Origin of the sequence: Fibrella forsythiae, from assembly GCF_017353175.1 — a bacterium.
In the GTDB taxonomy this organism is placed as follows: domain Bacteria; phylum Bacteroidota; class Bacteroidia; order Cytophagales; family Spirosomataceae; genus Fibrella; species Fibrella forsythiae.
Window position 1 is genome coordinate 230,687 of record NZ_JAFMYW010000004.1, and the last position, 115,343, is coordinate 346,029.

The following is a 115,343-nucleotide window of genomic DNA, read 5'->3' on the forward strand; positions in this document are numbered from 1 at the left end:
GTATCTCGAAATTCGCCCTGCTTGGCATGAGCAAAGTGTTGCGCGAAGAACTAAAACCTAGCGGTGTGCGTGTTACAGCCTTGCTACCTGGTGCCACTTTAACCGCCAGTTGGGAAGGTACCGACCTACCCACCGACCGGTTCATGCAGGCTACCGACATAGCCGAAACCGTCTGGGCAGCCTGCACATTACCCAAAACTGCCGTCCTTGAAGAAATTCTGATGCGGCCGCAGCTAGGTGATATTTGAATCAACTAAGAAGTAAGAAGAAAGAATAAACGTTGCCAATAATCGTTTCCATGCCCCGGCAGATCCATTCTTTCTTCTTACTTCTTGATTCTTAATTCTTGAGATGAACACATATTTCCGCCTACTCTCTTATGGCAGGCCGCTAGGGCGGTTTTTAGTGCCGTTTATGCTCACGTCGCTGCTGGCGGCGCTCTTTGCAACGCTGAACTTCACCCTGCTGATCCCCCTACTCAACGTTCTCTTCAAACAATCATCGCCCGAGCAGTTACAGGCTGTATTGAATCAGCCAGCGCCAGCGCTTTCGCTGGGTACGTCGCCCATTGATGTATTTAATTACTACTTCGCGCAGCAATTTCAACTATATGGGCAGTTAGGTGCTCTGAAATTGGTTTGTGGCACGGTAGTCGTGTCTGTATTGCTGAGTAACGTGTTCAAATACCTGTCTGTCAGGCAGCTCGAATCATTTAAAGCGCGCATGGTGGCTACGTTGCGGGAAACGGTTTTTGCCCGCGCCATTCAATTGCACCTCGGCTACTTCTCCGATCAACGCAAAGGCAATCTGATTGCGCGTATCACTACCGATGTACAGGAAGTAGAGAATTCAATTGCGAACACCCTGTCGGCCGCATCGAAGGAGGTGTTCACGCTTATTTTCTTCCTGATCACCCTGTTTTCCATTTCGGCAAAGCTAACGCTCGTGGCCTTTCTGGTCATTCCTATTTCGGGCGGCATTATCGCTACGCTGGTGCGGCGAATGAAGCGCGACGCTACGCAGGGTCAACAGCGGTTAAGTAGCCTGTTGAGTGTGCTCGACGAAACATTTGGTGGTATGCGGGTGGTAAAAGGCTTTAATGCCGAACCGTTTACGCTGGGTAAGTTTCAGGCCGAAAACAATGGTTACCGTGATGCGATCCGATCATTGGCCAACCGCCGCGAAATGGCTTCACCTTTCTCCGAATTCATGGGTGTTACGGTGCTGTCGGGTATTCTGCTCTATGGGGGTTCGATGGTCTTATCAGGCCAATCAGACCTGACAGCCGGCGAATTTGTAACGTACCTGGCCCTTTTCTCTCAGGTGACACGCCCCGCCAAAGACATTTCCAATGCCGTCAGCAGTTCGCAACGGGGCCTGGTTTCAGGAAAACGCGTACTGGATTTGATCGATACGCAGCCTGCCATTACCGACAAGCCGAACGCCATTCAACTAACCAGCTTTGAACGGGATATTACGTTCGATAATGTCTCATTTGCTTACGAGGAAGGTTCGCCTGTATTGAAAAATGTCAATTTCCGGCTTGAAAAAGGGCAAACGGTAGCTCTGGTTGGCTCGTCGGGTGGTGGTAAATCAACGCTGGCCGATCTGGTTCCCCGTTTCTACGACCCTGTTGCGGGTGCTGTCCGCATCGATGGTCATGATCTGCGTGATTGTCAGACAACCTCATTACGAAACCTGATGGGCATTGTAACGCAGGAGAGCATCCTATTCAACGATACCGTCTTCAACAATATCGCTTTTGGTAGTGATGCCACCGAGGCAGAGGTTGAGCAGGCGGCCCGGATTGCCAATGCGCATGAGTTCATCAGCAATATGCCCAACGGGTATCAAACAACCATTGGCGATCGGGGCAGTAAGCTATCAGGCGGACAACGTCAGCGGATTAGTATTGCCCGCGCCGTTCTGCGTAACCCACCCATCCTAATTCTCGACGAAGCCACGTCGGCACTCGATACGGAGTCGGAAAAGCTAGTGCAGGAAGCGCTCACCCGCCTGATGGCCAACCGTACTACACTCGTTATTGCACATCGCCTCAGCACTATTCAGCACGCAGACCAGATTCTGGTTGTCCATCAGGGTCAACTCGTCGAGCAGGGCAATCATCAGGAACTCCTTGCCAACGAAGGTGGCTTCTACTGGCGGTTACAGACTTTGCAGCAGGTTTAACCTCACCCCCAGCCCCTCTCCTACTGAGATGGGAGCCGCTTCAGAGTAGCCTGTGTCTTCTCGTAAAAATTTTGTAAAATAGCTCCCCTCTCAGCAGGAGAGGGACTGGGGGTGAGGTAACACTTCCACCCCTTCCATCTTCCCCAATCGTTCCAGCACGGTGTTGACCAACGACTTGCGTACTTCGATTTCCAGGATACAAGCGGTGTCGTAGCCTTGCTTTAGTACGGGTAACTGTTGCTCTTTCACAAGGCGCATCACATGGTTCATTTGCTCAAAGGGATAACGTACCTGATAAAGCTCGTTTACCGTTTTCTCGGTTGCCTTGGCGGCGTCGAGAGCGGCAATAGTCGCTGTTTTATAGGCGTTGATCAGACCCGGAACGCCTAGCAATGTACCCCCAAAATAACGGACTACCACGACCAGTACGTTCGTCAGATCACGCGAATACAGAACGTTCAGAATAGGCCGTCCGGCCGAGCCGCTGGGTTCTCCATCGTCGTTGGCCCGGTAGTTGTTTCGGTCTGTTCCGAGGCGGTACGCGTAGCAATGGTGAACGGCTTTCGGGTGCTGGGTACGTAGCATGTCCAGGTACGTTCGGCTATCGGCTTCGGTATTGATTGGGTAGGCAAACGCCAAAAATTTACTACCCCTGTCGCGGAATTCACCCATGGTCGGAGAAACCAGGGTGCGAAAGGTATCATCAACGGTCATTCCATTCGGTCTGAATTAAAAAGTCGTATGCTATACACTGACACATATTCAACTACAAATGTAAGTATTGGATAATGAGCCGTATTGGTGACCAACAAGCAAACAGCCGTATCGCGTTTCAAAACACGACTGCCTATTTCTCAGTTGTATACCCTACAAACCATTCTGATGCAAGCTACTCTGCCGATGTCTACTCAACCGCCCGACAACACACCTGGTCCTATAGACCAGCTAGCGTTGCGCTACTTGCGGGGAGCTTTGGAATCGCCGCATCCAACTGATGAGCCGTTTGTGATGAACAGCCGGGAGAGTCATGTCATTGCAAAAATTCGTTGGCAGACGTTGGCTATGGCCGGTTCATTCGGCGTACTCGGCGTATTACTTCTCTACCTACCCCAATACCTCTGGCCAGCCTTTTTTGAACCCACATTACTGACGTTTCTTGACACGACTTACGAGTTACCACTAATCACGCTGCTCTACGGTGTATTGCTGGTGTACCTCGAAATTTACGCGCTTCTGTACATCAATTTAAGGGCAGTACGCTATGTTATGGCCGTTTGTCAGTTTCCCCGACAACACGACGCCCAATATGAGCGGCATCTACATGCGCTGGCCGACGCCGCTCAGGAAAAAGAAAACCAGGGCATTCTGCGCTTCGGTATAAATCCGTATCTCGGTCTGCCGCAATGGGGACTTACGGCGTTTTTCGTTGTTAACAAGCTGAAGGCTGCCTTGAGTAACGTTGTATTGAAATTTCTCCTGAAACGCATCTTTGGCCGGTTCATTATTCGTCAGGTAACGGATCTGGCTGGCATGCCGATCTATGCATTCTGGAATATTTGGGCGTCTAATCAGGTTATTCATGAAGCAAAAATTCGGGTAATGGCCCCGCTCACGATCCGTGAGTTTGTAGATAGTCTGCACGAAGAATGGAAGCATAATCAGGCTTTCTGCGAGCTGATTCCTGAAGCGTTACAATATGTGGCTATTCTGAAACGTCAATACAATTATGCGCACCTATTGCTGACCGAAACCCTGATGGATCGCTTCGGCCTTCAGGTCATCCAGCCGACAGGTCATTTCCTCGACCGGCTTTCCGAAGCACCGCCCGAAGTACGCCGACCGCTTGAACGGCTGATCATTTTCGGCGTCCTGATCGACGGAGGTATTTCCTGGTTCGAGAAACGTCGGTTACGGCAGTTTCAGCAACGCGGCTGGCTGTCGTATTCGATTGAAGATATCGAAGAAATTGGTCGCGAGTATTACAGAGGTCGTGGTCTTTGGGTATAATTCATGCGTGGTATTCGGCACTTATTCACTTTCGTAACGTTTTTTATGCGTCACTTTTTGGCTTTGCTATTAGTCTCCCTCCTGCTTTCCTGCGTTACCAAGAAAAGCGCTGACGAGAATAACAAGTCGGATGTTAAAGACACTTCTCCTGCCAAATTGCCCGAATTAAAACCGGGTGAGGCCGTTGCTACGTTTGCGGCGGGCTGTTTCTGGTGTATTGAAGAGGAATTCGAACTACTAAGGGGCGTGCGTGAGGCAGTGTCCGGCTACGCAGGCGGCGAGCAGGAAAACCCAACGTATGAGCAGGTGGGCAACAATGAAACAGGCCATGCAGAGTCGGTTCAGGTATATTACGACCCAAAAATCATTCCGTACGACACGCTCGTGAAGGCTTTCCTATATGCTCATGACCCTACCACATTGAACCGGCAAGGGCCTGACGTGGGTACGCAGTATCGGTCGGTTGCCTTCTACCGCACACCCGAAGAAAAAGTAAGTATCGAGGCGGCCATCAAGCGATTTAATGCTACCGGTGAACATCATGATCCCGTGGTGACCCAGGTTGTGCCGTTCAAGGTGTTTTACCCTGCCGAAGTCTATCATCAGGGTTACTATCGCGCTCATCCCGACGAGGCTTACATCGTAAGCGTGTCGGAACCGAAAGTGAATAAGTTCAAGAAACGCATGGCCGACAAACTAAAGGCCGGACAGTAAAAAGGATTCGACGTCAGGTACGTTGCCAGTTCCATACGCTGTTACTGCACAGCACATTAAGCCAACGGCCCCGGTTCTTACCAGAACCGGGGCCGTTAAATTTATTAGTGGTCAAGGGCACTTCGGGCGGGTGAATGGGCTATTTTTGTTAGCACGTAAACAATCAGGGCCGTGCCTTTTGCACAGGCGCTTTCAACTGTATAAAAACCTTACCTACGCATGCTTACAGCAACTGCAACTGAACCTATTCTAGAAGAAGATAAAAGCCGGTTTGTGCTTTTCCCCATCAAGCACAGCGATATCTGGCAGATGTATAAAAAGCATGAAGCCTCATTCTGGACCGCCGAAGAAATTGACCTGGGCCAGGATATGACAGACTGGAACAACCTGAACGATGGCGAGCGGCACTTCATCTCTCATATTCTGGCTTTCTTCGCGGCTTCAGATGGGATTGTGAATGAAAACCTTGCCGTTAATTTTTTGTCGGAGGTACAGTATGCCGAAGCAAAGTGCTTCTACGGGTTCCAGATTATGATGGAGAACATCCACTCGGAAACCTATTCGCTACTGATTGACACCTATATCAAAGACCCCGTTGAGAAAGACCGGCTGCTGAATGCCATCGATACGATTCCCTGTGTGCAGAAGAAAGCAGAATGGGCTCTCCGCTGGATCGAGAACGGTACGTTTGCTGAACGGCTCATCGCGTTTGCGGCAGTAGAAGGTATTTTCTTCTCAGGCTCGTTCTGTTCCATCTTCTGGTTGAAAAAGCGCGGCATGATGCCTGGTCTGACCTTCTCGAATGAACTGATCTCACGTGACGAAGGCCTCCACCGCGACTTTGCCTGCCTGCTCTATACAGATCACATCAAAAATCAGATGGATCCTGAAGCTGTCTACCAGATCATTCGTGATGCCGTAGCCATCGAACAGGAATTCGTCACCGATGCGCTCCCTGTTTCGCTGATCGGGATGAACGCCGAACTGATGAAGCAATACATTGAATTCGTAGCTGACCATCTGCTGATGTCGCTGAATCTCAACAAAGTATACAACGCGGCGAACCCATTCGATTTCATGGATATGATCTCGTTGCAGGGCAAAACCAACTTCTTCGAAAAGCGCGTCGGCGAATACCAGAAATCGGGTGTAATGGCCTCGATGAAAGAAAACGACGGCTCTAAATTCTCGCTGGAAGAAGACTTTTAAGGTTTCTTCCAGCGCGAAGAGGCCTAAGAATACGCAAAGGGCGCAAGGAAATAACTCTTTGCGCCCTTTGCGTATTCTTAGGCCTCTTCGCGATGAATTTTAATTTTTACTCTTCTTCAGCGCCCAGCACCTCCCAGATTAACGCTGGCTCGTAGCCTTTACTGAGGGCATAACGAGCCAATTTTTGCTTCACAACCAGTGGGTTATCGTCGCGTATCTGGCGGCGCTTTTTCTCCAACAAGTCGGTTAGTTTTGCGCGGTAATCATCAGGCTTGATATCGGCCAATGCCTTGTTAAGGTTGTAACCCGTAATACCCCGTTGCGACAGTTCCTGCGTAATTCTCCGCTTCCCCCACCCTTTTATCCTGAATTTTCCGCCCGCGAAAGCCGTGGCAAAACGTTCCTCGCTCAGGTAGCCTTGGGTGATGAGTTCAGCAATAATTTCCTCAGCATCATCGCCATATATGTCCCATTTGTCCAGCCGTTTGCGGACTTCCTGCTGGGTACGTTCCTGGTAGGCGCAGAATGAAGCGGCCTTCCGCAACGCATCTTTGAGGTATTCGGTCATAGAGAAAAAACACGGTTCAGTGGGGGTGGGTTCGGATGTTTAATCGCAGATGTGTCGAACGTGTCGCTATTTTTGCGGTTGCCAAGAAACTCGGCGCAACTCCCGTGTCTTATGACTCATCCGTTTTTATTGAAAAAACCACTGGCCATTTTCGATCTCGAAACAACAGGGATCAACCCTGCCAAAGATCGGATTGTGGAGGTCTGCGTAGCAAAAGCCTTACCCGGTAAAGATAAAGCACCAGGCGAAGTAGTGGTAAAAACGTATCGGATCAACCCGGGTATTCCTATTCCCATTGAAACCAGTCTGATTCACGGTATTTACGACGACGACGTAAAAGATGCGCCCAGCTTCAAAAGCGTTGCCAAAACGCTGGCGCAGTTTCTGGATGGTTGCGACTTAGCCGGCTTCAACAGCAACCGGTTCGATATTCCCTTACTGGTTGAAGAATTTCTGCGCGCTAATGTCGACTTCGACATCAAAAATCGGCGGATGGTTGATGTTCAGCGGATTTACCATCTGATGGAGCCCCGCAACCTAACGGCCGCCTACCGCCATTTCTGCGGAAAAGAGCTGGTGGGCGCGCACGGTGCCGAAGCCGACACACTGGCTACCTTTGAGGTGCTAGGATCGATTGTAGAAAATCATGCAGGTCGGACGATTCGTGATGAGCAACGTAAGATCAACTTCACTATCGACAACGATATGGAAGTGCTCGATTCAATTGCCCGTACCAACAATGTAGATCTGGCCGGACGGATGGTCTTCAACGAGAAAGGCGAAGAGATCATCAACTTTGGCAAACACGCCGGCAAATCTGTGCTCGACGTACTTAAAACAGAACCCTCCTTTTACGATTGGATTCAGAAAGGTGATTTCTCCCTGGACACTAAACGCCGTTTTACTGAAATACGATTACGGATGTTCACTGGTGCCTTAAACGGGAAAAAATAGATTTTCTTCTACCTTTGCCCGAACGTTCCATTCACAGCTTTTATGCAACCAACTGACGCAGCGGCTACCATTCCGGAAGTAATCCAGCAGATTCCTCTGAATTATTACCTCATCTTCAGCACCGCTCTGTTTGTCATCGGCATCATCGGTGTGCTGACCCGGCGAAATGCCATCGTCATGTTCATGTCGATCGAGCTGATGCTCAATGCCGTAAATACCCTCCTTATCGCCTTCTCATCGTACCGGTCTGATCCGGCGGGGCAGGTATTCGTTTTCTTTATCATGGCCGTTGCCGCCGCTGAAGTATCAGTCGGTCTCGCCATTATTGTTATGATTTATCGTAACCTCCGCACTACGGATATCGGCGTGCTGAATAAACTTAAATGGTAAAAAGAGTTTCAGGTTTCAAGTTTCAGGTTTCAAGTGCTTCGCTTATCACCTTATTTTCGATGTAGCAGCGCACTTGAAACCTGAAACTTGAAACCTGAAACTCGAACCTTCAGGTTCTTATGTCTACCGATCTACTCTGTCTTTTAATACCCCTCCTTCCCCTTCTGGGTTTTCTGATCAATGGTCTTGGTTTCCGCAAGGTGCCCACCTCGCTGGTAGGCATTATTGGTTTGGCGGGTCCCGTACTGGCGTTCATTTGCGTTTTTCTGCTCTGGGGCGCCTTTAAAGCGGGTGATAACGCTGTTATTAAGTCCGTCCTGTTCGACTGGATCAGCGTAGGCGATTTCCACATCAACTTTTCCTTTCAGATCGACCAGTTGACCATGCTGATGCTGGGTATCGTAACCGGCATTGGTTCGCTGATTCACCTGTATAGCATCGGCTATATGCACCACGATGCAGGTTTCGGTAAGTTCATGGCCTTCCTGAACCTGTTCCTGTTCTTCATGTTGCTGCTGGTGCTGGGATCGAACTTCGTCATCATGTTCATTGGCTGGGAAGGTGTTGGGCTGTGCTCATACCTGCTCATCGGTTTTTGGAACACCAACACAAGTTATAACAATGCCGCCCGCAAGGCATTCGTCATGAACCGCATTGGCGACCTTGGCTTCCTGCTTGGCATCTTCACGATCATGGCCACGTTTGGCTCGGTTGAATACACCGACGTGTTTACGCAGGCAGTAGGCATGGAGGTCAACGATAAAGTGATCCTGACCATTACGCTGTTGCTGTTTGTTGGTGCAATGGGCAAATCAGCGCAGATTCCGCTTTACACCTGGCTGCCCGACGCCATGGCGGGCCCAACGCCCGTATCGGCGCTGATCCACGCCGCAACGATGGTGACGGCAGGCATTTATATGGTGGTTCGGGCCAACGTCCTGTTCTCACTGGCTCCGCTCACGCTCGACATCATTGGCGGCATTGCCATTGCCACCGCCCTGCTGGCCGCCTCGATCGGTCTGTTGCAGAATGACATCAAGAAAGTACTGGCTTACTCAACCGTATCACAGCTGGGCTACATGTTCATGGGCTTAGGTGCCACGGCCTACACCGCGAGCATGTTCCATGTGATCACCCACGCGTTTTTCAAAGCGTTGTTGTTCCTGGGCGCGGGTAGCGTCATTCACGCCATGTCCGACGAGCAGGATATTCGTAATATGGGTGGCCTGCGCAAATCGTTACCCATTACGTTCTGGACGTTCCTGATCGGTACTATCGCCATTGCCGGTATTCCACCATTCGCCGGTTTCTTCTCGAAAGATGAAATTCTGGCGCATGTGTTCGAGCATAGCAAAGTAATGTGGGTGCTGGGCGTGATCGGGTCAGCCATGACGTCGTTCTACATGTTCCGCCTGCTGTTCCTGACGTTCTTCGGCGAATTCCGGGGTACGTCGGAGCAGAAACATCATCTGCACGAATCGCCGCTGAGTATGACACTACCGCTGATGGTACTCGCCGTTCTTTCAGCCCTGGGTGGTCTGATGAACGTACCTGAAGTGTTGGGTGGTTCAGCTCACCTGGCCGAATTCATGTCACCGCTATTCGACGAAGCCCGTCAGGCTAACCCAGCCATTTTCGAAGCCAATGCACTTGACCACGGCACCGAGATGATGCTCATGGGCGTTTCGGCTGGTATTGCCATCCTAGCAGCCATTGGCGCTTACTTTATGTACGTTCGGAACGCAGCCGTGCCTGCTCCGGATTCGGCAGAGCGGTCATTGCCCCAGCAGGTCGTTTACGGCAAATACTACATCGACGAGTTTTACGAGAGCCTGATTGTCCGGCCTGTTCGGGCGCTGGGCGATGCCTTTTATAGTCTGGGCGAATTCGCAATCGACGCGGTTGTGGGTGGCGTAGCCTTCGCCGTGCGCGGGAGTTCAACAGCCCTGCGGCGGGTACAAAGTGGTTCCATCAGCCTGTATGTGCTAATCATGGTGCTCAGTATCACGCTCCTTGTTGCTCTTCGCTTCTTTACACTCCCCTTCATCGGCGGAAAATAACCGTTACAGCTACTTAACCATGCTTACGTTATCCCTGATTCTTTGCCCCATCGTAGCGGCCATAGCGGTACTGTTCTCGTCCCGTGAAACGGCCAGAATCACCGCATTGGTGGGTACGTTGGTCGAACTGGCCCTGGCAGCCCATGCTTTTTATTACTTTACTGCCAATGCTGATTTCCAATACGGTTTCGACTATGCCTGGCTGTTTAACGCAACTGACGGCAAAAGTGGTATTCGCTTTAGCGGAGCCATCGATGGTATCAGCCTGCTACCCGTCGTTCTGACTGGTCTGGTTACGCCCCTGATCGTCTTATCGACGTTTAAGCAGACCTATGATCGCGCTAACTCCTTTTATGCGCTGATCCTGTTCATGCAGTCTGCGCTGATGGGTGTATTTGTAGCCCGCGACGGTTTCCTGTTCTACCTCTTCTTCGAAGCTGCCCTTATTCCAATTTACTTCCTGGCAGCCATGTGGGGCGGCGAGAACCGCGTGAAGGTCACGTTCAAGTTCTTTGTCTACACGATCTTCGGCAGCTTGTTGATGCTGGTCGCGTTGGTTTATTTGTATGCCAATACACCTACCACCACAACCGGCGTACATAGTGCTGCTATTGCCGATCTGTACGCATTAAATCTTAGCCAAGCTCAGCAAGGCTGGATTTTCTGGGCATTCTTCATTGCTTTCGCTATCAAAATGCCGGTGTTCCCCTTCCATACCTGGCAACCAGACACCTACGTTGAATCGCCAACGCCAGCCACCATGTTGCTAGCGGGTATTATGCTGAAAATGGGTGTATACGGTCTCATCCGCCTGTTATTACCTATCGTTCCGGCAGGTGTTGATCGTTGGGGAAGCCTTGCTATCACCTTATCGATCATCGGCATTGTGTATGGTGCCATCATTGCCATTCGTCAGCGCGATATGAAGCGGCTCATTGCTTACTCTTCATTCTCCCATGTGGGGCTGATGGCAGCGGGTGTGTTCTCTCGTTCAGAAATGGGGTTGCAGGGGTCGTTGATCCAAATGCTGGCCCACGGTATCAACGTAGTAGGTCTGTTCTTTATCGCCGAGTTAATTCTGCAACGCACCGGCACCCGTCAGCTTGATCAGCTCGGTGGTATTACCCGCAACACGCCAAAACTGACTGTCTACTTCATGATCATTCTGCTTGGCAGTGTGGCCCTCCCCTTGACAAACGGGTTTGTTGGCGAATTCCTGCTGTTAGCGGGCATCTACGCGTACAACCATTACCTGGGCCTGGTAGCCGGTCTGACCATCATTTTCGGAGCCGTTTATATGCTTCGAATGTATCAGAAAAGCATGTTCGGTACAGCCAATACCCGCACGGAGGCAATAGCCGACGTGAGCAGTTCTGAAAGTTACACGCTTCTGGTTCTCTGCGTTTTTGTTTTCTGGATGGGCCTTTACCCGGCATCTTTTTTGAAATTGACTGAACCCGCCGTTGCCAATTTATTGCAATACATAAAATAAAGTAGCGGCTGGCAGTAGCCCTCCGCAAGCGGATCCTGAACTGCCCACTGCCACTACATACTGCAAACTATCGAATTATGTTTCCCATCGTTGTCCTTTCAATTTCTGGCATAGTCTTGCTGTTTCTGGGCTTCCTGAAGTCGCGGGCTGTTCTGCTGCCTGCTACCCTGGCCTGCCTCGTCATAGCGACGGTGGCCAATTTCTACGACTGGAACAAGACCTACGTCTATTTCAATGACATGCTGGTTATCAACAACCTGGCGATGGTCTTTATCGGTATCGTGCTGTTATCAGCGTTTATGGTGGTGGCTTTATCGGGAAGTCTGCTCGACGATGAGGATGCTCAACCGGCCGAATATTATGCCATTATGCTGTTTTCGCTGGTCGGCGCCATCATGATGATCGGCTACGAAAACCTGCTTATGCTATTTGTAGGCATCGAAATTCTGTCGGTTGCCATGTACATCCTGACTGGTAGCGATAAACGAAATTTGCGGTCGAACGAAGCAGCGCTGAAGTACTTCCTGATGGGCGCGTTTGCAACAGGCATTCTGCTGTTCGGTATGGCCCTGTTATACGGTGCTACAGGTACGTTCACGATTACCGGTATCGGTAATGCCGTAAACGCCATGATCAAGGCGCAGACTTCACCGCTGCTTCTTTACGTTGGTATGTTCATGCTGTTGATCGGTATGCTCTTCAAAGTGTCAGCAGCACCGTTTCACTTCTGGACGCCCGACGTATACGATGGCTCACCAACGCTGTTCACTGCGTTTATGTCGACGGTGGTGAAAACAGCAGGCTTTGCGGCGTTACTACGCGTTTTACTGGTTTGCTTCAACGCCTCCGCCGTTTACGGCTACTGGGTGCAGGTTCTGACGATCATTACCGTGTTGACCTTGGTTATTGCTAATATAACGGCGGTATATCAAGCCAGTTTCAAGCGCATGATGGCCTATTCAAGCATTTCGCACGCGGGTTATTTGCTTATCGGTCTGGTAGGCCTCACACAACAGTCGAAGAGCGCTATTGCTTTTTATTCACTGGCTTATTCACTATCGACGATCTCCGCTTTTGGTATTCTGTTGCTGGTTGTAAAAAGTCGGCCAATCAATGATGCACTCGTGGGTAACCAAGCCACATTAACCCGCCCCGACGAAAGCTACGAAGCCTTCAACGGACTAGCCCGCCAAAACCCGGTTCTCGGTTTTGTAATGACGGTTGCCATGCTTTCTCTGGCGGGCATTCCGCTCACAGCTGGTTTCTGGGGTAAGTTTATGTTATTCTCAACAGCGGTAGACAAGGGGCTCGTCTGGCTTTTGGTCGTAGCCGTTCTGATGTCAGCGGTTGGAATCTATTACTACTTCCGGGTTGTAATTGCCATGTATTTCCGGGAGGGCCATGCCGAAACCATACGCGTAGCTCCTTTCTATCGGTTCGTACTCATCGCTGCTACCGTACTAACTATTGTACTTGGCGTAGTGCCGGGCTTATTTCAACGGTTACTATAACCATTCTGTGATAGACCCGTTTACTCAGTAGATAGGTTAAAAGTAACAGAACAAAAGGACGCTGCGTACTTTTGCGCCCACAATCAAGAATCCAATAAACGTGCAGCCTGTCGAAATAAGCATCGTGCAAACAGAGAAATACAAAGCACAGAGGGAATTTGTTTCCTTCTTTCTAACGGCTCTGCTCGGTGCTTCAGTAAACTTTTTTAGTCAGATCTATTACCGTGACTATTTCAGTTTTGGAACGAGTGTATTCCTTGGCTACCTGACGGCTACAGTTATAAGCTTCATTCCCACCAAGTTATTCGCTTTTTCTGCTAAAGGTACCGGCAATTCAGGTAGGGAAGCCATCAAATTTTTAGTCATTGCACTGGTGGCCTGGGCTGTACAGGTTGGCATTGCCGCTGCTACGCTCAAGTGGATAGCTGATCCCTTCCTTACGGGTAAACTGTCTATGTTTTGGCGTGAAAAATTCTCCCATGTAGTGGGTATGGGCTTTAGCTTCCTGGCCAACTACTTTGGCCACAAACTCCTTACTTTCCGAAGCACGGGGGTGTATGACCGCATCAAAGCACGCACGGGTCGCCAGAATGAAGACGTTTTCTGAGTTATTTCTATAGAGATAATATACTGGACTTTTTCAAGACGAAAAGCGTCATACTATTTTTTTTAGACCTGCTATATTGCACATTATCAAGGAGGTGTCTACATTTGTGACGGAAACTTTAAAGCCACCAAGACACATTACCATGAAAAAAGTTATCGCCCTCCTGTTTGTAGGCAGCGTTCTGACACTTGCATCTTGCGAAAGCAAACCTAAAACTGAAGAAGCTGCTGTTGATTCAACTGCTGCTGCTGCTGTTGACTCGGCTTCAGCCGTTGTCGATTCAGCCAATGCCGTTGCTGATTCAGCTACTGCCGTTATCGACTCTGTTAGCAGCACGACGAAGTAATCAAGTTGCTCATTGGCAACTCAGAAAAAGCCCTATTTTCGTAGGGCTTTTCTGTTTTTATACCCCCGTGCTTCGTCAACTCACTCAACACATACCTACGCTGGCCGTTACTTACTGTCAACAACTCCAGCAACAGTACCCGTTCGGTTTCCGCATTGTGAAACCCCGACGTACCCGCCTCGGCGACTTTCGTGCCTTGCCCAACGGTACGGCCCACATTACGGTCAATGCTGATCTGAACCCGTACGCATTCCTCATCACGTACGTCCACGAAGTAGCCCATTGCGCTGTTTACCATACCTACAAGCGGGCTGGTAAGCCACACGGCCCCATCTGGCAAAGCCAATTTCAGCGGCTTATGGCTCCCCTGTTAACCGAATCCATTTTTCCGGCCGATGTGCTGGCACCCCTTCGGTATTATATGAGTCGTCCGGCGGCTACAACAGCTGCCCAACCCGCTTTAATGCAGGCATTACGCCGGTATAATGTACAGTCACCGGCAGCACCCGTTCAAGGGCAGCTGGTACTTCGTCAACTGGCAGAAGGTCAACTCTTTCTACTTCAGAAAAAAACCTACATGAAGGGTAAGTTACGGCGTACTCGTATCGTTTGTAAAGACATACAGTCTGGTCGTTCATATGCAGTGCTGGCCGATGTGTTGGTTATGCCGGTCAATGAAAATCAAATGAAGAATGTGTAGTGCCCAACAGTTACTGAGTCGCCAAACGCCAACGTTACGCCCAAAATCCGATTTGTTGGTGTCGGTCAGTTTACGTTTGGTGCTCTTTGTATACATTGGCCTTGGCAGTATTCATGGTGCAAACGCACAGTCTGTATTGCAGACAGGTACGTGGTATAAGATCGGAGTACTCGGAACAGGAGTTTATCAACTCGATTACGCCACGCTGACGGCCCTCGATCCGGCTTTTAAAACGGCAGATCCACGCACGTTCAGGTTATATGGCAATGGCGGAGCCCCCTTGCCACAAGCCAATGCCATGCCCCGCCCCGTTGATCTGCTCGAGAACGCCATACAGGTAACCGGAGAGGACGACGGACGTTTTGATACTGGTGATGTTGTGCGTTTCTATGCACAGGGCCCACAGACGATTACACGTGATACGCTGACCGGCCGGTTCACACACCAGCTAAATCCTTACACAGATACCACCTTTTATTTTCTGACGATCAGCCCTGGCGTTGGTCGGCGAATTGTGACACGCCAGCCAGGTGCTGCCATCGGGTTACCAACCATCACCACGTTTGATCATTACGCGTACTACGAACACGATACAACGAACCTGATTAACTCAGGGCGCGACTGGATAGGCGACTATTACGGAACCTACCCTCAGCAGTTTGTGCCATTTCAGCTGCCAGGGCGTGTTGATGGCTCGCCAACCTACATAACCCTTTCCGCAGTAGGCATTTCACTTTCACCGTCTGTCTTTTATGTCTCGCTCGACAATACGATACTGACCAGCGCTACCTTCAACGCGATCAGTGGGTATGAGTTTACCGCTCGGGGTTCAGCCAAAACAGTAACGGGACAGGCCGTTTTACCCACCGCCCCCGACGAACTTCGGCTAACAATGACCTACGACCGGCAGAGCGGAAGCGGCGCGGTAGCTTATCTCAATTATGTTGCCGTTCAGACCCGCCGCGAAATTCGCCAATACGACGTACCTACGCTTGTGCGAGGCAGTCGCGGGAGTTATACCGCCAAACAGGCGACCAACGATCTCCTGATTTGGGATGTGGCGAACCCGATTTCGCCCGTACAGCAAGCGTACACGCTGTCGGGAACGCAGGCCACCTGGACAGCTTCCGATACAGCCGCCTTCTATCTCTACACGAACCGTACGATTAGCGCACCCGTCGCTGCCTATGCCATTCCGAACCAGAATATTCGGGCAGAAGCAACGCCGAACCTGCTGATTATTACCCCGGCAGCGTGGCGTGATCAGGCCGAGCGGCTGGCCGCTTTTCGGCGGGCCAATGACAAGTTAACGGTGCTGGTGGCTACTACGGCTCAGGTCTACAACGAATTCTCGTCGGGTCAACCTGATGTCTCCGCCATTCGGGATATTGCCCGGTTCTTTGCCAGAAAGCAGCCAGGTACGTTGCATTACCTGTTGCTGGTTGGTGACGCTTCGTACGATTACCGCGGAAAAACAAAATCGCTTACGCCCGCTCAAATGGCCAATCTGATCCCGACTTATGAAAGTAGGGAATCGCTCCACCCGGTTTTTAGCTTTTCGTCAGACGATTACTTCGGCTTTTTGAAAGATACAGATGGCGAATGGCCGGAAACAGACACCGATAGCACTCGACTCGACATTGGCGTGGGGCGACTGGCCGTTAAAACCCCGGCCGAAGCCCGGAGCGTTGTTGATAAGCTGATTCGATATGCATCGGATAAACGGCTGCTGGGCGACTGGCGGACCAAAATTCTTCTGGTAGCCGACGATGGCGACGGGAATATCCATCAAAATGATGAAGACAGGTTGGCCGCGTTGATTGAAGCGCGTCATCCTGAATTCAGGCCCGAACGACTTTTCCTAGATACGTTCAAACAGGATACAATCGTTCTTCCCGGACAACCACCAAACCTGGTTACCGAGCGGGCACCAACCGTCAATCAGGCTATAAACCGAGCCATTGACGAAGGTCGGCTCCTGATCAATTACGCGGGGCACGGTGGCGAAAATGGATGGGCGCAGGAGCAGATACTGACAGTTCAGGATATCCTGTCGTGGACGAACAGCCGGATGCCCCTATTTATTACCGCTACTTGCCAGTTTGGGCGTTACGACAACCCAAACGTCGTTTCTGGCGCTGAACTGGCACAAGTAGACCGGGCAGGCGGGGCAATCGGTTTACTGACAACTACGCGCCCCGTATACGCCAACACCAATTATCTGCTGAACGACGCCTTTTACAAAGCTATCTTCCTCGCCGTTGAAGGCGGGTTACCCCGTCTGGGCGATGTTATGCGCGCGACCAAAAATAACAGTATCAGTGGGGTGCAGAACCGAAATTTTACGCTCCTCGGCGACCCATCGATGCGGCTGGCTTACCCCCAGCAAAACGTAACCTTTACGCGCCTGAACGACAAGGCTTTGAAGCCGGAACAAGTTGATACATTGCGGGCCGGGCAACGCATTCTGTTGCAAGGCGAGGTACGTCCACAAAGCAGTACGCTGGCAGTAGGCTCTTTTACAGGAACCGTTCGCGTGATGGTCTACGATAAACCAGTATCACTGAAAACACACGGTACCGAAAGCGGACCGTTTTCCTATAAAGCCTATCAGAGTCTGTTGTTTGCCGGACAGGCGGAAGTGCAACAAGGTCGCTTTCAGATTAGCTTCAACGTACCCACCGACGTATTGCCGACATTCGGTTTTGGACGGGTATATGCCTACGCCGTTCAGACGGATAGCCTCAGCGATGCCGTTGGCGGCTACCAGAACTTAGTCATCGGTGGCACAGGTACGTTACCCGCTGATACCAGGCCCCCGACCTTGACGCTTACGCTGGCAGGCGCTGACCCTTCAGCCAAACAACCATCAGTTGCCGGCGCAACGGCAACGATACACATACGGGTAGCCGACGAAACAGGTATTAATTTAACCCAAACAACCGCGAACCACGGTCCAACGCTCCAGGTAGACGCAGCAACACCGGTGCGGATTGCTGATTATTTTACGGGGTCAGCCGACGGACGAACGGGAGAATTTACGTTTCCTCTGCGCGATATGGCTCCGGGAAACTACGTAGTGAGAGCCAGGGTTTATGATCTTAACAATAATCTGGCCGAGGCTACGTTGGCATTTGTAGTCTCTGACCGGCCAGCCATGACTATTCAGCGACTGGTAGGAGCACCAAACCCCGTACGCGAGCAAAGTCAGTGGCTACTGACCCACAACCGTCCGGGCCAACCGCTTACCTGGACCTGGCGGATACTCTCGATGAGCGGTAAAAGCCTGATTGAGCAGCGGGGCGAATGTTATGACTGCTCAGAAACAGTGACGATTGGATCGTATGACCGGTTGACGTTTCCATTGGCAACAGGTATCTATATATTACAGGCTGAATTGACAAACCCGGAAACGGGCGAACACGCGAAAGCTACCAACCGATTACTTTTTGCCGACTAATCGAAACGTTTTTTTTCTACACGCAGAAACCTCGTAATTTTGACGGTCATGCAGTACAGCAGCCCGTTGGCCACCAGACTGACAGACCATTAAAACGGATTTATGAATCGTATGTACTTTAGCTTGCTACTTAGCGCAGGCTTCCTCGTAACAAGCTTAGCGGCTGTAGCCCAAACAACACCGTCGGCGTTCACCAATCTGGCTGGTCAGGTGCAACGGGTGCCCAATTCTGCCGTGCCTTTTCTGAACTTCACCCCCGACGCCCGCTCCGGCGCTCTGGGTGACGCAGGCGTAGCGCTTGATAACCCAGACGCTAACGCCATTTTCTGGAATCCATCCAAGCTGGTATATGCCAAAGAAAATTCGGGCGCGTCTGTATCATACACCCCCTGGCTACGCGATCTGATCGGCGATATGTACTATGGCTATTTCTCAGGCTATAAAAAGCTCAATAAGAATCAGGTAATTGGCCTATCGCTGCTTTATTTCGATCTGGGCACTATTGATTTTACGACAAATCAGGGCGTTTCGGCGGGTTCGTTCAACTCACGGGAATATGCGCTCACAGCCAGCTTCTCGCAGAAACTGGCTCGTAATTTTTCGATGGGTGTCAATGTCAAATATCTGAACTCTAATCTTGGCGGGGGCGCTCCTTTCGGAAGCGGACAAACGCCAATCCAGGCGGGCTCTACGGCGGCATTTGACCTGAGCGCTTACTACAACAACTCCATTCGTGATGATGTCACGGGTAAAGGAATAAGCTGGGCTTACGGGCTGATGATCTCCAACCTGGGCGGCCGGATCAATTATGGCAGCGCCGAACGGTATTTTATTCCCACCAACTTCCGGTTAGGCGGTATGTTCACCTACCACGCCGATCAGGTGAACAAGTTCAACTTTGTTCTTGACCTGAACAAGTTGATGGTGCCAACGCCACCCGTTTACCAAATCGTTGGCAGCCAGAAGGTGATTGTATCTGGCCAGGATCCCAACAGACCCTATCTGAGTGCCGTGTTTGGCTCATTTGCCGATGCGCCTAATGGCTTCAGCGAAGAATTGAAAGAGATTACCGGTTCATTCGGTGCTGAATACTGGTACAACGATCAGTTTGCCGCTCGCGTCGGTTACTTCGGCGAGTCGGTTGAGAAAGGTGGTCGGCAATATGCCACAGCTGGCATTGGCGCTCGGTTGTCATCACTGGGCGTTGATTTTTCCTACCTGCTTCCTGTTCGTTCGGGTAGCCCGCTGGCCAACACCTTCCGGGTAACGCTGTTGTTTAACTTCAATAAGAGCCAACGCGTTGCCGAAGACACAGAAACTGCCAGCAGCGAGAATTAATTTCGATACTACCCAGTTCTTATGCCGGCAATCCATCACGGTGGGTTGCCGGTTTTTCATTTCCAGATGATATTACTTGACCGAACTATTGCCCCGGATTATCAGCCTGTTCAGGACATCCGGCTCGCCAGCGTTGACACCCAACAATTAAGCAACGGCGCTCCACTCTACATCGTTGCCTTTGATCAGCAGCCAGTTATCCGTGTTGAAGTCAATATTGATGCCGGTGCCTGGTATGAGACCCAGCCCGCTACTGCTTTCTTCGCCTGGAAGATGCTGGCCGAGGGAACTACCTCGCGGTCATCGGCTCAAATCAGCGATGCGTTTGATCGCTACGGTGCTTTTCTGGAACTGAACAGTGGCTTTGATCGGGGTAGTCTGGTTGTGTACTGCCAGCCCAAGCATCTGGCCAGCGTACTGCCGCTTATGGCCGAACTATTGACCGAGGCAACGTACCCCGAGAAAGAGTTCGAAGACTTGCGCACCATTACGCTGCAAAACCTGAAAGTCAGCTACGAAAAAACGAGTCACCTGGCCAGCGTACGTTTCCGGCAGAAGCTATATGGATCGGCTCATCCTTATGGCCGTAGCCAACACCCAGACACGGTAGGTACGTTGCCGCGTACTGAAGCCATTGCTTTCTACAACCAGTTCATTCGCCAGCAACCGTTTCGGGTACTGCTGGCCGGGCAGGTAACGCTAACAGAGACAGCTCTGGTCAATGAGATTCTGGGACAGTTGCCAATTCGGGCCAACGTACCTGATACAGTGCTGAAAGCGCCTGCCATCGTAACAGACACTACGCCAGAGCTTATCGAAAAAGCAGGCAGTCTGCAATCCACAATTCGCCTGGGTCGGGTACTGTTTAAACGTGACCATCCCGATTTTTATAAAATGCTGGTTACGAACGAGATACTGGGTGGCTATTTTGGCTCCCGACTGATGAAGAACATTCGGGAAGACAAAGGCTTTACGTACGGTATTTCCTCAAACGTTGGCGCCTTCCGGGAGGCCGGTCAATTTCTGATCGGGACAGACGTAAAGCGCGAATTCACCCAACAGACCATCGATGAGATTTGGAAGGAGATAAATAAGCTGCAAACGGAACCTGTACCAGCCGATGAGCTAATGACCGTCCAGAACTACATGGCTGGCGAATTTGTCGGATCGCTAAACACGCCGTTTGAGATTGCCGACCGGTATAAGCTTATTCTGCTCGATGGGCTGCCTGTCGATTTCCTGAGCAGCTACATCAGCCGGATCAGAGCGGTTACCGTTGATGACGTGCAACAGATAGCGCAGACGTACCTGACGCAAGAATCGCTGGTGGAAGTAATAGCAGGCAATAAATAGCTGTTGGCTGGCCCAGTAGGTAACTAAAGAACCCATTCGACAGCGTTGGAAAGCGTTCGTTAGTTTTTTCCTAAATTTGATGTCAGATCAATCGAAATCGGTCTGATATAGCCCTACACAAGATCGCGCTAATGACCTTATCTATTGCCCCAGCAGCCCTGCTGGCCTATTTACTAGGATCGATTCCGACAGCCGTTTGGTACGGACGCGCCTTTTTTAAGATAGATATCCGTGAACACGGCAGCGGCAACGCTGGTGCTACCAATACATTCCGGGTTCTGGGGAAACGAGCTGGTACGGTTGTTATGCTGGTCGATGTTCTGAAAGGATTTGCAGCAGCTTCACTAGTCCATATCCTTAGCGCGCTGGGTACATTATCCGTGGATGAAGTATTGGGGTGCCAGCTTCTTTTCGGTTTTCTGGCTGTACTGGGGCACCTGTTTCCTGTTTTTGCTCAGTTTCGGGGTGGCAAGGGCGTGGCTACATTGCTGGGTATGGCGCTGGCCATTAAGCCCGAGGTAGCCGCTATCTGCATCGGCGTATGGCTGCTGGTCGTTATTGCGTCTCAGTACGTTTCGCTGGGGTCAATTCTGGCGGCACTGGCTTTTCCGGTACTGTTGCTGCTTCGCATTTCGGGTCAGCCAGAGAATCCACTACTGATTGCTTTCGGGTTTGTCATCTTTCTGGTTGTGGTGATCACCCACAAAAAAAACATCGGTCGTCTACTTCAGGGAAATGAAAGTCGAACGGTATTAATCAAGCTGAAGAAGAAAGCGTAACTCTGCTCAGTTGATTGCAGCAGTATAAAGACAATTTGTTAAAATCAGGGCTGCATACATCCGTATTCGCAATAGTATCCCATCACACAAACTCGCAATTTTATGCTGGCAACGTACCTGGCCGATAACAAGCAACGGTTCCTCGATGAACTGTTCGATCTGATCCGGATTCCATCGGTATCCGCCGATTCTAAATTTAAAGACGATGTTCGGCGTGCAGCCGAATTCGTTCGTGATCGCCTTGGCGACGCTGGTCTAGACGGGGCCGAGGTGATCGAAACACCGGGCCACCCGATCGTTTACGCCCAGAAGATCGTTGATCCGGCCAAGCCAACCGTGCTCGTTTACGGGCATTACGACGTTCAGCCGGCCGATCCCTACGAACTCTGGGACACACCGCCCTTCGAGCCAACGATCCGCAACGAACGGATTTATGCGCGGGGTGCCTGCGACGACAAAGGGCAGTTTTACATGCACATAAAGGCGCTGGAAGCCATGCTGGCAACCGGCAACTTACCCTGTAATGTGAAAGTGATGATTGAAGGCGAGGAAGAAGTGGGTTCAGACCATCTGGGCGACTTTGTGGCCGCCAACCGCGAAAAGCTTGCGGCTGATGTGATACTGATCTCCGACACGAGTATCATCAGCAACGATGTACCTTCGGTAGAGTCGGGCCTGCGGGGTTTATCCTACGTGGAAGTAGAAGTTGTTGGCCCTAATCGTGATCTGCACTCCGGCGTATATGGTGGAGGGGTAGATAACCCGGTCAATGTGCTGTGCCAGATGATCGCCTCACTGAAAGACGCCGACGGACGCATCACCATTCCCGGTTTCTACGACACCGTCGTTGACCTTACTGATGATGAACGTGCCGAACTGGCCAAAGCACCTTTTGATCTTGATGAATATAAACGTGATCTGGGTATTGGCGATGTGTTTGGCGAAGCTGGTTACTCAACCAATGAACGTACTTCAATCCGGCCAACCCTGGATGTAAATGGCATTTGGGGCGGCTATATTGGCGAAGGAGCCAAGACCGTCTTGCCCTCAAAGGCATCGGCTAAGATCAGCATGCGCTTGGTACCTAATCAAACACCCGATGAGATAACTACTCTATTCACCAAGCACTTTGAGTCAATTGCTCCTGCTTCGGTAACGGTGAAAGTAAAGCCTCATCATGGTGGTTTTCCGTATGTAACACCCACCGATTCGATCGAGTTTGAAGCCGCCAGCCGCGCATTTGAAGAGGCATGGGGTAAAAAACCGATTCCTACCCGTGGTGGCGGCAGTATTCCAATCGTGGCTTTGTTTGAGAGAGAACTGGGCATCAAGAGCATCCTGATGGGCTTTGGCCTTGATGCCGATGCGCTACACTCACCTAATGAAAGCTACGGTTTGTTCAATTTCTATAAGGGCATTGAAACCATCCCCTTCTTCTATAAGCACTATACTGCGTTGAAAGGATAACCGTTTTTCTTAACGTACCTGCATCGAAAGCCTCCTTACAGGGAGGCTTTTTTGTTACTCATATTCATCAATTTATAAGTAGTTTTACACGAGTACCGAAAATAGACTATACTGCTCTGCTTAGTGTAGTTATTTTTTTGTATAATTCGACTCATTAACAGCGGGTTACTAGCCTAAGCGATGGGACAAACAACTATGCGTACAGCACGGTGGTGGACGATGGTCCTCTATAGCCTGACAACGCTGGTTGGTCCTGCTTTTGCTGATCCATTATTACCTCCCGTTCGGTTTCGAATTGACCATATTGGCGTAGACGATGGCCTGACTCAGGGGTCTGTGTACTTCATCCTTAAAGATTCACGCGGTTTCATGTGGTTCGGCACTCAGGATGGCCTGAACTGTTATGATGGCCACCGGTTTCTGACCTATCGCCCCGATGACCACCGGCCCGGCAGCATTCGGGGCGTGAATATATTCGGTATTGTTGAAGACAGGCAGGGCGCCATCTGGATTGGTACGGAACGAGGCCTGAACCGATATGACCGCTGGACAAACCAGTTCACCTGCTTTTACACATCAGCCGTTAAACCGGGCGTGCGTCCTATTCCCTCCCGCACGCTACCTTTTTTTGCTGACGATACTGAGTTGCTTTACCTGAGCGATGCAGAAGGGCTGGTTTCAGTTAACTACCGCCTACGCCGGAAACGAATTATTCACCCCAGTTTAAAACCAAAGCATGAATACGATCTACAAAGCTCAACCACCCGAACGTCAGCGGGCGATGTGTGGCTTCATGCGTCGGTAGGGTTACTGCGCTACAACCTGGCCGAAAAAAAGCTACATCGCTATTTTAGTAATCATACGGCCAATGAATTCGGGCGGGCAGAGACTGTTTTTTCATTTCATGTAGATACCGATAACATAGCCTGGATTGGTACGGCCAACGGCCTTATTCGTTTTGATTACAAAGCCGGTATATCACGCGTTTACAATACAGTCGGATCCAGTAAACTAGGGCCTATCTACAGCCTCGCTGAAGATCAGCAAGGGCATTTGTGGTTGGGTACACAGGAGCAGGGTATTTTATATTTCGATAAACGCGCCCGCCTGTTCGGAACAATCGAAAGCCCGCCCAACAGTTCACTTCTGATTAGCCAGTTTGAAATCAACAAAATAATAGTCGATAACCAGGGAATCGTCTGGGCCAACATTGACCCCAACGGGTTGGTAAAGCTGGTGCCCGAAGTATTTTCGTTTGATGGAGTAAGTAAGAATTACAAATCCGGGCATCCGCCTTCGAATAAACAATTAACCAACTTCACTATTCGTGGCTTTGCGGAGCATGCCGTTACTCCCGCAGATAAAGCGCTTACCAAACCACCGTTGTGGGTTGGTACAGAAACAGGCATCAACGTACTGGATCAGTCATCGTGGCGGGTGTTACGGCATTATTTAACAGCAACCCCCCATAGCGACGTACCCAGGCATAACCCAATCAAACGCTTGTACGTTGACCCGTATAAACGGATGTGGGTTGGTACAACTGGCGGCGCTTACCTGTTTCATCCGCGCGATGAATCGTTTGAGCTGCTGACGTTTCCACCCACACATGCTTATCAGGCCGACGTAACTGAAAACTTTGCCCGCGATTTAGTGGCGGTTAGCGCCGACACTATGCTTGCTGCTACGGAAGAAGGCATTTTTCAACTGAGCTTAGCTACCCGGCAATGGCGTAAACGAGCCGAACTAGCCACGAAAAACTTATTTTCGTTTCATTGGGAGCCACATACCCGACGCTTATGGGTAGGAACGTACCTGAACGGTTTCCATTATTATCAGCTTCCTGCCGATGGCTCCCCGGCACCATGGCGCCAGCTCATGACGGGCCTGTCAGGGTACACTGTTCTTCATATCCACGACGACCCTGCCCGACATATCGTCTGGCTCTCTACCGACCGGGGCCTGGCGGCACTGGATAGGCAAACGAACAGAATACGATTTTTCACCGAACGTGACGGATTGGCCAATTCATTCATCTATGGTGTGCTGCCCGATGCCCGGAACAACCTCTGGATGAGCACCAACCGAGGTATATCCAGACTCGACGCGGCCACCACACAAATTAAAAATTTTGGCTTGTCGGATGGCCTTCAAGGATTAGAGTTCAACGGAAATGCACTGTTCCGCACTCAAAGTGGAAACCTGCTATTTGGTGGCGTTAATGGGTTTAATAGTTGCCAGCCTGAGCTGTACCGTACCAGCCGCACAAACCCGGCTGTGCACCTGTATAATCTGCGTATAAACGATGAACCCTATGGTACGGATGCAAGCCTGAATGAGTCGAGCCTAAAGCTTGATTACGCGCAGAATACGTTTTCACTTGAGTTTGCGGCAATGGATTACCTCAGCAACAGCCATAACCGCTATTCATACAGATTGAGTAACTACGATGCTGATTGGGTACAGGCCGGCGAGAAAAATTACGTTCGATACGCCAATGTACCGCCAGGCGATTATGTATTGGAGGTTCGAACGGCCAACAAAGATGGGCAGTGGAGTTACCGGGTTCATCGGCTGGCCATCCAGATCGATCCTCCTTTCTGGCGCACCGTGCCCTTCATACTACTCCTCATGTTATCGGTGGGCGGGGCTGTTCTTATCTGGGTACGCAGACGCGAGAATCTATTACGCGACCGTCAGGCAGAACAGTTGCGGCTGGCTTTCGATGTACAGGAACAGGTAAAACGCGATATTGCCCGCGACTTACACGACGAAATCGGTACCCGGCTGGCGACGTTAAAGTTGTATACCTCGCAGATTGCCCGGTATGTTGGCGATGAGGAAGCGCCCCGCACCTTACGTAATGCCATAAACGGCTTAATAAACGACACCATCAGTGATGTGCGTGATCTGCTCCGCGAGCTAAATCCACGTACCCTTGAACAATACGGCTTTGGCCCTGCTCTCGAAGAATTGCTGGATCGAATAAACGCAACAGGCGCGATTATGGCCCACGTCAGCCTGGACGAAAATTTAACCCGCCTCCCCACCGATACCGAAATTATGCTTTATCGGATCGTGCAGGAATTAATCAATAACACTCTGAAACATGCGAACGCCAGCCAAATAGACATTACCTGCAAATACCGCGACGACCGGATCTACCTGACCTATGCCGATAATGGGCAAGGCTTCAACTACGAACGAGTTCGGCAGGGGTTAGGGATAGGCAACATTGAGTCGCGCGTGGCTATGCTTCAGGGCGTAATTCAATGGCAGACCGAACATGAAAAAGGCACATCGGTCATGATTTTGCTCCCGCTCCCCTATGCCGACCGAAAACTTCGCCCGTCACAGACGTCAATAAAAATTCCGTCCACCTAATTTTTATATATCCAAATAAGTTAACATATATAAGACTACAAATTCTTCCTGAATTATACTTAGAAATAATTTTCATAGCTCTTTTAGACACGCCTTTTTTTAGAGGGTTCAATTGGGGAAAGAAAATGGCTTTCGGGCATCTAAAAAGACTATATCGGCTCGTATTTTCCTCGCAACTGGTGTTTGATGACATGTAGTAGTGACCTCAGCGAAAAAGGTACGTCTGAGTTACAAAATATTAGCTATTGAGCCTTTTATTATGGAAAAAGTTAGGAGGAACCGTGTCAAAACAACACAGCGAATTATTGACGCTTTCGAAGAGGTATTGGCGGAACGCGGCCTGCAGGCCGTCGGTGTAAACCGTGTTGCTGAAAGAGCAGGGGTTAGTAAAGTGCTTATTTACCGCTATTTCGGTGGACTGGAAGGCTTGATTTCGCACTACATACGAATGGGGCGGTTGTACCCCAACTTCACAGAACCTGTATTGGAACAATTACGCCCCAACAACGAGGAAGAGTTGAGCCGGTTATGGTATCGGCAACTAACTCAGTTATTCCGGCAGTTTCGCAACAACAAAGCGAGCCGTGAGCTTCTGAAAGCCAATACGATCGAGAATGACCCTATTGCCGACATTGCCAGCCAGATCCAGGATGAAGAAATTACCCGGTTGGTTAATCAGTTTTCATTTGTCGACAATGTTGACAATGAAGCCATATCTGCTGTTACAGTTGGCGCCATGTCTTATCTGACCTTAATGGCCGACAATAACAGAACAATGGCTGGTATTGATCTGAGAAGCGAAGAAGGCTGGAAGCGAATTGAACTGGCTGTTAAGCTAATTTACACGGCCCTCAGCGAAAAAGCAGTTCAATCAGATGCTGTAAGCTTCATAAAAGCGCCAAGTACAATGGATATCCAGTGGAAATAATTTGTATCCGGCAGTTGCCCTTATCCGGTTCGAGCAACTGCCGGATACAAATCATTTTACCACTATCGTCTTATGGTCTACACCCACGCCTTTTATTGTTAATGACTTCCACTTTTTAGGAAGTCTGCCTTTAATCTGACCAATACCGGCATCGGTAATATCCAGGCCCCCAAAGCCACTGATAACAGCCTGCAACATTCCGCCGGCTCCCGTAGCAAAGTAAGGGTTAGTACCGCCCGCTGTTTCAGATAGCACACCGAAGGGAGGTACTTCGTTTGGCTTGTAGCTCCTTACAAACCATTCATACCCTTTTTCGGCATCGCCCATTCGCGTGTAGAGCGTTGACAAGACAGACCAGCCCATAGCAGGACCATCCGGCGAGTACCTGGGCGCGTAGTACGCTAAATCCTTGCGAATCTTTGCCTCGTCGCTCACAATCTTTAACGGGTAAGCCAGCAGGTTTACGTCAGCCTGCTTAATCATTACGCCGTCGTACGTCCGGTTCTCCTTGGTGACACCATCCGGGAAGGTTAGAATAGGAATGCCGGCCGCAACAGCGTTCCACTGCGCGTTGGGAGCAACACCCAGTTCCTGAGCGGCTTTAGTGGCCATGCCCAGCACTGTTTTTACCATTCCGTTCGTGAATGCGTTATCATCAATGTTTTCCTGCCATTCGTTCGAACCAATCACATTGTTGATATGGTATTGACCATCAGTGCCTTTTTCAACCCGACTCACCCAAAAATCAGCCACCTCTTTTAGCATCGGGTAGCCGCGGGTACGTAGCCATTCTTTGTCTTTTGTTACTTGATAGTAAGTCCAGAAAGACCAGCCTACGCAACCTGTAATGTGGTGCTGAAACGGCCCTGTCAATGCCCAGACCGGTGTAGCTTCCTGCCCATCAGCGTCGGACTCCCAGGGAAACATAACGCCGGTATACCCGTGGCTAAACGCATTTTGACGCGCCATAGCCATCCGTTCGTAGCGATATTCAAGCAACGACTTAGCCAGTTCGGGCTTCAGCATCACCAGCGGTGGATACATCCACAATTCAGTATCCCAGAAAACGTGCCCATTATAGCCAAGTCCCGACAAGCCCATTGGCGACAGGCTGTAGGCAGAGCCTTCCCGCGCAAATGAATACAGGTGATACAGTGCCTGCCGAACAGCCCGTTGTGCGTCGGGATCGCCGTCGATGATAATGTCAGATTGCCAGAGTTTCTCCCATTCGGCATTGTGGCGGGTCAGCAACCGCTGGGTACGTTCCAGCGCTGCGAAAATGGTTAACCGTTCGGCTTCGTTGTGGGGGTCTGCAGTATGAGCAGTCGACGAAACCGACCCTACTACACTGAAGCGGTACGTCTGGCCAGCCTTCAATTGCTTCTTGAATTTGGCCAGATGCATATTGTAATCCCAGTCTTCATGGATCACGTCTGGTTCCTGACCGTGCGGCTCGTCAAAAATGAATGATGTTGATGCCGCTACTGTATGCCGGCCGGTAGGGCTTTTCGCCACTGACGTTAACAGCCGAATTGTTACGTGAGGACGGTCGATCTCGGAATAGAAATTCTTTACTTCCTTCAGGTTTTCAGGCGATTCAAGCACCGACATTGGAATGATTTCACAGTCTTTTTTAGCTGTAATTTCTACCTGAGTCAATGCCGAGAAAGGAAGGTGCCGCAGGGCCAGAACGGTCTGCTTTACGCTGACCTTGTCTTTATAATCAAATGTGGTGGTTAAAGCTGCCTTTTGCATATCAAGTGATTGCCGGTAGTTGGCAATCGTGCGCCGGTCGATCCGCTGCCCGTCAACGTCGAGGTTCATATTGGCGAAGTTGAACACCTTCAGAATATTCGACACACGACCCCGGCCGTAGGTATCAAATGCACCGTTGAGTACTACGTCTTTCACTTTCATCGGCTCGGGCGACGACACAAGCCCAATCATGCCATTGGCAACGGTGATTCCGTAATAGTTGGCGGGATTAATAGTCTGTGCTGCGATCTGCCAATCGGCAGACTGAGCGCTAACGGGTATACTTGTTACGCAGGCCACTACGCTTAACAGGCTAATTTGAGTAAGTAGGCTACCTCTCATGGAAACTGGTTTTGGTCAAAATAGTAGCAATATAACGTTAAATAAAGATATATATCTGTGCATGGCAAAGCAGCCTGCCGAGGCTGAGCAGTTAACTAGGGTGTTACCAGGCTTTTATCATACAGGCCACAGATTACCCCTGAGTAAATTATTCAACCAGCTTAATTATGCCCCCGTAAATCAGAGCCATTACTCAAATACAGTACGGGTTACGGCGTGTGTAATCGACTAACTACCGGAGTAAATACGCCCCAAACTGAGTAAAATAACCACAATACCAGCGAACTAATGCCTGAAATTTACTCGGACAATATACTTATAATCAACTTGTTAGTTTAGCAATAAATGTATTGGCACACTATTTTATCTAGTAAGTCGCTTAATAATCTATTCAACTATAATTAACTCAATACCATGCTTTTCAAAACAAGAAAGCACCCACAAGACTACCTCACGGACAAAACATTTCTGGCAGGTTTATTAACTGGAATAGCAAGTGGTTTGGCCGTTGGCCTTCTGTTGGCCTCACGCTCGGGTAAAGGCCTGCGCGATCAACTTTCAGATTCTTTTGACGAACAGGCGGATAAAGCACAGCATAAATGGGCGAAAACGAAATCTAATGTCGAAGACACCATTGATACCGTTAAAACCAACGTGGGTGTTGCTGCTGAAGAAGTAAAGGACAAGGCCGAACAGCTGGCAGACGATACCGAATCTGGCTTCGATAAGCTGAAGAACATCGCTAAATTTTTCTAAGCAGACCTGGCCTCCCGGCATTTCTGATTTATTCAACAACCATGAAAGGGTCCCCAATTCGCAACGAACTGGGGACTCGCCTTATCACCCAGAGTCTACAGGTATGTGCCTTAGTTGGTCTGCACCTTGTCGATATCTATTCTCATTCAAAACTCAACAATATGGAACGCGAACTTTCTTACTCGACCGATCCGGCATACAACCGTATCAATTTCATAAAACGCATCTCCTGGAGTGCCGTCTTCGCTGGCGTTCTGGTGGCAATTGTCGGCCAGATACTATTGACCCTGCTGGGCCTTGGTATTGGGTTGAGCACCATCGACCCGGCAACGGAAGCCAACTCTACCACTGGTTTAGGCACAGGAAGCGCTATCTGGTACATCATTAGCAGCTTGCTGTCTTTATTTCTTGGCGGATGGATTGCGGGCCGGTTAGCAAGTGCTCCCCGCCTGTTCGACGGCGTCATTCACGGTGTGCTAACCTGGTGTCTGGCTACGTTGCTGACCATCTATTTTCTAACGACAACGATTGGTAGTCTGATTGGTGGGGCGAGCCGGTTGGTTGGCAGCCTGGTTCGGACCGCTGGTTCAGCTGTTGCCGTTGCTGCTCCTGGCATTGGTAACGCTGTAGAAGGCCAACTGAAAGAAAATGGTATTGATCTACAAAACATAGATCTAACTGACTTAAAGCAGGAGGCGAACCGGCTACTACGGCAAACAGGCGATGTGAACCTGAGCCCAAACACACTGGAACGAAAAGCCGATCAGGCAGGTCAGCAGGCGAAAACAGCGGTAAATAAGGCATCAGAAAATCCACAGGCAGCCGATGATATTGCAGGCGGGCTGTTTAGCAGACTGTTCAAGCAAGGTCAGGCAACGGTAAACAGCGTAGACCGTGACGATGCCGTTAACGTGGTTATGAAGCGAACAGGCAAGAGCCGGGCCGAATCTGAACAGATCGTTGATAATTGGATCAGCACCTACAAACAGGCAGCAGCCAAATTTGAACAGACAAAACAGGAAGCCGAAGTAAAAGCAAGGCAGGCAGCTGATACTGCCGCATCGGCGGCATCGAAAGTAGCTATTTTTAGCTTCTTTGGCCTGTTGATAGGCGTCGTGGCATCTGGATTTGGCGCTAAAATGGGCACTGAATCGAAAGATGGTATGAATTCACTCGATCGTATCGTCTGAGCCACTAGTTGATGTATAACCAGTACGTTGCTCTGTTTCAGTAGCGTGCTGGTTATACATCAGTATTTTTTATTTAACACCCTGAAAATACACATGTCTTTGAGGGCTTTCCTTTTCTGCTCGTAGGTATCTCTCATTTGACATGCGGGCACCATTTGCTTAGTACACAAGTAACTAGAAACCAATTTCGATGAAATGGGTGTGACTCAGCGGTTATACTCCATCCTGAACAGGGAAATTGCCTCTAAACCTCGTCAGCACGAATTTTTGTTCGTACTAAACCTCCTGTTTACTGGCCGTTTCGCTACTTATCTAACCCGAAAAATAAATTTATGCGATCATCAATCAAGCTGGCTCTCCTTGTAGCACCATTACTGTTTTCTCAGTGTGGGGTAAACAGGCAAGTGCAGCAAGCAAAAATGCTGGGCAAAAGTAATTACGCCGTTCGTTCTGCCGATAATATAACCGTAGCTGGCTACGACATTCAGGAGTTCAAAGATATTCGGCAACTGGATGAGGTAAATCCGCTTAAATACCCTAGAATTGCGGCCGGACTACTCAGCAAAAACATACCCTTTAGGGCAAATATCAACCTGGAAGTTGTTAACCCGACAAACGACCTTGCCGCTATCAATCAATTCGACTACCGCTTATTGCTTGATGGAAATGAACTGGCTACAGGTGCCGTTCAGCAGCGAATTGAAATTGCGCCGGGCGGGGGAAAAGTACTTGTACCCATTCCTGTGAACACGAATGCATATGATCTCGTGACAAACTCAGCCACCCGGAATGCCTTTGTTGCTTTAGTTCGTAATCTGGCGGGTAGCACTCAGGCAATATCGTCTCGTATCACGCTTAAAATAAGACCAACCTTAGTGATAGGCAATAAACAGATTAAGTATCCTGGTTATATCGACATCGACAAAGAAGTCACCCGGGACTTGCTCCTAACGACTCAGAAACCCAATCCGTAAACAGATTAAAAGGCTGGTCATCACAGTAGTCTCCGACAAGTTGTCGGCACACACTGAAATGACCAGTTTTTTTATCCGTTCCCTTCCGACGGATCGGTTTAAGCCATCACATATCACCCAGTAGCTAGTCAGGCATATAGGTTAGCTGTACGATCAGGGCAGACGTACCGTTCTGGTTGCTCCGCTGCCAGCCAATAGCCAGTGGTACACTTTTCGACAGGAATAACTCCAGGCCGAGGGCTAGTTGCCCAACATCATGCTGTCCCGAAATCCAGTCGCCTATCAGGTGTAGTTTCTGATAAAATATCCCCGCCTCGAAACCAGCCTGAAAACCCACCTGCGGCCCCGCGCCCAGGTATCGCGTGTGCCCCGAATACAACCCGGCCGTTAGTTTATAGTGCTCTTTATAAAATTGCTTGTTCAGGTTGGCATATCCATAACTCACCAGCCGCCGCTGGTTTTTAGTGGGGGTGAGATTATAGCCCACCTGAGCACCAAGGCCAACGTGAAACCCATGCGGCAGTTTAAAAATCTTTTGGCCATTCAGCATAAGCAGCGGCGAGTATGCCCGCTCACTTGTAGAATCGTTGCGAAGAATTTGTTTGCTAACCGGGTAATAATCGAGGTTCAGCAGGTTGGCACCTATTTCCCAATCTTTACCAAGACCATAATCAAATGTTGTTAGGGAACGGTAGTAATCCTGAATGGAGAATTGCTGTTGAACCGTGAGCTTACGGGCTTTGGCTACATCAGATTCAGGTACGTTGAAATATGACTCCTGCGCCAATGCAACCGTGTTTCCTAAAAAAAGCAGGCTGAAAAACAGCCATTTAGTCGTCTTTTTATCCATCATTCGTTGAGTCTACCTCCTAATTAGTACTGGCTTGTTCAACCGCAGGTTCACGTATTAACTACCTTTTAATTACAAGTCTGTTTGAGAAAAATGATATTTGTAATTATATGTGGACTTCCTTGCCCGATGCAGATTATACCTACATATAAGTACGTTTTGAATTAGTTAGAGTCTGCTCTTTCTATGTTTTAGAGAGGTTAAAAGCAGCATTTTATCCGCTAAACATGATTGGTAAGTTAGTCGCCCTCTTCTTGGGCGTAAGTATTACAGTTGCTACAACGGCAGCAACGGCGCAGGATACGTTATCACTCACCTTGTTTCAGGCAGATAGCTTGTTTCTTCAGCATAACCTCCAGGCGCTGGCCGGGCGATTTCAGATAGAAGCTGCACAAGCCCAGATAGTTCAGGCACAACTCTATGAAAACCCGATTGTATCGCTTGAATTCAACGCCTTCAATCCAACCCTTGGGCAGGCATTTGATGTGGGGAGTAATGGCCAAAAAGCCCTGGCCGTTCAACAAACCATTCTTTTAGCAGGCAAACGCAGTAAACGGGTGGCGGTGGCTGCTCAACAGGCCCGCCTTACCGAACTACAATTTACCGACTTGCTGCGTATCCTGCGCTTCGATGTACACAGCCGGTTTTTCTCCGTCTTTTTCACAACCAATACCTTACAGGTATACGCCCAGCGCCGCGTTCGGCTCACCGAAACGATAGCCGCATTTGAACGCCAATATGCCAAGACCAATGTAGCCTTGAAAGAGCTGGTCCGTTTGAAAGCCCTGCTTTTACAACTAACCAACGACCAGTTAGAACTGCAAAATCAGCTTATTGACCAGCAACGCGATTTACGCATCCTGCTACAGACCACACAGTCTATCCGCCCTGTATTGGCCGTGCGCGATACGGCCCGTTACAACCGGCCGCTGCCCACGCTTCAGAATGCCGTGGCGATGGCTTACGATAATCGGCCCGACCTGCAGGCAAGTGTCGTAGCCATTCAGCAGGCCGATGCCAACGTGAACCTACAAAAAGCCCTGGCCCGCCCCGACCTGCGCATAGGGGCACTTTACGACCAGAATGCCAGCTATGTTACCAATTACCTGGGCGTAACGGTTGGTATGGACCTACCCGTTTTCAACCGGAATCAGGGCAACATTCGGTCAGCCATTGCGCAGGGGCAATTCGCGAGGCTTGGGCAACGTACCCAGCAAACGATTGTTGAAAACGAAGTTCGGGCGTCACTGGAACAAATTCAGCAGACCAACACCGCCTTCCAAAGCATCGATCCGAATTTTCCGGCGCAATTCGATGAGTTGAGCCAGAACGTATTGAGGAACTTCGAGAAAGGCAACATCGCCCTAATCGAGTTTGTCGACTTGTTCGAAACGTACCTGGAAAACGTCCGCCAACTCAACCGCCTTCGGGCCGACCGTATTACTGCCTACGAACAACTTACCTACGTAATAGGCACAGACCTCTTCAAGTAACTGTTAGTCATGAAACCATATTTTCTAGTTGTTGCTCTGTCGCTGGCCGCTTGTTCAAAAGAACAGAAAGTAGCCGAAGAAGCGCCCAAAACAGCTTTTACGCTAACCGATACGATGGCTAGTCGGCTTCAGACCGAAGCCGTTGTAGCCGCCCCGATCCGCAGTCAGCTCCGGCTGATCGGTCGCGTAGTTCCTGACGAGAACCGCCTGATTCGGGTCTTTCCGCTGGTTGGTGGAAATGTGCGCGACGTGCGGGCCGAGCTTGGCGATTTCGTAACGAAAGGCCAAACGCTGGCCATTATTCAATCGAGCGAGGTAGCCGGTTATAATAGCGAGTTGGCGCAGGCGCAGGCCGAGCTTCGGCTTGCCCAGAAAAATCTACAGGTAGCGCAGGACCTCTTCACCGATAAGCTGAGTTCAGAGCGTGACGTTATTGCCGCCCGGAAAGAGGTAGAACGCGAACAGGCCGAATTGGCCCGTCTGCGCGAAGTCTTACAGATTTATGGAGCCGATAATCGGTCGCAATCAGTGGTGAAAGCTCCCATTTCAGGGTATGTACTGGAAAAGAACATCAATCGGGGCATGCAGCTCCGGTCTGATGATGCCAATGCCGTATTCACGATCTCGCAGCTGAACGAAATCTGGGTGATGGCCAACGTCAACGAATCAGACATCGGGCAGATTCGTCTGGGCCTTCCCGCTCAGATACGTACGCTCAGTTACCCCGACAAGGTATTCCGGGGCGTTGTCGACAAAATTTATAACGTGCTTGATCCGGCAACCAAAACCATGCAGGTACGTGTGCGGCTGGCCAACGAGCAGATGAAGCTCAAACCCGGCATGAACGCCACCGTACTGCTGGCGTTCGACGAAGGCGGATCAATGCCGACTATTCCCGCCCGCGCGCTCATTTTCGACAAGAACAAGCAATTTGTGATGGTCTACCACGACCGGGCGCACATCGATACACGCGAGGTGCAGGTATACCGCTCGCTGGGCGATATCGCTTATATCCAGAGTGGCTTACAGGCGGGTGATAAGGTCATTACCCAGTCGCAGTTACTGATTTATGACGCGCTAAACGACTAATAAGAGAAAGAGTACATGAGTGCATGAGTGAATACTGACCTCGGTCTGTACAGGCTGGCCAGGCATTCGCTCATTCGCTGTCTGCTCACTCATTTTCGTATGAATAATTTCATCAAGTCGATCCTCACGTTTTCCCTGAAGAACCGGTTTTTCGTGTTTTTCATGGTGGGTGCGCTCACGATAGCAGGGGTCATCAGCTACCTGAAAACGCCTATTGAGGCGTTTCCCGATGTTACGAACACCCAGATTATCGTGGTGACGGAATGGAACGGCCGCAGCGCAGAAGAAGTGGAACGGTTTGTAACCGTACCGATCGAGGTGGCTATGAACTCGGTGCAGCGCAAAACCAACGTGCGATCGATCACTATGTTCGGGCTGTCGGTCATGAAGATTATTTTCGAAGATGATGTCGAGGATTTCTTCGCCCGGCAACAGGTCAACAACCTGCTTCGCACGGTATCGCTACCCGAAGGCGTAGAGCCCGATATTCAACCACCCTATGGCCCAACCGGCGAAATTTTCCGCTATACCCTAACGTCACCCACCCGTGATACCCGCGAGTTGCTGACTATTCAAAACTGGGTCATTGACCGTCAGTTACGGGCTGTGGCGGGTGTGGCCGATATTGTGGCATTTGGCGGGCGCGAAAAAACGTACGAGGTCAGCGTAAACCCGCTGCTGCTGCAGAAGTACGGCATCACCCCTTCCGAAGTATATAACGCCGTTACCCAGAACAACCTGAACGTAGGTGGCGATGTCATTGAGAAGAACGGACAGGCTTATGTCGTTCGCGGCATTGGTCTGTTAAACAACATCGACGATATCAACAACATCATTGTCGACGAGCAGGGGGGGTTGCCCGTTCTGGTTCGCGATGTAGCCAACGTTATCGAGTCGAATCAGCCGCGTGTAGGGCAGGTGGGGCTCAATAAAAGCGACGACGTTGTTGAAGGTATTATCGTGCAACGGAAGGGAGAAAATCCGTCGGAAGTATTAGGGCGTGTTAAGGAAAAAATTGCAGAGCTGAACGACAAAATACTGCCCGACGACGTCAGGATGGTAACGTTTTATGACCGTGATAACCTGATGACGTTTTGTACCGAAACAGTGCTCCACAACCTCGCCGAGGGCATCCTGTTTGTAACCGTCATTGTATTTCTGTTCATGGCCGACTGGCGCACCACGGTCATTGTGAGCATTATTATTCCACTCGCGCTGCTGTTTGCCTTCCTGTGTATGCGCCTTCGGGGCATGTCGGCCAACTTGCTCTCGATGGGCGCCGTTGATTTCGGCATTATCATCGACGGTGCCGTGGTAATGGTCGAAGGCATTTTCGTGGTGCTCGATCATAAAGCGCATAAAGTCGGTATGGAGCGCTTCAACAAGCTGGCAAAGCTTGGGCTGATCCGCAAAACAGGCACCGAACTCGGCAAAGCCGTTTTCTTCTCAAAACTGATCATTATCACGGCCTTGCTCCCTATTTTCTCGTTTGAAAAAGTGGAAGGCAAGATGTTCAGCCCATTAGCCTGGACCCTCGGCTTTGCCCTGCTCGGCGCGCTGATTTTTACGCTGACATTAGTGCCGGTATTATGTTCGATGCTGCTAAACAGGAACGTAAAGGAGAAGAATAACTTCATCGTTAACTTCTTCAACCGAACCATTACCAGCGGCTTCACCTGGACTTACGCCCACAAGAAAACCAGCATGCTGGCAGCGTTGGTATTCATGGGCCTGAGCTTTGCTTCAGCAACTTTACTGGGTACCGAATTCCTGCCCCAACTCAACGAGGGAGCGCTATGGGTAGAAGCTAAGTTGCCCATGAGTTCATCGCTCGGCGAGACCGTGAAAATGGTACATACCTTGCGGGGTAAGCTCATGGAGTTTCCTGAAGTGAGGGGCGTACTATCGCAAACGGGGCGCTCAAATGACGGTACCGACCCCTCAGGGTTTTACTATGTGCAGATGCAGGTGAACCTGAAACCCAAAAAGGAATGGGCTCGTAAAATCACTACCGACGGGCTGATTGAAGAAATGGATGCCAAATTGAAGCAGTTTCAGGGCATCAATTATAACTACTCGCAACCCATCATCGACAACGTAGCCGAAGCCGTGGCGGGTATGAACGCCAGTAACGCCGTCAAAATCTTTGGCAGCGATCTGGCCGAACTAGACAAGTACGCCAACCAAGTCATTGAGGCCATTCGCGACGTACCCGGCATCAAAGACGTCGGTATTCTGCGAAACGTAGGTCAACCCGAACTCAGCATTTACGTCGACAAGCAAAAAATGGCTTTTTACGGTGTCCGTGTGGGCGATGCGGAAGCCGTGATTGAGATGGCAATTGGTGGTAAAACGGCCACACAGTTATACGAAGGTGAAAAACGGTTCGACATTCGCGTTCGGTACCTGCCCGATTACCGCAAGAATGAGGAAGATATTGGCCTGTTGATGGTGCCAACCATTCGGGGGGATAAGATTCCGCTGAAAGAAATTTCGACAATCAAGACGCTTACGGGCCCGGCCTTTGTGTATCGTGATAAGAACAAGCGGTTTATCGGCGTGAAATTCTCGGTCCGTGAGCGCGATCTCGGCAGCACGATTGCCGATGCGCAACACCGGGTCCGCGAAAAGGTAAAGTTCGAGAAAGGATACGAGCCCGAATGGACTGGTGAGTTTGAGAATCAGGTACGTGCCTCAAAGCGGCTTGGTCAGGTGGTGCCGTTGAGCCTTATGGCCATTTTCGTTATTTTGTTCGTTCTGTTCGGCAATGCCAAAGATGCTGGACTAGTCTTGCTTAACGTACCATTTGCCTTGATTGGCGGTATTCTGGCCCTACACGCTACAGGTACCATCTTCGGCATATCGGCAGGAGTTGGCTTCATTGCGCTGTTCGGCATCTGCGTACAAAACGGCGTTATCTTGATATCCGTCTTTAACGCCAACTTGAAGGCAGGCATGAGCCTCGATCAGGCTATTGCCGATGGGGTACAGTCGCGCATCCGGCCAGTAGTAATGACCGCCATGATGGCCGCCATCGGGCTACTCCCGGCAGCCGTAAGTAGTGGCATCGGCTCTGAAACTCAGAAACCACTGGCGATTGTAGTAATTGGCGGCCTGATTACGGCCACAATTCTTACGCTCCTTATCTTCCCGATCATTTACCGCTTCTTCAATCGAAATACAACACATACGGCCCGCCGGGGTGGCAAGAAACGCAAACAGACTGCCGAAATAGCTTAATTTGCCTGAATGGCTCTTTCTCACAGCTGATGCCCCGGGGTATCCTTAGCTGTGAGAAAGACCCGCCATTTACTGGTCGCTACGTCTGTTGTGCAAAAGCAGCGGTGAACCCGACACTTCATCCAGACCCTGCTCTGCCTCCAATAACTTAACTCTGAACTGAGCTTCTATTTCTGCGGTCTCATTACGACTTGCCGTTACGTATTCGTCAATTGCGGCGAGGGCCGCTCGTGCCGCTTCCAGTTGCAACTCTAATTTATCTTCGTACCGCTCACGCTCGTAGATTGCCAGAGCCACACTCCATAACTGTGCTTTTGTAGGAGGGTCTACATTGTTTACAATCGCTATGTGATTGACAAGGGTAGATTTCGAGTCTCTAAGTTTAGGAAAATTAGAATCGATTTTCTCCACAACCCCTTTTAGTCCTTTTGCCTCATGCTTGGCAATTGTTCTTAATTTACCCGTATAGGTAGAATCCTCCTTAGGCGCTACTCCACGACCTTTTTCAATTTTCGCTCTCCGGCGGGCAGCGGCTACTTTATCAACGCCAGCCCCAATAGCCGCATTAATTATACTGCTTACAACTGGGACAGGCACAGCACTTCCTACTGACTTAACAAACTGCTTGGGTCCACCGATAAGCTTTTTCCTTCCGGTATACCAGACCATTGTACCAATTTTATGAGGCATTGACTTAGACCTAATCCAGACCTGTGCCCTGGCCTCTTCCATGAATTCTTCTGAATCGAACATATCGTTTCTCGTTTAGAAATCATAGGTAGGCCGACTACATTGCTTTTCCTATATTATTGGATTAAGTAGTGTAGTTAATCGACGGAAATCTATTATTCGTTGACGATCAGCAGTTCACGCAGAATCAGGTGCACCTATTACTTATGTGTTCATAGCCCGAGCCCATACACTAGTTAGGCTAAGATCATCGTGAACAGACCCAGCAGCAGCTTCATTGAACCCGTAAATCAACGGTAGCTTCGTCATCTTCTCCGTTCGATACAGGGTAGCCATTACCGGGCGTGCTGTCTGGATCGCCGGGGGCAGCAACACGTACCTGTGCCTGAACCTGCTTTGGGCCGGTGGTTGTTACTCGCGCCCTAAAACTGATCGAACTGGATGCCCCTGGAGATAGGGATAACGTAGTTCCGGTAATACCGCCACCACCCGGCCCCATTGTATCACTGTCGACAAACTGTACACCGGTAGGCAGGTAAGCAGTGGTATTGATATTGGTCGCTGTTGCGCCTCCCACATTACTGATGATCAGAGTATAACTTACCAGATCGTTGAGCCGTGGCGTACGAGTGCTCACCTGCATTCGCAGGCTGAGGTCGGCTAAATTGGCCACAGGCACTGGCTGACTGCTCTGAACGGCAGGCAGGGGTTTTTGATTAGGGTTTGGTGAGTCAAACGTACCTGCACCCGTTCCTACCCTGACGTCGAGCTGAACCGTATCATCCTGTCCGTCGCCGGTTCCCGATCCTGGCTGACTGTCGGGATCCAGATTATCGCTCCGGTCGATTTCGGCTGCTAGTCGGTATGTTCCATCGGCAGTGGCCTTAACACGAAACGCATTTGTTATCCGCTGCCCGGGCTCCAGCACAGGCAACGTACCTGACACCACACCATTCACAACCGCTACATTGTCCGATAGGGCTGTTGCACTCATAGCTGGCGGCAGGCGGCATATCCAACCTACATTCAGCGCACGAGCAGAACTATTGTTTCTCACGGTAAGAAAAATAGTGGTAGTGTCATTTACCGCAAACACCCGCCGATGCGCCACCCCCATCAGCTCAAGATCTGCTCTGGAAAATACCTGAATAAAGGGAGTAGGCGCTCCAGCCACGATCGGATTAGTTGACACCACACGTACCCGATAGGCGCCTGCGTTCAGCGAATCTGGCCAGCGTACAGAGACAGGCGACACACTGCCACGACCCACAGTTGCCCTGAAACGCCCTTTAGCATCCAGAATCTGCACATCCCATTGATTTCCCGCATTGAACGTACCCAACTGTGTAAAGGCCACCTGCACACTATCGCCCGCCGAGAAGCTACTACCGCCAGTTGCCGTGACGGTACCGGTTCCTGCAAACAAAACCGGCAGGATGGGCGACGCCGTCTGGAAAAAAGAATCCGTCAGGCTATTATTCCAATTACGGGCAAACCGCGACAGCCCCATATTGGCAGGTATGGATTGGGGAACCAGGTAATATCTTGGATGCGGAGACGGGCGAAGCACGTTGCCAAAATGCACGTCTACATTACCGCCAAGGCGGTTCATAATTGTGTCGTTGAGTGGCCCCTGAAACACATTAAAGTTTGGGGTCTGTATTACCTGTAGTTGTTGGTTAACAACATCCGGATTGGTCACCTGCCCTGTAAATGAGGCCCGCGCAACCACCCAGGGCATTGACCGATTATTGAAATCCTGCCGAACTTTCCGGATCAATGAGTCGAGACGGGCTGCGTATAGGGGAATGGTTGATGGGCGAGCATTCTCTGATTCGCCCTGTTGCCAAAGCACCGCCCGGAAGCCCCCTGTTGCGCCGTAGTAGCTCATCAATTGACGTAGGTTGGTGTATGGCTGTAGGTTGGGCCAGTTAACAACGCAATAGAAGAGATTACAGCCGGGAACCCCCTTCGCCGTATTGCTCCAGTTATCGATAGTCGACGCATCCCAGCCGGCATTGTAAAACATGACAGGTACGTTGAACCGGTTCACGATGTAATCGCCCAGTTCGCCCCAGCCCCACGAACTCTCTCCCATTGGAAATACACGCTTACCGGCAGTCAATGGTGTATAGGTAGCGTAAGGCATTGGATCGCCCGACGAAAGCAAGGCAGGAAATCCCTGTGGATAATAATGGTTGATTGTATCGATTGAACTTACCCGATCAGAGAATGCTCCCAAATCGTTATCACCAATACCGAAGCCACGCGAGTTCGACTGCCCGGCCGTAATAAATACCTCGCCAATACCCACCGGCTGAACTGTAGCTTCTGCTATACTTACGCCATTGCGAACAGCACGAACGGTCAACACGTACCACCCACCAGCTCCGTTTATTGAGCCTATAACAACGCCGGCAATCGGATTTACCTGTATCAGTTGCCATGCTGTAGCCGTTCCCTGTCCCGCGCTAACAGGCGTTAATTGTGCTTCCAGCCGATCTGCCGCTTCGGTCAATCGGGCTGCTATATAGAGTTTACCCTGGTTATCAACTCCCCGTTGCGTCACAAATCGACTTGTCGGAAATTGAACAGATAATTGAGCCATGGCAGACGTATAACCGCCCAACAACACACAAACCAGCAGGAAAAAGCGAAGACAACTCATCAAAATCAATCTAACTAAACAGGCAGGGGAAGTATCAATACCAAACCTCTACCCGAATTCAAACAGTGTGTTATGCAAAAATGCCGGGGGCTGCATCTATTAAAAATCAAAGGTAATAGACTAGGTAAAGACTACTCGATTAAAGTATGCAACGACGCGCTCCCCCAAAAATACAATTACTTGTATTTTACTACCCTCTTTATGAGATATTGACATCGCCCTGACAGTCAATCTATAAAGTGCACAGACTGGGTTCCTGCTTAAGGGATTTTGTCCAATGAAATAGTGAGAAAATTACAATTCACATTTTTTTTACAATAGTATCGTATCTGTATATGGACAGAAAAAACGTAGATTTGTAAGCGTGTTTAGTGGGCTTTACCGGAATTTTATTTCCCGAAACGCCACAGTTGTAAAATTTTCACTTTTTTTACGTTCAAAACCTAACTTTCAATTCAACCCCAACAGTACACAGTTCAATGAAGACACAATCTGCAACCCCCGCACCCGCTAAGGCAGCCGCACCGAAGAAATCGTCAGGTGGTTTGAACCCAGTATTCGTTATCCCGATTCTGTTCATCATCGCTGAATTGGTTTTCCATTTCATCTTTGGCGATGGCAAGCACTTCCAGGATGGCGATCACGACAAGTTACCCCTACCTGGTGACTACTTTGGAACCGTTTACGCTGGTGGTTTTATTGTACCCATTCTGTTCACTTGTTTCCTTTGCGTATTCGTTTTCTCAATTGAGCGTTTTATCACGATCGGCCGTGCCAACGGTTCGGGCTCTATCGATGACTTCGTTCGCAAAGTAAAAAGCCAACTCGACCGGAATGAAGTTTCAGCGGCTATCGCTGAGTGCGACAAGCAGAAGGGCTCGATCGGTAACGTAGTAAAAACAGCCCTGTTGAAGTATCAGCAACTGGCTACAGACACGCAACTGAACAAAGAGCAGAAACTGGTTGCCCTTCAAAAAGAAGTTGAAGAAGCGACTACGCTGGAACTGCCTATGCTGGAGAAAAACCTGACGATCATCGCTACGCTGGCGTCGGTATCTACCCTGATCGCTCTGCTCGGAACGGTACTTGGTATGATTCGTGCCTTCGCGGCCATGGGTGCAACTGGCCAGCCTGACACGGGTGCCCTGTCGACCGGTATCTCTGAAGCCCTTGTAAACACGGCTATCGGTATCGGTACAGCGGCTATCGCAACGATCATGTACTCGTACTTCACGAGCCGGATCGATACGCTGACTTACAACATCGACGAAATCGGCCTGAGCATCCAGCAGAACTTTGCTGCGCATAACTAAGCCGGCTTCTGACGTTAGTTAACACGGGTGGCCCGCTCAGACGGGTGGGCCTACCCTTAACGGATCAAATCAATGCCAAAAGTTAAAGTTAAACGGGCCAGTTCATCGGTCGATATGACAGCGATGTGTGACGTAGCCTTCCTGCTGCTCACCTTCTTTATCCTGACGGCGCAGTTCCGGTCGCAGGATGCTGCCGCGATCGAAACGCCTTCGTCTATCTCGTCGATCAAAGTGCCTGATACAGACATCATGACCATCGCGTTAGACAAAGAAGGCAAGATATACTTCGGTGTCGATGGCCAGCCAACTCGTATCGCCATGCTCGAAAACGTAGCTGCCGCAAAAGGCATCACGTTCAGCGACAAGGAGAAGAAAGAGTTTGCGCTGATGAGCAACTTCGGTATGCCTATCGCCCAGTTGAAGTCATACCTCAGCCTGCCTAAAGAACAGCAGGCGAAGGTAAAGCAACCCGGTATTCCAACCGATACGACGGGTGCAGGCCCAACCAACGAGCTCAAAGACTGGGTTTATAATAGCCGTAAAGCTAATAACGACCTTCGGATTGCCCTCAAGGGTGACAATCTGGCCAAGTTCACGAACTTCAAGAACGTTCTGACTACCCTTCAGGCTCAGAACATCAACAAGTTCAACCTAATCACCGGTACGGAAGCTCCACCAGCAGGCTGGAAGGCAGACTAACAAAAACGTGGTTTATCTAATTTAATTGAGCTGATTTATGGAATTCGCCACTTCGGCGCATCCAATGAACAGATAAAAAGTTGAAAGAGATAAACACCTAAAACATTTTTTCTCATGGCAGAAATTAACACCGGTGGTGGTGGTGGTAAGCATGATGGTGGTAAGGTACGGTCCAAGAAAGCCTCAACCCGCGTCGATATGACGCCGATGGTTGACCTCGGATTCCTACTGATTACCTTCTTCATTCTGGCTACCACCCTCAGCAAACCATCATCGATGACGCTGAACGTACCGGATAAAACACAGAAAGAAGAAACGGAGCCCCTCAAGGCCTCCAACGTAATGACGGTCTTCCTGGGAAAAGACAACAAAGCTTACTACATCATGGGTAAAGCTGCGTCGGAAGATCCAGAAGTAAAAACTGTTTCGATGGGATATGACCTTCGTAAAGCGATTCAGGAAAGCGCGAAGTTAGCCCCAGCCGACAAGTTCGTGGTGGTACTGAAGCCAACGAAGGAATCTACTTACAAAAACATGGTAGATATTCTGGACGAAATGGCAATCATCAAAATCAAGCGGTATGCGCTGGTTGATGTATTGACAGACGACGAGAAAGCGCTGTTGAAAGACAAAGTAAAATTAGAGATCTAGACCCATGGCAGAAAACCCAAATCAGGCGACACTCGATGATATCGTGTTCGCAGACCGGAATAAGGCCTATGGTGCCTATGCCCTACGGAAAGGATATCCTGCAGTTGTTACCCGTGCACTTATTATCGGTTCGGCGATTACAGCGCTGGCCCTATTTGCACCAACGCTGCTCGACATTCTAACTCCAGAAAAAACGGAAGAGGCTATGGTTGAAGTGGATCTGATGAAGCTGCCACCGCCGCCAATCGACCCGAACGAGCCACCGCCACCGCCACCACCACCGGTTGAACTGCCGAAGGTAAACACGGTTAAATTCCTTCCGCCAGAAGTAAAACCTGACGAAGAGGTTCCTGAAGAAACGCCACCTCCGGCGGTTGAAGAACTGAAAGAAGCCGTAGCTGCCGAGAAGACACAGGAAGGTGACCCAAATGCTGAAGAAGTAATTGCTGCACCAGAAGAATCTGCTGGTCCATCGAAAGCCGAAGTAGTGGTTGAAGCACCTGCTCCTAAAGACGACGAAGTCTTTACGGTGGTAGAACAAAACCCGGAATTCGTTGGTGGTCAATCAGCCATGTATGCCTGGTTAAGCAAAAATATCAAGTACCCAGCAGCGGCCTCACGGGCCAACATTTCGGGTAAGGTGTTTGTCAGCTTCACAGTAAATACAGACGGATCAATCACCGACGCACAAGTTCTGAAAGGCCTTGGCTTTGGTACAGATGAAGAAGCCGTTCGGGTTGTAAAATCAATGCCACGTTGGAAACCAGGTAAGCAGTCTGGCCGTCCAGTCCGGGTAAAATACAACCTGCCAATTAGCTTCCAGTTGGAATAAGCATGAACCGCGACAATAATCGCATTGCTGAAACGCTTCGACTTTACTTGTCGGTTTTGGCATCGGTCGCATATCTGGGAGGAGGCATCGCACTGATAGCCTCCTCTCAGTCTTTTGGGATCGCCGCTTTAGAAGGCCCGCTGCGCTACGCACTGGCTATTCTGTTACTTGTTTACGGTGCCTTTCGGGGCTTTCGGGCTTTTCAACAGTTTCGTGATCAATAGCTTGCGTACTTTTTTGTTATCTAGTATGGAAAAACCGTTGTCAGGGCATCTAACGGGTGTACAGGCAGCGGTTTCTCTGTCTTATCGCCAATACGAGTGATCTCACGCACACATCTCTTGTCTAGCCTCTTCGCCCTTGGACTCATAGTATCAGGGTGTAAAGAAGAGAAAAAGCTGGACAGCCCTTCGCAGGGTCAGATTACCGTCGCGGCTGACGAATCGTATCAGCCGTTGACCGAAGAAATTACGCGGACGTATGAGTTGCTCTATCCGCGAACAAAATTTAAGCTAGTCTTTAAACCAGAGCGGGAGGCAATACGTCTAATGCTTGAAGACAAAGCCCGGATTTGTATTGTATCGCGTAAGTTGAATGCAAATGAACAGCGCGGCCTGGATCAGCATAAGATTGTTGGTTCGGCCACTAGGATTGCAACAGACGGTGTAGCCCTGATCATCAACAAGACTAATGCAGATTCGCTGATGACTGTGGCCGAATTACGGGGGGTATTTACCAAACAGATTACCCTGTGGTCGCAGTTGAAGGGGGGGAATCAGACCGGACCGGTAACCCTGGTTTTTGATAACCCTAACTCGAGTAACCTGGATTATATGTTGACCAAGTTTGGTGTGAAAGCCCTCGACGGATTACGCATTACAACCGCCAACTCGAATCGGGGCGTTATTGAGTATGTTCGGCAGCATCCAGACGCCATCGGTTTTATCGGCGTCAACTGGATTAGCGATGGCGATGGCCCTGTTTCGGCAGAGCTGTCAAAAAATATCCGGGTTGTTGGACTTTCTGAAAAAGAGAATCCAGGTTCACGGGCTGATTATTTTCAGCCTTTTCAGCAAGCTTTAGGATTAAAAGACTATCCTTTACGGCGTGATGTGTATATTTTGAGCCGTGAAGCACACCCTGGTTTAGGCAGTGGACTTACCAATTACCTGATTCGGGACGCTGGTAGTTTACTAATTGAAAAATTGGGGCTTTGGCCTCAAGTACCGTATAATAGAGAAGTTCGCTTCAGATGAGCAGTCAATTTTTTCTGTTTAGACGCAATTTTTTAGTTTTGCGGTTTGTTTTATGATTAAAGCAACCTTCGTTTTTTTAACAACCTACGAATGCGAATGAACCAACCCAAAAACGCCCTGCTGGCCACCTTGTTCTTAGGGGCCGCAACGTTGGTACCAGCCACCGCTCAGGATATTGCATCAGGTCTGAAAGACCTTGAAGCTGAGCGCGTTCCGAAGGCGGAGCAAACGTTCAAGCAATTGGCGTCTACGGCTCCGACCGCCGACAATCAGTTTTATCTAGGTTATTTCCTCCTCAAAACAGGAAAGCCTGATGAAGCAAAAGCGGCTTTCGAAAAAGGAATAGCGGCAGACCCTAAAAACCAACTCAACAACGTTGGGCTGGCAGGTGTTGCCCTGACCAAGAAAGACTTGGCTACGGCCAAAGCCAAAACAGACGAGGCTATTGCAGCTACTAAGGGCAAAAACGGCGACGTATTGTTCCGGGCTGGTGAAATGTACACCTTGTTTGAAGGCGACAAAGGAGCCAACGACCCTGCACGTGCCATTGAGTTGCTGGAGCGCGCCAAAGTTTTAGACAAGAAGAATCAGAACGTTGAAATTCCAATGGCGATGGGTGATGCCTATACCCTGCGGAATGAAGGCGGACCAGCTGTAAGCCGTTACGAAGAAGTAATCGACGGGGCGCTGGCTGGTGCAGCAAACAACACGACGAAAGCCGAATCCAACGCCAAAATTGGTCAGTTGTACCTGCGCAGTAAGCAGTATAAACTTGCTCAGGAATTTTTCGAGAAAGCCCTGGCTGCTGACCCGGAATTCGCACCTACCTACCGCTCGTATGCTGATGCGCTAGTTGGTTCGAAAGCGTATAAGAAAGCCTCAGGAATCTACGATACCTATGTGCAGAAGAGTGGTACGAAAGATCCCGAATTGCTTTTGAACGTAGCAAAGTATTACTTCCTGGCGGGTGATCACCAGAAGTCGCTCGATTACCTCGATAAGCTGAAAGGCCAGGTTAAAGACCCGATCATTGACCGTATGACGGGCTGGTCGAGCTTCGCCTTGGGTAAAAACGATGTTGCCGTTGAGTCACTAAATAAATTTATCAGCACAGCTCCCCAGAAAGTAATCTTCGATGATTACAAATATCTGGGTCGTGCTCAGGCCCAATTAGGTACGCCTGAAGGTGACTCACTGAGCATCGTTAACCTGTTGAAAGCGGCACCGAGTGATACAACGGAGAACCTCTACAAAGAGGTAGCTGACCGGTATTATGCTGGCAAACGCTATGATAAGGCGGCAACGTACCTACAGCAGGCTATTAGCACCGATAAAAAGCCAAGCAACAACGATTACCTGAAATTAGGTTTGTCGTACTACAACTATGGGTTACAGGTGCCAAAGATCATTGCCGATACAGCACAGCAGACTGCGGCCCGCAAATTAGCCTTTATGCAGGCTGACTCATCATTTGCTCGTCTTGCAGAAAATGCAGAGAAAATTGGCACACCGTACCCACTGGCCTATTATTATCGGGCACAGTCGAATTACTTCGCTAATGGTCGTGATGCTTCGTTAGCAAGTGGAGCGCCAGTTCCTCTCTATGAGAAATTCATTGAGCAGGCACTTGCTGCACAGGCAAACCCAGAAACGGGCGCCACAACTCGTGAGCAGAACCGGAAATACCTGATCACAGCGTATCGCTATCTGATCAATAACAGCATCGCCAAAAAAGACGATGCAAAGGCAAAAGAGTATGCCAACAAGGTGCTTGAGTTAGATCCGAACGATAAGGACGCAAAAGAATTCTTGAATCCAACCGCTCCGGCTCCGGCAGCTAAGCCGGCGGCAAAACCAGCCGCGAAACCTGCACCTAAAAAGGGGTCGGCCAAGTAATTGGTGGAAATGAGTTAGTGCGCAGGGCGCGGGCAGGTTTGTCCGCGCCCTTTCGTTTTGTAAATTTGTCGCCGTTGCTTTTTTCAAACGCAACCTTGCATCCCCCTTCGTAGCCGTATGCTAAATCTTGTACTGTTTGGTCCGCCGGGTGCCGGTAAAGGCACACAGAGTGAAAAATTAATTCAGAAGTACCAACTTGTTCATCTCTCGACGGGCGATTTGTTACGGTCACAGATCGCGGCAGGAACCGAATTAGGTCTGCGGGCGAAATCATTGATGGATCAGGGATTATTGGTTCCTGATGAAGTCGTGATTGGCATGATTGAAAATAAACTAACTGAGAATCAGCAAGCGCCCGGTTTTATTTTCGACGGATTCCCCCGTACGGTGAAACAGGCAGAAGCATTAGACACCCTGTTGACCTTACATGGAACCGGAATTACAACCATGGTAGCACTGGTTGTTGACGAAGAAGAACTGATTCGGCGCTTACTAAAGCGGGGTGAAACATCTGGCAGACCGGATGATAAAGACGAAGCAACGGCAAGACGCCGAGTGAGCGTATATAACAGTGAAACAATGCCGGTCGCTGAGCACTATGCACAGCAGGGCAAATATGCTGCCATCAGTGGTATTGGTACCATCGATGACATTTTTGAGCTGGTCTGCCAAAAAATTCAGCAGGCACAGCTTAGCTAACCAACCGAAATCTAGCGGTTAAACAAATACATGGCTTCATCCAACTTTATTGATTACGTAAAAATCAACTGCCGATCGGGACATGGCGGCGCGGGGTCTATGCACTTTCGGCGCGAGAAGCACGTACCCAAAGGCGGACCGGATGGCGGCGATGGCGGACGCGGAGGCCACATCATTCTGAGGGCCAACTCGCAACTGTGGACCTTACTACACCTGAAGTATCAGAAGCACATTAAAGCAGATTCAGGCAACGGAGGCGAAGGTGGCCGCCGAACTGGAGCTGAAGGCGAAGACGTTTTTATTGACGTACCCCTGGGTACAATAGCTCGCCATGCTGAAACCAACGAGGTGATGGCTGAACTCACCGAAGATGGACAGGAAGTTATTCTGTTACCCGGTGGGCGCGGCGGTATGGGTAATACCCATTTCAAATCAGCTACTCAGCAAACACCACAACATGCACAGCCTGGTGAACCCGGACGCGAAGAGTGGGTTATTTTAGAATTAAAACTACTGGCTGACGTAGGACTTGTTGGTTTCCCTAACGCTGGTAAGTCGACTTTGCTGTCGGTGTTATCGGCAGCGCGGCCTGAAATAGCTGATTACCCATTCACAACGCTGGTGCCGAACTTGGGCGTAGTGGCATATCGGGATTATAAATCATTTGTGATTGCCGACATACCTGGCATCATCGAGGGAGCTTCGCAGGGGAAAGGCCTTGGTCTTCGCTTTTTAAGACATATAGAGCGTAACTCAGTTCTTCTATTTCTAATTCCAGCCACGAGCGAAGATATAGCGGGTGAATACCAGATACTGACAAACGAGTTGGAAGCGTTTAATCCTGAGTTGGCAGATAAAACCAGAGTACTCGCTATTACGAAGGTAGATCTTGCCGACGACGAGATACTGAACCAGATACGAAGTAATCTGCCAGTTAATGTACCAACTGTATTTATTTCGTCGGTTCAACAGTATGGGCTTGTTGAGTTGAAGGATTTACTCTGGAAAACGCTCACTTCACCTGTTAACCCAACCTGAATAGAAATTTTCACGAGTTACGGATATGCTTTTGGCAAACGCAACTCTCCCGAGCGCGGACACATAACAACCTCGCTTACCACAATGGCTCTCACGTTTGCTCATGAAACAACTCGCGTTCGGTTGCTTATTGCTTTTCTATTTGCTCACTTCTTTTTGCGCATTGGCACAAGTACAGGTGTCTTTTCCCGTGAGCCGCGCGGTTTTACAGCGCAATACTGCTAATAACGCGTCAGTGACCATTACAGGTACGTATTCAACGGCTGTTACCCGGGTTGAAGCTCGTGTGGAGGCCCGTAATGGTCAGGGTACAACTACCGACTGGCAGACCATTTCCAGTAATCCGCAAGGTGGTGTTTTCAACGGAGCAATCACCGTCCAGGGTGGTTGGTATAACCTGTCGGTAAGGCTTATGCGCGACAACCAGGAGGTAGGCACACAAACGATTGAACGGGTTGGGGTAGGTGAAGTATTTGTTATTGCCGGCCAGTCTAACTCTGGCCAAATAGACGATAACAACAGACGAGACGGAGAATCCGCTCAGGATGACCGGGTCAATTGTGTTAACTACAGGTACGTTCCCACGCAATATCCGAATGATGCTCCTATTCCGGCGTTCTCTCATCTGGATGGCCCTAATGACATTGCTCCGAGGGGCGTAGGGTCGTGGTGTTGGGGCAGACTTGGTGATCTGCTGGCTGCCCGCCTGAACGTACCTGTACTATTTTTTAGCGCTGCCTACACCGGAACATCAGTTAGAAACTGGGCGGAAACAGCTAAAGGCGAGCGAACACTAAGCGATTATGAGCCACGCTTTTACGAGTTGAAACATCCTTATTTCCCATTAAAACTAGCGCTCCAGAACTACACACATATGTTGGGGGTGCGGGCCGTTCTCTGGCATCAGGGCGAAGCCGACAATCAGTTTGAAACGACGACAAGTCAGTATGCTGAACGTTTACGGACTGTTATTGACCAGAGCCGGGCAGATTTTGGCAAAAACGTACCGTGGGTAGTTGCCCGGGCCTCCTACAGTGATTTTTATTCAACTGACCAGAAAGTAATTGATGGCCAGAACCAGGTTATCGCCAGCTCGCCTAACACATTTGCCGGCCCCAATACCGATGGTATCCAGATTCCTCGTTCGCGAGCTCCCCTATTTGATGTCGTGCATTTCGACAATCCAGGGTTGCGGGAAGTAGCCGCCGCTTGGGACGCCAGCCTGAACAGTAACTTTTTCAATAATGCTGTACCTATCAGTCCGGCGGCGGCGCCAATACTAACGGTCAGTTGTGCCGGAAACAACGCAGTAACTTACTCTGTTACCAACTATCAGCAAGTCTTCTGGGAGTCGGGTGAAACAGGGCAATCGATCACCAAGCCCGCGGGAAGTACGTTACGCGCGAAAGTGAAAGACGCCCTCGGCAATGTTTACTATACACCTTCTATTACCATTGCTGCAGCACCTACCATTCAGGCCGACGGACCAACCCGATTTTGCGTAACGGGGAGTGTAAACCTTACCAGCAGTACCGATCAAAATTTTGTCTGGAACAACGGGCAGTCCAGCAAAACTATTAACGTAACCAGTTCAGGTACGTATTCTGTATCGATAAAAGATGCAAGTGGCTGCACATTCACGTCAAACGCCATAACGGTTTCCATCAATCCGCTTCCGGCCAGACCCACCATTACAACGGAAGGGTCTCTCACCTCCTGCTTAGGTGACAACACCACGCTATCGGCCGGCCCGGCAGCTAGCTATAAGTGGAGTAACGGCGAAACCACGCAACGTATAACTGTTAGCCAAACAGGTAGTTACTCGTTAATTGTTGCTGATGAAAACGGCTGTCAATCGCCCGCTTCTGCCATCGTTAATGCCACAGTGAACCCTCGGCCTGATCCTCTTTCCATTAATTTTTCAGGCCCTACTACCTTTTGTGCCACGGGGTCATTAGCACTCAATGCCAGCTCTGCGCCAGTGTATGAATGGAGCAATGGACAGACTACGCCAACCATTTCGGTAAATCAGTCGGGCAATTACACCGTTCGCACCCGCAACTCGTTCAATTGCCCATCGGCGCCGTCGAATGTAGTTGCAGTAACAGTAAATCCCTTACCTGTTACTCCTATCGTTAGTAGCGATCGGGCCACTACCTTTTGCCAGGGAGACAATACAGTGCTGACCGTAACCAATACGTCGGCATCTGGCTATAATTGGAACAACGGGTCGCGCACGCCACAGCTTACGGTTACGCAATCGGGCAGTTATTCGCTAACCATTTCGGATGGGAACGGATGTGTATCGGCACCATCAAACGTCGTTAACATTCTGGTCAACCCCGTTCCTGCTACTCCACAGGTGACGGCTAGTGGACGAACGATCTTTTGCGCCAACGAATCAGTGACGCTGACATCGAGCCCGGAGGCCAACTACGAATGGAACAGTGGTCAATCGAGCCAAAGCATCACGGTAGCCCAATCTGGTAGTTACTCGATACGTACCCGAAACCAGTTCAACTGTTTTTCTGAACGGTCGGGTCCAATTAACGTAACGGTCAATCCGCTTCCTGCCCAGCCCACTATTACTAATGAGCGGTCAACAACCTTTTGTCAGGGAGACAATACAGTATTGGTAGCCAGCCCAGCGGTGGCTTACAACTGGAGTAACGGCAATCAGTCGCAACGTTTGACCATTTCTCAAAGTGGTAACTTTTCGCTGACTGTATCTGACGCCAACGGCTGCGTCTCGGTGCCTTCGGCCATAGTATCAGTTGTGGTCAATCCGCTTCCGGAAACACCGAGGCTGACAGCGAGCAGTTCCACAACCTTCTGCGCAAACGAATCTGTCACCTTGAGTTCAACAGCTGAAGCCAGTTACATATGGAGTACAGGGCAGACAACCCGTAGCATTGGCGTTAATCAATCGGGCAGTTACTCGTTACGAACCCGCAATCAGTTCAATTGTGAATCAGCTCAATCCAATGTGGCTGTTGTGCTTGTCAATCCGTTACCGGCAGCTCCTATAGTGACAGCCAGAGGATCCCTTACCTTTTGCGAAGGAACAAACGTAACGCTGGTGACTAACTCAACGCTTCGTACCCTCTGGTCGACGGGCGACTCAACGCAAAATTTGGTTGTTTTACAGGCAGGTATCTTCACCGCCCGTGTTCGCGATGCTAACGGATGCGTTTCTCCGAATAGTTTGCCCGTTGCTACAAACACACGCCCCCGACCACAAGCGCCACAAATTGCTCAGATAGGTACGTACCTGCTTCAAGCCAGCGGCGCACCTGCCAATGAACGTTATTACTGGCGTCGTGATACCGATTCGCTGGCTGTTGCCACATCGCAGTTACGGGTAGCTCAAACGGGCGTGTACAGTGTGCGAACAGCCATTACGTACTCGCCAGCTCTAGTGTGTTTGTCTGCACCCTCCGCGAACTATACGTACCAGCTGCCCACCGACAATCAGAATATCAGTCTTTACCCGAACCCTAACCCTGACGGTATCTTTTTCATTGAAACGCTGGTCGATTTAAGCAATACTGTCATTACCGTTTACACGCTTTCCGGTCAGCAGGTATACCGCACAACCCCTACAGTGCTTGACGGGCGGAAACAGCTTTCGTTATCAGTGCTGGCTCCGGGTCAGTATCTCATTATGGTTCAATCGGGAGACATTAAAGTAACGAAACGTGTACAAATCGGGCAGTAATAATCACCGACTGAACACGTTAACTTTGTGATCTATTGGCATAATCACCAATAGCATAGTTGGGTAACTATTACTTCCTTATTACCCACCAACTAACTTATGAACAGTACATCTATACGCTGGATTCTTTACGGACTAATAGTTTGCTTATTTACTTCTTCAGCACTGGCTCAAACAGTAGCCACAGGCATAGATGTAACATATCCTGAAACGCGAGCCGTTTTTCAACGCGACAACGATAACACTAGCACAATTTATGTTTCAGGGTCATACTATCAACCTGTAGATAGCCTTCAGATCCGCCTGGTTGCGGAAGTAGCGGGCCAGGGGATCAACACCGAGTGGCGAACCCTTCAGAAAGCAGTACAGGGCGGCATTTTTCAGGGAAAGATCAAAGGCACGGGTGGCTGGTACCGGCTGGAAGTGCAGGCATTCCATAATGGGTCTGTGATAGCCAGCGACGTGGTTCGTAAAGTGGGCATTGGCGAGGTCTTCATTATCACCGGTCAGTCGAATGCGCAGGGATTTCAGGACTTTGGCGCGGTGGGTGCTGCCGATGACCGAGTAAACTGTGTAAGCTATAATAACATACTTGAGAATTCGCTGGCAGACCCTCCTGCGCCTGTATTCGAGCAGCTAAGTGCTACCTCCGTGATTGGTATGCGCGGGCAAAGTGCCTGGTGCTGGGGCCGACTTGGCGATCTACTGGCTCAGCAGTATAACGTACCTGTGCTCTTTATCAATACAGCCTGGGCAGCCACCACTATTCAGAACTGGATCGAAAGCTTCGACGATAAAACAACGAAGAACATTTTCGCGCTCGGTACGCCAAATGAAAACATGCCTAAAGGGATGCCTTACGCTAATCTGCGTATTGCACTCCGTTACTACTGTTCATTACAGGGATTGAGAGCGGTATTATGGCATCAGGGCGAGTTCGACAACTTCCCGCTTCAGACCGAACGTACCGCCTACCGGCAGGCGCTTGAAAGCCTGGTAGCCAAAACCCGTTTTGATACCAACCGGTATCCAGCCTGGATGTTGGCCCGTGCCTCGCGGACAGGTTTTCCATTACCGAGTTGCATTGCCAAGTGTAAAGGAAACCTAGATTGTGAGAAACTATGCGGCGATACCACGTTTGTTTCCGATAAAGTTATTCTGGGCCAGAACGACGTTATAAACTCGTTCAATAACAACGTTTACGCTGGCCCGTTTACCGACAATATCCAGCCCAACCGACCAGATGGTGTCCACTTCAGGAATGAAGGCCTCATTCAGTTGGCCAATGCGTGGTACCAGAGTATGAGCCCTGTGTTTTTTGCCAGTTCAATTCCGCTCTTGCCTACCCTGCAGCCAACCGCAACTGTAGCCTGTACCTCGTCAGACAATAGTATCACCGTAAGCCTGCCTTCAGGCTATAACAGCTATACCTGGCGCACCGGGCAAACAAGCCGCACCCTGACAATCACGCAGCCAGGTCAGTATGAAGCAACGATGAAAGATGCATATGGCAATACGTATCTATCGCCGAAAATTGACGTACGTGCCCCCATCCAACCGGTTGTCCCTACTGTTTCTTTGGCTCAACAAGGGAGTGCGGTTGCCGGGGTACAACAGCAGATATGCGCAGACTCAGTGTTATCGCTCGTAGCCAACGTACCTACACAAGTAGCTGCTCAATGGAGCAACGGTATAAACCAGCGTGTGCTGAATGCAGGTAGTGCCGGCACATACAGTGTCAGAGGCGTTAATGTATATGGTTGCCGGTCGGCCAGTTCGCCAGGCATTACGCTAACTGTACGTCCTAAGCTGGTGACACCAACAGTAGAGCAGGCAGGAGTCTACACCTTACAGGCAACGCTGCCCGGCTACCCCAACAACGAGCAGTTCGACTGGCGGCGTGGCACAACTCTACTGAACAATCAGAATGGGCCCGTGGCCAAAGCCGTAATTTCAGGTACGTATTCAGCTCGGGCAAAAGCAACGTTTACCCTGGCTGGTGCGCCAAACCTGACCTGCTATTCCAACTTCTCGAGCGGGATTCCCTTCGTGTCATCCGAAAACTCGGAAGGACTCAGCGTATACCCGAATCCTGCGGTGAATGGTTACATAGCAGTTGAGACAGTAGAGAACCTGCAAAACGTTGATCTAACCGTACACACACTGGCTGGCCAGCTGGTTTATTCAGCTAAAGTTCCTTCGTTCGATGAGCGAAAGCTCATCAACATAGCTGGCTTAACGTCAGGGCAGTATATTGTTCGTTTAAAAACAGCAGGCTTCAACGTAGCACGTCGTGTTCTTATTCTTCAGTAAGCTGTTTTATGCCTAACTTGCAGACGTATTAAAGCCCGTTCAACGCATGAACACTGCATCTTACTTACCCTCCGATTACATACCTATCTTTATTCAGCTGGCGCTGGCTTTAGGGTTCATCATCACAACGATGCTCGTTACCCATAGTATCGGTCCGAAACGACATAGCCAGAAGAAAGATGACCCGTTTGAGTGTGGTATTCCAGCACAGGGTGATGCCCGCGCCCCAATTTCAATCAAGTATTTCCTGATCGCCATTCTATTCGTTTTATTCGACGTAGAAGTAATCTTTTTGTATCCGTGGGCTGTTAACTTTCTAAAGCTAGGTACCGCCGGATTCATTCAGATGATCCTTTTTATGGGCCTGCTGCTGGCTGGCTTCTACTATGTAATTCGGAAAGGCGTTTTGAATTGGGAATAAACCAGGGTAGGTAGATGACGTTTTTGAGCTATTCGTGCTGAAACCGTCTACAGGCCCCTTCGAACAAAAAAGATTATGTCATCATCTGTCAAGATGGTAGAGTCTCCAGAAGGCCATGAAGGCTCAGGATTCTTTGCTACTTCGCTCGATAAAGTTGTTGGTATGGCCCGGGCTAACTCGCTCTGGCCTTTACCATTTGCCACCTCTTGCTGTGGCATTGAATTCATGGCCACGATGGGGTCACACTACGATATTTCCCGGTTTGGTTCTGAACGGCCTAGCTTCTCGCCGCGGCAGGCCGACCTGCTGATGGTGATGGGGACGATTGCCAAGAAAATGGCGCCGATCGTAAAACAGGTATACCTTCAGATGGCCGAACCCCGCTGGGTGATGGCAATGGGGGCCTGCGCCAGTAGCGGTGGCATTTTTGATACCTATAGTGTCTTGCAGGGAATTGACCGTATTATCCCGGTGGACGTGTATGTTCCCGGTTGCCCACCCCGCCCCGAGCAAGTCATTGAAGGCCTGATGCAAATTCAGGAAATGGCTCGTAATGAATCGACCCGCCGCCGTAACACAGACGAGTATCAATTGCTATTGAATTCGTACGGCATTCAATAGTCTCTTGTATCTCTCTAAAATCCCATTCCTATGCTCACTAACCAGGCCGTAGCCGAAGACCTGATTAAGCAGTTTGGTGCAGCCGTGTACGACTTTGATGAGCCTTTCGGCCTCCTTACGTTGTCGGCATCACGGGAGCAGATTGTTCCTATCCTGCTTTATTTAAAAGATCACAAAACGTACCAAATCAACTTTCTGACTGATATCACGGGCGTTCATTATCCTGATGAGCCAGGCCGCGAGTTCTGTGTTGTTTACCACGCACACAGTATGGTTGAAAACTTCCGGGTACGTATAAAGGTGTTTCTGGCAGAGGCTGATCTCCACATTCCAAGCATGACGGTATTATATGCCTCCGCCAATTGGATGGAACGGGAAACGTTCGATTTTTTCGGGATTCAATTCGATGGCCATCCCAACCTGACCCGAATCCTGAATATGGAAGAAATGGATTATTTCCCGATGCGCAAACAGTATCCGCTGGAAGATGGTACCCGGGAAGATAAAATTGATGCGTTGTTTGGACGATAAACTAAAGCAGTTGTCAGTTTGCTGTTTCCCGTTTGCTGTTGTGTTACCGGCGATTAGCAGCGCAACAGTAAACGGGAAACAGCAAACTGACAACTGAATTTGTTATGACCACTGAAGATCTGAGTATAGACGCCGTTGGCGCACGTAATACCCCGGCCACCCCAGAAGGTCCTATTCAGTACGTCAATGAGTTGACGACGCTGAACCTGGGCCCTACGCACCCGGCCACACACGGAATTTTCCAGAACATCCTGCAAATGGATGGTGAGAAAATAGTGTCGGGTGAACAAACGATTGGTTATATCCACCGGGCATTCGAAAAAATTGCAGAGAGACGGCCCTTTTACCAGATAACGACGCTCACCGACCGGATGAACTACTGTTCATCGCCAATCAACAACCTTGGCTGGATGATGACCGTTGAGAAGCTACTGGGCGTACAAACTCCTAAACGGGCCGACTACATACGGGTAATTATGATGGAGCTGGCCCGTATTTCGGACCACCTTATCTGTAATGGCATCCTTGGGGTAGACACCGGTGCTTTTACCGGCTTCCTATACCTGTTCGAAGAGCGGGAAAACATCTACGAGATCTACGAGGAGATGTGCGGTGCCCGCCTTACCACTAACATGGGGCGTATTGGCGGTATGGAGCGAGATCTCTCAGCCGAGGCTATCCGTAAGATCCGTAAGTTCCTGAAAGATTTTCCGCCGGTCATGAAAGAGTTTGAAAAGCTCTTTAACCGGAACCGGATCTTTATGGACCGTGTGGTCGACGTAGGCCCGATTACGGCCGAACGAGCGCTTAGTTACGGATTTACCGGACCAAACCTGCGTGCGGCTGGCGTTGACTATGATGTACGGGCGATGAATCCGTACTCATCGTACGAAGATTTTGAGTTCGAGATCCCCGTTGGTGAGAACGGCGATACGTACGACCGGTTTATGGTGCGTAATGAGGAAATCTGGCAGAGCTTGCGCATTGTTGAGCAGGCCCTGGACAAATTACCTGATGGCCCCTACTATGCCGATGCACCGGAGTACTACCTGCCTCCGAAGCAGGAAGTATACAAAAATATGGAAGCCCTGATCTACCATTTCAAAATTGTGATGGGCGAGATCGATGCGCCGGTTGGTGAAGTCTATCATGCTGTAGAAGGTGGCAACGGCGAATTGGGTTTCTACCTGATCAGTGATGGAGGTCGTGCGCCTTACCGGTTACACTTCCGTCGGCCAAGTTTTATTTATTACCAGGCATTCCCGGAAATGTGTAAAGGCACAACCCTGTCAGATGCCATCGTGATTATGAGTAGCCTGAACGTAATTGCAGGTGAATTAGACGCTTAGATCCTTATTCATGACCACCGAAGCGAAACCTACTATTGCCTTTACGCCAGAGCGGCTGACGCTGGCAAAGGAAATTATTGCCCGCTACCCGGCTGGCAAACAAAAATCGGCTCTGTTGCCACTACTCCATCTGCTCCAGGAGCAGGAGGGCTGGACTAGCCCGGAGGGAATGGATATGGTGGCCAGTTTGCTCGATATTCAGCCTATTGAGGTGTTTGAAGTGGCTTCCTTCTATACAATGTACCACTTGGATCCAGTTGGCAAGCACGTTATTGAATATTGCCGGACAGGCCCTTGCTGCCTGATGGGTGGTGAAGAAGTGTATGCCCATTTAAAGCAAACACTTGGCATAGAAGCGGGGCAAACTACCGCTGATGGACTGTTTACCGTGAAAGAAGTAGAGTGCCTGGCTGCTTGTGGCATGGGTCCCGTTTTTCAGATCCGGGAACAGTACTACACGCACCTGACTAATGAGCGCGTTGATGAGATCATCCGCGACCTGAGTGCCTGATAGCTTGACACTAAACTGACAGTGATACATGGAGAGTAAGTTTAAAGACAGACTACGCCGGTTATACCGGATGGCCAAGCATAAGCTGAATGACCCGCAGCGTGATTTCGACGTCGCTACGTTACCATGGATTGATCTTCCAGGTGCCGACATTGACGCGTTTCTGGCTACATACAAGACGCCGTCTGACTTTCCATATGATCTAAAGTCTCTATTGACCCAATGGCGCGACCAGGGGTACGTTATTCTGGAAGGCGCTTTGCCAATCAGTTGGGTAGATGGCCTTTGGCAGGAGGTTGAAACAACCATTGATCAACACGAACAACATTCGTTGAAAGCGTCGGTCTACCAGTTTAATGACAAGAAGGAAACACCGATAAAGGACGTACCCAAAGAAAAACTGGCTGGTATTGGCGCTCGCTTACTGGAGTATCATAACTCGTCGGTAGCGGCTAAAAAGGTCATGACGCACCGGCATATAGCTACTTTTCTGGATGCCGTTTTTCATGAGCCCGTCTGTGTCTTACAAAGTTTGATTTTTAAATACGGTAGTCAGCAGGATACGCACCAGGATTTTCCCTGGGTACGTTCTAAAATTGCCTCTCATTTAGCTGCCGCCTGGATTCCGCTTGAAGATGTGCATATAGATGCGGGTCCACTCTATTATTACCCAGGTTCGCACCGTATGCCTAAGTTTGATTTCGGCACAGGTATCCTGCATCAGGTAGACTCTTTTTATTCGCCTGAAGAGTTTTCAGTTTATCTCGACAAAACCTGTGCGAAACTCGGTATTCCACAGAAAACACTATTGCTCAAAAAGGGTGATCTGCTGCTCTGGCATGGCGGGCTGGCTCACGGAGGTAACCGAATCGGCGACGCGACGCTCACTCGTAAATCATTTGTTTGCCATTATTCTACGGTCCGTTCTTACTCAAGACACCGATTTGAAGCACCAGAGGTCGACAAATCTGCGGCAACTTATTACAATGATATTACCATTTATGTAAACCCCGAAAATGCAGCCGAGGAGGATAAGTTGGCGGGGGGAGCTGCCTGGTAACCATTTTTCATCGATCCTATAAACCTTTAGTATGGGCAAGAAGATATTAACCGAACACATTAACGTAGCTGGTATAGAGACGTTTGATGTATACCGGAAGCAAGGCGGTTACACAGCCGTTGAGAAGGCACTAAAAACCATGACACCGGAGGGTGTGGTGGAAGAGGTAAAAAAAGCGGGGGTTCGTGGCCGTGGTGGTGCGGGTTTTCCGATGGGCATGAAATGGAGCTTTCTGGCCAAGCCTGAAGGCGTACCCCGTTACCTTGTCTGTAATGCCGATGAGTCAGAGCCGGGTACGTTCAAAGACCACTACCTGATGAAGAATATCCCTCACTTACTTATTGAGGGAATGATCATCTCATCATTTGCCCTTGGAGCCAACACATCGTTTATTTATGTACGAGGCGAATTAATGTATGTGATCCGGATTCTTGAAAAAGCGATTGCTGAAGCAAAAGCGGCCGGTTTCCTGGGGAAAAACATTCTTGGCAGTGGATATGACCTCGAACTGGTTGTTCAGCCAGGTGGAGGTGCCTACATCTGTGGCGAAGAAACGGCCTTACTTGAATCGCTGGAAGGAAAACGCGGTAACCCACGGAACAAGCCCCCTTTCCCGGCGGTAAAAGGGCTGTATCAATGCCCAACCGTAGTAAACAACGTAGAGTCGATCGCTACCACGTCCTGGATCGTAAATAACGGTGGTGACGCCTACGCAGGTATTGGCATTGGGCGCAGCACGGGCACGAAATTGATTTCAGCGTCTGGTCATATTAAGAAGCCGGGGGTCTACGAAATTGAGCTGGGCGTTCCGGTCGAAGAGTTCATTTACTCCGATGAATGGTGTGGTGGTATTCGCGACGGTCACCACCTGAAAGCGCTGGTAGCTGGCGGGTCGTCAGTTCCCATTCTGCCGGCCGAGTTGTCATTGAAACTAGCCAACGGCGACCCCCGCCTGATGAGCTACGAATCGTTGTCGGAAGGTGGTTTTCAGACGGGTACTATGCTGGGGTCTGGTGGCTTTATCGTTTTTGATGAAACAGCCTGTATCGTTCGCAATACTTGGAATTTCAGCCGATTCTACCACCATGAGTCATGTGGGCAGTGTAGCCCCTGCCGTGAGGGCACAGGCTGGATGGAGAAAGTTCTTCACCGAATTGAACACGGTCACGGTAGCATGCACGATATTGATCTGCTGGTTGATGTAGCCAAGAAAATTGAAGGCAATACGATCTGCCCGTTGGGAGATGCTGCTGCCTGGCCTGTTGCCAGCGCCATTCGCCATTTCCGCGACGAATTCGAGTGGCACATTACTAACCCATTTGAGGCCACGCAGCCCGGAGCGGTGTATCAGGGTCATATGGCGTTGGTATAATTGATGGCCATGCTTTATTAGTATCAGTCACTTTGCCGGGGCAGCTTACATGCGTAAGTTGCCCCTTATTTTTCTGTAGATACCTGCTGTTTCAACGCAATGTATACCCCCCCACCTGCTTTTGTAACGTCTATTTACACGTTTGCAAAGAACAATGCCTATCAGATTGCGCTCTGGTTTAGCCTGCTCTGTGTCGTTGTTCTGCTGCTTATTAAAACCGCGTTTTCGGTTAGTCGCCATCCCGATCTCTCGGGGAGTGAGCGGAGTAGTACATATGGCGTACAGATTGTGGCTGATCGAATGCCGCTTTTCGCGGAGCCAGCAGAGCCACCTTATTTTATCGCTCAGTACTCGCCAGCCTATTATTATCTGGTAGGCGTTCCCTACCGTTTATTAGGCTGGGACCCAACTGATATTTACCGGATTCAGTTTCTCAGCCGCATGATCTCATTTGGCCTGGTGTTGCTGGCAATGGGCATCGCGTTCTATACCGCCCGACGCGTATTAGGTATATCGACAACATTCGCGCTACTGATGGTATGTAGCCTGTTTGCCCTGCTTCAACAGTGGTTACTGACCAACTCTCGGGTAGATAGCCTGTTGTTTTTCAGCACGGCGTGCTTCATTTATTTTGGTCTGAAGGCCGCCAAAGAGCCAACCGACTGGAACAGGTACGTTGTTCTGGCGGGCATCTTTGCCGTTTTCGCCTTTTTCTCGAAGCAAAGCGGCATCATTCATAGCATCGTTATCCTGGGTTTTCTGGTTTACCAGAGACGGTGGTCATCGTTCATAAAGTTGATTCCCATCATGGCGGGGGTCTTCATGGTACTGATGCTGCTCTTCAGCGACTTTCAACCCCGGTTATTCTTCCTGAATCTGTTTGGTAGTATTGCCGTGCCGATCATGCCGGGCTGGTTCTACACAAGTACATTCAAGCACATGGTTCCGGCTTATAGTTTAATGCTTATTACCAGCCTGCTGGTTGCTATTCCGTGGTTCATGAAAGCAACTGATAACCGCAAAGCGTTTTTAGGGACCAGCACTTTGCTCTTTTTCGGCTTCTCGTTCGGCACCACCTTCAAATACGGGGCAGGCATCGGCTACTTTCATGAGTTCGCCTATGTGAGCCATCTGGCTATTGCCTGGTTCTTTTATGAGTATCTTAGGGAGCAACAGGTACGTCGCCTTTCATATTATCTCCTCCCGGCATTAGTTATGGCGGGTATGCTGTACGTAACAAGCCGCCAGGCAGAGTTCTTTATAACAACCAGTTTCCCGCAATTAACCAGCGAGTATATCCAGCAGAAGCACGTGCAGGAATATATCCAGCCCCGTATTACTCGCCAGGATAAGGCACTGGTTGTGATGGGCGCAAATGCACGCGGCTGGATGCTTCAACAAATGTTATTCCGCAATCAGCTTGCCTACCAGGATGATGTAGTTCGCCTATTATACGAAGCTAAAACCTTCGATTACAGCTCGTTCAATACGCTCGTGGCGCGTGGTGAAGTGAAATATATTATCCTCCCAGAACCCGGTCCGCTTCACTTTAATGCCTTTAACTACGACTTTGATCCGGCGAAATACACGCTCGAAACAGTCATCGATGGCTATCAGATTTACCGGCTCAAAACCAGTTGAACCGAGCTACGGTTCCCTCCGAACGATCATAATTATCCGCCTAATGTTGGGAAAGCATTAACTTGCAACTCCATTACCACTACCCATTATGCCTACTGGACGAGTGAAGGATTTTGCGGGCATCCTTTTTGTACTGCTAAGTAGCTTAGTGCTGACCTATAACATTACCCAACGTATCGACGTGGTTGCCACCGACGACGATGTGTATTTCCATAACGGGCTACTAGCTACCTGGCAGAAGCTGCCTCCTATTCAGATGGCTCCGCTGTTTAGTGCCTGGTACCTGTTTATCCACCGTTTTACAGGCGATACAATTACCACATATTATGTGAGTTGTACGTTGCTCTCCATCCTGCCCGGTCTGCTTTTTTATTTTCTCTTTCGCAGCCTCAAGATCGGTGCCCTGGTCAGTGCAGCCCTATCTATCTGCTTTCTGTTTTGCCAGCTTAACTTGCCCTTACAGCCTAAAGTGTCGGTTTTTACCATGCTTTTTCTGATGGGTGGCCTTATTGCAGCCAACTATCAGACAAAACCGGTAGCTAAGTTCACAGTGGCTGCGCTAAGTGCGTTGCTCGCCGCCTATGGCCGCCCAGAGTTCTTTCTGTCGTTTTTGCTCCTGTGCGGTCTTGCCTTAGCCTATTATTTCTGGCAACGCAGACGTACAACGCAACCATTACCCTATGCGTTATTTGGAGTTATGGGAGCCGCCGCTTTGCTGGTAATTGCTTTCGGATCTCCCCTGGCGGGCGGGCGTAGCGTAGTTGCTTTCGGGCAACATTTCGCGCTGAATTATTCAGTTTGGCACCCCGAAATTCCGGCTTCTCCCTGGATGCATTCAGGTACGTTCATAAAGCATGGGTTTGGGCGTGAGGTAACCTCGCTGTCTGATGCTTTCTTTCTGAATCCGCCCCTCTTCATTCGCCACCTGAGCACTAATGTTCTCAATCTGGTTCTCATTACGAGCCATAATTTGGTAGATATGCTGGTTACCCCCTGGCTATCTCGTCTCGTTTTTCCAGGACGTCGTTATGTATTGGGTCTTCTGTTTCTGGCTCTGGTTGCGTTAATCAACTGGCCACAAACCGTACGTAGCGCGTGGCACCACATGAAACAGACTGGCTGGTACTGGCTGTGCCTTGCCGTAATGCTGCTGTCTACCTACATCTCGTGTATTCTGATCTTCCCGCGCGAGCATTATATATTATTTCAGATACCACTTTACCTGAGCCTGGCAGGAATTTTCCTGCAATCAGTTGTCTTTCGTCCAGTACCGGTTCCAGCTGTTCCATGGCCAGCGTATTATGCTGCGTTTGGTGCCGTATTATTAATTTTTCTTGCTCCGTTTTGGCGGTTAGCTAATGAACCCAAACCAACACCAACGGTTGATTTGCTACGATTTTTACAGAAATTACCCGTGCAGGGATCAATCAGTATGACAGGCAATACCCCGCTCATGTACGATCTGTATCTGGGCGACAACTGGCAGTTCTGGTATTTAGAGCGGTATCATCCAACTAACATGCAGTCGTTCTTTAATGAGTTCAAAGTCAACTGTATTCACGTTCGGCCCGAGATGCTGGAAATATATAGGAAGGACCCCTTTTTTGCCCAACTTGTTGCCAATCCGGCTGCGTTAGATTTTGTTCGGTATAACACTAGCAAGCCCGACCAATACGTACTTGTTCAGCAGCAATTACCATCAGTAGTACATACCCCTCACCCTCACTGACGTGCTTTTCTACGAAAATAATTTCGCGATCGTTACCCCGATGGCGAATGAAGAAAAAGAATTTGCGGAATATACTTCGGCGCTAGCCACCGAATTAGACAAGCTTCAATGTGGCTGTGTTTATATGGTGATCGACGGAGTGACTAAAGACCGGACGTTGGACCTGGCCCGGGAATTATCGGCTCAGGACAAGCGATTTGTAACCATTTGGGCACCCGAAAACCGTAATATTGTTGATGCCTATCTGCGAGGATACCGCGAAGCACTCAAAAATGGGCATGATATAATTATTGAGATGGATGCCGGCCTTTCCCACGACCCACGGGCCATTCCTATGTTTCTTCGCGTACTAAATGAAGGAAATGAGTGTGCATTTGGCAGCCGTTTCATCAATGGAGGATCTATTTATAAGTCGAATTTCAAACGCACCTTCCTCTCGAAGATTGGTACCATCATGTCGAATGTCTTGCTGGGCAGCAACATGCATGATATGACATCGGGCTTTCAGGGGTTCCATGCCAGTACAGTGGCTGAGTTTACGGCTTACCCACTGAAATCGAAGGCCCATTTCTACCAGACAGAACTACGCTATTTATTACGTAAGAAACGGTTTGCGGAAATTCCCATTCATTACCGCGCGCCATCGCCAAGCGTGTCAGAGAATGCTATAAAAAATTCACTGTCAACACTTTGGTATTATTTCAAGCTGCGACTAGCGGGGAAAGCAGCACTGATTGAGTAAAAAACATGAACGATAATACATTTCTAGTCATCACCTCTATATCGGCTCCTAACGCTGTACTGAAAGACTGTGCTGAACAATCAGTAGTGAATGGGGTCCGTTTTGTAGTGATGGGCGATACAAAGTCACCCGCACAATTTGACCTGCCCGGATGCGATTTCTGGGATATTGACCGGCAGGTGGCGCTTCCCTTCTCACTGGTCAACAACTTGCCAACCCGTCACTATGGTCGAAAAAATCTCGGTTATCTGGTGGCCATGCAACAGGGAGCTCAGGTAATTCTGGAAACAGATGATGATAATTACCCCCGCGCTCCTTTCTGGGAGGGTCGGCAACGTACCCAGAAAGCACATAATCTGACCCAGACTGGCTGGACAAACGTCTACAAATACTTCACCGACAAGCATATTTGGCCTCGCGGCTATGCGCTGGAACACCTGCACGATCCGCTCCCTGAACTACCCGGCATGACGGATGTGCTTTGCCCGATTCAGCAAGGGTTGGCCGACGAGAACCCCGACGTAGATGCGATTTATCGGCTAACGTTACCCCTTCCTGTATCCTTTGACCAGCGCGACAACGTAGCTTTGGGTAACGGGGCCTGGTGTGCGTTCAATAGCCAGAATACTACCTGGTTCCCGGAAGCCTTTCCGCTGTTGTATCTTCCTTCGCATTGCAGCTTCCGCATGACCGACATCTGGCGCAGCTACGTGGCTCAACGTGTAGCCTGGACTTGCGGCTGGAGCGTGCTGTTTCATAATGCCACCGTCTGGCAGGAACGGAACGAACACAACCTGATGCGTGATTTTGAAGATGAAGTCAGTGGGTATACGCAGAATCTGCAAATTTGTCGCGATCTGGCCGAACTGGACTTACCACACGGCATCGAGCATATCCATGATAACTTGCTCCGGTGCTACCGGTTACTAACCAGAAAAAACTACGTGGGTCAGGCCGAAATGCCCTTGGTTGAAGCCTGGGTAGCCGACATTCAACAGTTGGGTTTCTGACGGTTCTGTCGTTATTTTACAATAAAGAAAAGTCGTTCGATAGGGTAGGCAACATTTCTATCGTTATACATACTGGCGACCCCCTTTTGGGCAAGCGAACTGCCTTCATAACATGGTTGATAATCAAGTTCAGTTAGTTAAAGTAACCGTCGACGGCATCGAGGTTGAAGTCGAGCCCGGAACAACGATTCTTCAGGCAGCCCGTAAAATTGGACCAGAAGTGGCTCCTCCGGCCATGTGCTACTACGAGCCCTTGAAAGGAAGTGGCGGTAAGTGCCGGGCCTGTCTGGTTCGGGTAGCAGCCGGGTCAGCTAAAGACCCGCGCCCAATGCCTAAGCTGGTTGCCTCGTGCATCACGCCGGTTCAAGACGGTATGGTGGTCGAGAATTTCTCGAACCCGGCCGTATTGGAAGCCCGCAAGGGTATCGTTGAGTTTCTGCTCATCAACCACCCGCTCGATTGCCCGGTGTGCGATCAGGCCGGTGAATGCGATCTGCAAAACTTCGCGTTTGAGCACGGCGCTGTTCAGACCCGCTACGAAGAAGAACGCCGAACGTTCGAGAAGACCGACATCGGGCCGTTCATTCAGCTACACATGACGCGTTGCATTCTGTGCTACCGTTGCGTGTATACGGCCGATCAGATCACCGAAAAACGGGTTCACGGCGTATTGAACCGGGGCGATGCGTCGGAAATAGGTACGTACATCGAAAAAGCAATCGACAACGATTTCTCAGGAAACGTGATCGACGTTTGCCCGGTAGGTGCGCTGACCGACAAAACCTATCGCTTCAAAAACCGGGTGTGGTTTTCCAAGCCTGTTGACGCGCACCGCGATTGCCCAACCTGCTCAGGTAAGGTATCGCTCTGGTACCGGGGTAGCGAAGTGATTCGGGTAACGGCTCGCAAAAATGAGTGGAACGAGGTGAAGGAGTTTATTTGCAACACTTGCCGCTTCGACAAAAAAGATACCGCCGATTGGGTGATCGAAGGGCCAACGAAGATTTCTAGGGCGTCGGTGATTTCAGCCAATAAGTATCCGAAGAACCTGACGGTTTCTTCGTTTGGCGCAAGACTGGCCGCAGCTGAATACAAGCCCATCAATGATGAACGTGATACGTCGCAACTGGGTATTCAGCAATTGCCACCCGAGCGCTTCGCCAAAACACTGCCTTCGGCAAAAGAATAGTTAACTGTTTTTCTGTCTTCTGTCTTTTGCTGCTTCGCCGTAATTCGCGAAAAACAACAGAAGATAGAAGACAGAAAACGTTTCAACAGTAATTTATGGATCTTACCGTTCTCATTATCAAATCACTCGTGATCCTGGCTATTTTCGGGATCACACTGCTGATTGCTACTTACTCGACCTACGCCGAGCGGAAAGTTGCGGCTTTTTTGCAGGATCGCATCGGCCCGAACCGCGCAGGCCCACTGGGGTTACTTCAGCCGATTGCCGATGCGGGTAAAATGTTCTTCAAAGAAGACTTTATTCCTGCTCAGGCCAGTAAATGGCTGTTCATCCTCGGCCCTTGCCTGGCTATGCTTACAGCCCTGATGTCGAGCGCCGTTATTCCCTTCGGCGACAGCATCAAATACGCTAGCTATGATGTACCTGTACAGGGTCTTGACGTAAACGTTGGCATTCTGTACGTATTTGGCGTGGTTTCGCTGGGCGTCTACGGCATCATGATTGGCGGCTGGGCATCGAACAACAAGTTCTCACTGCTGGGGGCTATTCGTGCAGCCTCGCAGAATATTAGTTATGAGGTAGCGCTGGGCTTATCAATCATCGCCATCCTGATGATGACGGGCTCTCTGTCGCTTCGGCATATTGTAAACGAGCAGGCCAATGTATGGGAGTGGAACATCTTCACACAGCCTTTGGGCTTCGTCATTTTCCTGACCTGCGCCTTCGCCGAGTGTAACCGTACTCCATTCGACCTACCCGAGTGCGAAACGGAGCTTGTGGGCGGTTATCATACCGAGTACAGCTCCATGAAGCTGGGTTTGTACCTGTTCTCAGAGTACATCAACATGTTTACCTCATCGGCCGTTATTTCAACGCTCTACTTTGGCGGTTTCCACTACCCATTCATGACGCAGGTGCACGATGCACTGGTTGGTTCATTAGGTGATGTAGCTGGCCATAACGTAGCTACGCTGATCGGTACGGTGGTACTCTTTGCCAAGATCTTTTTCTTCATCTTCTTCTTTATGTGGGTACGTTGGACAGTTCCGCGTTTCCGCTACGATCAGTTGATGAACCTCGGCTGGAAGTCGCTGATTCCGCTCTCAATCCTGAATGTCATTCTGACTGGCGCCGGATTGCTCTATAACATTAAGTACGCTACCTGGGCCATCGTTTTGGTAATGGTTGTACTGGGTGCAACCAATGCCATCAAGGCACCTCGCCGAAAACCAGTGGCCGTACCACAAGTTTAAGTTCAACAACGTTTACTGTCTTCCGTTGTTTCCTTTAGCGCCAATGCGCGCTCAGACGGATCAACAGAAGACAGAAGACAGTAAACACCTTACCATGTTAACGAACCGATCAAAACAGGTCAGCAATAAAGAAATGACGCTGGCCGAACGGATGTATCTGCCCGCCATTCTTGGTGGTCTGGCCATCACGATCCGGCACTTCTTCATGAAGAAGGCTACTATCCAGTATCCCGAAGTGAAGCGCTATCTGGGACCAGTTTTTCGGGGCCATCACGTACTGAAACGCGACGAGCAGGGTCGTGAGCGTTGTACGGCCTGCGGTTTATGCGCTGTTGCCTGTCCGGCCGAAGCTATTTCGATGGTAGCTGCCGAACGTAAGAAGGGCGAAGAAACACTCTACCGCGAGGAAAAATATGCGGCTGTGTACGAAATCAATATGCTACGCTGCATCTTCTGCGGCCTTTGTGAAGAAGCTTGCCCCAAACAAGCCGTTTACCTTCGTCACGACCGCATGGTGCCTGTAGTTACCAGCCGTGACGGCGTAATTTATGGTAAAGACAAACTGGTTGAAAAACTCGACGATAGGTATGTTCGTAATAACCCGGACGTTAAAGCAACCCCAACCGAACCTACTTTATCGAGGTCAGTAGCCTAAGCGTTAGCCTCTTACACATATGAACCAATTCGACTCTTTCCTGGCTCACCTTAAAACCCTGACTGCTGCAGGGTACATGTTCTACGGGCTTGGTTTTATTACGCTATTAAGTGCCATTACCGTTGTTACGGCCCGTAACCCTATCCATAGCGTACTGGCTCTGATCTTCACGTTCTTTTGTCTTACAGGCCATTACATGCTCCTGAACGCGCAGTTTCTGGCTATAGTAAACATCATCGTTTATGCGGGGGCCATCATGGTGCTTTTCCTCTTCGCCATTATGTTCCTGAACCTGAAGCAGGACGACGAAGAATCGAAAGTGACGCTTACCAAAACGGCAGGCGTCATAGTAGGCGGCGTATTAATGGTCTTGTTGCTATCTATTTTTAATGCAGCTCCCGTAGGTACGTATAATCCAGGTACATTCGACGCCCAGACGGGTATGGTAGAGCGGCTCGGTATTGTACTCTACAGCGACTACATTCTACCCTTTGAACTAGCCTCTGTCTTGTTTCTGATTGCGATGGTTGGCGCCGTAATGCTCGGGAAACGTGAAGCTGGCGACCCGCATTTCTGATCTATACTAAACAGGATCGACGATTTACCATACCAAAAGCCGCTTTTCTGAGCGGCTTTTTTCGGGCCAATAAATGAGATAGTATGCACGCATACTATTTTTTCTATCTTTGTACTATTCCGAATCAACTTTTGTTAACGAGGTAAAGACATCACAGACTGGCTGTCTCTAATTCGAACCATTAAACGCCCTTTCTATGGACGCATATATTGTTGCTGGTTTTCGTAGCCCCGTGGGCAAAGCGCCTCGTGGCGGCTTGCGTTTGACACGCCCCGACGATCTGGCTGCTGACGTGATCAAGCACATGATGGCCCAGGTACCGAACCTTGACCCCGCCCGTGTTGAAGACCTGATTGTAGGTAATGCCGTGCCTGAAGCCGAACAAGGCATGCAGATTTCACGGTATATCGCCTTGCTATCGCTACCAAGTAGCGTGCCGGGTATGACCATCAACCGCTATTGTGGATCTGGGCTGGAAGCTATCGCTATTGCCTCGGCTAAAATCCACGCGGGTATGGCCGATTGCATCATTGCCGGTGGTACGGAATCAATGTCGATGGTGCCAACCATGGGCTGGCGAACCGCGTTGAACTATGACATCGCCAAAGCGCATCCCGACTACTATATCGGCATGGGCCTGACCGCCGAACAGGTAGCTGATCAATTCAATATCAGCCGCGACGCCCAGGATGAGTTTGCCCTGGAATCGCACAAGAAGGCGCTGGCAGCTCAGGCAGAGGGTAAATTCACGGATGAGATCGTACCGATTGCTGTGAAAGAAACCTATTTCGACGAGGTGGCAGGTAAGAAAAAGACCCGTGAATGGACCGTGTCGCAGGATGAGGGCCCACGGAAAGATACCAGCGCTGAAGGACTTGCCAAGTTGCGGCCTGTTTTTGCAGCGGGCGGCTCCGTTACGGCGGGCAACTCATCACAAACATCTGACGGCGCCGCTTTCGTAATCGTCATGTCGGAGCGATTGGTTAATGAATTGAACCTGAAGCCAATTGCCCGGATGATGTCATACGCTTCGGCTGGTGTTGAGCCTCGCATCATGGGCATTGGCCCGGTAGCAGCGATTCCTATCGCGCTGCAAAAAGCTGGTCTGAAACAGGATGATATTGATCAGATTGAATTGAACGAAGCCTTTGCGGCGCAGTCACTGGCCGTTATTCAGGAACTGGGTCTCGATAAGAGCAAGATTAACCACAACGGTGGTGCTATTGCCCTCGGCCATGCACTTGGCTCGACCGGGGCGCGGTTATCGGTTCAATTGCTGAACGAAATGCGCCGTCGTAACGAGAAGTACGGTATGGTGTCGGCCTGCGTAGGCGGCGGCCAGGGTGTAGCCGGTATCTTCGAGCGGCTGAATTAATATGTAAAACCGAGTGTAAAGGCAAAGGCGCCGAGCACACGGAACCTGTTAATAATCTATTCGTTCGATTATTAACAAGTTCTGTGTGCTCGGCGCCTTTGCCTTTACACTCGGTTTTCTCTATACAACGGTTGCGCTTTCGCCCACCAGTTCGTGCTTCATGAGGTACTCAGCAATCTGAACAGCGTTGGTAGCGGCTCCTTTTCGAAGGTTGTCAGCCACAATCCACAGGTTCAATGTGTTGTTCTGGCTTTCATCGCGGCGAATACGGCCAACAAACACTTCGTCTTTACCGTGAGCCGTCAGTGGCATCGGGTAAACCTTGTTGGCAGGATCATCCTGAACAATAACACCCTCGGCTTCACTCAGCAGTTTTGTTACCTCGGCCAGATCGAAGTCGTTCTCAAATTCGATGTTTACGGCTTCTGAGTGCCCGCCAATGGTTGGAATACGAACCGTCGTGGCGGTAACCCGGATAGAGTCATCGCCCATGATTTTGGTCGTTTCCTTCACCATCTTCATCTCTTCTTTCGTATAGCCATTATCGAGGAACACGTCGATGTGTGGCAGTACATTCAGGTCTATCGGGTGCGGATACACTTTAGCTACCGAGTCGTCGCCGTTACGCTCGGCAAACAACTGATCAACGGCCGCTTTGCCCGTACCCGTTACCGACTGATAGGTCGATACCACTACCCGCTTGATCTTGTATTTCTCGTGCAGTGGTTTCAATACCACTACCATTTGAATGGTTGAACAGTTGGGGTTGGCAATAATCTTGTCTTCGGCGGTAAGTGTATCGGCATTTACTTCAGGTACCACCAGTTTCTTGGTGGGGTCCATGCGCCAAGCCGACGAGTTATCAATAACCGTGATACCAGCTTCGGCAAAACGCGGGGCCAGTTCGAGCGATGTGCTGCCGCCAGCCGAGAAGATGGCAATCGCGGGTTTGCGGGCGATGGCCTCGTCGTAGCCGACCACCGTTACGGGTTTACCCTTGAACATCACCTGTTTACCAACCGACCGCTCAGACGCGACCGGAATAAGTTCGGTGACCGGGAAATTCCGTTCGGCCAGTACCTTCAGCATCTCGCCACCGACTAAGCCCGTGGCCCCAACGACTGCGATTTTCATAGAATTTTTGACGTTTTATTGAAAAATTGACCGCAAAAGTACAGCCTTTTTTCGATACATGGCAGTCAATTAGGGTTAAAAACAACGTACCCAGCTCAATGAAGAACCGGGTACGTTGCCAAGCCTGATTACAGGGTGTATCAGTTGCCTGATCCGAAGAAATAACTCAATGAAATTCCGTAAGACGTATTCTTGACCGTCACATCAGCACTGCTAGCACTGTTGGTCAAATTAGCCAAACCTGGCGCATAGTAAAAAGAGAGTCCTACACCTGAATACAGTTCGTAGCCAGCTGACAGATACAGACCATAATCAAACCTTTTGGGGGCATCTGATGCGCTGAAATCGATTGATTCTGAAACCGTCTGACCGCCAAACGTACCACTAGACTTTCCATTGAGCGCATAGGCCACATACGGACCGGCACCAATTACAACGTTGCCATTACCCGCTTCAAGCGAATAAGCGACCTGAATTGGTAGCTCGAGGTAATTGACCGCAGTTTTACTTTCACCTGCTCCACCTAAAAGGCTACCTGATAGCTTCGTCCCCTTGGTTGAATAGAGAAGTTGCGGACGAAGAGACAGTTGGTCTGTCAAGGGCGCATTTACTAGTAATCCAGCCTGAAAACCGACGATATCATCGCCGCTAATTGAAATGCCCGATGAGGAGTACTTCTGGTTGGCCAGTTGAGCACTGCCTTTAATGCCAACACTTACCTGAGCAAATGAAACGGCACTGCTCAGCAACGTGAATACTGAGATTGTAAGTAGATTACGTAACATACTGTGTGAATAGTTTGCTTCTTTATGATAAAAACAGGAGTAAAACTGCTCAAAAATAAGCAAAATACAAATACAGGTATATTTTCTAAGGATGATTTATTTATTAAAAGTTACTAAATCAATCACTTAATGAAATAGCCAATTGAAAAACCGTAACTACGGTTGCGCAACGTACCACCAAAAGCCGACGGGTCGAGCGATGCCGTTGGGTTTGTCGGATTAAGCGAAGACAGGTTCGGCGTCGCGTTTTTCGAGAAGTTGGTTAGTCCATGTGCGTAATAAACCGAGACGTTTAGCCCAAGGGGGAGTTCGTATCCAACAGAGGCCGTGGCACCGAGGTCGTGTTTATGAAAACCATCGGTGTTGAAGTTAATAGGAGCACCGTTGACGCTTCCGCTAACCGCAACCGCCGCATATGGCCCCGCCCCTACCCGTAAACGCCCCGGCCCCGCATCGATGCTGTACAAAGCCAGTACGGGTAATTCGATATAGTTGACCACCACTCGTGAGATCGACGTCTCGATCGGGAAGGTTGTACTTGGCAGACCGAACTTGGTCAGAACTGTGCCAACGAACGTACCTACATCGACGTTGCCGCCCTTCACCGAGTAAAGCAATTGCGGTTGGATCGATAGTCGATCAGTCACAGGTACATCGGCCATCAGCCCGGCCCTGAATCCAACCCGTTGGTTGATAGGCACCGTCAACGTACCCAGCGTTGGTCCCAGCGACGTTAGATCGACCGTAGAGGCAACGTTGGAAGCCTGCACGCTGCCCATAAGGCCGTAACGTACCTGCGCGGTGGCGCTGAGGGCGGCCGATAAGAAAAGTAGTATGATTAAACTAAAGCGTCTCATAACCTGGTTTGCGCTGATTTTATGCCCACAAAAAACGGAAGAAGCGGGCAGATGCCAATCCATCTGCCCGCTTCTTTGTAAAACCCAGGGTGTTAGTTAGTCTACAGTACCGAAGAAAACCTTTCCAACGCCAAAGTTGGAGCCGATGATATAGGTACCGTTTGATAACCCCACTGCATGGCCATATCGAGTGTTTGCAGCCGAGAGATCTGTTACACGAAACTGTTCATACGAAACTTTAAAAAAATAGGCGGCCCCCTGTCCTGTATTACTGCCCACAGCCTTACCTGGTGCGCCGATCATAATATAATTCCCTGAGATAGTTACACTAGTTCCAAAATAATCGCTCATGGCCCCATCACTTGCTTTAAATTGCTGTTGCTGAGACCAAACCGAGCCTGAACGGTTGAATCCGTAAACAGCACCCTGGTAGTAATTACTTCCAAATGTTTTGCCGTATGCACCCACAACTATATAGTCACCTGACAAAGCAACGCTCCCGCCAAAGTAATCCGTTGACGCACCATCTGATGACAGCAGTTTTTGCTGTTGAGACCAGACATTCCCTGAACGAGTAAACACGTAAGCAGCTCCCTGACTAGAATTGCTGTTAACTGTTTTGTTGTAGGCACCGATGGCCGTAGTAGTTCCGTCAATTGCCAAACTGGAACCGAAGTAATCACTGGCGGCTCCATCAATCGCAACGAGTCGCTGCTGTTCTGTCCATGTAGTTCCTGACCGCAAGAAAACGTAAGCAGCACCTTGGGCGGAGTTGTTGCCCACATTTTTTCCAGGCGCTCCTACGAGAAGGTAGTCACCAGATAAAGACACACTTCTACCAAACTCGTTAGCGCCTGCTCCATCACTAGCCAAAAGTCGCTGTTGTTGACTCCAGGTTGAGCCAGATCGGGTGAAGACGTAAACAGCACCCTGTGTAATACCATTTATGGCTTTACCCGATGCCCCAACTATGATATAGTTATCCGATACAGCTACACTTTGACCAAACCGATTATACTCTGCCCAGTCACTTGCCATAAGTTTTTGTTGCTCATTCCACCCATTTCCAGATCGTACAAATACGTAAGCCGCGCCTACAATCACGTTGCTCTCCATAGATTTCGTGGGCGCTCCTACAACAGCGTAATCGCCCGAGATAGCTACGCTACTACCAAAATAATCGTACCCCCCGCCATCACTGGCCGTTCGGCTTGCGGGAGATGCCAGATTCGACGTTGTTGTAACGAGGGGTAACCAATTTTGGCCATCATACAAGTACATAGCCCCCTTGTCTGTATCATACACGAAGGCACCTGCTTGCGGGTTAGCAATCGCTTTACGTTGAGCACTCGTGAGCCGGGGTGGATAAAAAGCCTTATCGTTACCGGGGCTTTTCACGTCGAGCGCGGCGGAAGGATGGGCTGACCCGTTGATACCAATCTGAGCGTGAGAAACTTGGGTAGTTAGAAAAAGAGCAAGAAAAATGGACTGGAGAAGTAGTTTCATACGTGTGATTTTACCAGAAACAAAGATATCTCCTGATAAAATCAATAGACTAAATTACTTACTTATCTGAACGAGAAAACCGCTTCCGGGGTGATGCAGGTATCTAGCCGAATGTCTGTTTCTTCGATTCCAGTTATGTGTTCGACAGGGTCAAAAAACGACAGACCGATTTTCAGACAGTCAGGGCCAGCCTCGGCTAGAAAGCGATCGTAATAACCGCCACCATACCCAACACGATTTCCCGCGTTGTCGAAAGCCAGGAGCGGAACAATGACCAGATCGGGTTGGCCCACCACGAATTCAACCGCACCTGATGGCTCAGGTATCCCCCATTTTGTTTCAGTCAGGGCCGTATCAGCCGTTAACTGGAAGTGCCGTAGCGTATGGCTTTTCGAGTCCGTTATAGACGACCAGATACGTAGCGAGGGAAAATCACGCCAGAGCTGTTGAATGATAGGCCAGGTGTCTACCTCATTATTCCGAAGAATAGGCAGGTACGTATGTACGACCGTGTTGTGCTTCGCTAAGCAGCTAAGTATGAGAGTATCACTGAAAAATTGAGCGAGAATTTGCTGACTATAGAGTAAATGCTCAGTTGCTACCAGCGCCTTGCGCTTCGTCATGTAGCACGCTCTCGCCTCATTTTTCTGCATCTTCTTTCTATCTTGTACCCGCAAATTATACGATATAATGGAACTGACGCTTAAAGAAATTGGCGAACGACTAGTAGGTATGAAGCGTGGCTTATTACTCAGTCCACCGCCGGGGCATTACTACAGTCCTATAGTCGACAAAGTAGACATGCGTCGTCGAGCCGATGAGCTTTTTGCGCCACCTGCCCGTACCGTTGCTGGAATAGACCTTAACGAAGTGGGTCAATTATCACTGCTGAGTGAGTTTGAGGCGTTTTATCCCGAGATACCGTTCAAGACCACAAAACAACCAGGGTACCGATATTATTACGACAATAAGTTCTATTGCGAATCGGATGGCATTTTTCTGTACTCGATCATCCGTAAGTTTCAGCCTAAGCGCATCATTGAAGTCGGATCAGGCTTTAGTTCAGCCTGCATGCTCGATACGCTCGACTCATTGGGCCGCACCGACGTTTCACTGACATTCATCGAACCTTATCCAGACCGGCTGAAAGCGAATATGCGGCCTGCCGATTTCGACCGGTGTACCATTATTGAAACGGGTATTCAGGCAGTTGATGCGGCTCTGTTTTCAACCTTGCAGACAAACGATATTCTGTTTATCGATTCCACACACGTTAGTAAAACGGGGAGCGACGTAAACCGGGTTATTTTTGAGATTCTACCCAGCCTGCCATCAGGCGTGCTCATTCATTTTCACGACATTTTCTATCCCTTCGAATACCCGCGCGATTGGGTATTGAACAGCAAAGGATTTGGCTGGAATGAAGCCTACATCCTACGCGCTTTCCTCAGTCATAATCCTGACTTCGAAATCGTTGCCTTCAACACGTTTCTGGAAGAGTTTCATGCGCAACGCTTCGAAGCACACATGCCTCTCTGCATGGAGAATAAAGGAGGCAGCATCTGGATTAGACGGAAATAGCTGTTTGCCAACCCATTACCCCTCCAGGCAAACTTGCATCTGGTAGTTGAGCGGGTCGAAATTGGCGAGCAGTTTTTGCAGAAACGCGGTGTCGTTCAGGTAGAACGTCAGAAAATTATCGGCTCGTTCCTGGGGCGTTCCGCCAGGGAATAGCTCCTCTTTCACTGTCAGTAATTGCCGAACGCCCGTTTCCTGGTTATGCTCTTCAGCGCGGCGCATTTTTTTCTCCAGGCTCACCACCGCATTGGCAAACCGCTTGGTTTCGGCCAGTACGGCCTTTTCAAGCGTCGGATCAACCAACTGCGCTTTTTGCAAAATAGTAGCCAGCGCCTTGTTAACCGCTTTATTTTCTGCGTCGAATTTGAGGCTGTGTTCGGTATGATGCTCCACATACGCCCGCTTGAGTGCTATCACCTCCTGAAACATATCCGTCACGGTCAGACCAAGTTTATTGATCCGCCGCGCGGCCACTCTGGGTACGTATAGCGCAAAATTTCGGGGAATCAACATCGGGAAGGCCAGGCCGTAGTGATCGAATTCGGCCTTCAGTTGCAACCAGTAGGGCACTTCAGAGGGGCCTCCGATGTAGGCAAGATTCGGCAGAATGGCTTCCTGATACAATGGTCGCATCACCACATTGGGGCTGAACCGCTCAGGATTCGACTCCAGTTCGGCCAGTAATTCGGCTTCAGTGAACCGTAGCTTCGTATTCAATACCTCATAACCATCATCCGTACGGCTGATCCGTTCGCGAAGGCCATCAAGCAGGTAAAACAGATTAATATCACGAGGGGAGATCGGCGTCTTATAGCCTAATTCGTTCAGCGTTTCGGTCGTGCCATTTACCAGTGCACTCGTGTTTTGCTGAAGCAATTCGTCGCGCAGGATAGGTGAGAATATGCGCTTCAGATCAGTATCATCAGCATCCAGGCAAATCAGCCCTTCGGCACCGAATAACTCGTGCATATAATACCGAACGGCATCGGCCAGCGTATCGTGGTTCAGGTAGGCCTGTTCAAACAGCAGCAATTTCTCTGGAATGGTCTTCAACAGATCGGCCAGTTCGCGGGGATTCATACGGCCAACGGCGCCACGCTGCTCGGTTTCCCAGCTGTGGGTACGTCCGAACAGGCGGAAATGATTGATTTCGGCGAAGTCATGATCTTCCGTCGCCATCCAGTATACCGGTACGAAGTTGTAGTCTGGGTACGTCTCGTTGAGCTTCTTCGCCAGGTTCAGGATCGTTACGATCTTGTAGACCACGTACAACGGCCCCGTGAAAATATTCAGCTGGTGGCCGGTAGTGACGGTAAACGTGTTGGGCTGCCGCAGGATGTCCAGATCAGGTACGTTGCTCAGGCTGGCGTATTGCCGCGTCAGGACGTCGACTAAGGTGTTCCGGTTTTCGTCGGAAAACTGTTTCTGCTGAATCTGTCGGGGAAAAGCATCGATGGAGGGAAACTCACCGTAAAAGGGCTTAACTGCCTCTTTCTGGGCCAAATAATCGAGAAATAGAGACGAAAACTGGCCGGTGGCCGATAGGGGCACGTATTGACACTCCATGCAGGCAAAACGAATGACGGGTTACAGGTGCTTCAACGTGCGTAATGAGTTTCAAGTTTCAGGGTAACTCGTTTCAAGTTTCAGGTTTCAGGTTTTAAGTGGCCTCGCAAACTCACCGTCTGGTTGTTTTGCGAAACCACTTGAAACCTGAGACTTGAAACCTGAAACCCCTTTACAGCCTTATCTTTGCCGTAATGCAAACCGAATCGACCGTAGTCTACACACCCACAACCCAATACGAGGCCGTTATTGGACTGGAAGTGCATTGCCAGTTGCTGACCCAAAGCAAAATGTTTGCCGCCGATGCCAACGCGTTCGGGGCCGACCCCAACACGCAGGTGAGCGTAATTACGCTGGCGCATCCGGGCGCGCTGCCCAAAGCCAACCGCATAGCGGTAGAGTATGCCGTCAGGATGGGTATTGCTTGTGGAAGCGAAATCACCCGCCGCAATGTGTTTGCCCGTAAGAATTACTTCTATCCCGACCTGCCGAAAGGCTATCAGCTCTCGCAGGATAAAGGGCCCATCTGCGTAGGCGGCGGCATCCTGGTAAAAGCGCGTGATTTCGACGGGGTGCTGCAAGACACGATCATTCAACTCCATCATATTCACCTCGAAGAAGACGCCGGCAAAAGCATTCACGATGCCGACCCCACGGCCACCTGCCTCGATTATAACCGCGCCGGTACACCGCTGATCGAGATGGTGACCGAACCGTGCCTACGGTCGGCCGATGAGGCAGGACAGTTTCTGACCGAAGTGCGGCGGCTGGTTCGCTACCTCGGCATTTGCGACGGAAACATGGAAGAAGGCTCGCTCCGGTGCGACGTGAACGTATCCATCCGTCCCCGTGGTGCTACTGAACTGGGCACGAAAGTGGAAGTGAAGAACCTGAACTCGATTCGCAACGTGCAGCGGGCGGTTGATAGCGAATTCAGTCGGCAGGTAGCCGTTACTGAAGCGGGCGGGAAGCTTATTCAGGAAACCCGTACGTTCGATGCTGCCACCGGCCAAACGCTGGGCATGCGCGAAAAGGAAAGCATGAACGATTACCGGTATTTCCCCGACCCTGATCTGATGCCGGTGGTTATTTCTGACGAGTGGATGGCGGAAATACGTACCCAGATGCCCGCCCTTCCCCGCGAACGGTATCTGAAATTCACTAATCAGTACGGCCTGCCCGAGTATGACGCCGCTCTGTTGACCGACACCCGCGAACTGGCCGATTTCTACGAGGCCGTTTGCGCCGAAACGCCGAACTTTAAAGCCGCCTCGAACTGGGTGATGGGTCCGTTGAAGGCGCAGCTCACCGAACGGATGGCCCGCGAAGGTCAGTTTCCGGTGTCGGCACCGGCGCTTGCTTCGCTGATTCGCCTCATCGACGATGGCACGGTTAGCCAAACGGCGGCGCAAACGATTTTCGGGTTGATGGTAGCCCAGCCAGATGCCGGCCCTGCTGAACTTGCAACGGCTAACGGCTTGTTACAGAACCGTAATACAGACGCCTTACAATCGTTAATAGACCAGACACTCGCGGCCTGGCCCGACAAAGTGGAGCAATACCGGAAGGGTAAAAAGAACCTGCTGGGTCTGTTTGTGGGTGAAGTGATGAAAAAGTCGAAAGGGTCTGCCGATCCGAAATTGGTAAATCAATTAGTGATTAAAACGTTGGGCTGATTTTTGTTGCTCATTAAACGACTCCCGGCCAAACCCGTCGAAGGAGTCAACTGAAACCAAACATGAAACAAGTATTCCTTGGCCTGGCCCTCCTGCTGGTTGGCGTGGCCGCTCAGGCACAGAAGCAGGCAACCGTTTCGGGCTTGCTGAAAAACGCCGCTCCGGGCAGCAAAGTGTATCTGGAATCGAACAACGCCCCTACCGTCCGGCTCGACTCGACAGTTGTTGGACCAGACAAGCGGTTTTCGGTAAAGACCAACGTACCTGAAGGCGGCAACATCTACATTGTGAATGTGGGGGGCGCAACCAAAATGCCCGTCTTGCTGGAAGGCGGTGAAACAATTGACGTGCTGGTTGAACCAGGTATTAAAGGCAAAGAGAAAAACGCCCCAACGCCCAAGCCGAAAGTGACCATGAGCGGCGCCAAAACGAACGACCAGTTCCGGGTGTTATATCAGATGCAAACTGATTTGCAGGCAAAAGGCCAGGACCTGATGAAATCGTATCAGGAAGCCCAGACCCGCAACGATGCCAAAACGATGAGCCAGATCGAAAAGACGTTCGACGAGGCCTCGCGCGAGAACACGCAGAAAGTGAAGGCTATGCTGCCTGAGCTGGGTACGTCGCTGGCGGCTTTATATGCCACCAATTTCCTGAGCACCGAAACCGACTTCCCTACGCTGGATACGCTGGCCCGTCGCTTCGAGAAAGAGAACCCCAACAGTGTTCACGCTAAATCGTTTATAGGAAACATCGCCCGGATTCGCGGGGTAAATATTGGTTCACAAGCCCCTGAAATCGCGTTGACCGACACGAACGGCACGACGGTGCCTCTCTCATCGTTGCGCGGTAAATACGTGCTCATCGACTTCTGGGCTAGCTGGTGCGGTCCTTGCCGAAACGAGAACCCAAACGTGGTTCGCATGTACGACAAGTTTAAGGACAAAGGCTTTGCCATCTACAGTGTATCGCTCGATAACCCGGGCAAGCGTGAAGCCTGGGTACGTGCCATCCGCAATGACAATCTCACCTGGACACACGTGTCTGACCTGAAAGGCTGGCAGTCATTTGCTGCTCAGCAGTACGGTGTTAGCGCCATTCCGGCCACGTTCCTGCTCGATCCAAGCGGCAAAATCATTGCCAAAAACCTGCGCGGCGACGCGCTGGAAGCCAAGCTGGCTGAAATGTTGAAATAAAAAAGGAGTAAAGGAAGAAGGGGAGAACGGAGGAAAGGAATTGCTGACGCTAGTGTATTTGTCTTCGCAATAATCCCTTTCCTCCGTTCTCCCCTTCTTCCTTTACTCCTTTTCATTCCCTTTCCTCCCTTCATTTCCCCTTCCTCCTATGAAAATAGCTATCCTTGGCTGTGGTAACATGGGCATGGCCTTCGCCAAGTCCTTTTTGCAATACGACCTCGTAAAAAAAGAAAACCTGACGCTGATCGAGAAAAGCGCAGAACGGTCTGAAACATTACGGGCCGAAAAAGCGGGCGTCGTTGTTGAAACCATCGGTCCGCGCGTTGGCGAAAGCGACCTGATTATTCTCTCGGTAAAACCGCAGGATTTCGCGTCGGCCCAGGACGAATTACGAGCCGTGATTCAGCCCCGGCAAGTTGTTCTGTCTATTATGGCGGGTATTCCGATCAGCCTGATCCAGGAGCGCCTCAGCCACCGGATGGTGATTCGGGCCATGCCCAATACACCAGCCATGCTCGGTATGGGTATTACCGGTTTTACAGCTTCGCCTGAAGTGGATGCCGCCAGTCTGCGAAAAGTCGAGAACCTGATCAACGCCACGGGGCGGTCTATTTTCCTCGAAAACGAAGCCATGCTCGATGCTGTTACGGCACTAAGCGGTAGCGGCCCGGCCTATTTCTATTACGTGGTGAAGGCGATGGTAGAAGCCGGCAAGCAAATGGGTTTCGACGAAGGCACAGCCTCGCTCTTAGTGAAGCAAACCATGCTCGGCTCGTATCACCTGATCAACAACGCCGATAAATCGCTCGACGACCTGATCAAGGCTGTAGCCAGTAAAGGCGGCACCACGGAAGCCGCCCTGCGCACGTTCGAAGCAGGTACGTTGTCAGACACACTGCAAGCCGGTATCCACGCCGCCCAGGTACGTGCCACAGAGCTATCGAAGGGATAAAGCGAGTTACGATTTCCGAGTTACGATGTACAATGCATTGCTCACGCGACCGTTCGCACTGACGTAAGCGATAAATTGTACATCGTAGGTCGTAAATCGTCAATCAATTCACACGCCTGTATAGGTGAATGGCGTGATGGTTCGCAACTCGGATTTGATAGCATCTGACACGTCTAAGCCATTGATGAATTCGCTGATTGTGCTGGCGGTGATGGCTTCGTTCTTGCGGGTCAGGGCTTTTAGCGCTTCGTAAGGCTGCGGATAACCTTCGCGGCGTAATACCGTCTGAATTCCTTCGGCAACTACGGCCCAGTTGGCTTCCAGATCGGCGTTGATGGCCGCCTGGTTCAACTCCAGTTTATTCAAGCCCTTGAGTGTTGCATTTAGCGCAATCACCGAATGAGCAAAGGGCACACCGATATTCCGTAACACAGTTGAATCGGTCAGGTCGCGTTGCAGGCGCGAAACCGGTAGCTTGGCCGACAGGTGTTCGAAAATAGCATTGGCGATGCCCAAATTTCCTTCCGAATTCTCGAAGTCGATCGGGTTAACCTTGTGCGGCATGGCCGATGAGCCCACTTCCCCTTCCTTGATCTTCTGTTTGAAATAATTCATCGACACGTATGTCCAAACGTCACGGTCAAGGTCGATCAGGATGGTGTTCAGACGCTTATAGTTATCGAAAAGGGCAGCCAGCATATCATAATGCTCTATCTGCGTGGTAAACTGGCTCCGAACCAGTCCCAGGCTTCCCACAAACTCATTGCCAAACGACTGCCAGTCAATATCTGGGTACGCTACTTTGTGCGCGTTGAAATTACCCGTGGCACCACCAAACTTAGCAGCAGCAGGTACGTCGACCAGCATGAGCAGTTGCTTCTCCAGCCGTTCGCAATAAACCATCAGTTCTTTGCCGAGACGCGTTGGCGAGGCGGGTTGCCCGTGGGTACGTGCCAGCATGGGTACGTCGGCCCACTGGTTGGCCAGTTCCTGCAAACGCATATAGATTTGCCGGTATGTGGGCTCTATCTGCTCGGCCAGTGCTTCACGCAACAGCAGCGGAATGGCCGTGTTGTTCACGTCCTGCGAGGTAAGGCCAAAGTGAATAAATTCCAGGAACGGCTCAACCGATAATCCCTTCAGTTTTTCCTTGATGAAGTACTCGACCGCTTTTACGTCGTGGTTGGTCGTGGCTTCGATCGTCTTCACCCGTTGCGCGTCTTCCTCCGAAAACTGCTCGTATAGCGCGCGTAACGCTGGGTACGTTGCCTTGTCAACGCCCGCCAACTGGGGCAATGGCAATTCACAAAGGGCAATGAAGTACTCAATTTCGATTCGCACCCGATAGCGAATCAGACCAAGCTCAGAGAAATATGGAGCAAGCGCCGATACCTGTTTGGCGTAGCGGCCATCAATGGGAGAGATTGCTGTGAGGGACATAAAATGGGAGTTTACAGTTTTCTGTTTGCCGTTGCGCTGCTTAGTTACGTATTGCTGAATTAGCAGCGCAACGGCAAACAGAAAACTGTAAACTATTTTTTAAAATGGGTTGAAGTAAAGGCCAATACCGGCCCATGAAACGGTTTGATATTCGTATTGGCCGTAGGGCCGGTAGCCATAATACATATCGAGCAGCACGGTCAGGTTTTGGGTAGAACGGCCTAATTCATAACCCACACCCGCGTGAATACCGGGCCTGAAGTTGGTCTGCTGCCAGAATTTTGCGTCAATCCCGCCTACCAGTCGCTGTCGTTTGTTGCCCGATTCACGATAATAAGCGCCAAATTCTACATTAAACCGTTCCCGCTCGCTTTGTCCGCGCAGGCAAATGCCCGCGCTTCCATACACCCGCAGGCCGATTGGCAAATCACGACTAGCTGTAAAATCAAGCAGTTCGTAGTTCACGGAATTTGGCGTGTAGTAGTTGAGTTGGTACCGAACAATGTAATCGTCGCCGAGGTGTGATGAAATGTGGTACAGACGAACGCGGTAGCTGTTACGGCCTTTTCGGAGGTTATACCAGAAACTAAGCTTATAATCGTTGTTGATGATCTTGTAAACCACCTGACCCGGCTTTTTGGCGAATCTGGTTGTGTCACTAAACACCTGGAACTGCGTGAACGAGCCTACGTCGAGCCCCCACTCATGGGCCTGCCCGGGTGCCGTAGTAACGCGATAAAAGGGTTTATGGAAACCGAATGCAAACGGAACAACGGTTCCCTGATTCAGATCTTTATCTCGGGTATCCGTTTCGGTAAAGCCCACTCTCCGTTCACCGCTGGTATTGAAGTAGGGCAGCGCACTGCCGTACACCTGCGCTTCGAGGGGATCGAGCAGGATGGGCGCAAACAGATGATTCTTGGGAAACCATTCTTTGCGCGGATAAGCCGTAGTATCGGTGGCTGATTGCGACCAGGCCGTAAGGCTGAAAAGGCAAAACGCACTGATGAGTAAACGTAGTCTCATGCGGGTGGGGGAAAACAAATCGCAAAGGTATCGAAAACGGCTGGCGCATTTTAACCTTGATTAACACACATTTCTGTCTTGTGTGTGCGAACTTTAAGAGTTGTTCTCTTAACTGGTATCACATAATGAACAAGCTATCCTTTATTAGTATCTCTCTTATGATTGGCACAACCGCCACTCTGGCCCAGAACGGCCCACCCATCGGGCCGTCTTTAACGTACCCAGTAGCTCGTAAAGTCGATCATGTCGACAATTACCACGGCACCAGCGTAGCTGATCCGTACCGCTGGCTGGAAGATGATCGCTCGGCCGAAACAGCCGCCTGGGTGAAAGCCGAAAACGAAGTCACCAACGCCTTTCTGGAGAAGATTCCGTACCGGAAACAATTTCAGGATCGGCTCGAGAAGGTGTACAACTACCCCAAATATTCGGCTCCCTCGCGGAAAGGCGACTATTTCTATTTCTCGAAGAACGACGGCCTGCAAAATCAATCGGTGCTTTACCGTCAGAGAGGACTCGATGGCAAACCGGAAGTGGTAATCGACCCCAACAAACTGTCGGCCGACGGTACAACCCGTCTTGGAGCTTTTTCGCTGTCGAAAGATGGCAAGTACGCTGTGGTAGGCACGTCGAAAGGTGGTTCTGACTGGCAGGAATACCAGATCATGGACCTGGCAACGAAGCAGTATTTGCCCGAAAAGCTGGAGTGGGTAAAAGTGTCGGGCGCAGCCTGGCAGGGAAATGGCTTCTATTACAGCCGGTATCCGAAACCCGAAGGGTCGGCGCTGGCCGCCAAAAACGAGAACCATCAGGTGTTTTTCCACCAGCTCAACACGCCCCAGTCGGCCGACCGGCTGGTGTTCGAAGACGCTAAAAATCCGCAGCGGTTCCATACCCTGGGTACGTCTGACGATGAGCGATTTGCGTTCCTGACGGTTAGCGACCGCGGAAAGGGGAAAGATGGTAACGCCCTGTATTACCTGGACGCCACCACCAAAGCTGAGGGCTTTAAACCAGTTGTATCGGAGATCACAAACTCGCAATACGGCGTGATTGACAACATCGGTGGGGATTTATTGATTGAAACCAATGCCGATGCGCCAAATAGCAAGGTGATGCGGTTCAGCCCGGCCACAAAAAAATGGACGGTTATTATTCCTGAAAAACCAGAGCCGTTGACCAGCGCTGGTAGTTCGGGCGGCAAACTGTTTGTTCAGTACTCGAAAGATGTTACCTCGCGGGTGTACGTGTACGATATGAACGGTAAGCTCGAGAACGAGATCCAGCTACCGGGTATTGGCACAGCAAGTGGCTTCGGTGGCGAGCGCGACGACAAGTTTGTGTTCTACACCTTTACGTCGTTTACCTTCCCGCCCACTATTTACCGTTACGACATCGCCACGAAGAAAAGCACTGTGTTCCGCCAGCCTGAGGTTGATTTCAAACCAACCGACTACGAAACGAAGCAGGTTTTCTACACCAGCAAAGACGGTACGAAAGTCCCGATGTTCATCACCTATCAGAAAGGCACAAAACTCGACGGCACCAACCCAACCATTCTGTACGGTTACGGCGGGTTCAACGTGAGCCTGCCTCCTTCTTTCTCGTCGTTTTTAATTCCGTTTCTGGAGCAGGGCGGCGTGTATGCGCAAGCCAACTTACGCGGTGGTAGCGAGTATGGCGAAAAATGGCATGAGCAAGGCATGAAGGCCAAAAAGCAGAACGTATTCGATGATTTCATTGCCGCTGGCGAATACCTGATCAAGGAGAAATACACGTCGTCGGCCAAACTGGCGATCCGGGGCGGATCAAACGGTGGTTTGCTGGTAGGCGCAGTTATGAACCAACGGCCCGACCTGTTCCGGGTGGCTATTCCGCAGGTAGGTGTGATGGATATGCTCCGATTCCATAAGTTCACCATTGGCTGGAACTGGATTGCCGACTACGGTAGCGCCGACAACGCCGACGAGTTCAAGTTCCTCTATCCCTACTCGCCGGTTCACAACATCAAGCCTGGTCTGAATTACCCCGCCACGCTCATTACCACCGCTGACCATGACGATCGGGTGGTGCCGGCGCACTCGTTTAAATACGCCGCTACGTTGCAGGAAGCCTACAAAGGCCCCAACCCCATGCTGATCCGAATTGACACCAATTCAGGCCACGGGGCCAGCAACACGAAGAAGAACATCGAGCAAACCGCCGATATTTATTCGTTCATTCTCTGGAATATGGGCGTAGGTACGTTGAAAGAAATGGCTAGTAAGTAGCAGCTAGGCATGCTTTAACGCAAAAATGCCCCGACCGTCTGGCCGGGGCATTTTTAGTGCAGAGAGCGTAAGCTTATTGACCTAATTTAAATGTGACACCAAGCTTAAGCGTTGATACCGAAGAGCCAAGTTCTGCAAATACACCGGTTTTCTCAGCGAACATGTAACGGCCACCGATATGAATTGGCACTGAGATAAACGAAAGATCATAGGTAACACCACTCAATCCTGTATAGCCAAAATAAGTTAGCCCTAACCCGGCATACAGGTCAACATTTTCAGGAGTGTTAAGTAGTTCATTGAAGTGGTAAGAGCCACGAGCGCCAATGTCATATCCGCCAACACTGTTACCAAAACTTCTGTAGCCAACGCTGCCACCTACTGTAATATTTTTAGCGACGCCGAAATCAGCTGCGGCATTGAAACCCAATCCAGAACCATAAAAGTATGAGCCACCTATGCCAATACCAAGGTTAACGAACTTTGTACCCTTATCGATTGCCAGTTGGGCAAAGCTTGATGTAGTCAGCAGGGTTAAGCTGAATAAAGCGACAATAGCGAAAAACTTTTTCATCGTGGACTATTCTTTTTCGTGAAACTTGGGACAAAGAAAGTCAGCTTTTTGGGATTGTAAAGAACAAAGCGCTGTATCTGTTATTTATCGGTAGTATTTCGAGCATTGATGTAACCGCGAATAACCGTGAATGTAGTAACCCCCAGAAAGAAAAGAATGATCCAGTGTACATAGTTTATAATTCCGGGAAATTGTACACCAAAGTAGTAACCACCACCCACCAGTACGCACGTCCATAAGCCACCACCCACAATATTATAAACCATGAACCGGGCGAGATTCATATGGATAATACCCGCCAGCAGGGGCGCAAACGTTCGCACAACGGGCAAAAACCGGGCAACGATCAGCGCCTGATTGCCATATCGTTCGAAGGTTTTCCGGGTGTTGGTAATGTACTCCTGCTTAAATAATAAAGAATCTGGTCTGTTTTGCAGCTTGACGCCAAAGAAATAGCCTATCCCATAACCCAATAGAGCCCCTGTTACGGCTGCGCCAAAAATGCAACTGATCAACAGGCCGAGCGATACGAGCAGCACCTTGGTACCCGCAAAAACGCCAGCCAGAAATAACAGGTAATCGCCGGGCAGGAAAAACCCGAAAATGACCCCGTTTTCAACGAACACGATCAGTGTAACAACAACCAGCCCACCCGTCCGAATGAGTTCTTCTGAGTTGAGCAGGTAGCGAAAAAAATCCAGGATAGCATCCATTTTAGGAATGGAGGTAAGAGTTAACTCTCAATCCTTAACTCTTACCTCCCATTATATGTGTTCCGCCAACTCTAGCCAGCGGTCGGTTTTGGCGGCAACCAGGGCCTCAATTTCCTCAATCTCCCTGGCCCAGGCCGTCAGCTGCTCGTGGTGACCACCACCATTCAGCGCGTCGATGACCTCTGCCTTACGTTGTTCGAGGGTCTCAATTTCGGACTCCAGCGCTTCATATTCACGCTGCTCTTTAAAACTTAACTTTTTTTTCTGGCTTGAAGCCGCTGGCTTTTCAGCCGATAGGTTAACCGGGGTTAGTTTATGGCTGGCTGAAGCCGACTCTTTTGTAATGGCATTTTTCTTAGGTTGGGCGTCGCGCCATTCGCGGTAATCGGTATAGTTACCGGGATAGTCGCGCACCTTGCCCTGTCCTTCCAGCACAAATACGTGGTCGACCAGCCGGTCCATGAAGTACCGGTCGTGGGTAACGATGATCACGCAGCCGGGGAAATTAAGCAAAAACTCTTCAAGCACGTTCAGCGTCGTGATGTCGAGGTCGTTTGTTGGCTCGTCGAGGATCAGGAAATTGGGGTTCTGCACCAGTACCAGGAGCAATTGCAGGCGTCGTTTTTCGCCGCCGCTCAGCTTAGCCACAAAGTCGTACTGTTTTTGCCGGTCGAACAGGAAATGATGGAGCAACTGGCTGGCTGTGATGGTCTGCCCATCGGCGAGTTTCATCACCTCGGCCACTTCCTGTACCACATCGATCACGCGCTGATTATCAGCAATGTTCAACTCGTTCTGCGTGTAGTAGCCAAAGCTGACGGTTCCGCCCGCCGTGATCTTGCCCGAATCGGGGCGAAGTTCGCCGATGAGCATATTAAGCAGCGTGGTCTTGCCCATGCCGTTCTTGCCGATCAACCCAACACGGTCCTGCCGTTTGAAGGTGTAGGTAAAGTGATCGAGCAGAATCTTGTCGCCGAAGCGTTTACTCAGATTCTCCACCTCCAGAATCTTGCTGCCCAGGCGTGATACGCGCAGGTTCAGATCGAGCTCGCCGTCGTTCCGGCGATTTTTCACTTTGCCTTCCAGGTCCTCAAACGCATCTTCCCGGTATTTGGCCTTTGTCCCCCGCGCTTTCGGCTGTCGGCGCATCCATTCCAGCTCGCGGCGGTAGGTATTCTTGTTTTTCTCGAATTCGGCGGCATCAATGGCAATGCGTTCCGCCTTCTTTTCGAGGAAGTACGCATAGTTACCTTTGTAGCCATATAGCTGGCCCGCATCCATCTCTACGATCTGGTTACACACCCGATCGAGGAAGTACCGGTCGTGCGACACCATCAGCAGGGTACCGTTATTGGTATTCAGGAAGCTTTCGAGATATTCGATGGCTTCCAGATCCAGGTGGTTGGTTGGCTCATCGAGAATCAGCAGGTCGGGGTTCTGGATGAGCACTCGTGCCAGGGCCACCCGCTTGCGCTGTCCGCCCGACAACGTACCTACACGCTGCTCAACGTCCTGAATGCCCAATTCGCCCAGGATTTGCCGAATCTGTGCTTCATAGTCCCAGGCTTCCAGCTTTTCCATCTGGTTCATGGCCTTTTCCAGCGCGTCATGGTCACCTTCGTTGGCGAGGGCTTTTTCATACGCACGCACGGCATCGAGTTGGGCGCTTTCGCCCGCCAGCACTTCTTCCAGAATGGTGAGCGCCTCGTTCAGGTCAGGTTGCTGGTTCAGGTAACCAACGGTAATGTCTTTCCGAACACTGACCAGGCCCTGATCGGGCGGGGCAGCGCCGGCCAGAATTTCGAGTAGTGACGTTTTCCCCGATCCATTGGCGCCGACAATGGCAATTTTATCGCCCCGGCTGATGCCGAAGTTAATATTACGGAACAACGTCCGGTCGCCGTAGGCTTTGGCAAGATTTTCGGCTGATAGGTAATTCATAGTAGGATGCTGGATACAGGACATTAGCTATTGGATAACCGACCAGTCTACCGTCTGATACCCAGGGTCCAAAGTCTAGTAAATAAAAAAGCCGACTCGGTGAGGAATCGGCTTTTTGTAAGTAGCTCGACCAGGATTCGAACCTAGACAGACAGAACCAAAATCTGATGTACTACCCTTATACTATCGAGCTATTTCGCAATTGCGAGTGCAAATATACGAAGCCTGAGCCTCTCAAATCAAGTCTAATTGCAAAAAAAATCATCATTCCATCACTTTCGGAACCTTGATAAACTGTTCGTCGTGGTCTGGCGCATTGATGAGTGCCTGATCACGAGGCAGTTGATTGGCTACTTTATCTGCCCGCAACACGTTATCAATTTCTTCCGACATGTGCATGAGCGGGGTTACGCCCGTGGTATCAACCTCATTGAGTTGTTCCATCCAGTCGAGTACGCTGTTCAGACTGTTCAGCAAACCAGCTTCTTCGTTGGAGTTAACGGTCAAACGGGCCAGATTGGCTATTTTTTGTAAGGTTTCGGTATCAACTTTCATTATAGCAGATCGCAATCAGCGACGTTAAACGCTGGACTTCAGACCATTAACTTTTTCTCTATTCAATTCACGCTCAATAATTCGGTACGTTTGCTCCCGAAGTGCATCGGCATCAGCCTGGGTCAGACCGCCGGTGGAAATAGGTTCATGAAAAACGACCTGAACCGGTTCCCAGTTCACGCGGAATGGTTTGCCATCGGGTAAAATCCGGTAGTTGTTCACCAATGTCAGCGGCACAATGGGCACTTGTTGCTGAATAGCCATCGTGAAGGCTCCATCCTTAAATGGATAGACCATTTCAGGCGGGTTTTCGGCCTTTATCCCGCCTTCCGGAAAAATAATGATGCTACGCCCCTGCGCCAGCGTACGCATGCATTTACCCAGCGAATACGCCCGGCTCTGTGCACTAGACCGATCGACCATTATGTGCAGCTTGGCATACATGTAACCAAATAACGGCAGTTTTCTGACGCCGATTTTCCCGATAAACGCGTAAAGCCCCGGCACGACAACGCCCGTTACGGCAATATCGAAATACGAAAAATGGTTGGCGCAATACACGTAGGCCTTTCCAGGCTCGGGCCGAAATCGCCAGTCGACACGGATGGGCATGGCCATAAAGAGAAACGCCAGCACGCCCCACGTCCGAACGGCGCCGTGTGCCAGTTGCAGGCCAAATCTGCTTTTATTGCTCGACAGCCATGTTCCTACCAAAATGAAAGGCAACATTAACAAAAAGAAGACCACAAATACCAACACGCACCAAACCGTGTAGAGTAAACTGAACCAGGATTTCAGCACGAGTTAGAGGGGTTAAAAACACACTAATGTAGAATTCGCATTGCCGTACGGTCAATTTCAATTACGCTGTGTATAGCGAGTTGCTCAACCAGTTCGTGAGAAGGCGGAACAAATTAAGCAATTCTCTATTTTTTATATTTCCTGTAACAACGTAAACTAATTTCTTTGATTGATTCGTAATCAGGAAGCTATTATCCTTCGTAATAACGACACAATCGCCATCCATACTCTCCTGAATGATCATAGAATCAGATACACGCTCATCTGAACCCAATGTACTCACGTGGATAGCCTCATGGCCTTTACTAATCAGCACATCCACTAACAACGATGGCAACTGCTCGTCAACCAGGAAACGCATCAGGCGGCTTTGTTGTACGGAACAAACTGAAAATTAGCTAGCCGAGTCGCGTACACCAAACAAGATCGAATGTCTTCTTCCTGTAGCGTAGGATAATCTGCAATTAATTCTTCATGTGTCATTCCGGCGCTTAACAGCTCAAGAATGGTAGCTACCATCAACCGTGAACCCCTTATTGTAGGCTTACCATGACAGATAGTAGGGTCAACTGTAATGCGGTCTAACAAGGGTTCCATAGTTGTTTTGATTTAGTGTTTAAAATGCCGGACGCCGGTGGTGACCATCGCGATGCCGTGCTGATTGCAGTACTCGATGCTGTCTTTGTCGCGGATGGAACCGCCGGGCTGCACTACTGCGGTGATACCCGCCTGACCGGCAATCTCTACGCAGTCGGGGAAGGGGAAGAACGCATCCGAAGCCATAACGGCACCGTCGAGGCTGAACCCGAAGGCATGCGCTTTTTCGATGGCTTGCTTCAAGGCATCGACCCGGCTGGTTTGGCCTACGCCGCTGGCCAGCAGCACGTCTTCTTTAGCCAGAATGATGGTGTTCGACTTGGTGTGTTTGCACACTTTTAGGGCAAACTCCAGGGCACGTACTTCGCTATCGGTCGGGGCTTTGTCGGTCACGGTCGTGAACTGGTCAGCGGTTTCGGTCACGCTGTCTTTGTCTTGCTCCAGTACACCGTTCAGAATGGTTTTTACCAGTGTAGTAGGTAATTCGACCGGTTTCCGTTTCAGTAGAATGCGGTTTTTCTTCGATTTCAGCAGGTCCAGTGCTTCAGGGGCGTAGTCGGGCGCGATCAGGATTTCCATGAACAGCTTGTTCAGTTCCTCCGCCGTAGCCAGATCGACAGGTACGTTGGTGATCACCACACCGCCGAACGCCGAGATCGGGTCACAAGCTAGGGCTTTGGCATAGGCTTCGGCGGGAGTAGCCGCCGACGCAATACCGCAGGCATTGGTGTGCTTAATGATGGCGTAGGTAGGTACGTCCGGTGTAAACTCGTCGATCAGGCCAACGCAGGCGTCAACATCGACCAGGTTATTGAACGACAATTCTTTACCGTGCAGCTTGTCGAAAATAGCGTCGAGGTCACCGTGGAAAGTGGCTTTCTGGTGCGGGTTTTCGCCGTAACGCAGTTCACTTTTCTTCTGAGCCGTTTCACCGGCAAAATACTGATGAATAGCCGTGTCGTAATGCGAAGTGGTGGCGAAAGCTTCCATGGCGTAGCGGCGACGCGTCTCCAGGTCGGGCTGGCCATCGGTTTCGGTCAGCACCTGCAGCAGATCAGCGTATTGGGTACGTGATGAGACGATGAGCGCATCCTGGAAATTCTTGGCACCTGCCCGGATCAGTGAGATACCGCCGATGTCGATTTTCTCGATAATGTCTTCGGCTGAGGCACCCGACGCTACCGTTTCTTCAAACGGATACAGATCAACCACCGTTAGGTCGATGGCCGGTATGTTGTGTTCCTTTGCCTGCGCTACGTCGCCTTCGTTGTCGCGCCGGTAGAGAATGCCGCCAAACACAGCCGGATGCAGGGTTTTTACTCGACCGCCGAAGATCGACGGGTAGCCGGTCAGCGACTCGACGGGAATAACGGGAATGCCGAGTTGTTCGATAAACGTTTGGGTACCGCCCGTTGAATAGAGCGTAACGCCCTGTTGGTGCAACAACCGGACAATGGGTTCGAGGCCGTCTTTGTAATAGACCGACAATAACGCAGCAGAAATTTTCATTGATATTGAACGAGGTACGTAGCGCTGGAGTCGATTCCAGCGGCAACCAACATGGCTGCAAAAGTACACGGCAAAATGCGAATGGCATTGTTCTGCCCAAAAACAGCCCTAGCGTAATGGCTTAAGCAACTTTCGATGTAAAGCCTGTGCAGCCTGTTTCAAGGTCTGTTCGCTTTCTTTGGTATTGCCTTCGGCAATAGTGACCATGCGTCCGGTTAGCGCAACCAGTTGCCCCATAAGCGACCCTTCTTCTGGTGAATGTGTTTCACCACCACGGACGCCAAAACCAGATCCATAGGCGGTGAAATGGTATCTCACGCCGTCAGCGATAGTAACAGTCATCGTTTCTAGCTGCCCATTGTCAAGTGTATCATACTTTATAGGTGGATATCGGGTTTGGCTGACTGCATCGAAGAACAGCCTATTCAGTTCTTTAGCCAGGTCAGGCTTAATCCGCCGACGCGTTTCCAGATATTTTGCCGTTTGCACACGGGCAGAATCGTTTCTGATGGACCACAGATCATTTTCCATACTTCTGACCATAACGTAATAGCTGCCCTTGACCGAGTCTACCGTAACAACATACTCTTCCTCGAAAGAAGGCAGCACGACCACTTTTGCCAGCGGCCATGCGCTCAAGCCTTTCAGCAATCTGTTCTGGATCAAGGAGTAATACTTATCATCCTGAGCAGCTCTTGAAAAATAGCCCTCAGCGGGCGTCAGGTGATCCTGTGCCAGCGATAGATTGGCAAGCAGCGAACACAGTATGAGTAAGCAGGCTTTCATAGACGTGATTTAGAGAAATGATGCAATTAGAATAGCCTATCCATAATAGCTCATACATTACCCCTAAGCATGTTCTTCACCAACAGAAGACCCGCAGGCCGTATCTTCGCAACGTACCTGACGGGAAATCCGGCTCCAGGTACGTTGCAGTAACCCACGTACACATTGAGCACCTTTAAAAAATTAGCCAGCGACACGGCCCTGTATGGTATCAGCACGATTGCGGCACGGTCGGTGAATTTCTTGTTAACCCCCATTCAGAACTACGCCTTCAGGCAGGGCGGTACGCTGGCCTCCAACGTAACGCTCTACGCCTGGATCGGCGTACTGCTGACGGTCTATACGCTGGGGCTGGAAACGGCCTTTTTTCGATTCGCCGCCCGCAACAAAGGGAAAGAAAACGAAGCCGAACGAGTGAAGGTATTTAGCCGGACACTTACCATCGTGGCTGCGATCAGCGTAGTCTGTACGGCGTTGATTCTGGTATTTTCAAAGCCAATCTCGGTGGCGCTCGGTTACCCCGACGAGGTACTGTTTATTCAGTGGACGGCCCTGCTCGTAGGTATCGACGCCATCATGGCTATTCCATTTGCACGACTGCGGGTCGAGGGGAAAGCGAAGCAGTTTGTGGTGGCCAAGCTCATCAACATTGGGCTCAACGTGCTGCTCAACGTGTTCTTTATTGTTGTCTGCAAGGACATCACCGAGGGCGATTACCTGCCTCGCCTACGCCCGATCGCCGAACTTTTCTACAACCCCACAATAGGCCCCGGCTATATTCTGCTCGCCAACCTGCTGGCCAACGCCCTGTATTTCCTGATTCTGCGGCAGGCCTTTCGGGGTTTTCGCTTTACGTTTGAATGGCCCGAAGCCAAAACGCTGGTCGTGTATGCCTTCCCGATTATGCTGACGGGGCTGGCGGCGGTGCTCAACAACCTCACCGACCGACTATTTCTGGAGGCGTTTTTGCCCAAAAATTTCTATCCAGGCCACTCGTCTAAATGGGCACTTGATGTGTACGGACAATGCTTCAAGCTGTCGGTGCTTATCAGCCTGGCTATTCAGTCGTTCAAGTTTGCGGCCGAGCCGTTCTTTTTCGGGCAGGCCAACGACAAAGACGCACCCGACCTGCTAGCCCGCGTCACGAAGTGGTTCATCATCTTCTGCGTAGCGCTGTGGGTAGCCATTGGCCTTAACATGGACCTCATCGGGCTGGTGATCAACCCCGAACGGCGGGCGGGATTGGTTGTTGTGCCTCTGCTAATGCTGGGCAATCTGTTTCTGGGAATTTACTACAACATCTCGTTCTGGTTCAAGCTGTCGGACAAGACGCAGTTTGGCACAATCATTACAGCTGTGGGACTGGCAGTTACGTTCGGTCTCAACTGGCTGCTGATTCCGATACTGGGCTTCATGGGTTGCGCCTGGGCGTTTCTGATCTCCAGCGTGGTGATGACGGTGATGTGCTACGTACTGGGCGAGAAGTATTACCCGGTTCCCTACGATCTGCTGTCTGCGGCGGGCTACATCCTCGGCGGCGGGCTACTGATTTACCTGGCGTCGTTTATCCAGATCAGTAACCTCTGGTTATCTGTCCCGTACCACGTGGCGCTGTTTGGCCTGTTTTTGGGATGTGTCGTAGCAGTGGAATGGAGCACATTCGGGCCGGTGGTGCGGGCGCGGCTGAAGTAGTGTTTGTGGTGTTATGACTCCTCGTTGTCACTCGCCACAGGCAAGCGACAACGAGGAGTCATAACACCACAAAAAAAGAAACCCGGTCTCGTAAGACCGGGCCGCACGCATCTATATGTAACAGGGCCTAGTAACCCTGGACAGGAAGCATTAGAAAAGATTCTTAATGTCGATGTTGCGATACTCGTGCTCTTCGTCGTTGAAAGGCAAATTCACTGTTACCCGACCGTATTCGTGTTCGGCCTCGATATGCTCGGCGTCGATAAAATCGGGAATGTCAATCACTTTCAAAAACATGGGCACTGCTAACCGTTGGCCAGCCGATTCACTATCGTGAACCAGCAGCGTATATAAAACCAATTTATTACCCTCTACCAACACGTTGAATGAGTTGGCGCTAACGCCTGGGGCCGACAAGCGAATGACCAACCGGTCGTCTTCGCGTTTTACTTTCATTTCCGTCAGGCTCGATCCACCATACAGTGTATTGAGCAAATCGATTTGTCCGCCTGTTCCTTTAAACACATGATCTACCGTTCTCATAGTACGTGTTGTTTACTGTTCACTGGTTTATAGACAAAAGCTGTGCCTGATGGTTTAAAGAGCCTTTTGTGTGCCAGAGTGGCAGGCAAAAACCGGCAAAATCGGCGATTTTCAGACGGTTTGGCACACTAAACGGATCAACTGGCCTTCTGGTAAATTTTGTCAGGTATCGATAACCTGTAGCAAAAATTACGCACTGACGGGGGAAGTGGGGAAAGGGAGTCTACAACCTCGAAACTGACCGTCTGGTTGTACCTTTGCACTATGCATATTCGAATTGGAACCCGCAGCAGCCGACTGGCCCTATGGCAAGCCGAATATATTCAGCAGTTGCTTCAAGCCGCAGGCATTACCTCCGAGCTAGTATTGATTGAAACAAAAGGTGATCAGATTCTGGATAGGTCGCTTTCTAAAATTGGCAGTAAAGGCATTTTTACGCAGGAACTGGAAGATCAGCTCCGGTCGGGCGCGATTGATATTGCCGTGCATTCGGCCAAAGATTTACAGTCGAGCTTACCCGCCGATCTTAGTATCATTGCTTTTACCGAGCGCGAACGTGTGAACGACGTGCTGGTAAGCCGGAACAGATCGCTATCACTGACCTCAGGACAGTCATTCACCATAGGTACGTCGTCGACGCGGCGGGTGGCGATGCTTCGGCATTACTGTCCGCATATTAACGTGGTGGATATGCGAGGTAATCTGCAAACACGACTCCGTAAGCTCGACGAGGGCCACTGCGATGCTCTGCTGCTGGCCTACGCCGGTGTTCATCGCATGCACTATGACGATCTGATTGCCGAACACCTGCCGATCAGCGACTTTACGCCCGCCGTTGGCCAAGGCAGCGTAGCCATCGAAGCCGCCGACACGCTGCCGCTCGATAAACTGGCTCAGGTACGTTCCCTGACGAACCATGAACCGACAGAAGCCTGCCTGAAAGCCGAACGGGCTTTTCTCCGTCGACTGGAAGGTGGGTGCAGCATTCCTGTGTTCGCCCTGGCAACCTGGGCAGGCGATGAAATTAGTCTGACAGGCGGGCTCATCAGCCTCAACGGTGCCAACATTCTCCGCGAAACTTTCAGCGGCCCACCCGCCCAGGCTGAACAGCTGGGTCATGACCTGGCCGAAGCCCTGCTGACCCGTGGCGGCGACGAAATTTTGCAAAGCATTCGAGCAGCGTTATAAATCGGTTTATAGTTTGCCGTTTACTGTTGCGCTGCTAACAGGTCATTTATGTGTTAATAGCGTAACTGAAAACAGTAAACGGCAAACAGCAAACTCTCTTCCCATGACCATCCGCCTTGCCGAAACCGACATCGACTTACGCCGCTGCCTGCCGGCTTTGCTGGCGCTGCGGCCGCATTTAACCGACGAAACCGCGCTGGCCTTGCTGCATGAACAACTGGCCAACGACCGGTTCAGCGTAGCCTTTGTTGATCTCGGCGATACCGTTCCTGCACCCGCCGTGATTACGTTCCGTCGGATGACGATGTTGGTGTCGGGCAAGACAATTTACATTGACGATCTATCGACGTCACCGGAAGCTCGGGGCAAGGGATACGCCGGTGCGCTGGTCGATTTCGTGATTGCGCAGGCCCGGCAAATGGGTTACCAGACCGTTTCATTAGATTCGGGACAAAATCCGACCCGATACGATGCGCATCGGCTTTACCTGAATAAACGATTCAACATCACCAGTCATCATTTTTCACTAAATCTAGTTGACTAGTTCTGCACTTGGCCTGCCCCCGCCAGAATGCCGAATTAGTCATCAGTTCCCTCATGAACCTCGCCAAAATAAGCTGGAGTAACCTGGTCGATAAGCCGCTAAGCAGCTTCCTGAGCGGACTGTTGATGACACTAGGCATTGCCATTATCTCGCTGCTGCTGTTGCTGAACAAGCAGTTGCAGGATCAGTTTAGCCGCAACATTCGGGGTATCGACATGGTCATAGGCGCGAAAGGCTCACCGTTACAACTGATCCTGTCGAGCATCTATCAGATCGACTCGCCCGTGGGTAATATTCCGCTCGCCGAAGCCACCCGCCTGACGCGCAATCCGATGATCAAAACGGCGATTCCGCTGGCGATGGGCGACAGCTACAAGTCGTTCCGGATTGTTGGCACAAACCAGAAATACCTCGACCATTTTGGCGCAACAATCGCGCAGGGTCAGCCTTTCAAAGATGACCTCGAGGTGGTGATCGGTCCACGGGTTGCAGCGGCAACCGGTCTGAAAGTAGGCGATAGCTTCGCCAGTCAACATGGGCTTGACGGCAACGGTGAGGCACATGGCGACAAAAAATACAAGGTCGTAGGTACGTTGGCCCCTAGCAACAGCGTCTGCGATCAACTGATTCTGACCAACGTATCGAGCATCTGGGCGGTACATAATCATGACTCGGCCAATGGTGAAGATCATCATGAGGAAGAGGCCACCACTGCTGGTGGCGCTACAGCAGACGACCTTGCCGAGCATCACAACGGCGAAGAAGCCCATGACGACGAGCATGGACCCGAAGCTGGTCCCGAGATTACGAGTATGCTTGTGAAATTCCGCAACCCGATGGGTATGATGCTCAAACGTGGTATCGACAACAACTCGAAACTACAGGCCGCACTTCCCGCCATTGAAGTAAACCGGCTGTTCGATCTGCTCGGCGTTGGTGTACAAACCCTACGCGGTCTGGCCCTGGCAATCATCATCGTAGCGGGCATCAGTGTATTTGTGTCGCTCTACAACTCCCTTAAAGAACGCCGTTACGAAATGGCCCTGATGCTCTCGATGGGTGCCACGCGGGCGCAACTCTTCGGTATGTTGCTGCTTGAAGGCCTGGTGCTGGCCCTGATCGGTTTTGTGGCGGGCCTGGCTTTGAGCCGCCTCGGGTTGTGGCTACTCTCCCAATTTGTAGAAGGCAATTACCACTACAGCTTCAGCGACGCCAGCATCCTGCCGGACGAATGGTGGTTGCTGGCCGTCGCCATCGGCATTGGTCTCGTAGCCGCCGCCCTGCCCGCTATCGGCGTATACCGGATGAACATTTCGCGAACTTTGGCGGAGGAGTAAGGGAAAGAAAGGAGGAAGGAGGAAAGGGAGAACGGAGAAAAGGGGCTAACGCGCAAGCACCTTCCTCCCTTTCCTCTTTCCTCCCTTTCCTCCCTTTCCTCCCTTTCCTCCCTTTCCTCCCTTTCCTCCCTTTCCTCCCTTTCCTCCCTCCTATGCAACTTTCTGATCTTCTCTATAAAGTCTCTCTTCTAGCCACGGCAGGCGATATGAACGCCGAGGTGACGCACCTGACCATGGATTCGCGCCAGGTACGTTCCGGGAGCCTGTTCATTGCTGTGCGCGGTACCGTTTCTGACGGACATACGTTCATTCAGAAAGCCATTGATCTGGGTGCTACGGCGATTTTGTGCGAAGAAATGCCCGCCAACCGCACTGAAACAGTCACCTACATTCAGGTGGCCAATACACCGCAGGCGATGGGTATGGCGGCGGCTAATTTCTACGGGCAGCCGTCGAAAAAGGTTAAGCTGGTGGGTGTAACGGGCACCAACGGCAAAACGTCGGTAGCGACGCTGCTGTTCCGGTTGTTCACGTCGCTCGGCTATCGCTGCGGCCTGCTCTCGACGGTGCAAAACCAGATTGGTGAGACGGTCATTCCGGCTACACATACCACACCGGATTCGATCACGACGAACGAGCTGCTGACGCAGATGCTGGCGCAGGGCTGTACGCACGTGTTTATGGAGGTGAGTTCACACGCCGTGGTGCAGGAGCGCATTGCGGGGCTGCATTTCGCCGGGGGCATTTTCACCAACATCACCCACGATCACCTCGATTTTCACGGTACATTCGATAACTACATTAAGGCGAAAAAAGGCTTCTTCGACCAACTGCCCCGCTCGGCTTTTGCACTGACCAATGCCGATGATAAACGGGGACTGGTGATGCTGCAAAATACGCTGGCCCGTAAGGAAAGCTATTCGCTACAAACGCTGGGTACGTTCAAAGGGAAAATCCTGGCTGATGGGCTATTCGGGCTGGAAATGTTGATCGACGAACGGCAAGTGTGGTTCAAGCTCATTGGTCGGTTCAACGCTTATAACTTGCTGGCGGTCTACGGCGCAGCCGTATTATTGGGCGAAGACGAAGAAGAAATACTGACCGAACTATCGGCAACGTTACCGCCGCAGGGTCGTTTCGAACAGGTCATTTCCGACAACCGGATCGTGGGAATTGTGGATTACGCCCACACGCCCGACGCACTGCAAAACGTACTGGAGACGATCACCGAACTGCGTCATGACAATGAGCAGGGTGTTCTTCCCAATATCATAACGGTAGTTGGTTGTGGCGGCAACCGCGACGCAGCCAAACGGCCAATCATGGCGCAGATAGCAGGCAAGTTCAGCGACCGGGTCATTTTAACGTCCGACAATCCGCGATTTGAAGACCCAATGGTCATCCTGGAGCAGATGCAGGCCGGTATTTCGCCCGTTGATTACAAAAAATCGCAAACGATCGAAGACCGGCGCGAAGCCATCCGAACGGCCGTAAAACTGGCTCGTCCTAACGATATCATCCTGATTGCCGGCAAAGGCCACGAGACCTACCAGGACATTCAGGGCGTAAAACATGATTTTGATGACCGGCAGGTGCTTCGCGAGGCATTTCAAAGTGCTAACTTTAGGGCCAAAGAGTGAAGTAGCGAATGAGTGAAAGAGTGGCTGTTGCTTTGTAAAACGCTGGTTTAGGCTTTGCCAATAGTCTCTTTTTCACTCATTTACTCCGGACGGCGTTCCGCTTTCACCCTTTCCCTCTTTTCCCTCTTTAAAAAATGCTCTATTACCTCTTCCAGTATCTCGACCGTGCATTTGACTTTCCCGGCGCGCGGGTATTTCAGTATATCTCGTTTCGTGCACTCGGTACAGTGATCACGTCGCTGCTGATCGCGGCTATTTTTGGGCGGCGTATCATCGACCAGCTTAGGAAACTACAGATCGGCGAGTCGATTCGGGATTTGGGGCTGGAAGGGCAGATGCAAAAGCGCGGTACGCCAACCATGGGCGGTTTTATCATCATGGCCTCGCTGGTTATTCCGGTGCTGCTGTTCGCCAAACTCTCGAATGTATACATCATCCTGCTGCTGGTATCCGCTATCTGGACCTGTCTCATCGGCTTTATCGATGACTACATCAAGGTCTTCAAGAAGAACAAAGAAGGATTGGAAGGGAAATTTAAAGTGGTGGGGCAGATTGGTCTCGGCCTGATCGTTGGCCTGACGCTGTCGTTCAACCAATACGTGAAAATCCGGATTTACGACAAGCCTGCCGCCGGCGCTATCGTCCGCCAGCTTACTCGTTATCAAGATATTCACTCAACGGTATCAACGATTCCCTTCCTGAAAAACAACGAGTTCGACTATAGTTCGTTGCTCTTCGGTATGGTCTCTACCGATTACACCTGGGTCGTTTATACGCTGGTTTGCATCTTCATTATTACGGCGGTGTCCAATGGTGCCAACATCACTGACGGCATCGACGGGCTAGCTGCAGGTACGTCGGTGATCATCGGCCTGACCATCGGCGTCCTGGCTTACGTATCGGGTAATGCCCGTTTCGCCGATTATCTGAACATCATGTACATCCCCAATTCGGGCGAGCTGGTAATTTTCTGCGCCGCCTTTGTGGGGGCCTGCGTGGGTTTCCTCTGGTACAATTCGTACCCCGCCCAGGTGTTTATGGGCGATACGGGCAGCCTGATGCTGGGCGGGGTAATCGCGGTATTGGCCCTTACGATCCGAAAAGAACTGCTGATTCCGGTCATGTGCGGCATTTTCCTGGCCGAGCTAGTATCGGTTATTACGCAGGTGAGCTACTTTAAGTACACGAAGAAAAAGTACGGCGAAGGCAGGCGAATACTGCTGATGTCGCCGCTTCACCACCATTTTCAGAAAAAAGGCTACCACGAAGCCAAAATCGTCACCCGCTTCTGGATCGTCGGTATCATGCTCGCCGTCATGACCCTGGCGACGTTGAAATTAAGGTAAAACTAAGTAAAACTAAGTCGATAGTCAATAGTCGGCAGTCGATAGTCGCGCTGCTAGTTGAACGTTTGTTGCTTAGCAGCGCGACTATCGACTGCCGACTATTGACTATTTTTGACTCATATATGAACGCATACATCTTTCCCGGCCAAGGTTCCCAGTTTACCGGAATGGGCCACGACCTGTATCAACAGTCAGAACAGGCTAAATCGTTGATGGATCAGGCCGATCAGATTCTGGGCTTCAGCCTGACTACCGTCATGTTTACCGGCACCGACGAGGAACTGAAACAAACCAACGTTACGCAGCCGGCTATCTTCCTGCATTCGGTAGCCAAAGCCCTTACGGCCGAAAATTTTGCGCCTGCTATGGTGGCAGGCCATTCGCTCGGCGAATTCTCAGCGCTGGTTACCGCGGGAGCCCTTTCGTTTGAAGACGGACTCCGTTTGGTAGCTCAACGCGCCGACGCCATGCAACGCGCCTGCGAACTGAACCCATCGACAATGGCCGCCATCCTGGGCCTACCCGATGCCATCATCGAACAAATTTGCGAGGAAGTGAACGGCGAAACGGGCGAAATTGTGGTGCCAGCCAACTACAACTGTCCCGGTCAGGTGGTGATTTCGGGCAGTAACGAAGGCATCCGTATCGCCTGTGAACGTCTGAAAGCTGCCGGTGCCAAACGGGCCTTACCGCTGCCGGTGGGTGGTGCATTCCACTCGCCGTTAATGGAGCCCGCCCGTGCCGATCTGGCCCAGGCCATCGAAAACACACCGTTCCAGTCGCCCCGCTGCCCAATCTACCAGAACGTAAACGCGCAGCCCTCCACCGACGTACCCACAATCAAAGCCAACCTGATTGCGCAGCTCACCGCCCCCGTCCGTTGGACACAGTCGGTCGAAGCCATGACTACCGACGGGGCTACCCTCTTCACCGAATGCGGCCCTGGTAAAGTATTACAAGGCTTGGTGAAGAAGATCGCGCCGGACGTTGAGGTAGCTGGCGTATAAATACTGGAATGAATAAAGGGGATTAACTGCTTATTGCTGTAGGTTGCTTTCGCGTGACTCTTCGACAGGCTCAGGGTGACAGGACACATCCGGATGTGGATGATCAACTTGAGTGAGCTTGTCACCCTGAGCCTGTCGAAGGGCCACGCGAAAGCAACCTATAGAAGAAGAGCACCCTTATTTAGCTAAACATCCGCATCCAGATAGGCCGGAAACTTGGCTCGGAAAGCTTGTAGATCATCCAGCGATAACGTTTGCTGGTGGATAACTTCAGTATCATACTGACGGAAAAGAACGTCGCCTTTGAAGTCGACCAGGGCTGAGCCGCCACGGTAAGGGTGCCCATTTCCGTCGGTGCCTACGCGGTTGACGCCCACTACGTAGCTCAGGTTCTCGATGGCGCGGGCCTGTAGCAGTGTATCCCACGGCTGTTGGCGCGGGGCGGGCCAGTTAGCGACATACAGCAACAGATCGTAATCGAGTTGGTCGGGGGCGATCTGTTTGTTGCGGCTCCAGACCGGGAAACGCAGGTCGTAGCAGATTAACGGACAGATACGCCAACCCCGCCATTCGCGCACCAGTCGCGACGTGCCTGCCGAATAGGTCTTTTCTTCGCCCGCCATTCTGAACAGGTGCCGTTTATCGTAATGGGCGAACTGCCCGTCGGGCTCCATCCAGATCAGGCGGTTGTAATACCCGCCATTTTCCTTCACCACATAACTACCCGTTACCACCGCGTTGGTCTGCGCCGCCATCTGTTTCAGCCACTTGAACGTGGTCAAATTCATCGGCTCGGCCACAGCACGGGCATCCATTGTGAAGCCCGTCGTAAACATCTCAGGCAGCACAATCAGATCCGTCGGTTCGGGCAGGGTAAAGAGCTTCTCCTCCAGCATAGCCCGGTTCGCCACAGGGTCCTGCCAGTGCAGTTCAGTTTGAATGAGGGTGATGTTCATAAGGAGGAAAGGGAGGAGGGAGAAAAGGAGGAAGTCGCTTACTCAGGAGTAGCTACGTGGGCGTAAGCAACCCCCTTCCTCCTTTTCTCCCTCCTCCCTTTCCTCCTTTATTTTGGGAACCGCATTTTGTACTCCACGTCTACGTTGCCGCGCGTGATGTCGGCGAGGCGTTTTTTGAGGAGTTGGCGTTTCAGCGGCGACATGTAGTCGGTAAAGAGCTTGCCTTCGATGTGGTCGTATTCGTGCTGGATGATCCGGGCAGCGGTGCCTTCGTATTCTTCCTCGTGTTCGTTCCAGTCGACATCAAAATAGCGAATCACGATAAACTCAGGCCGGTACACGTCGTTGCGGATGCCGGGAATGCTCAGGCAGCCTTCTTCAAATGCCCATTCGTCGCCATCTTCTTCCAGGATTTCAGCGTTGATGAATACCTTCTTGAAGCCAACGAGTGTCGGGTCGATATCTTCTTCCGACTCACCTTCGTTGAAGGGCTGTCCATCTACCACGAACATCCGTACGCTCTGCCCGATCTGCGGAGCGGCAAGCCCTACACCCGACGCGGCGTACATGGTTTCGAACATGTCTTCGCTCAACTTTTTCACGTCGAGCGTACCTTTTTCAATGTCTTTGGCCTTCTTCCGCAATACCGGATCGCCGTAAGCTACAATTGGGAGAATCATGTTTTTCTAAATTTCAAGTTTCAGGTTTCAGGTTTCAGGTGCTTCGCTAACTCACCACATCGTTGATCAGCAAAGTACCTGGAACCTGAAACCTGAAACTTGAAACTAATTTTTGCTTTCCATAAATGACTGCAGGATGATCGTGGCGCTCACCATGTCGATGTTGCCTTTCACCCGCCGGTCTTTCTTACTGGTGCCGCCCGCAATCATCGACTGCAAGGCCATCCGCGACGTAAACCGCTCGTCGTGCTGATAGACAGTCTGATCGGGAAACACCGCTTTCAATTTCTTAATCAGGCCGCGAACCGGTGCCGTTGTGTCTGTATCGGTACCGTCGGTATTGGTTGGCCAGCCCACCACAAAAGCCTCCACCGGTTCGGCCGCTACGTAGGCTTTCAGCCGGTCGAACAGCGTGTGGGTCGGCACCGTTTCCAGCGCCGTTGCGATGATCTGCATCGGGTCGGTCACGGCCAGTCCGGTCCGCTTATTTCCGTAATCAATCGCCACGATTCGCGCCATATGCTGCAAAGGTACGGTTTAGACTATTCTTAGCTTCGCAAAACTTAAGAGCAGCGTTTTTTCGCCCACTACGTCGAACTGGATGACGGCTTTGCGTTCGGTGCCGTTCACGTCGAGGGATTTCACGACGCCGAAGCCAAATTTCGAGTGTTCTACCTTCATCCCTTCGGCTAGTTCGGCTGTGTTGCTGGGGGCAAAATCGGCAGAGGGCGTGTGGGTGACGGTGGGCTGCGGAACCTGACGTTGGGCCGTTTTCTGGGCTAGCGACCGCACGAAGTTCATCGAGCCGGCAGAGGGCATCTCGTCTTTACTACGGCTGGCGTAGGTATCGTCACCTTTGAACCGGGGTTTGGGCGGCGTCACGGTCTTGCTCATCGTCAGATAACCCTGGTCTACCTCCATCAGGAACCGGCTCGGTTCGCAGATTTTCAGTCGGCCGTAATGGTAGCGCGATTCGGCGAACGAGAACGTGAGGCGCTTCTCGGCGCGGGTGATGGCTACGTAGAACAGGCGGCGTTCTTCTTCCAGATCAGCCCGGCTTTCGAGCATCATCTGGCTGGGAAACAGGTCTTCTTCCAGCCCAACAATGTGTACATTCTTGAACTCCAGCCCTTTGGCGGCATGAATCGTCATCATCGTTACCCGGTCGTTGTCGCCATCTTCCTCTTTTTCGTCGGCGGTGGTTAGCAACGACACCGTTTGCAGGAAGGCGCTGAGGTTCTTTTCCTCGTTGTCAGGATTATCGACATACTCCTTGATGGCGTTCAGCAACTCCTGGACGTTCTCGTAGCGGGCCAGCCCTTCCACGGTCTTGTCTTCGTACAGTTCCTTCAGAATGCCCGACGTTTTGGCCACGTGCGCCGCCACTTCATAGGCATCCTTCTTGTCGATCAGCAGCGTATAGCTTTTGATCAGCTCCGCAAAGCCCTCGATGGCTATCGATGCGCGGCCCGTGATGTGGTAGGTAATGTTGCTGACGATCTCCCAGATAGGTACGTTCTTCTCCGAGGCTAGCACCGAAATCTTGGCCAGCGTGGTGTCGCCAATGCCGCGTTTAGGCAGATTGATGATCCGTTTGAACGCCTCCTCGTCGGCCTGATTGACGGTGAAGCGCAGGTAAGCGATCAGGTCTTTGATCTCTTTGCGCTGGTAGAAGGATAGACCACCGATGATCCGGTACTTAATGCTCAGCTTGCGCAGGGCTTCCTCGAACGCCCGCGACTGGGCGTTGGTGCGGTACAGAATAGCAAAATCATTGTTCCGCAGGCCGTCGCGCATTTTGGCTTCGAAAATGTTCGTTGCCACCAGTCGGCCTTCTTCGTTATCCGACGACGCTTTGATGACCTCGATCAGCGGACCGGTTTCGTTGTCGGTGAAGACGCGCTTTTCCAGCTGATTCCGGTTACGGGCAATTACGGAGTTAGCCGCCTGCACAATGGTATTGGTACTGCGGTAGTTCTGCTCCAGCTTCACGATTTTCACCGTGTCTTTGCCGTAATCTTTCTGGAAGTTCAGGATATTCTCGATGTTGGCCCCCCGGAACGCGTAAATACTTTGCGCATCGTCGCCCACCACGCAGATGTTCTGATGCACCGCCGCCAGCTTGCGTGTAATGAGGTACTGCGACACGTTGGTATCCTGAAACTCATCGACCAGCACGTGCTGAAACTTGTGCTGGTACTTGTGCAGAATGTCCAGGTGATCGCGAAAAAGGACGTTGGTGTTGAACAACAGATCGTCGAAATCCATGGCGTTGGCCTGAAAACAGCGCGTGCTGTAGACCTTGTAGATCGCCCCCACCTCCGGCATCTTCGCCGACGCATCATCGGCCTGGATGATAGCGTTGTTCATATATTCGTCGGCACCCACGAGACGGTTTTTCGCGCTCGAAATACGGTTGAATACGGCATTGGCGCGATACTGCTTATCGTCGAGGCCCCGTTCCCGAATAATAGAGCGGAGCAGCGATTTCGAGTCGTCGGTATCGTAGATCGAGAAGTTGCTGGTATAGCCCAGCGCTTTGGCTTCGATGCGCAGGATTTTGGCAAACACAGAGTGGAACGTACCCATCCAGATGTTACGCGCTTCATTGCCAATCACCTTTTCGATCCGGTGACGCATTTCGCCGGCGGCCTTATTGGTAAAGGTCAGCGATAGAATCCGGAATGGATCAATGCCCTTGTCGATCAGGTGCGCAATACGGTACGTGAGCACGCGCGTTTTGCCCGAACCGGCTCCGGCAATGATCATCATCGGGCCGTCGCCGTGAGTTACGGCTTCTCGTTGCGGGTCGTTCAGACCAGCTATATAGTCAATCATGAAAAGACGATGGATGTTCAATGCTGATTAGCAGACTACCGATTAACCGGTTTATCAGCCTTTACCCAGCTATAGATAACAATCAAATTTACGTAAAAATTTGGGGGCAGGCTAACAAAGTGGCTAAGGCGGGGTTTAGCCTAGTAAATAACTAGACAACTTAACAACATTATGGAAAATCAGGATAAACAAGATGAGATCCGGGCCAAACAGGCCATCAGCCCCGCCGGTCTGGGCGATCAATCAGCCGAAGGCAATAGTGGTGTTGGTGCTGAGATAGACGCCCCCGAGCTACCTGCCAACGAAATGGAGGACACGTACATGAACGGTGATGAACCCGCCGAGAACGTACCCATGACACACCCCAACCGAAATGACGGCGGAAAACCGGATATCGATAAACCAGCGTATAGCTAAACATAAAAACGGCCTCTGCAACAATGCAGAGGCCGTTTTTGTGGTATGCCTAGGTACGTAGTACGCATTGTTTTCGCGTGCGGTCCCTTCGACAAACTCAGGGTGACAATACACATCCAGCAGGTGCATGACAACCTTGGGTGAGAGTGTCACCCTGAGCCTGTCGAAGGGACCGCACGCGAAAACAATACACTACATCACGAAGTACTACGTACCCAGCTTCTTTACCGCTTCGGGCCAATCGCATCATAGATCACGACTTTTTCCCAGAGGTACGCATAATTGTTCCGGAAATCGTCGTGGATCGGATGCTTCTGGTATACTTCTTCGTCGGCAGCACTGTCGAACAGGCACAGCCACGAATAGGTGTAGGTACGTTCGATCACGGCACGGTTCGTAGCGGCGGGCTCGCCGATATGCACCATTTTGATAGATGGCACCTTAGCCAGCATGTTTAGGCCTTCCAGCAGTTTGGCCTTATCGGTGGCGTTACCAGGGTTTTTCAGGTAAAAAAGTACGTGATGGACGAATGTTTCTTTAGGAGCGCTCATGGGCAAGTTTGCAGCGACGCCTACAGCGACACTACTTTTTAGCGTGGTTTTAATGAATGTTCTTCGCGATTGACTCATGGTTGATTCTGGTTCGTGTACAAAGTAACAAAGCTTAATCCGTTTACTGTCACAACGCCTAACCCTTCCCGCCTTCGCCCTGTTTTTTGTACCTTTGCGGTATGCTTGAACAACTTGAATCGATCAGCGAACGCTTTAACGAAGTGGCACAACAGATTGTGCAGCCTGAGGTGTCTGCGGACCCCAAGCGCTTCATGAAGCTGAGCAAGGAATATAAGGAGCTTGATAAGATCGTGCAGCAGTACCGGACTTATCAACAGACACTTGCCGAAATCGTAAATGCCCGCGAGGTCATTGCCACGGAAAAAGACGAGGAGTTTCGCGACATGGCCAAAGCCGAACTCGACGAACTCATCCCGCGCCGCGATGAACTTGAAGAACAGCTAAAAGAAATGCTGATTCCGAAAGACCCCAACGACAGCCGGAACATCATTCTGGAAGTTCGTGGCGGTACCGGCGGCGACGAAGCAGCCATTTTTGCCGGCGATATTTTCCGCATGTATCAACGCTTCTGCGAGAAAATGGGCTGGAAAATGACCCTCGTCGACTTTACCGAAGGCTCATCGGGCGGCTACAAAGAGATTATCACCGAAATTGAAGGGGAAGACGTCTATGGCAAGATGAAGTTCGAGTCAGGCGTTCACCGGGTCCAGCGTGTGCCTGCTACCGAAACACAAGGCCGCATTCACACCTCGGCAGCCAGCGTGGCCGTACTGCCCGAAGCCGAAGAGGTCGACGTGGAGATCAACATGAACGACATCCGGAAGGATACATTCTGTTCGTCGGGTGCGGGTGGTCAGTCGGTAAACACGACGTATTCGGCTGTGCGCCTTACCCACCTGCCAACGGGGCTGGTCGTGCAGTGTCAGGACGAACGCTCACAGCTGAAAAACTTCGACAAAGCCCTGACGGTGCTTCGTTCCCGCCTGTACGAGATCAAACTCCAGGCCCATAACGACGCCATTGCTTCGCAACGCAAAACGATGGTCGGCAGCGGTGACCGGTCGGATAAGATCCGTACTTACAACTACCCCCAAAGCCGCGTCACCGATCACCGCATCGGCCTGACGGTCTATAACCTCCCCGCCGTGATGGAAGGCGACATCGGCCAGTTCATCGAGCAACTCCGCATCGCCGAAAACGCCGAACGATTGAAAGAAGGCACCAGCGCGTAGTGTGAATGATTAGCTGGATCTATCTGTTATTCAGACGTTGACTTAGTTCTATTATGGAAAAGCGAGTTGAAGAGTCAGCGGGTGTTGCTGTTGCTAAACGGTTATTAGCCAGCAAGCATCAAACGCAACAGGATGCCCTTTATGAATTCAAAACGAATCCTGATATACAACGCGCCTTTGAGCAGTTGAAACAGCGCAATGAGCAGCGAGGAGCGCCTATTATCACCCCAGTATGATTACCTATTCGTTGGTGGATTATTCAACACGTATGTTTTTCAAACGAGACATGGGATTACGTATGAAGTAACATTCAAAGCAAGTGGTTATCTGTTCGAACAGTACACGCTATTGTAGCAGAATACGTTTGAGTTTTCCATTCTCGTAGCTGATAACCCAACAGGAGCCACCCCGCCTTCGGATCGGTTAATACCAGCGACTATTGCGGCTATCTTTTTTGATTTTTTTCGACATAAAGAGCAGATCGTCGTTTACATCTGCGAAACATCCGATGGTCGGGCTTCAGCACGAAATCGAAAGTTTAATCAGTGGTTCGACTGGTACAAAGGAAGCGCATTCCTTAAAATTGACATGCACTTAGGTCAGGACTCTACCGGCCAAGCTTATTTCACTGCGATGAGTCTCCGTACCGATCATCCGATGTTAGGAGAAGTAGTCGGCACATTTCGCGACTTCATTGTAAGTCAACAAAAATAGTTGAATCACAACTTTACACAGAAGCTGTTTTAATACAGAAAAGCCCTTCCGACTGTCGGAAGGGCTTTTCTGTACTAGGTACGTTGCCTTTTTGTGCTTGATTCTCCGCTTACAGCGCCAATGACAGGCGGGCGAAGAGGAAACGGCCGTTATAGCCGCCCTGGTTTGATGGGTACAGGAAACGGCCCCGGTTCGAGAGGTCACGACCCGAGTTGTAATCGAGCGAGCCGACGGCGTTCCGTGGGTCGATGTAAATCTGATCGGGGTACACGTCGAATACGTTGTTGGCACCCACTTGCAGGTTCAGCATCTTGGTCAGTTTGTAGCCGATCGTGATGTCAGAAATCCAGATGGGGCTAAACGTTTGGTCGAGCAGGGCGTGGCCAGACACATCGCGGGCAAACTGTGTGTTCCAGTAGGTACCCGTAGCGGCGTTGATCGTGTAGGGATCAGCCGTGGTCAGGTTGGTCACTTCACCAAAGCGAACCGTTCGGAACGAGATGTCGAATTTGCCTGCAGTATAGGCTGCACTCAGGTTAAACTTGCTGCGGGGCAAACCCGTTTCCAGCAACGCCACCTGCGACCGGTCGAAGAACAGCGTGCGGGGCCAGTTATCAGGGTTACCACCACGGGATTCGTTATTCGCCGTGCTGTTCAGGAACGCCGACGGGTTGATGGCCGTCACCTTGGTTTGGTTGAAGTTCACAGCTGCCGATAAAGTCAGTCGACCTTTGCCCAGGTTGAGGCGCTCTGTGGCTACAACATCAAGTCCTTTCGTTTGGGTGTTTGCTGCATTGGCGAAGAAGCGCACCCCGTTTACACCCGGGTAATCCGTTGTTGCAAAGCCCAGTAAGGCACGACTAAACTGACCAGAGTATAGGATGCGGTCCTTGATGTCAATCATGTACGCGTCGACCGTGATGGTAAAGTTACGGCCAATCCGGCTGGTGGCTCCTACGCTGTAGTTCACCGATGTTTCGGGTTTCAAGGCATCGACGCCGATCACGTTACGGGCAATAGGACTATCGTTATTGACCGTCAGCGTATTGTTCGGCAATCCGTTGATAAACTGTGTGCTGGTGTTGTTGAAATACCGCTGTTGCAGGCTTGGTGCCCGGAAACCCGTGCTGATAGCCCCCCGCAGACTAAAGAATTCGGCGAACTGATACCGTGTGGCCAGTTTACCCGTCACCTTCGACCCGAAATCAGAATAATTTTCAAAACGGCCAGCCAGGTCGACCAACCATTTGCTGGTTATCTCCGATTCTACGTCGGCATAAAGGCTGACGTTATGTCGAGACTTATCCAGTTCGTTGTCAGGCTGATAACCAGGAAAGACCTGCGCGCCCGGCGCAGCGGCTGTTGTGCCCGATGATGGGCCACCAATGACGATCGGTGCCAACGGAAGGGCTTTTGATGCGCCTGAATAGGATGTTGTTTCGCCAGCCACAATCTGGTATTCATCGCGGCGGTATTCGGCCCCAAATGCCAGGTTGATCGAGTTAAAGCCAAGGGCTTTGGTGAACAGCTTCGAGAAATCGAGATTAGTCGTGCTCTGGTTGAATTTTAACGTACCTGCGTAGAAGTTAGTCTGCTGTGTCGGGCTGCTTGGCAAGGTGGCATTACCCGAATTCTCCACATCGAACCGGATGGTGTTCCGACCATACACGCTGCTCAAATCGACGTTGAACCCGCCCAGTTTAGTCTTATAACCCGCCATTAGCGACTGATCATCCAGCGTCGCCCTGATAGCCGGCAAAAAGCCGTCGGGGTACAGAAGCGTGCCATCGTCGGAGGCTAACGGCTGCTGGTTTCGCGATACCGGAATCCGGTTATTGCCGTAGCCTGTTCCCGTCCGGTGCGTCACACCCGCCGAGAAGTACACTTCTGAATTGGTGGATACGGGCAGCGATCCGTTCAGAAACACGCCGTAGTTCCGCGCCGATGAGTTACCCACCACCATGTTCTGGCGATTGTATCGGCGCTGATCGATCAGCGTCTGGTCGGCAGCCAACAAGGCAGGGCGATTAGCCACCGGCACCAGCGTTGTGGCCGGGAAACCGCCCGACGCACCCAGGTAAATCGTAGGCGTATTGTCTTCGGCCGACCGGTTTGTCCGCTCGCGGTCAACGATCTGGCCTGAGATCGTCATGGAACCGCGCTGCCCCAGGCGGAACCCTTTCGAAATATCGAACTGGAACGTCTTGCCGTCGCGGAGTG

At 50.6% G+C, this 115,343-nt stretch carries 99 protein-coding genes and 1 tRNA gene (2 of these 100 running past the window's edge); 69 read left to right on the forward strand and 31 right to left on the reverse strand.

The features are described 5' to 3' along the window. Together J2I46_RS15055 and J2I46_RS15060 are read left to right on the forward strand one after the other, a co-directional pair. Positions 1-248 carry the final stretch of an SDR family oxidoreductase gene (locus tag J2I46_RS15055; protein ID WP_207329869.1) on the forward strand. 427 nt of this gene lie to the left of the window's left edge, so 248 of the gene's 675 nt are visible here — the last part of the coding sequence; its start codon lies beyond the left edge, outside the window; the stop codon is at positions 246-248. A gap of 103 nt (positions 249-351) precedes the next feature. After that, complete coding sequence (locus J2I46_RS15060; protein ID WP_207329870.1) at positions 352-2,190, forward strand: ABC transporter ATP-binding protein; 1,839 nt, start codon at positions 352-354, stop codon at positions 2,188-2,190. A gap of 90 nt (positions 2,191-2,280) precedes the next feature. On the opposite strand, the gene J2I46_RS15065 is transcribed toward J2I46_RS15060, so the two are convergent. After that, complete coding sequence (locus tag J2I46_RS15065) at positions 2,281-2,904, reverse strand: IMPACT family protein (protein WP_207329871.1); 624 nt, start codon at positions 2,902-2,904, stop codon at positions 2,281-2,283. A gap of 168 nt (positions 2,905-3,072) precedes the next feature. Between J2I46_RS15065 and J2I46_RS15070 the strand changes: the two genes are divergently transcribed. From J2I46_RS15070 to J2I46_RS15080, 3 genes are all read left to right on the forward strand, one after another. After that, positions 3,073-4,197: an LBF_2804 family protein gene (locus J2I46_RS15070; protein WP_229379773.1), complete on the forward strand. Its 1,125-nt coding sequence runs from the start codon at positions 3,073-3,075 to the stop codon at positions 4,195-4,197. Positions 4,198-4,242: 45 nt separating this feature from the next. Further along, positions 4,243-4,911, forward strand: a complete 669-nt coding sequence (msrA, locus tag J2I46_RS15075) for a peptide-methionine (S)-S-oxide reductase MsrA (RefSeq protein ID WP_207329872.1) — start codon at positions 4,243-4,245, stop codon at positions 4,909-4,911. Between the two features lie 219 nt (positions 4,912-5,130). Continuing rightward, positions 5,131-6,120 carry a ribonucleoside-diphosphate reductase small subunit gene (locus J2I46_RS15080; RefSeq protein ID WP_207329873.1) on the forward strand — a complete coding sequence of 330 codons (990 nt, stop codon included), beginning with the start codon at positions 5,131-5,133 and terminating at the stop codon, positions 6,118-6,120. 106 nt (positions 6,121-6,226) lie between these two features. On the opposite strand, the gene J2I46_RS15085 is transcribed toward J2I46_RS15080, so the two are convergent. Then, positions 6,227-6,688, reverse strand: coding sequence for a regulatory protein RecX (locus J2I46_RS15085; protein WP_207329874.1), 462 nt, complete (start codon positions 6,686-6,688; stop codon positions 6,227-6,229). A gap of 111 nt (positions 6,689-6,799) precedes the next feature. Between J2I46_RS15085 and J2I46_RS15090 the strand changes: the two genes are divergently transcribed. From J2I46_RS15090 to J2I46_RS15160, 15 genes are all read left to right on the forward strand, one after another. Next, positions 6,800-7,642 carry a 3'-5' exonuclease gene (locus tag J2I46_RS15090; RefSeq protein ID WP_207329875.1) on the forward strand — a complete coding sequence of 281 codons (843 nt, stop codon included), beginning with the start codon at positions 6,800-6,802 and terminating at the stop codon, positions 7,640-7,642. Positions 7,643-7,684: 42 nt separating this feature from the next. Beyond that, the gene (gene nuoK / locus J2I46_RS15095; protein ID WP_207329876.1) at positions 7,685-8,032 is read left to right on the forward strand and encodes an NADH-quinone oxidoreductase subunit NuoK; all 348 of its coding nucleotides are present in this window, start codon (positions 7,685-7,687) and stop codon (positions 8,030-8,032) included. A 119-nt stretch (positions 8,033-8,151) separates the two neighbouring features. Continuing rightward, positions 8,152-10,092: an NADH-quinone oxidoreductase subunit L gene (nuoL, locus tag J2I46_RS15100; protein WP_207329877.1), complete on the forward strand. Its 1,941-nt coding sequence runs from the start codon at positions 8,152-8,154 to the stop codon at positions 10,090-10,092. A gap of 19 nt (positions 10,093-10,111) precedes the next feature. Beyond that, entirely contained in the window at positions 10,112-11,584 is a 1,473-nt protein-coding gene (locus J2I46_RS15105; protein ID WP_207329878.1) for a complex I subunit 4 family protein, read from the forward strand. Between the two features lie 77 nt (positions 11,585-11,661). Next, the gene (locus J2I46_RS15110) at positions 11,662-13,095 is read left to right on the forward strand and encodes an NADH-quinone oxidoreductase subunit N (protein WP_207329879.1); all 1,434 of its coding nucleotides are present in this window, start codon (positions 11,662-11,664) and stop codon (positions 13,093-13,095) included. 100 nt (positions 13,096-13,195) lie between these two features. After that, on the forward strand, positions 13,196-13,702 hold the full coding sequence (locus J2I46_RS15115; protein WP_207329880.1) for a GtrA family protein: 507 nt from the start codon (positions 13,196-13,198) through the stop codon (positions 13,700-13,702). 142 nt (positions 13,703-13,844) lie between these two features. Continuing rightward, positions 13,845-14,048 (forward strand): hypothetical protein, encoded by a 204-nt coding sequence (locus J2I46_RS15120; RefSeq protein WP_207329881.1) that lies wholly within the window; start codon positions 13,845-13,847, stop codon positions 14,046-14,048. 67 nt (positions 14,049-14,115) lie between these two features. Then, complete coding sequence (locus tag J2I46_RS15125) at positions 14,116-14,748, forward strand: SprT-like domain-containing protein (RefSeq protein ID WP_310589037.1); 633 nt, start codon at positions 14,116-14,118, stop codon at positions 14,746-14,748. Beyond that, a complete protein-coding gene (gene porU / locus J2I46_RS15130) occupies positions 14,741-18,208 on the forward strand; it encodes a type IX secretion system sortase PorU (RefSeq protein ID WP_207329882.1) in 3,468 nt (1,155 codons plus the stop codon). Before J2I46_RS15125 ends, porU begins: the two co-directional genes overlap by 8 nt. A 102-nt stretch (positions 18,209-18,310) precedes the next feature. Further along, positions 18,311-19,546: a type IX secretion system outer membrane channel protein PorV gene (porV, locus tag J2I46_RS15135; protein ID WP_207329883.1), complete on the forward strand. Its 1,236-nt coding sequence runs from the start codon at positions 18,311-18,313 to the stop codon at positions 19,544-19,546. 69 nt (positions 19,547-19,615) lie between these two features. Next, on the forward strand, positions 19,616-20,899 hold the full coding sequence (locus J2I46_RS15140; RefSeq protein ID WP_207330140.1) for a M16 family metallopeptidase: 1,284 nt from the start codon (positions 19,616-19,618) through the stop codon (positions 20,897-20,899). Between the two features lie 131 nt (positions 20,900-21,030). After that, positions 21,031-21,678, forward strand: a complete 648-nt coding sequence (plsY, locus tag J2I46_RS15145) for a glycerol-3-phosphate 1-O-acyltransferase PlsY (protein ID WP_207329884.1) — start codon at positions 21,031-21,033, stop codon at positions 21,676-21,678. A 102-nt stretch (positions 21,679-21,780) separates the two neighbouring features. Next, positions 21,781-23,145, forward strand: coding sequence for a dipeptidase (locus J2I46_RS15150; RefSeq protein WP_374758091.1), 1,365 nt, complete (start codon positions 21,781-21,783; stop codon positions 23,143-23,145). Positions 23,146-23,340: 195 nt separating this feature from the next. Further along, positions 23,341-26,529, forward strand: coding sequence for a ligand-binding sensor domain-containing protein (locus tag J2I46_RS15155; protein WP_229379775.1), 3,189 nt, complete (start codon positions 23,341-23,343; stop codon positions 26,527-26,529). Positions 26,530-26,788: 259 nt separating this feature from the next. After that, a complete protein-coding gene (locus J2I46_RS15160; RefSeq protein WP_207329885.1) occupies positions 26,789-27,457 on the forward strand; it encodes a TetR/AcrR family transcriptional regulator in 669 nt (222 codons plus the stop codon). A 51-nt stretch (positions 27,458-27,508) separates the two neighbouring features. Here J2I46_RS15160 and J2I46_RS15165 read toward each other — a convergent pair whose 3' ends face one another. Continuing rightward, positions 27,509-29,554 carry a kojibiose hydrolase gene (locus J2I46_RS15165; protein ID WP_207329886.1) on the reverse strand — a complete coding sequence of 682 codons (2,046 nt, stop codon included), beginning with the start codon at positions 29,552-29,554 and terminating at the stop codon, positions 27,509-27,511. A 414-nt stretch (positions 29,555-29,968) separates the two neighbouring features. Between J2I46_RS15165 and J2I46_RS15170 the strand changes: the two genes are divergently transcribed. The 3 genes from J2I46_RS15170 to J2I46_RS15180 all read left to right on the forward strand — a co-directional run bounded on the left by J2I46_RS15170 (position 29,969) and on the right by J2I46_RS15180 (position 32,474). Next, on the forward strand, positions 29,969-30,310 hold the full coding sequence (locus tag J2I46_RS15170) for a YtxH domain-containing protein (protein ID WP_207329887.1): 342 nt from the start codon (positions 29,969-29,971) through the stop codon (positions 30,308-30,310). A 161-nt stretch (positions 30,311-30,471) separates the two neighbouring features. Further along, positions 30,472-31,500 carry a hypothetical protein gene (locus J2I46_RS15175; protein ID WP_207329888.1) on the forward strand — a complete coding sequence of 343 codons (1,029 nt, stop codon included), beginning with the start codon at positions 30,472-30,474 and terminating at the stop codon, positions 31,498-31,500. A gap of 332 nt (positions 31,501-31,832) precedes the next feature. Beyond that, positions 31,833-32,474 (forward strand): hypothetical protein, encoded by a 642-nt coding sequence (locus J2I46_RS15180; RefSeq protein ID WP_207329889.1) that lies wholly within the window; start codon positions 31,833-31,835, stop codon positions 32,472-32,474. A gap of 124 nt (positions 32,475-32,598) precedes the next feature. Here the strand turns inward: J2I46_RS15180 and J2I46_RS15185 are convergent, their stop codons facing one another. Beyond that, a complete protein-coding gene (locus tag J2I46_RS15185; protein ID WP_229379776.1) occupies positions 32,599-33,327 on the reverse strand; it encodes a hypothetical protein in 729 nt (242 codons plus the stop codon). Positions 33,328-33,551: 224 nt separating this feature from the next. Between J2I46_RS15185 and J2I46_RS15190 the strand changes: the two genes are divergently transcribed. The 3 genes from J2I46_RS15190 (at position 33,552) to J2I46_RS15200 (ending at position 39,146) form a co-directional block, all read left to right on the forward strand. Then, on the forward strand, positions 33,552-34,817 hold the full coding sequence (locus J2I46_RS15190; RefSeq protein WP_207329890.1) for a TolC family protein: 1,266 nt from the start codon (positions 33,552-33,554) through the stop codon (positions 34,815-34,817). Positions 34,818-34,826: 9 nt separating this feature from the next. Further along, positions 34,827-35,906 carry an efflux RND transporter periplasmic adaptor subunit gene (locus J2I46_RS15195; protein WP_207329891.1) on the forward strand — a complete coding sequence of 360 codons (1,080 nt, stop codon included), beginning with the start codon at positions 34,827-34,829 and terminating at the stop codon, positions 35,904-35,906. A gap of 99 nt (positions 35,907-36,005) precedes the next feature. Then, positions 36,006-39,146: an efflux RND transporter permease subunit gene (locus J2I46_RS15200; protein ID WP_207329892.1), complete on the forward strand. Its 3,141-nt coding sequence runs from the start codon at positions 36,006-36,008 to the stop codon at positions 39,144-39,146. 69 nt (positions 39,147-39,215) lie between these two features. On the opposite strand, the gene J2I46_RS15205 is transcribed toward J2I46_RS15200, so the two are convergent. Together J2I46_RS15205 and J2I46_RS15210 are read right to left on the reverse strand one after the other, a co-directional pair. Continuing rightward, positions 39,216-39,899, reverse strand: coding sequence for a hypothetical protein (locus J2I46_RS15205; RefSeq protein ID WP_207329893.1), 684 nt, complete (start codon positions 39,897-39,899; stop codon positions 39,216-39,218). Between the two features lie 211 nt (positions 39,900-40,110). Further along, positions 40,111-42,444, reverse strand: a complete 2,334-nt coding sequence (locus J2I46_RS15210; protein ID WP_229379777.1) for a sialate O-acetylesterase — start codon at positions 42,442-42,444, stop codon at positions 40,111-40,113. 539 nt (positions 42,445-42,983) lie between these two features. Between J2I46_RS15210 and J2I46_RS15215 the strand changes: the two genes are divergently transcribed. The 27 genes from J2I46_RS15215 (at position 42,984) to J2I46_RS15345 (ending at position 72,955) form a co-directional block, all read left to right on the forward strand. Further along, on the forward strand, positions 42,984-43,817 hold the full coding sequence (locus J2I46_RS15215) for a MotA/TolQ/ExbB proton channel family protein (RefSeq protein WP_207329895.1): 834 nt from the start codon (positions 42,984-42,986) through the stop codon (positions 43,815-43,817). A 72-nt stretch (positions 43,818-43,889) separates the two neighbouring features. Further along, positions 43,890-44,516, forward strand: a complete 627-nt coding sequence (locus J2I46_RS15220) for an ExbD/TolR family protein (RefSeq protein WP_207329896.1) — start codon at positions 43,890-43,892, stop codon at positions 44,514-44,516. 114 nt (positions 44,517-44,630) lie between these two features. Next, entirely contained in the window at positions 44,631-45,167 is a 537-nt protein-coding gene (locus J2I46_RS15225) for an ExbD/TolR family protein (RefSeq protein WP_207329897.1), read from the forward strand. 4 nt (positions 45,168-45,171) lie between these two features. Then, the gene (locus J2I46_RS15230; protein WP_207329898.1) at positions 45,172-45,999 is read left to right on the forward strand and encodes an energy transducer TonB; all 828 of its coding nucleotides are present in this window, start codon (positions 45,172-45,174) and stop codon (positions 45,997-45,999) included. A 2-nt stretch (positions 46,000-46,001) separates the two neighbouring features. Next, a complete protein-coding gene (locus J2I46_RS15235; protein ID WP_207329899.1) occupies positions 46,002-46,223 on the forward strand; it encodes a hypothetical protein in 222 nt (73 codons plus the stop codon). 117 nt (positions 46,224-46,340) lie between these two features. Then, complete coding sequence (locus J2I46_RS15240; protein WP_229379778.1) at positions 46,341-47,255, forward strand: PstS family phosphate ABC transporter substrate-binding protein; 915 nt, start codon at positions 46,341-46,343, stop codon at positions 47,253-47,255. A 96-nt stretch (positions 47,256-47,351) separates the two neighbouring features. After that, positions 47,352-49,151: a tetratricopeptide repeat protein gene (locus J2I46_RS15245; RefSeq protein ID WP_207329900.1), complete on the forward strand. Its 1,800-nt coding sequence runs from the start codon at positions 47,352-47,354 to the stop codon at positions 49,149-49,151. 117 nt (positions 49,152-49,268) lie between these two features. Next, the gene (locus J2I46_RS15250) at positions 49,269-49,850 is read left to right on the forward strand and encodes an adenylate kinase (protein ID WP_207329901.1); all 582 of its coding nucleotides are present in this window, start codon (positions 49,269-49,271) and stop codon (positions 49,848-49,850) included. A 30-nt stretch (positions 49,851-49,880) separates the two neighbouring features. Beyond that, positions 49,881-50,888, forward strand: coding sequence for a GTPase ObgE (gene obgE / locus J2I46_RS15255; RefSeq protein ID WP_207329902.1), 1,008 nt, complete (start codon positions 49,881-49,883; stop codon positions 50,886-50,888). Between the two features lie 163 nt (positions 50,889-51,051). Next, entirely contained in the window at positions 51,052-54,606 is a 3,555-nt protein-coding gene (locus J2I46_RS15260) for a sialate O-acetylesterase (RefSeq protein ID WP_207329903.1), read from the forward strand. A gap of 99 nt (positions 54,607-54,705) precedes the next feature. After that, positions 54,706-56,919 (forward strand): T9SS type A sorting domain-containing protein, encoded by a 2,214-nt coding sequence (locus tag J2I46_RS15265; protein WP_207329904.1) that lies wholly within the window; start codon positions 54,706-54,708, stop codon positions 56,917-56,919. Positions 56,920-56,965: 46 nt separating this feature from the next. Then, on the forward strand, positions 56,966-57,340 hold the full coding sequence (locus J2I46_RS15270; RefSeq protein ID WP_207329905.1) for an NADH-quinone oxidoreductase subunit A: 375 nt from the start codon (positions 56,966-56,968) through the stop codon (positions 57,338-57,340). Positions 57,341-57,415: 75 nt separating this feature from the next. Continuing rightward, entirely contained in the window at positions 57,416-57,961 is a 546-nt protein-coding gene (locus tag J2I46_RS15275; RefSeq protein WP_207329906.1) for an NADH-quinone oxidoreductase subunit B, read from the forward strand. Between the two features lie 30 nt (positions 57,962-57,991). After that, positions 57,992-58,492, forward strand: coding sequence for an NADH-quinone oxidoreductase subunit C (locus J2I46_RS15280; RefSeq protein WP_207329907.1), 501 nt, complete (start codon positions 57,992-57,994; stop codon positions 58,490-58,492). A gap of 104 nt (positions 58,493-58,596) precedes the next feature. After that, on the forward strand, positions 58,597-59,841 hold the full coding sequence (locus J2I46_RS15285; protein ID WP_207329908.1) for an NADH-quinone oxidoreductase subunit D: 1,245 nt from the start codon (positions 58,597-58,599) through the stop codon (positions 59,839-59,841). Positions 59,842-59,851: 10 nt separating this feature from the next. Then, entirely contained in the window at positions 59,852-60,352 is a 501-nt protein-coding gene (locus J2I46_RS15290) for an NADH-quinone oxidoreductase subunit NuoE family protein (RefSeq protein WP_207329909.1), read from the forward strand. 28 nt (positions 60,353-60,380) lie between these two features. Next, positions 60,381-61,412, forward strand: coding sequence for a phytanoyl-CoA dioxygenase family protein (locus J2I46_RS15295; protein WP_207329910.1), 1,032 nt, complete (start codon positions 60,381-60,383; stop codon positions 61,410-61,412). Between the two features lie 31 nt (positions 61,413-61,443). Continuing rightward, positions 61,444-62,784, forward strand: coding sequence for an NADH-quinone oxidoreductase subunit NuoF (nuoF, locus tag J2I46_RS15300; protein WP_207329911.1), 1,341 nt, complete (start codon positions 61,444-61,446; stop codon positions 62,782-62,784). A gap of 99 nt (positions 62,785-62,883) precedes the next feature. Further along, entirely contained in the window at positions 62,884-64,425 is a 1,542-nt protein-coding gene (locus tag J2I46_RS15305; protein ID WP_207329912.1) for an ArnT family glycosyltransferase, read from the forward strand. An 88-nt stretch (positions 64,426-64,513) separates the two neighbouring features. Continuing rightward, positions 64,514-66,154, forward strand: coding sequence for a hypothetical protein (locus J2I46_RS15310; RefSeq protein WP_207329913.1), 1,641 nt, complete (start codon positions 64,514-64,516; stop codon positions 66,152-66,154). Position 66,155: 1 nt separating this feature from the next. Beyond that, the gene (locus J2I46_RS15315) at positions 66,156-66,896 is read left to right on the forward strand and encodes a glycosyltransferase (protein WP_310589038.1); all 741 of its coding nucleotides are present in this window, start codon (positions 66,156-66,158) and stop codon (positions 66,894-66,896) included. A gap of 5 nt (positions 66,897-66,901) precedes the next feature. After that, complete coding sequence (locus J2I46_RS15320; protein ID WP_207329914.1) at positions 66,902-67,906, forward strand: STELLO glycosyltransferase family protein; 1,005 nt, start codon at positions 66,902-66,904, stop codon at positions 67,904-67,906. 112 nt (positions 67,907-68,018) lie between these two features. Further along, complete coding sequence (locus J2I46_RS15325; RefSeq protein WP_207329915.1) at positions 68,019-69,095, forward strand: NADH-quinone oxidoreductase subunit G; 1,077 nt, start codon at positions 68,019-68,021, stop codon at positions 69,093-69,095. Positions 69,096-69,190: 95 nt separating this feature from the next. After that, entirely contained in the window at positions 69,191-70,348 is a 1,158-nt protein-coding gene (gene nuoH / locus J2I46_RS15330) for an NADH-quinone oxidoreductase subunit NuoH (RefSeq protein ID WP_207329916.1), read from the forward strand. Positions 70,349-70,442: 94 nt separating this feature from the next. After that, a complete protein-coding gene (locus tag J2I46_RS15335; protein WP_207329917.1) occupies positions 70,443-71,003 on the forward strand; it encodes a NuoI/complex I 23 kDa subunit family protein in 561 nt (186 codons plus the stop codon). A gap of 19 nt (positions 71,004-71,022) precedes the next feature. After that, entirely contained in the window at positions 71,023-71,580 is a 558-nt protein-coding gene (locus J2I46_RS15340; protein WP_207329918.1) for an NADH-quinone oxidoreductase subunit J family protein, read from the forward strand. A gap of 196 nt (positions 71,581-71,776) precedes the next feature. Next, positions 71,777-72,955, forward strand: a complete 1,179-nt coding sequence (locus J2I46_RS15345) for an acetyl-CoA C-acyltransferase (protein WP_207329919.1) — start codon at positions 71,777-71,779, stop codon at positions 72,953-72,955. Between the two features lie 120 nt (positions 72,956-73,075). Here the strand turns inward: J2I46_RS15345 and J2I46_RS15350 are convergent, their stop codons facing one another. The 5 genes from J2I46_RS15350 to J2I46_RS15370 form a co-directional block, all read right to left on the reverse strand. Then, a complete protein-coding gene (locus tag J2I46_RS15350) occupies positions 73,076-74,089 on the reverse strand; it encodes an aspartate-semialdehyde dehydrogenase (protein WP_207329920.1) in 1,014 nt (337 codons plus the stop codon). A gap of 140 nt (positions 74,090-74,229) precedes the next feature. Then, positions 74,230-74,937: a porin family protein gene (locus J2I46_RS15355; protein ID WP_207329921.1), complete on the reverse strand. Its 708-nt coding sequence runs from the start codon at positions 74,935-74,937 to the stop codon at positions 74,230-74,232. Between the two features lie 59 nt (positions 74,938-74,996). Continuing rightward, positions 74,997-75,731, reverse strand: a complete 735-nt coding sequence (locus J2I46_RS15360) for a porin family protein (protein ID WP_207329922.1) — start codon at positions 75,729-75,731, stop codon at positions 74,997-74,999. Positions 75,732-75,827: 96 nt separating this feature from the next. Continuing rightward, complete coding sequence (locus tag J2I46_RS15365) at positions 75,828-77,237, reverse strand: FG-GAP repeat protein (protein ID WP_207329923.1); 1,410 nt, start codon at positions 77,235-77,237, stop codon at positions 75,828-75,830. 62 nt (positions 77,238-77,299) lie between these two features. Further along, the gene (locus J2I46_RS15370) at positions 77,300-77,890 is read right to left on the reverse strand and encodes a 5-formyltetrahydrofolate cyclo-ligase (RefSeq protein ID WP_262898031.1); all 591 of its coding nucleotides are present in this window, start codon (positions 77,888-77,890) and stop codon (positions 77,300-77,302) included. Between the two features lie 37 nt (positions 77,891-77,927). Here J2I46_RS15370 and J2I46_RS15375 point away from each other — a divergent pair, with 37 nt between their 5' ends. Further along, on the forward strand, positions 77,928-78,818 hold the full coding sequence (locus J2I46_RS15375) for a class I SAM-dependent methyltransferase (protein ID WP_207329925.1): 891 nt from the start codon (positions 77,928-77,930) through the stop codon (positions 78,816-78,818). Between the two features lie 15 nt (positions 78,819-78,833). Here the strand turns inward: J2I46_RS15375 and bshC are convergent, their stop codons facing one another. Next, entirely contained in the window at positions 78,834-80,381 is a 1,548-nt protein-coding gene (gene bshC, locus J2I46_RS15380) for a bacillithiol biosynthesis cysteine-adding enzyme BshC (RefSeq protein WP_207329926.1), read from the reverse strand. A gap of 194 nt (positions 80,382-80,575) precedes the next feature. On the opposite strand from bshC, the gene gatB reads away from it, so the two are divergent. The 3 genes from gatB (at position 80,576) to proC (ending at position 84,205) form a co-directional block, all read left to right on the forward strand. Beyond that, positions 80,576-82,057: an Asp-tRNA(Asn)/Glu-tRNA(Gln) amidotransferase subunit GatB gene (gene gatB, locus J2I46_RS15385; RefSeq protein ID WP_207329927.1), complete on the forward strand. Its 1,482-nt coding sequence runs from the start codon at positions 80,576-80,578 to the stop codon at positions 82,055-82,057. A 62-nt stretch (positions 82,058-82,119) separates the two neighbouring features. Continuing rightward, the gene (locus J2I46_RS15390) at positions 82,120-83,253 is read left to right on the forward strand and encodes a TlpA disulfide reductase family protein (protein ID WP_207329928.1); all 1,134 of its coding nucleotides are present in this window, start codon (positions 82,120-82,122) and stop codon (positions 83,251-83,253) included. Positions 83,254-83,401: 148 nt separating this feature from the next. Next, positions 83,402-84,205 (forward strand): pyrroline-5-carboxylate reductase, encoded by an 804-nt coding sequence (proC, locus tag J2I46_RS15395; protein ID WP_207329929.1) that lies wholly within the window; start codon positions 83,402-83,404, stop codon positions 84,203-84,205. A gap of 108 nt (positions 84,206-84,313) precedes the next feature. Here the strand turns inward: proC and purB are convergent, their stop codons facing one another. Together purB and J2I46_RS15405 are read right to left on the reverse strand one after the other, a co-directional pair. Beyond that, a complete protein-coding gene (purB, locus tag J2I46_RS15400; protein WP_207329930.1) occupies positions 84,314-85,645 on the reverse strand; it encodes an adenylosuccinate lyase in 1,332 nt (443 codons plus the stop codon). Positions 85,646-85,744: 99 nt separating this feature from the next. Then, positions 85,745-86,671 carry a DUF1207 domain-containing protein gene (locus J2I46_RS15405; RefSeq protein ID WP_207329931.1) on the reverse strand — a complete coding sequence of 309 codons (927 nt, stop codon included), beginning with the start codon at positions 86,669-86,671 and terminating at the stop codon, positions 85,745-85,747. A gap of 125 nt (positions 86,672-86,796) precedes the next feature. On the opposite strand from J2I46_RS15405, the gene J2I46_RS15410 reads away from it, so the two are divergent. Continuing rightward, a complete protein-coding gene (locus J2I46_RS15410; RefSeq protein WP_207329932.1) occupies positions 86,797-88,941 on the forward strand; it encodes a prolyl oligopeptidase family serine peptidase in 2,145 nt (714 codons plus the stop codon). A 73-nt stretch (positions 88,942-89,014) separates the two neighbouring features. Here J2I46_RS15410 and J2I46_RS15415 read toward each other — a convergent pair whose 3' ends face one another. From J2I46_RS15415 to J2I46_RS15460, 10 genes are all read right to left on the reverse strand, one after another. Continuing rightward, complete coding sequence (locus J2I46_RS15415; protein WP_207329933.1) at positions 89,015-89,515, reverse strand: hypothetical protein; 501 nt, start codon at positions 89,513-89,515, stop codon at positions 89,015-89,017. Between the two features lie 80 nt (positions 89,516-89,595). After that, entirely contained in the window at positions 89,596-90,228 is a 633-nt protein-coding gene (locus J2I46_RS15420) for a DedA family protein (RefSeq protein ID WP_207329934.1), read from the reverse strand. 51 nt (positions 90,229-90,279) lie between these two features. Further along, on the reverse strand, positions 90,280-92,169 hold the full coding sequence (locus J2I46_RS15425; protein ID WP_207329935.1) for an ABC-F family ATP-binding cassette domain-containing protein: 1,890 nt from the start codon (positions 92,167-92,169) through the stop codon (positions 90,280-90,282). A 122-nt stretch (positions 92,170-92,291) separates the two neighbouring features. Continuing rightward, positions 92,292-92,362, reverse strand: a tRNA-Gln gene (locus J2I46_RS15430). A gap of 71 nt (positions 92,363-92,433) precedes the next feature. After that, entirely contained in the window at positions 92,434-92,724 is a 291-nt protein-coding gene (gene gatC, locus J2I46_RS15435) for an Asp-tRNA(Asn)/Glu-tRNA(Gln) amidotransferase subunit GatC (RefSeq protein ID WP_207329936.1), read from the reverse strand. Positions 92,725-92,748: 24 nt separating this feature from the next. Beyond that, the gene (locus J2I46_RS15440; protein ID WP_310589039.1) at positions 92,749-93,525 is read right to left on the reverse strand and encodes a lysophospholipid acyltransferase family protein; all 777 of its coding nucleotides are present in this window, start codon (positions 93,523-93,525) and stop codon (positions 92,749-92,751) included. A 61-nt stretch (positions 93,526-93,586) separates the two neighbouring features. Then, positions 93,587-93,886 carry a DUF5615 family PIN-like protein gene (locus J2I46_RS15445; protein WP_207329937.1) on the reverse strand — a complete coding sequence of 100 codons (300 nt, stop codon included), beginning with the start codon at positions 93,884-93,886 and terminating at the stop codon, positions 93,587-93,589. Continuing rightward, positions 93,886-94,122, reverse strand: coding sequence for a DUF433 domain-containing protein (locus J2I46_RS15450; protein ID WP_207329938.1), 237 nt, complete (start codon positions 94,120-94,122; stop codon positions 93,886-93,888). The genes J2I46_RS15445 and J2I46_RS15450 overlap by 1 nt, the downstream gene beginning before the upstream one ends. Positions 94,123-94,134: 12 nt before the next feature. After that, positions 94,135-95,631 carry a bifunctional phosphoribosylaminoimidazolecarboxamide formyltransferase/IMP cyclohydrolase gene (gene purH, locus J2I46_RS15455; protein WP_229379779.1) on the reverse strand — a complete coding sequence of 499 codons (1,497 nt, stop codon included), beginning with the start codon at positions 95,629-95,631 and terminating at the stop codon, positions 94,135-94,137. A 108-nt stretch (positions 95,632-95,739) separates the two neighbouring features. Next, on the reverse strand, positions 95,740-96,417 hold the full coding sequence (locus J2I46_RS15460) for a hypothetical protein (RefSeq protein ID WP_207329939.1): 678 nt from the start codon (positions 96,415-96,417) through the stop codon (positions 95,740-95,742). Between the two features lie 165 nt (positions 96,418-96,582). Between J2I46_RS15460 and J2I46_RS15465 the strand changes: the two genes are divergently transcribed. After that, positions 96,583-98,109, forward strand: a complete 1,527-nt coding sequence (locus J2I46_RS15465; protein ID WP_207329940.1) for an MATE family efflux transporter — start codon at positions 96,583-96,585, stop codon at positions 98,107-98,109. A 150-nt stretch (positions 98,110-98,259) separates the two neighbouring features. On the opposite strand, the gene J2I46_RS15470 is transcribed toward J2I46_RS15465, so the two are convergent. After that, a complete protein-coding gene (locus tag J2I46_RS15470; protein ID WP_207329941.1) occupies positions 98,260-98,652 on the reverse strand; it encodes an Hsp20/alpha crystallin family protein in 393 nt (130 codons plus the stop codon). Between the two features lie 264 nt (positions 98,653-98,916). Here J2I46_RS15470 and hemC point away from each other — a divergent pair, with 264 nt between their 5' ends. From hemC to fabD, 6 genes are all read left to right on the forward strand, one after another. Further along, positions 98,917-99,840: a hydroxymethylbilane synthase gene (gene hemC, locus J2I46_RS15475; RefSeq protein ID WP_207329942.1), complete on the forward strand. Its 924-nt coding sequence runs from the start codon at positions 98,917-98,919 to the stop codon at positions 99,838-99,840. A 103-nt stretch (positions 99,841-99,943) separates the two neighbouring features. Further along, the gene (locus J2I46_RS15480) at positions 99,944-100,384 is read left to right on the forward strand and encodes a GNAT family N-acetyltransferase (protein ID WP_207329943.1); all 441 of its coding nucleotides are present in this window, start codon (positions 99,944-99,946) and stop codon (positions 100,382-100,384) included. Between the two features lie 53 nt (positions 100,385-100,437). Beyond that, positions 100,438-101,721 (forward strand): ABC transporter permease, encoded by a 1,284-nt coding sequence (locus tag J2I46_RS15485; protein ID WP_207329944.1) that lies wholly within the window; start codon positions 100,438-100,440, stop codon positions 101,719-101,721. Positions 101,722-101,873: 152 nt separating this feature from the next. After that, positions 101,874-103,361: a UDP-N-acetylmuramoyl-L-alanyl-D-glutamate--2,6-diaminopimelate ligase gene (locus J2I46_RS15490; RefSeq protein ID WP_207329945.1), complete on the forward strand. Its 1,488-nt coding sequence runs from the start codon at positions 101,874-101,876 to the stop codon at positions 103,359-103,361. Between the two features lie 134 nt (positions 103,362-103,495). Next, positions 103,496-104,707 (forward strand): phospho-N-acetylmuramoyl-pentapeptide-transferase, encoded by a 1,212-nt coding sequence (gene mraY / locus J2I46_RS15495; protein WP_207329946.1) that lies wholly within the window; start codon positions 103,496-103,498, stop codon positions 104,705-104,707. Positions 104,708-104,829: 122 nt separating this feature from the next. Continuing rightward, positions 104,830-105,714 (forward strand): ACP S-malonyltransferase, encoded by an 885-nt coding sequence (fabD, locus tag J2I46_RS15500; protein ID WP_207329947.1) that lies wholly within the window; start codon positions 104,830-104,832, stop codon positions 105,712-105,714. Between the two features lie 185 nt (positions 105,715-105,899). On the opposite strand, the gene J2I46_RS15505 is transcribed toward fabD, so the two are convergent. The 4 genes from J2I46_RS15505 to J2I46_RS15520 form a co-directional block, all read right to left on the reverse strand. Then, a complete protein-coding gene (locus J2I46_RS15505) occupies positions 105,900-106,670 on the reverse strand; it encodes an amidohydrolase (RefSeq protein WP_207329948.1) in 771 nt (256 codons plus the stop codon). A 107-nt stretch (positions 106,671-106,777) separates the two neighbouring features. Beyond that, positions 106,778-107,350, reverse strand: a complete 573-nt coding sequence (def, locus tag J2I46_RS15510) for a peptide deformylase (RefSeq protein ID WP_207329949.1) — start codon at positions 107,348-107,350, stop codon at positions 106,778-106,780. A gap of 105 nt (positions 107,351-107,455) precedes the next feature. Then, the gene (gene ruvX, locus J2I46_RS15515; RefSeq protein WP_207329950.1) at positions 107,456-107,869 is read right to left on the reverse strand and encodes a Holliday junction resolvase RuvX; all 414 of its coding nucleotides are present in this window, start codon (positions 107,867-107,869) and stop codon (positions 107,456-107,458) included. A gap of 18 nt (positions 107,870-107,887) precedes the next feature. Then, complete coding sequence (locus tag J2I46_RS15520; protein WP_207329951.1) at positions 107,888-110,188, reverse strand: ATP-dependent helicase; 2,301 nt, start codon at positions 110,186-110,188, stop codon at positions 107,888-107,890. 171 nt (positions 110,189-110,359) lie between these two features. Here J2I46_RS15520 and J2I46_RS15525 point away from each other — a divergent pair, with 171 nt between their 5' ends. Beyond that, positions 110,360-110,605, forward strand: coding sequence for a hypothetical protein (locus J2I46_RS15525; RefSeq protein ID WP_207329952.1), 246 nt, complete (start codon positions 110,360-110,362; stop codon positions 110,603-110,605). 224 nt (positions 110,606-110,829) lie between these two features. Here J2I46_RS15525 and J2I46_RS15530 read toward each other — a convergent pair whose 3' ends face one another. Beyond that, entirely contained in the window at positions 110,830-111,156 is a 327-nt protein-coding gene (locus J2I46_RS15530; protein WP_310589040.1) for a Dabb family protein, read from the reverse strand. 179 nt (positions 111,157-111,335) lie between these two features. Between J2I46_RS15530 and prfA the strand changes: the two genes are divergently transcribed. The 3 genes from prfA to J2I46_RS33515 all read left to right on the forward strand — a co-directional run bounded on the left by prfA (position 111,336) and on the right by J2I46_RS33515 (position 113,123). Continuing rightward, positions 111,336-112,409, forward strand: a complete 1,074-nt coding sequence (gene prfA, locus J2I46_RS15535) for a peptide chain release factor 1 (protein WP_207329954.1) — start codon at positions 111,336-111,338, stop codon at positions 112,407-112,409. A 53-nt stretch (positions 112,410-112,462) separates the two neighbouring features. After that, complete coding sequence (locus J2I46_RS15540) at positions 112,463-112,645, forward strand: hypothetical protein (RefSeq protein WP_207329955.1); 183 nt, start codon at positions 112,463-112,465, stop codon at positions 112,643-112,645. Between the two features lie 190 nt (positions 112,646-112,835). Continuing rightward, positions 112,836-113,123, forward strand: coding sequence for a DUF6169 family protein (locus J2I46_RS33515; protein ID WP_374758094.1), 288 nt, complete (start codon positions 112,836-112,838; stop codon positions 113,121-113,123). 109 nt (positions 113,124-113,232) lie between these two features. Here the strand turns inward: J2I46_RS33515 and J2I46_RS15545 are convergent, their stop codons facing one another. Further along, on the reverse strand, positions 113,233-115,343 hold the 3' portion of the coding sequence (locus tag J2I46_RS15545; RefSeq protein ID WP_207329956.1) for a TonB-dependent receptor. It continues 865 nt past the right edge of the window; only the last 2,111 of its 2,976 coding nucleotides appear in the window; its start codon lies off the right edge, out of view — the gene reads right to left on this strand; it ends in the stop codon at positions 113,233-113,235.

What these genes read in the sequence shown, in the direction of transcription:
- J2I46_RS15195 (WP_207329891.1), top strand. Translation starts at nt 34,827, where the DNA reads ATGAAACCATATTTTCTAGTTGTTGCTCTGTCGCTGGCCGCTTGTTCA.
- J2I46_RS15470 (WP_207329941.1), bottom strand. Translation starts at nt 98,652, where the DNA reads ATGAGAACGGTAGATCATGTGTTTAAAGGAACAGGCGGACAAATCGAT.
- nuoK (WP_207329876.1), top strand. Translation starts at nt 7,685, where the DNA reads ATGCAACCAACTGACGCAGCGGCTACCATTCCGGAAGTAATCCAGCAG.
- purH (WP_229379779.1), bottom strand. Translation starts at nt 95,631, where the DNA reads ATGAAAATTTCTGCTGCGTTATTGTCGGTCTATTACAAAGACGGCCTC.
- J2I46_RS15150 (WP_374758091.1), top strand. Translation starts at nt 21,781, where the DNA reads ATGCTGGCAACGTACCTGGCCGATAACAAGCAACGGTTCCTCGATGAA.
- J2I46_RS15480 (WP_207329943.1), top strand. Translation starts at nt 99,944, where the DNA reads ATGACCATCCGCCTTGCCGAAACCGACATCGACTTACGCCGCTGCCTG.
- J2I46_RS15090 (WP_207329875.1), top strand. Translation starts at nt 6,800, where the DNA reads ATGACTCATCCGTTTTTATTGAAAAAACCACTGGCCATTTTCGATCTC.
- J2I46_RS15485 (WP_207329944.1), top strand. Translation starts at nt 100,438, where the DNA reads ATGAACCTCGCCAAAATAAGCTGGAGTAACCTGGTCGATAAGCCGCTA.
- J2I46_RS15290 (WP_207329909.1), top strand. Translation starts at nt 59,852, where the DNA reads ATGACCACCGAAGCGAAACCTACTATTGCCTTTACGCCAGAGCGGCTG.
- J2I46_RS15085 (WP_207329874.1), bottom strand. Translation starts at nt 6,688, where the DNA reads ATGACCGAATACCTCAAAGATGCGTTGCGGAAGGCCGCTTCATTCTGC.
- ruvX (WP_207329950.1), bottom strand. Translation starts at nt 107,869, where the DNA reads ATGGCGCGAATCGTGGCGATTGATTACGGAAATAAGCGGACCGGACTG.
- def (WP_207329949.1), bottom strand. Translation starts at nt 107,350, where the DNA reads ATGATTCTCCCAATTGTAGCTTACGGCGATCCGGTATTGCGGAAGAAG.
- J2I46_RS15310 (WP_207329913.1), top strand. Translation starts at nt 64,514, where the DNA reads ATGCCTACTGGACGAGTGAAGGATTTTGCGGGCATCCTTTTTGTACTG.
- J2I46_RS15425 (WP_207329935.1), bottom strand. Translation starts at nt 92,169, where the DNA reads ATGAATTACCTATCAGCCGAAAATCTTGCCAAAGCCTACGGCGACCGG.
- nuoL (WP_207329877.1), top strand. Translation starts at nt 8,152, where the DNA reads ATGTCTACCGATCTACTCTGTCTTTTAATACCCCTCCTTCCCCTTCTG.
- J2I46_RS15110 (WP_207329879.1), top strand. Translation starts at nt 11,662, where the DNA reads ATGTTTCCCATCGTTGTCCTTTCAATTTCTGGCATAGTCTTGCTGTTT.
- plsY (WP_207329884.1), top strand. Translation starts at nt 21,031, where the DNA reads ATGACCTTATCTATTGCCCCAGCAGCCCTGCTGGCCTATTTACTAGGA.
- J2I46_RS15530 (WP_310589040.1), bottom strand. Translation starts at nt 111,156, where the DNA reads ATGAGCGCTCCTAAAGAAACATTCGTCCATCACGTACTTTTTTACCTG.
- J2I46_RS15280 (WP_207329907.1), top strand. Translation starts at nt 57,992, where the DNA reads ATGCTCACTAACCAGGCCGTAGCCGAAGACCTGATTAAGCAGTTTGGT.
- J2I46_RS15160 (WP_207329885.1), top strand. Translation starts at nt 26,789, where the DNA reads ATGGAAAAAGTTAGGAGGAACCGTGTCAAAACAACACAGCGAATTATT.
- J2I46_RS15420 (WP_207329934.1), bottom strand. Translation starts at nt 90,228, where the DNA reads ATGGATGCTATCCTGGATTTTTTTCGCTACCTGCTCAACTCAGAAGAA.
- J2I46_RS15245 (WP_207329900.1), top strand. Translation starts at nt 47,352, where the DNA reads ATGAACCAACCCAAAAACGCCCTGCTGGCCACCTTGTTCTTAGGGGCC.
- J2I46_RS15410 (WP_207329932.1), top strand. Translation starts at nt 86,797, where the DNA reads ATGAACAAGCTATCCTTTATTAGTATCTCTCTTATGATTGGCACAACC.
- J2I46_RS15155 (WP_229379775.1), top strand. Translation starts at nt 23,341, where the DNA reads ATGCGTACAGCACGGTGGTGGACGATGGTCCTCTATAGCCTGACAACG.
- J2I46_RS15415 (WP_207329933.1), bottom strand. Translation starts at nt 89,515, where the DNA reads ATGAAAAAGTTTTTCGCTATTGTCGCTTTATTCAGCTTAACCCTGCTG.
- prfA (WP_207329954.1), top strand. Translation starts at nt 111,336, where the DNA reads ATGCTTGAACAACTTGAATCGATCAGCGAACGCTTTAACGAAGTGGCA.
- J2I46_RS15180 (WP_207329889.1), top strand. Translation starts at nt 31,833, where the DNA reads ATGCGATCATCAATCAAGCTGGCTCTCCTTGTAGCACCATTACTGTTT.
- J2I46_RS15520 (WP_207329951.1), bottom strand. Translation starts at nt 110,188, where the DNA reads ATGATTGACTATATAGCTGGTCTGAACGACCCGCAACGAGAAGCCGTA.
- J2I46_RS15305 (WP_207329912.1), top strand. Translation starts at nt 62,884, where the DNA reads ATGTATACCCCCCCACCTGCTTTTGTAACGTCTATTTACACGTTTGCA.
- J2I46_RS15060 (WP_207329870.1), top strand. Translation starts at nt 352, where the DNA reads ATGAACACATATTTCCGCCTACTCTCTTATGGCAGGCCGCTAGGGCGG.
- bshC (WP_207329926.1), bottom strand. Translation starts at nt 80,381, where the DNA reads ATGGAGTGTCAATACGTGCCCCTATCGGCCACCGGCCAGTTTTCGTCT.
- J2I46_RS15175 (WP_207329888.1), top strand. Translation starts at nt 30,472, where the DNA reads ATGGAACGCGAACTTTCTTACTCGACCGATCCGGCATACAACCGTATC.
- nuoH (WP_207329916.1), top strand. Translation starts at nt 69,191, where the DNA reads ATGGATCTTACCGTTCTCATTATCAAATCACTCGTGATCCTGGCTATT.
- J2I46_RS15080 (WP_207329873.1), top strand. Translation starts at nt 5,131, where the DNA reads ATGCTTACAGCAACTGCAACTGAACCTATTCTAGAAGAAGATAAAAGC.
- J2I46_RS15105 (WP_207329878.1), top strand. Translation starts at nt 10,112, where the DNA reads ATGCTTACGTTATCCCTGATTCTTTGCCCCATCGTAGCGGCCATAGCG.
- J2I46_RS15270 (WP_207329905.1), top strand. Translation starts at nt 56,966, where the DNA reads ATGAACACTGCATCTTACTTACCCTCCGATTACATACCTATCTTTATT.
- J2I46_RS15525 (WP_207329952.1), top strand. Translation starts at nt 110,360, where the DNA reads ATGGAAAATCAGGATAAACAAGATGAGATCCGGGCCAAACAGGCCATC.
- J2I46_RS15215 (WP_207329895.1), top strand. Translation starts at nt 42,984, where the DNA reads ATGAAGACACAATCTGCAACCCCCGCACCCGCTAAGGCAGCCGCACCG.
- J2I46_RS15540 (WP_207329955.1), top strand. Translation starts at nt 112,463, where the DNA reads ATGGAAAAGCGAGTTGAAGAGTCAGCGGGTGTTGCTGTTGCTAAACGG.
- J2I46_RS15220 (WP_207329896.1), top strand. Translation starts at nt 43,890, where the DNA reads ATGCCAAAAGTTAAAGTTAAACGGGCCAGTTCATCGGTCGATATGACA.
- J2I46_RS15490 (WP_207329945.1), top strand. Translation starts at nt 101,874, where the DNA reads ATGCAACTTTCTGATCTTCTCTATAAAGTCTCTCTTCTAGCCACGGCA.
- J2I46_RS15170 (WP_207329887.1), top strand. Translation starts at nt 29,969, where the DNA reads ATGCTTTTCAAAACAAGAAAGCACCCACAAGACTACCTCACGGACAAA.
- proC (WP_207329929.1), top strand. Translation starts at nt 83,402, where the DNA reads ATGAAAATAGCTATCCTTGGCTGTGGTAACATGGGCATGGCCTTCGCC.
- J2I46_RS15190 (WP_207329890.1), top strand. Translation starts at nt 33,552, where the DNA reads ATGATTGGTAAGTTAGTCGCCCTCTTCTTGGGCGTAAGTATTACAGTT.
- J2I46_RS15320 (WP_207329914.1), top strand. Translation starts at nt 66,902, where the DNA reads ATGAACGATAATACATTTCTAGTCATCACCTCTATATCGGCTCCTAAC.
- J2I46_RS15265 (WP_207329904.1), top strand. Translation starts at nt 54,706, where the DNA reads ATGAACAGTACATCTATACGCTGGATTCTTTACGGACTAATAGTTTGC.
- obgE (WP_207329902.1), top strand. Translation starts at nt 49,881, where the DNA reads ATGGCTTCATCCAACTTTATTGATTACGTAAAAATCAACTGCCGATCG.
- J2I46_RS15250 (WP_207329901.1), top strand. Translation starts at nt 49,269, where the DNA reads ATGCTAAATCTTGTACTGTTTGGTCCGCCGGGTGCCGGTAAAGGCACA.
- J2I46_RS15370 (WP_262898031.1), bottom strand. Translation starts at nt 77,890, where the DNA reads ATGCAGAAAAATGAGGCGAGAGCGTGCTACATGACGAAGCGCAAGGCG.
- porV (WP_207329883.1), top strand. Translation starts at nt 18,311, where the DNA reads ATGAATCGTATGTACTTTAGCTTGCTACTTAGCGCAGGCTTCCTCGTA.
- J2I46_RS15345 (WP_207329919.1), top strand. Translation starts at nt 71,777, where the DNA reads ATGGACGCATATATTGTTGCTGGTTTTCGTAGCCCCGTGGGCAAAGCG.
- J2I46_RS15065 (WP_207329871.1), bottom strand. Translation starts at nt 2,904, where the DNA reads ATGACCGTTGATGATACCTTTCGCACCCTGGTTTCTCCGACCATGGGT.
- J2I46_RS15450 (WP_207329938.1), bottom strand. Translation starts at nt 94,122, where the DNA reads ATGGAACCCTTGTTAGACCGCATTACAGTTGACCCTACTATCTGTCAT.
- J2I46_RS15405 (WP_207329931.1), bottom strand. Translation starts at nt 86,671, where the DNA reads ATGAGACTACGTTTACTCATCAGTGCGTTTTGCCTTTTCAGCCTTACG.
- J2I46_RS15295 (WP_207329910.1), top strand. Translation starts at nt 60,381, where the DNA reads ATGGAGAGTAAGTTTAAAGACAGACTACGCCGGTTATACCGGATGGCC.
- J2I46_RS15505 (WP_207329948.1), bottom strand. Translation starts at nt 106,670, where the DNA reads ATGAACATCACCCTCATTCAAACTGAACTGCACTGGCAGGACCCTGTG.
- J2I46_RS15285 (WP_207329908.1), top strand. Translation starts at nt 58,597, where the DNA reads ATGACCACTGAAGATCTGAGTATAGACGCCGTTGGCGCACGTAATACC.
- msrA (WP_207329872.1), top strand. Translation starts at nt 4,243, where the DNA reads ATGCGTCACTTTTTGGCTTTGCTATTAGTCTCCCTCCTGCTTTCCTGC.
- J2I46_RS15235 (WP_207329899.1), top strand. Translation starts at nt 46,002, where the DNA reads ATGAACCGCGACAATAATCGCATTGCTGAAACGCTTCGACTTTACTTG.
- J2I46_RS15225 (WP_207329897.1), top strand. Translation starts at nt 44,631, where the DNA reads ATGGCAGAAATTAACACCGGTGGTGGTGGTGGTAAGCATGATGGTGGT.
- fabD (WP_207329947.1), top strand. Translation starts at nt 104,830, where the DNA reads ATGAACGCATACATCTTTCCCGGCCAAGGTTCCCAGTTTACCGGAATG.
- J2I46_RS15325 (WP_207329915.1), top strand. Translation starts at nt 68,019, where the DNA reads ATGGTTGATAATCAAGTTCAGTTAGTTAAAGTAACCGTCGACGGCATC.
- purB (WP_207329930.1), bottom strand. Translation starts at nt 85,645, where the DNA reads ATGTCCCTCACAGCAATCTCTCCCATTGATGGCCGCTACGCCAAACAG.
- gatB (WP_207329927.1), top strand. Translation starts at nt 80,576, where the DNA reads ATGCAAACCGAATCGACCGTAGTCTACACACCCACAACCCAATACGAG.
- J2I46_RS15375 (WP_207329925.1), top strand. Translation starts at nt 77,928, where the DNA reads ATGGAACTGACGCTTAAAGAAATTGGCGAACGACTAGTAGGTATGAAG.
- J2I46_RS15445 (WP_207329937.1), bottom strand. Translation starts at nt 93,886, where the DNA reads ATGCGTTTCCTGGTTGACGAGCAGTTGCCATCGTTGTTAGTGGATGTG.
- J2I46_RS15340 (WP_207329918.1), top strand. Translation starts at nt 71,023, where the DNA reads ATGAACCAATTCGACTCTTTCCTGGCTCACCTTAAAACCCTGACTGCT.
- nuoF (WP_207329911.1), top strand. Translation starts at nt 61,444, where the DNA reads ATGGGCAAGAAGATATTAACCGAACACATTAACGTAGCTGGTATAGAG.
- J2I46_RS15360 (WP_207329922.1), bottom strand. Translation starts at nt 75,731, where the DNA reads ATGAGACGCTTTAGTTTAATCATACTACTTTTCTTATCGGCCGCCCTC.
- J2I46_RS15390 (WP_207329928.1), top strand. Translation starts at nt 82,120, where the DNA reads ATGAAACAAGTATTCCTTGGCCTGGCCCTCCTGCTGGTTGGCGTGGCC.
- J2I46_RS15070 (WP_229379773.1), top strand. Translation starts at nt 3,073, where the DNA reads ATGCAAGCTACTCTGCCGATGTCTACTCAACCGCCCGACAACACACCT.
- J2I46_RS15120 (WP_207329881.1), top strand. Translation starts at nt 13,845, where the DNA reads ATGAAAAAAGTTATCGCCCTCCTGTTTGTAGGCAGCGTTCTGACACTT.
- J2I46_RS15230 (WP_207329898.1), top strand. Translation starts at nt 45,172, where the DNA reads ATGGCAGAAAACCCAAATCAGGCGACACTCGATGATATCGTGTTCGCA.
- mraY (WP_207329946.1), top strand. Translation starts at nt 103,496, where the DNA reads ATGCTCTATTACCTCTTCCAGTATCTCGACCGTGCATTTGACTTTCCC.
- J2I46_RS15200 (WP_207329892.1), top strand. Translation starts at nt 36,006, where the DNA reads ATGAATAATTTCATCAAGTCGATCCTCACGTTTTCCCTGAAGAACCGG.
- J2I46_RS15335 (WP_207329917.1), top strand. Translation starts at nt 70,443, where the DNA reads ATGTTAACGAACCGATCAAAACAGGTCAGCAATAAAGAAATGACGCTG.
- gatC (WP_207329936.1), bottom strand. Translation starts at nt 92,724, where the DNA reads ATGAAAGTTGATACCGAAACCTTACAAAAAATAGCCAATCTGGCCCGT.
- J2I46_RS15205 (WP_207329893.1), bottom strand. Translation starts at nt 39,899, where the DNA reads ATGTTCGATTCAGAAGAATTCATGGAAGAGGCCAGGGCACAGGTCTGG.
- porU (WP_207329882.1), top strand. Translation starts at nt 14,741, where the DNA reads ATGTGTAGTGCCCAACAGTTACTGAGTCGCCAAACGCCAACGTTACGC.
- J2I46_RS15165 (WP_207329886.1), bottom strand. Translation starts at nt 29,554, where the DNA reads ATGAGAGGTAGCCTACTTACTCAAATTAGCCTGTTAAGCGTAGTGGCC.
- J2I46_RS15275 (WP_207329906.1), top strand. Translation starts at nt 57,416, where the DNA reads ATGTCATCATCTGTCAAGATGGTAGAGTCTCCAGAAGGCCATGAAGGC.
- J2I46_RS15460 (WP_207329939.1), bottom strand. Translation starts at nt 96,417, where the DNA reads ATGAAAGCCTGCTTACTCATACTGTGTTCGCTGCTTGCCAATCTATCG.
- J2I46_RS15185 (WP_229379776.1), bottom strand. Translation starts at nt 33,327, where the DNA reads ATGATGGATAAAAAGACGACTAAATGGCTGTTTTTCAGCCTGCTTTTT.
- J2I46_RS15350 (WP_207329920.1), bottom strand. Translation starts at nt 74,089, where the DNA reads ATGAAAATCGCAGTCGTTGGGGCCACGGGCTTAGTCGGTGGCGAGATG.
- J2I46_RS15365 (WP_207329923.1), bottom strand. Translation starts at nt 77,237, where the DNA reads ATGAAACTACTTCTCCAGTCCATTTTTCTTGCTCTTTTTCTAACTACC.
- J2I46_RS15210 (WP_229379777.1), bottom strand. Translation starts at nt 42,444, where the DNA reads ATGGCTCAATTATCTGTTCAATTTCCGACAAGTCGATTTGTGACGCAA.
- hemC (WP_207329942.1), top strand. Translation starts at nt 98,917, where the DNA reads ATGCATATTCGAATTGGAACCCGCAGCAGCCGACTGGCCCTATGGCAA.